Origin of the sequence: Cardiobacterium hominis (genome assembly GCF_900637305.1) — a bacterium.
Classification (GTDB): domain Bacteria; phylum Pseudomonadota; class Gammaproteobacteria; order Cardiobacteriales; family Cardiobacteriaceae; genus Cardiobacterium; species Cardiobacterium hominis.
Window position 1 is genome coordinate 384,309 of sequence record NZ_LR134365.1, and the last position, 115,343, is coordinate 499,651.

General features: G+C 61.5%; 98 protein-coding genes, 5 tRNA genes, 1 pseudogene and 1 riboswitch (2 of these 105 cut by a window edge). Of the genes and pseudogenes, 69 read left to right on the forward strand and 35 right to left on the reverse strand.

Annotated elements, in window-relative coordinates:
- From EL199_RS01720 to thiQ, 8 genes are all read left to right on the forward strand, one after another.
- A protein-coding gene (locus EL199_RS01720) for a sarcosine oxidase subunit alpha family protein (RefSeq protein WP_004140913.1) crosses the window boundary here: on the forward strand, positions 1–108 show its 3' portion. Its footprint begins 2,892 nt before the window's first position; the window shows 108 of its 3,000 coding nt (coding positions 2,893–3,000); the start codon falls outside the window, past its left edge; it ends in the stop codon at positions 106–108.
- Positions 101–688 carry a sarcosine oxidase subunit gamma gene (locus tag EL199_RS01725; RefSeq protein ID WP_004140911.1) on the forward strand — a complete coding sequence of 196 codons (588 nt, stop codon included), beginning with the start codon at positions 101–103 and terminating at the stop codon, positions 686–688. The genes EL199_RS01720 and EL199_RS01725 overlap by 8 nt, the downstream gene beginning before the upstream one ends.
- Before the next feature lie 266 nt (positions 689–954).
- Entirely contained in the window at positions 955–1,971 is a 1,017-nt protein-coding gene (locus tag EL199_RS01730) for an Ldh family oxidoreductase (protein WP_170166209.1), read from the forward strand.
- Between the two features lie 32 nt (positions 1,972–2,003).
- Complete coding sequence (locus tag EL199_RS01735; RefSeq protein WP_004140905.1) at positions 2,004–3,236, forward strand: NAD(P)/FAD-dependent oxidoreductase; 1,233 nt, start codon at positions 2,004–2,006, stop codon at positions 3,234–3,236.
- Between the two features lie 141 nt (positions 3,237–3,377).
- Positions 3,378–3,471, forward strand: a riboswitch (TPP riboswitch).
- 38 nt (positions 3,472–3,509) lie between these two features.
- The gene (thiB, locus tag EL199_RS01740) at positions 3,510–4,493 is read left to right on the forward strand and encodes a thiamine ABC transporter substrate binding subunit (protein WP_004140904.1); all 984 of its coding nucleotides are present in this window, start codon (positions 3,510–3,512) and stop codon (positions 4,491–4,493) included.
- Positions 4,494–4,551: 58 nt separating this feature from the next.
- Positions 4,552–4,929 (forward strand): WG repeat-containing protein, encoded by a 378-nt coding sequence (locus EL199_RS01745; RefSeq protein ID WP_040355122.1) that lies wholly within the window; start codon positions 4,552–4,554, stop codon positions 4,927–4,929.
- A gap of 48 nt (positions 4,930–4,977) precedes the next feature.
- Positions 4,978–6,588, forward strand: coding sequence for a thiamine/thiamine pyrophosphate ABC transporter permease (gene thiP, locus EL199_RS01750; protein ID WP_040355119.1), 1,611 nt, complete (start codon positions 4,978–4,980; stop codon positions 6,586–6,588).
- On the forward strand, positions 6,566–7,276 hold the full coding sequence (gene thiQ / locus EL199_RS01755; protein WP_004140899.1) for a thiamine ABC transporter ATP-binding protein ThiQ: 711 nt from the start codon (positions 6,566–6,568) through the stop codon (positions 7,274–7,276). Before thiP ends, thiQ begins: the two co-directional genes overlap by 23 nt.
- Before the next feature lie 16 nt (positions 7,277–7,292).
- On the opposite strand, the gene EL199_RS01760 is transcribed toward thiQ, so the two are convergent.
- The 5 genes from EL199_RS01760 to glnA form a co-directional block, all read right to left on the reverse strand.
- On the reverse strand, positions 7,293–8,132 hold the full coding sequence (locus EL199_RS01760; protein WP_004140898.1) for an alpha/beta hydrolase: 840 nt from the start codon (positions 8,130–8,132) through the stop codon (positions 7,293–7,295).
- Positions 8,133–8,183: 51 nt separating this feature from the next.
- Entirely contained in the window at positions 8,184–9,587 is a 1,404-nt protein-coding gene (gene creC / locus EL199_RS01765) for a two-component system sensor histidine kinase CreC (protein ID WP_004140896.1), read from the reverse strand.
- Entirely contained in the window at positions 9,584–10,450 is an 867-nt protein-coding gene (locus tag EL199_RS01770; RefSeq protein ID WP_004140894.1) for an endonuclease/exonuclease/phosphatase family protein, read from the reverse strand. Before EL199_RS01770 ends, creC begins: the two co-directional genes overlap by 4 nt.
- Positions 10,451–10,473: 23 nt before the next feature.
- Positions 10,474–12,354, reverse strand: a complete 1,881-nt coding sequence (locus tag EL199_RS01775) for a monovalent cation:proton antiporter-2 (CPA2) family protein (protein WP_004140892.1) — start codon at positions 12,352–12,354, stop codon at positions 10,474–10,476.
- Between the two features lie 134 nt (positions 12,355–12,488).
- On the reverse strand, positions 12,489–13,892 hold the full coding sequence (glnA, locus tag EL199_RS01780) for a type I glutamate--ammonia ligase (protein ID WP_004140891.1): 1,404 nt from the start codon (positions 13,890–13,892) through the stop codon (positions 12,489–12,491).
- A gap of 132 nt (positions 13,893–14,024) precedes the next feature.
- Here glnA and gltX point away from each other — a divergent pair, with 132 nt between their 5' ends.
- The 8 genes from gltX to EL199_RS01820 all read left to right on the forward strand — a co-directional run bounded on the left by gltX (position 14,025) and on the right by EL199_RS01820 (position 18,527).
- A complete protein-coding gene (gene gltX / locus EL199_RS01785) occupies positions 14,025–15,428 on the forward strand; it encodes a glutamate--tRNA ligase (RefSeq protein WP_040355115.1) in 1,404 nt (467 codons plus the stop codon).
- Between the two features lie 68 nt (positions 15,429–15,496).
- Positions 15,497–15,572: transfer RNA gene (locus EL199_RS01790), tRNA-Ala, on the forward strand.
- A 3-nt stretch (positions 15,573–15,575) separates the two neighbouring features.
- Positions 15,576–15,651 (forward strand) — tRNA-Glu (locus tag EL199_RS01795).
- Positions 15,652–15,705: 54 nt separating this feature from the next.
- Positions 15,706–15,781 (forward strand) — tRNA-Glu (locus EL199_RS01800).
- A 188-nt stretch (positions 15,782–15,969) separates the two neighbouring features.
- Positions 15,970–17,187: a pyridoxal phosphate-dependent aminotransferase gene (locus EL199_RS01805; protein WP_004140887.1), complete on the forward strand. Its 1,218-nt coding sequence runs from the start codon at positions 15,970–15,972 to the stop codon at positions 17,185–17,187.
- Between the two features lie 75 nt (positions 17,188–17,262).
- Positions 17,263–17,338, forward strand: a tRNA-Asn gene (locus EL199_RS01810).
- 25 nt (positions 17,339–17,363) lie between these two features.
- A tRNA-Asn gene (locus EL199_RS01815) sits at positions 17,364–17,439 on the forward strand.
- 107 nt (positions 17,440–17,546) lie between these two features.
- Positions 17,547–18,527, forward strand: coding sequence for a polyprenyl synthetase family protein (locus EL199_RS01820; protein WP_004140886.1), 981 nt, complete (start codon positions 17,547–17,549; stop codon positions 18,525–18,527).
- On the opposite strand, the gene EL199_RS01825 is transcribed toward EL199_RS01820, so the two are convergent.
- Both EL199_RS01825 and yihA read right to left on the reverse strand, forming a co-directional pair.
- The gene (locus tag EL199_RS01825; protein WP_040355112.1) at positions 18,524–19,288 is read right to left on the reverse strand and encodes a TSUP family transporter; all 765 of its coding nucleotides are present in this window, start codon (positions 19,286–19,288) and stop codon (positions 18,524–18,526) included. The genes EL199_RS01820 and EL199_RS01825 overlap by 4 nt on opposite strands.
- Positions 19,278–19,892 (reverse strand): ribosome biogenesis GTP-binding protein YihA/YsxC, encoded by a 615-nt coding sequence (yihA, locus tag EL199_RS01830; RefSeq protein WP_004140881.1) that lies wholly within the window; start codon positions 19,890–19,892, stop codon positions 19,278–19,280. Before yihA ends, EL199_RS01825 begins: the two co-directional genes overlap by 11 nt.
- 81 nt (positions 19,893–19,973) lie before the next feature.
- Here yihA and EL199_RS01835 point away from each other — a divergent pair, with 81 nt between their 5' ends.
- From EL199_RS01835 to EL199_RS01855, 5 genes are all read left to right on the forward strand, one after another.
- Positions 19,974–20,636, forward strand: coding sequence for a c-type cytochrome (locus EL199_RS01835; protein WP_004140879.1), 663 nt, complete (start codon positions 19,974–19,976; stop codon positions 20,634–20,636).
- Positions 20,637–21,104 carry a YcgN family cysteine cluster protein gene (locus EL199_RS01840; protein ID WP_004140878.1) on the forward strand — a complete coding sequence of 156 codons (468 nt, stop codon included), beginning with the start codon at positions 20,637–20,639 and terminating at the stop codon, positions 21,102–21,104.
- Positions 21,101–21,829, forward strand: a complete 729-nt coding sequence (locus EL199_RS01845; protein ID WP_004140876.1) for a cell division protein ZipA C-terminal FtsZ-binding domain-containing protein — start codon at positions 21,101–21,103, stop codon at positions 21,827–21,829. The genes EL199_RS01840 and EL199_RS01845 overlap by 4 nt, the downstream gene beginning before the upstream one ends.
- Before the next feature lie 62 nt (positions 21,830–21,891).
- Positions 21,892–23,898: an NAD-dependent DNA ligase LigA gene (ligA, locus tag EL199_RS01850; RefSeq protein ID WP_004140874.1), complete on the forward strand. Its 2,007-nt coding sequence runs from the start codon at positions 21,892–21,894 to the stop codon at positions 23,896–23,898.
- Between the two features lie 115 nt (positions 23,899–24,013).
- The gene (locus tag EL199_RS01855; protein WP_004140872.1) at positions 24,014–25,003 is read left to right on the forward strand and encodes an NYN domain-containing protein; all 990 of its coding nucleotides are present in this window, start codon (positions 24,014–24,016) and stop codon (positions 25,001–25,003) included.
- Between the two features lie 176 nt (positions 25,004–25,179).
- Here EL199_RS01855 and pncA read toward each other — a convergent pair whose 3' ends face one another.
- Both pncA and EL199_RS01865 read right to left on the reverse strand, forming a co-directional pair.
- Positions 25,180–25,773, reverse strand: a complete 594-nt coding sequence (gene pncA / locus EL199_RS01860; protein ID WP_004140869.1) for a bifunctional nicotinamidase/pyrazinamidase — start codon at positions 25,771–25,773, stop codon at positions 25,180–25,182.
- Positions 25,774–25,826: 53 nt separating this feature from the next.
- Positions 25,827–27,152, reverse strand: a complete 1,326-nt coding sequence (locus EL199_RS01865) for a deoxyguanosinetriphosphate triphosphohydrolase (RefSeq protein WP_004140867.1) — start codon at positions 27,150–27,152, stop codon at positions 25,827–25,829.
- Positions 27,153–27,217: 65 nt separating this feature from the next.
- Between EL199_RS01865 and EL199_RS01870 the strand changes: the two genes are divergently transcribed.
- Positions 27,218–27,724, forward strand: coding sequence for a hypothetical protein (locus EL199_RS01870; protein ID WP_232008324.1), 507 nt, complete (start codon positions 27,218–27,220; stop codon positions 27,722–27,724).
- Between the two features lie 98 nt (positions 27,725–27,822).
- Here the strand turns inward: EL199_RS01870 and EL199_RS01875 are convergent, their stop codons facing one another.
- Together EL199_RS01875 and EL199_RS01880 are read right to left on the reverse strand one after the other, a co-directional pair.
- Positions 27,823–28,578: an FCD domain-containing protein gene (locus EL199_RS01875; protein ID WP_004140863.1), complete on the reverse strand. Its 756-nt coding sequence runs from the start codon at positions 28,576–28,578 to the stop codon at positions 27,823–27,825.
- 241 nt (positions 28,579–28,819) lie between these two features.
- Positions 28,820–29,803, reverse strand: coding sequence for a TRAP transporter substrate-binding protein (locus EL199_RS01880; protein WP_004140861.1), 984 nt, complete (start codon positions 29,801–29,803; stop codon positions 28,820–28,822).
- A gap of 175 nt (positions 29,804–29,978) precedes the next feature.
- On the opposite strand from EL199_RS01880, the gene EL199_RS01885 reads away from it, so the two are divergent.
- The 9 genes from EL199_RS01885 to EL199_RS01920 all read left to right on the forward strand — a co-directional run bounded on the left by EL199_RS01885 (position 29,979) and on the right by EL199_RS01920 (position 40,108).
- A complete protein-coding gene (locus EL199_RS01885) occupies positions 29,979–30,491 on the forward strand; it encodes a TRAP transporter small permease (RefSeq protein ID WP_004140859.1) in 513 nt (170 codons plus the stop codon).
- A gap of 9 nt (positions 30,492–30,500) precedes the next feature.
- A complete protein-coding gene (locus EL199_RS01890) occupies positions 30,501–31,808 on the forward strand; it encodes a TRAP transporter large permease subunit (protein ID WP_040355309.1) in 1,308 nt (435 codons plus the stop codon).
- Between the two features lie 3 nt (positions 31,809–31,811).
- Positions 31,812–34,169 carry a glycoside hydrolase family 31 protein gene (locus EL199_RS01895; protein WP_126315961.1) on the forward strand — a complete coding sequence of 786 codons (2,358 nt, stop codon included), beginning with the start codon at positions 31,812–31,814 and terminating at the stop codon, positions 34,167–34,169.
- Between the two features lie 521 nt (positions 34,170–34,690).
- A complete protein-coding gene (locus EL199_RS01900; RefSeq protein WP_040355306.1) occupies positions 34,691–35,227 on the forward strand; it encodes an REP-associated tyrosine transposase in 537 nt (178 codons plus the stop codon).
- Positions 35,228–35,283: 56 nt separating this feature from the next.
- Positions 35,284–35,457: a hypothetical protein gene (locus tag EL199_RS12765; RefSeq protein WP_004140849.1), complete on the forward strand. Its 174-nt coding sequence runs from the start codon at positions 35,284–35,286 to the stop codon at positions 35,455–35,457.
- Between the two features lie 48 nt (positions 35,458–35,505).
- The gene (gene uxaC, locus EL199_RS01905; RefSeq protein ID WP_004140847.1) at positions 35,506–36,909 is read left to right on the forward strand and encodes a glucuronate isomerase; all 1,404 of its coding nucleotides are present in this window, start codon (positions 35,506–35,508) and stop codon (positions 36,907–36,909) included.
- Between the two features lie 408 nt (positions 36,910–37,317).
- Positions 37,318–37,908: a 5-formyltetrahydrofolate cyclo-ligase gene (locus tag EL199_RS01910; RefSeq protein WP_004140843.1), complete on the forward strand. Its 591-nt coding sequence runs from the start codon at positions 37,318–37,320 to the stop codon at positions 37,906–37,908.
- Positions 37,905–39,365, forward strand: coding sequence for a pyruvate kinase (pyk, locus tag EL199_RS01915; RefSeq protein ID WP_004140841.1), 1,461 nt, complete (start codon positions 37,905–37,907; stop codon positions 39,363–39,365). The genes EL199_RS01910 and pyk overlap by 4 nt, the downstream gene beginning before the upstream one ends.
- Before the next feature lie 209 nt (positions 39,366–39,574).
- On the forward strand, positions 39,575–40,108 hold the full coding sequence (locus EL199_RS01920) for a hypothetical protein (RefSeq protein ID WP_004140839.1): 534 nt from the start codon (positions 39,575–39,577) through the stop codon (positions 40,106–40,108).
- 79 nt (positions 40,109–40,187) lie between these two features.
- On the opposite strand, the gene EL199_RS01925 is transcribed toward EL199_RS01920, so the two are convergent.
- The 5 genes from EL199_RS01925 to EL199_RS01945 form a co-directional block, all read right to left on the reverse strand.
- Positions 40,188–40,625 (reverse strand): copper resistance protein NlpE, encoded by a 438-nt coding sequence (locus tag EL199_RS01925; protein WP_004140838.1) that lies wholly within the window; start codon positions 40,623–40,625, stop codon positions 40,188–40,190.
- A 67-nt stretch (positions 40,626–40,692) separates the two neighbouring features.
- Complete coding sequence (locus EL199_RS01930) at positions 40,693–42,447, reverse strand: SulP family inorganic anion transporter (RefSeq protein ID WP_169306927.1); 1,755 nt, start codon at positions 42,445–42,447, stop codon at positions 40,693–40,695.
- A gap of 143 nt (positions 42,448–42,590) precedes the next feature.
- Positions 42,591–43,328, reverse strand: a complete 738-nt coding sequence (locus EL199_RS01935; RefSeq protein ID WP_040355109.1) for a sugar isomerase domain-containing protein — start codon at positions 43,326–43,328, stop codon at positions 42,591–42,593.
- Position 43,329: 1 nt separating this feature from the next.
- On the reverse strand, positions 43,330–44,604 hold the full coding sequence (locus EL199_RS01940; RefSeq protein WP_004140830.1) for a PTS ascorbate transporter subunit IIC: 1,275 nt from the start codon (positions 44,602–44,604) through the stop codon (positions 43,330–43,332).
- Positions 44,601–44,879 (reverse strand): PTS sugar transporter subunit IIB, encoded by a 279-nt coding sequence (locus tag EL199_RS01945; RefSeq protein WP_004140829.1) that lies wholly within the window; start codon positions 44,877–44,879, stop codon positions 44,601–44,603. Before EL199_RS01945 ends, EL199_RS01940 begins: the two co-directional genes overlap by 4 nt.
- 362 nt (positions 44,880–45,241) lie before the next feature.
- Here EL199_RS01945 and EL199_RS01950 point away from each other — a divergent pair, with 362 nt between their 5' ends.
- The 4 genes from EL199_RS01950 (at position 45,242) to EL199_RS01960 (ending at position 51,977) form a co-directional block, all read left to right on the forward strand.
- Positions 45,242–48,628 (forward strand): AAA family ATPase, encoded by a 3,387-nt coding sequence (locus tag EL199_RS01950; RefSeq protein WP_004140828.1) that lies wholly within the window; start codon positions 45,242–45,244, stop codon positions 48,626–48,628.
- Positions 48,629–48,729: 101 nt separating this feature from the next.
- On the forward strand, positions 48,730–48,888 hold the full coding sequence (locus EL199_RS12770; protein ID WP_004140827.1) for a hypothetical protein: 159 nt from the start codon (positions 48,730–48,732) through the stop codon (positions 48,886–48,888).
- A gap of 85 nt (positions 48,889–48,973) precedes the next feature.
- On the forward strand, positions 48,974–50,857 hold the full coding sequence (locus EL199_RS01955; protein WP_004140826.1) for a TonB-dependent receptor domain-containing protein: 1,884 nt from the start codon (positions 48,974–48,976) through the stop codon (positions 50,855–50,857).
- Positions 50,858–51,005: 148 nt separating this feature from the next.
- Positions 51,006–51,977: an ABC transporter substrate-binding protein gene (locus EL199_RS01960; RefSeq protein ID WP_004140824.1), complete on the forward strand. Its 972-nt coding sequence runs from the start codon at positions 51,006–51,008 to the stop codon at positions 51,975–51,977.
- Between the two features lie 62 nt (positions 51,978–52,039).
- Here EL199_RS01960 and EL199_RS01965 read toward each other — a convergent pair whose 3' ends face one another.
- A complete protein-coding gene (locus tag EL199_RS01965; protein WP_004140822.1) occupies positions 52,040–52,303 on the reverse strand; it encodes a hypothetical protein in 264 nt (87 codons plus the stop codon).
- A gap of 69 nt (positions 52,304–52,372) precedes the next feature.
- Positions 52,373–52,795: an MliC family protein gene (locus EL199_RS13450; protein ID WP_040355106.1), complete on the reverse strand. Its 423-nt coding sequence runs from the start codon at positions 52,793–52,795 to the stop codon at positions 52,373–52,375.
- Positions 52,796–52,985: 190 nt separating this feature from the next.
- Here EL199_RS13450 and EL199_RS01975 point away from each other — a divergent pair, with 190 nt between their 5' ends.
- On the forward strand, positions 52,986–53,678 hold the full coding sequence (locus tag EL199_RS01975) for an ACP-like domain-containing protein (protein ID WP_232008325.1): 693 nt from the start codon (positions 52,986–52,988) through the stop codon (positions 53,676–53,678).
- A 54-nt stretch (positions 53,679–53,732) separates the two neighbouring features.
- Here the strand turns inward: EL199_RS01975 and EL199_RS01980 are convergent, their stop codons facing one another.
- The 3 genes from EL199_RS01980 to EL199_RS01990 are packed head-to-tail and all read right to left on the reverse strand — an operon-like array spanning position 53,733 to position 59,688.
- Positions 53,733–55,211 (reverse strand): efflux transporter outer membrane subunit, encoded by a 1,479-nt coding sequence (locus EL199_RS01980; protein ID WP_004140816.1) that lies wholly within the window; start codon positions 55,209–55,211, stop codon positions 53,733–53,735.
- 16 nt (positions 55,212–55,227) lie between these two features.
- A complete protein-coding gene (locus EL199_RS01985) occupies positions 55,228–58,434 on the reverse strand; it encodes an efflux RND transporter permease subunit (RefSeq protein WP_004140814.1) in 3,207 nt (1,068 codons plus the stop codon).
- A gap of 12 nt (positions 58,435–58,446) precedes the next feature.
- Positions 58,447–59,688: an efflux RND transporter periplasmic adaptor subunit gene (locus tag EL199_RS01990; protein WP_232008326.1), complete on the reverse strand. Its 1,242-nt coding sequence runs from the start codon at positions 59,686–59,688 to the stop codon at positions 58,447–58,449.
- 107 nt (positions 59,689–59,795) lie between these two features.
- On the opposite strand from EL199_RS01990, the gene EL199_RS13455 reads away from it, so the two are divergent.
- Positions 59,796–60,392 carry a TetR family transcriptional regulator gene (locus EL199_RS13455; protein WP_004140812.1) on the forward strand — a complete coding sequence of 199 codons (597 nt, stop codon included), beginning with the start codon at positions 59,796–59,798 and terminating at the stop codon, positions 60,390–60,392.
- Between the two features lie 131 nt (positions 60,393–60,523).
- Entirely contained in the window at positions 60,524–61,747 is a 1,224-nt protein-coding gene (locus tag EL199_RS02000) for a DUF945 family protein (protein WP_169306926.1), read from the forward strand.
- Between the two features lie 65 nt (positions 61,748–61,812).
- Here the strand turns inward: EL199_RS02000 and EL199_RS02005 are convergent, their stop codons facing one another.
- The 5 genes from EL199_RS02005 to EL199_RS02025 form a co-directional block, all read right to left on the reverse strand.
- Entirely contained in the window at positions 61,813–63,417 is a 1,605-nt protein-coding gene (locus EL199_RS02005) for a lactate permease LctP family transporter (protein ID WP_040355293.1), read from the reverse strand.
- A 66-nt stretch (positions 63,418–63,483) separates the two neighbouring features.
- Positions 63,484–64,641 carry an alpha-hydroxy acid oxidase gene (locus EL199_RS02010; protein WP_004140808.1) on the reverse strand — a complete coding sequence of 386 codons (1,158 nt, stop codon included), beginning with the start codon at positions 64,639–64,641 and terminating at the stop codon, positions 63,484–63,486.
- A gap of 422 nt (positions 64,642–65,063) precedes the next feature.
- Positions 65,064–65,855: an AraC family transcriptional regulator gene (locus EL199_RS02015; RefSeq protein WP_004140806.1), complete on the reverse strand. Its 792-nt coding sequence runs from the start codon at positions 65,853–65,855 to the stop codon at positions 65,064–65,066.
- Between the two features lie 36 nt (positions 65,856–65,891).
- The gene (locus EL199_RS02020; RefSeq protein WP_004140804.1) at positions 65,892–67,355 is read right to left on the reverse strand and encodes an Rne/Rng family ribonuclease; all 1,464 of its coding nucleotides are present in this window, start codon (positions 67,353–67,355) and stop codon (positions 65,892–65,894) included.
- Positions 67,356–67,357: 2 nt separating this feature from the next.
- Positions 67,358–67,945 carry a Maf family protein gene (locus tag EL199_RS02025; protein WP_004140803.1) on the reverse strand — a complete coding sequence of 196 codons (588 nt, stop codon included), beginning with the start codon at positions 67,943–67,945 and terminating at the stop codon, positions 67,358–67,360.
- A 238-nt stretch (positions 67,946–68,183) separates the two neighbouring features.
- Here EL199_RS02025 and EL199_RS02030 point away from each other — a divergent pair, with 238 nt between their 5' ends.
- From EL199_RS02030 to EL199_RS02075, 10 genes are all read left to right on the forward strand, one after another.
- Positions 68,184–68,660 (forward strand): hypothetical protein, encoded by a 477-nt coding sequence (locus tag EL199_RS02030; protein WP_004140801.1) that lies wholly within the window; start codon positions 68,184–68,186, stop codon positions 68,658–68,660.
- A 40-nt stretch (positions 68,661–68,700) separates the two neighbouring features.
- Positions 68,701–69,048 (forward strand): hypothetical protein, encoded by a 348-nt coding sequence (locus tag EL199_RS02035; protein WP_004140799.1) that lies wholly within the window; start codon positions 68,701–68,703, stop codon positions 69,046–69,048.
- On the forward strand, positions 69,038–69,751 hold the full coding sequence (locus tag EL199_RS02040) for an RDD family protein (protein ID WP_004140797.1): 714 nt from the start codon (positions 69,038–69,040) through the stop codon (positions 69,749–69,751). Before EL199_RS02035 ends, EL199_RS02040 begins: the two co-directional genes overlap by 11 nt.
- Positions 69,748–70,713 (forward strand): stage II sporulation protein M, encoded by a 966-nt coding sequence (locus tag EL199_RS02045; RefSeq protein WP_004140795.1) that lies wholly within the window; start codon positions 69,748–69,750, stop codon positions 70,711–70,713. The genes EL199_RS02040 and EL199_RS02045 overlap by 4 nt, the downstream gene beginning before the upstream one ends.
- Positions 70,694–72,079 (forward strand): hypothetical protein, encoded by a 1,386-nt coding sequence (locus EL199_RS02050; protein WP_004140793.1) that lies wholly within the window; start codon positions 70,694–70,696, stop codon positions 72,077–72,079. Before EL199_RS02045 ends, EL199_RS02050 begins: the two co-directional genes overlap by 20 nt.
- Entirely contained in the window at positions 72,076–73,215 is a 1,140-nt protein-coding gene (locus EL199_RS02055; protein WP_004140791.1) for a DUF4350 domain-containing protein, read from the forward strand. Before EL199_RS02050 ends, EL199_RS02055 begins: the two co-directional genes overlap by 4 nt.
- Positions 73,212–74,177 (forward strand): AAA family ATPase, encoded by a 966-nt coding sequence (locus EL199_RS02060; protein ID WP_004140788.1) that lies wholly within the window; start codon positions 73,212–73,214, stop codon positions 74,175–74,177. The genes EL199_RS02055 and EL199_RS02060 overlap by 4 nt, the downstream gene beginning before the upstream one ends.
- On the forward strand, positions 74,174–75,481 hold the full coding sequence (locus tag EL199_RS02065; protein ID WP_004140786.1) for a DUF58 domain-containing protein: 1,308 nt from the start codon (positions 74,174–74,176) through the stop codon (positions 75,479–75,481). The genes EL199_RS02060 and EL199_RS02065 overlap by 4 nt, the downstream gene beginning before the upstream one ends.
- 32 nt (positions 75,482–75,513) lie before the next feature.
- On the forward strand, positions 75,514–76,080 hold the full coding sequence (gene ampD, locus EL199_RS02070) for a 1,6-anhydro-N-acetylmuramyl-L-alanine amidase AmpD (RefSeq protein ID WP_004140784.1): 567 nt from the start codon (positions 75,514–75,516) through the stop codon (positions 76,078–76,080).
- Between the two features lie 137 nt (positions 76,081–76,217).
- Positions 76,218–77,483, forward strand: coding sequence for a CAP domain-containing protein (locus EL199_RS02075; protein ID WP_004140780.1), 1,266 nt, complete (start codon positions 76,218–76,220; stop codon positions 77,481–77,483).
- Between the two features lie 160 nt (positions 77,484–77,643).
- Here the strand turns inward: EL199_RS02075 and EL199_RS02080 are convergent, their stop codons facing one another.
- From EL199_RS02080 to EL199_RS13160, 3 genes are all read right to left on the reverse strand, one after another.
- Complete coding sequence (locus EL199_RS02080; protein WP_004140775.1) at positions 77,644–78,447, reverse strand: factor H binding protein domain-containing protein; 804 nt, start codon at positions 78,445–78,447, stop codon at positions 77,644–77,646.
- A 484-nt stretch (positions 78,448–78,931) separates the two neighbouring features.
- Positions 78,932–79,879, reverse strand: coding sequence for a cysteine synthase A (gene cysK, locus EL199_RS02085; protein ID WP_004140770.1), 948 nt, complete (start codon positions 79,877–79,879; stop codon positions 78,932–78,934).
- A 91-nt stretch (positions 79,880–79,970) separates the two neighbouring features.
- The gene (locus EL199_RS13160) at positions 79,971–80,177 is read right to left on the reverse strand and encodes a hypothetical protein (protein WP_232008386.1); all 207 of its coding nucleotides are present in this window, start codon (positions 80,175–80,177) and stop codon (positions 79,971–79,973) included.
- Here EL199_RS13160 and EL199_RS02090 point away from each other — a divergent pair.
- The 11 genes and pseudogenes from EL199_RS02090 (at position 80,119) to EL199_RS02140 (ending at position 96,513) form a co-directional block, all read left to right on the forward strand.
- A complete protein-coding gene (locus EL199_RS02090; protein WP_232008368.1) occupies positions 80,119–81,033 on the forward strand; it encodes a LysR substrate-binding domain-containing protein in 915 nt (304 codons plus the stop codon). The two genes, EL199_RS13160 and EL199_RS02090, sit on opposite strands and share 59 nt — an antisense overlap.
- Before the next feature lie 68 nt (positions 81,034–81,101).
- The gene (locus tag EL199_RS02095; RefSeq protein WP_004140768.1) at positions 81,102–82,415 is read left to right on the forward strand and encodes an SWIM zinc finger family protein; all 1,314 of its coding nucleotides are present in this window, start codon (positions 81,102–81,104) and stop codon (positions 82,413–82,415) included.
- Between the two features lie 20 nt (positions 82,416–82,435).
- Positions 82,436–83,923 (forward strand): DUF5691 domain-containing protein, encoded by a 1,488-nt coding sequence (locus tag EL199_RS02100; RefSeq protein WP_004140767.1) that lies wholly within the window; start codon positions 82,436–82,438, stop codon positions 83,921–83,923.
- A 111-nt stretch (positions 83,924–84,034) separates the two neighbouring features.
- Positions 84,035–85,114, forward strand: a complete 1,080-nt coding sequence (locus tag EL199_RS02105) for an ATP-binding protein (RefSeq protein ID WP_004140765.1) — start codon at positions 84,035–84,037, stop codon at positions 85,112–85,114.
- Positions 85,115–85,124: 10 nt separating this feature from the next.
- Positions 85,125–86,057, forward strand: a complete 933-nt coding sequence (locus EL199_RS02110) for a hypothetical protein (RefSeq protein ID WP_004140763.1) — start codon at positions 85,125–85,127, stop codon at positions 86,055–86,057.
- 355 nt (positions 86,058–86,412) lie between these two features.
- A pseudogene (locus EL199_RS13595) lies at positions 86,413–86,583 on the forward strand (ATPase); the annotation flags it as partial.
- A gap of 10 nt (positions 86,584–86,593) precedes the next feature.
- Positions 86,594–88,894 (forward strand): DUF5682 family protein, encoded by a 2,301-nt coding sequence (locus EL199_RS02120; protein WP_004140761.1) that lies wholly within the window; start codon positions 86,594–86,596, stop codon positions 88,892–88,894.
- A 30-nt stretch (positions 88,895–88,924) separates the two neighbouring features.
- Entirely contained in the window at positions 88,925–90,070 is a 1,146-nt protein-coding gene (locus EL199_RS02125) for a VWA domain-containing protein (protein WP_040355282.1), read from the forward strand.
- Positions 90,071–90,514: 444 nt separating this feature from the next.
- A complete protein-coding gene (gene hrpA / locus EL199_RS02130; RefSeq protein ID WP_126315963.1) occupies positions 90,515–94,417 on the forward strand; it encodes an ATP-dependent RNA helicase HrpA in 3,903 nt (1,300 codons plus the stop codon).
- Between the two features lie 181 nt (positions 94,418–94,598).
- Positions 94,599–95,075 carry a CYTH domain-containing protein gene (locus EL199_RS02135; RefSeq protein WP_004140752.1) on the forward strand — a complete coding sequence of 159 codons (477 nt, stop codon included), beginning with the start codon at positions 94,599–94,601 and terminating at the stop codon, positions 95,073–95,075.
- Entirely contained in the window at positions 95,068–96,513 is a 1,446-nt protein-coding gene (locus tag EL199_RS02140) for a hypothetical protein (RefSeq protein WP_004140749.1), read from the forward strand. Before EL199_RS02135 ends, EL199_RS02140 begins: the two co-directional genes overlap by 8 nt.
- A gap of 106 nt (positions 96,514–96,619) precedes the next feature.
- Here EL199_RS02140 and EL199_RS02145 read toward each other — a convergent pair whose 3' ends face one another.
- From EL199_RS02145 to EL199_RS02165, 5 genes are all read right to left on the reverse strand, one after another.
- Complete coding sequence (locus EL199_RS02145) at positions 96,620–97,258, reverse strand: bifunctional 4-hydroxy-2-oxoglutarate aldolase/2-dehydro-3-deoxy-phosphogluconate aldolase (protein ID WP_004140746.1); 639 nt, start codon at positions 97,256–97,258, stop codon at positions 96,620–96,622.
- An 83-nt stretch (positions 97,259–97,341) separates the two neighbouring features.
- Positions 97,342–98,268, reverse strand: coding sequence for a sugar kinase (locus EL199_RS02150; protein WP_004140744.1), 927 nt, complete (start codon positions 98,266–98,268; stop codon positions 97,342–97,344).
- 265 nt (positions 98,269–98,533) lie between these two features.
- Complete coding sequence (locus EL199_RS02155; RefSeq protein ID WP_004140742.1) at positions 98,534–100,114, reverse strand: mannitol dehydrogenase family protein; 1,581 nt, start codon at positions 100,112–100,114, stop codon at positions 98,534–98,536.
- Positions 100,111–101,187 (reverse strand): mannonate dehydratase, encoded by a 1,077-nt coding sequence (gene uxuA / locus EL199_RS02160; RefSeq protein ID WP_004140740.1) that lies wholly within the window; start codon positions 101,185–101,187, stop codon positions 100,111–100,113. The genes EL199_RS02155 and uxuA overlap by 4 nt, the downstream gene beginning before the upstream one ends.
- 248 nt (positions 101,188–101,435) lie before the next feature.
- Positions 101,436–102,377 carry a hypothetical protein gene (locus tag EL199_RS02165; RefSeq protein ID WP_040355096.1) on the reverse strand — a complete coding sequence of 314 codons (942 nt, stop codon included), beginning with the start codon at positions 102,375–102,377 and terminating at the stop codon, positions 101,436–101,438.
- 151 nt (positions 102,378–102,528) lie between these two features.
- Between EL199_RS02165 and EL199_RS02170 the strand changes: the two genes are divergently transcribed.
- The 6 genes from EL199_RS02170 (at position 102,529) to EL199_RS02195 (ending at position 110,951) form a co-directional block, all read left to right on the forward strand.
- On the forward strand, positions 102,529–103,308 hold the full coding sequence (locus EL199_RS02170; RefSeq protein ID WP_126315964.1) for a TetR/AcrR family transcriptional regulator: 780 nt from the start codon (positions 102,529–102,531) through the stop codon (positions 103,306–103,308).
- Positions 103,309–103,500: 192 nt separating this feature from the next.
- Entirely contained in the window at positions 103,501–104,553 is a 1,053-nt protein-coding gene (locus EL199_RS13460) for an HlyD family secretion protein (protein WP_126315965.1), read from the forward strand.
- 73 nt (positions 104,554–104,626) lie between these two features.
- Positions 104,627–105,340, forward strand: coding sequence for a polysaccharide deacetylase family protein (locus EL199_RS02180; RefSeq protein ID WP_004140727.1), 714 nt, complete (start codon positions 104,627–104,629; stop codon positions 105,338–105,340).
- A gap of 250 nt (positions 105,341–105,590) precedes the next feature.
- A complete protein-coding gene (locus EL199_RS02185) occupies positions 105,591–106,103 on the forward strand; it encodes an HXXEE domain-containing protein (protein ID WP_004140725.1) in 513 nt (170 codons plus the stop codon).
- 6 nt (positions 106,104–106,109) lie between these two features.
- Positions 106,110–109,841, forward strand: coding sequence for an ATP-binding cassette domain-containing protein (locus EL199_RS13550; protein WP_126315966.1), 3,732 nt, complete (start codon positions 106,110–106,112; stop codon positions 109,839–109,841).
- On the forward strand, positions 109,842–110,951 hold the full coding sequence (locus EL199_RS02195; protein ID WP_004140719.1) for an ABC transporter permease: 1,110 nt from the start codon (positions 109,842–109,844) through the stop codon (positions 110,949–110,951).
- 102 nt (positions 110,952–111,053) lie between these two features.
- On the opposite strand, the gene EL199_RS02200 is transcribed toward EL199_RS02195, so the two are convergent.
- On the reverse strand, positions 111,054–111,344 hold the full coding sequence (locus EL199_RS02200; protein ID WP_004140716.1) for a DUF1330 domain-containing protein: 291 nt from the start codon (positions 111,342–111,344) through the stop codon (positions 111,054–111,056).
- A gap of 174 nt (positions 111,345–111,518) precedes the next feature.
- Here EL199_RS02200 and EL199_RS02205 point away from each other — a divergent pair, with 174 nt between their 5' ends.
- The 4 genes from EL199_RS02205 to EL199_RS02220 form a co-directional block, all read left to right on the forward strand.
- Positions 111,519–112,934: an efflux transporter outer membrane subunit gene (locus EL199_RS02205; protein WP_004140715.1), complete on the forward strand. Its 1,416-nt coding sequence runs from the start codon at positions 111,519–111,521 to the stop codon at positions 112,932–112,934.
- 136 nt (positions 112,935–113,070) lie between these two features.
- A complete protein-coding gene (locus EL199_RS02210; RefSeq protein WP_004140714.1) occupies positions 113,071–114,039 on the forward strand; it encodes a mannose/fructose/sorbose PTS transporter subunit IIA in 969 nt (322 codons plus the stop codon).
- A gap of 9 nt (positions 114,040–114,048) precedes the next feature.
- Positions 114,049–114,840 (forward strand): PTS mannose/fructose/sorbose transporter subunit IIC, encoded by a 792-nt coding sequence (locus EL199_RS02215; protein WP_004140713.1) that lies wholly within the window; start codon positions 114,049–114,051, stop codon positions 114,838–114,840.
- A gap of 11 nt (positions 114,841–114,851) precedes the next feature.
- Positions 114,852–115,343: the 5' portion of a PTS system mannose/fructose/sorbose family transporter subunit IID gene (locus EL199_RS02220; protein ID WP_004140712.1), read on the forward strand. Its footprint extends 351 nt past the window's final position; 492 of the gene's 843 nt are visible here — the first part of the coding sequence; its start codon is at positions 114,852–114,854; its stop codon lies off the right edge, out of view.

Genomic DNA, 115,343 nt, shown 5'->3' on the forward strand with positions numbered 1-115,343 from the left:
GCACGCCAAGGCGAAACCGTCTATGCCTTTGCCCACGGCAAAACCTACGCCGCCACCATCAGCAGCACCAACTTCGTTGACCCCGCCGGAGAACGCCAAAATGCCTGACATCACCTGGGAAACCCCGCTCGCGCGCCAACTCGCCGCCCACCCCGCGCCCAACGGCGCGGCGGGCATCAGCGCCAGCGAATGGCCACAAAGCGCCATCCACATCCTGCGCGGCAAAGCAGACGACAGCGCCTACCTCGCCGCCGTCGAAAACGCGCTTGGCGTCGCCCTGCCAACCGCACCACGACAAAGCGCCGCAAAAGACGCGCTCACCATCCTGCGCCTCTCGCCGGACGAATGGCTGCTAAAAAACCCGTGGCAGGACAAAACCGCACTTGCCACCCGCTTGCAACGCGCACTAGCTAACCAACACGCACAACTCGTTGACAACAGCGGCGGCTACACCGGGCTGGAACTGCACGGCGAGGCGGTCGAAACCGTGCTGCGCCACCTCACCCCGTACCCGGTCGAGAACCTCGCCGCCGGCGAAGTCATCGGCACCGTGATGGAGGCCGCGCACATCATCCTGCACAAACACGGCGCCACGCACTACAGCCTCATCATCCGCCGCAGCTTCGCCGACTACGTCTGGAAACTGCTCGAAAAAGCGAGCCGCCCCTACGGACTCGCCGTCGCGTAAAAATGCCCACACCCTATCCAAACGCCCCCGTGGTCGGGTTCCCACACAAAATGCGACCGCATTTTGCGTGGGGTTCGGGGGAGGGCCGGGTAAAACGAAGCCCCTCTCCCTGTGGGACAAACATTGCTCGTCCGCAGGACGAGAGAGGGGTTGGGGTGAGGGCTGTAGCGATACAGGCAAAGAAAAGTACAAAGTGCGCCGATATACCCCCTCCCCGACCCGCCCCAAATTCCTGTCCCACCCATCTCCAACCCCCGGAGTCGCCCATGCCACACCTCACCTACCCCGAACTGCACGCCCTGCTTGCCGCCACCCTGCGCGCCGGAGGCTACAACGAAGCACACGCCGCAGCCATCGCGGAAGTCCTCGCCCGGGCAGAGCGCGACCAATGCCGCTCGCACGGCATCTACCGCCTGACCGGCATCCTCAAAAGCCGCCGCGCCGGACAGAACCACGGCGCGCGCGAACCCACCATCGACAACCCGCCCGAACGCGCCATCCTCAAAATCGACGCACACGGCGAATTCAGCCCGCTGGCATTCAGCCGTGGCGCGCCACTCCTGGCAGAAAAAGCGCGACGCCACGGCATCGCGGCGATGGCCATCAACCACTGCCTGCACCTCTCTGCCCTCTGGCCGGAAGTCGAAACCCTTGCCGGACTGGGCGTTGGCGCGCTTGCCATGTGCCCGAGCAGCGCTTACGTCGCCCCGTCCGGTGGCAACGCGCCCCTGCTGGGCACCAACCCGCTCGCCTTTGCCTGGCCCAACGGCGACGCACCGCCCTACATTTACGACTTCGCCACCTCCGTCGTCGCGCGCGGCGAAATCGAACTGCACCGCCTGGACGGCAAACCGCTGCCGGACGGCTGGGGCATTGACGCCGACGGCGCCCCAAGCCGCGACCCGGCGGCGGTGCTGGCGGGTGCACTCCTGCCCTTTGGCGGCCACAAAGGCTCGGCCATCTCCACCATGATCGAAATCCTCGCCGCCGTGTGGATTGGCGACCACCTGAGCAGCGAAAGCAGCGAAGCCGACGGCGGCCTCGCGCCCAACCACGGCACCCTGCACATCGCCCTCGATCCCGCCGCCTTTGCCGCCACAGACCGCCTCGCCCACGCCGAAAAACTGCTTGCCGCCATCCGCGCCCAGGGCGCGCGCCTGCCGTCCGAGCGCCGCTACGCCGCCCGCGCGGCAGCCGCCAAAGAGGGCATTGCCATCAGCCAAGAAAACCTCGACCGCCTGCAACGCATGCAACAGGGCGACCTCGACCTTGAGCTGCATTGAGCCAACGTTTCCTTCCAACCCCTGAAAAACCCATGAACACCCACATCATCGGCGGCGGCATCATCGGCCTCACCATTGCCCTCAACCTGTGCCAACGCGGCGAAACCGTTACCCTGCACGAGGCCGAAACGCCATTTGGCGGCGCATCACTTGGCAACGCCGGGCACATCGCCACCGAATACAACTATCCCGTTGCCAGCCTCGCCACCCTGCGCAAACTCCCGGCGATGCTCATCAATCCGCTCGGCCCGCTACGCATCGACTGGCGTTACCTGCCGAAAATGCTGCCCTGGGGCTGGCAGATGTTCACCAACATGCTGCCCGCACGCTACCAGCATAACCACCGCGCCCTGCTCGCGCTCAATCGGGAAAGTCTTGCCGCCTGGGAGCGCCTCGCCGCGCGCTGGCAACTGGCGCCGCTTCTCCGCCACGATGGCATCCTGCACGTCGCCAGCCGCGCCAAAACCGCCGCCCGCCTGCCTGCATACGCCGCGCAACTGCAAGCGCTGGGCTTTCCCTGCCAGTATTTGCACAGCGACCAACTGCAAGAACTGGAACCGGCGCTCGCCCGCCAACACGGTGGCATCCACTACCAGCGCTCGGCGCATATCATCGACCTTGCCGCCCTCGGCGCGAGCCTCGCCCAAGCGCTACGCGCGAGCGGTGGCAACATCCGCGAACACAGTCGCATCACCGCTGCCCGCCGCGAAAACAGCGGCTTCAGCCTCAAAGCGGAAAATGGCGACAGCCACCACGCCGACCGCCTCATCCTCTGCGCCGGTGCGCACAGCAAGGCGCTGGCCGACAGCCTCACCGGCCTGCGCGTGCCGCTGGATACCGAACGCGGCTACCACCTTATGCTGCCACACGAAGCCGCGCGTCTGCGCCTGCCCGTTTCCAGCATTGACCACAGCTTCGTCATGACACCGATGCGGCACGGCCTGCGCCTCGCCGGTACGGTGGAATACGCGGGACTCGAAGCGCCGCCGAACATGGCGCGCGCGCAGAACCTGCGGCCACTGGCGGAAAAACTGCTGCAAGCCCCGCTGGACGCCCGCGATGCCCAGCCCTGGATGGGATTCCGCCCGACCACCGCCGACAGCCTGCCAGTCATCGACCGCGATGGTGACCTGCTCCTCGCCTTCGGCCACCAGCACCTTGGCCTGACGCAAGCGGCGCTCACCGCGGAAATCCTCAGCGCGCTTTACTTCGGCGAAACCCCGCCCATTGACCTCACCCCCTACCGCCTGCACCGTTTTGCCTGAAACGGCTGCGCGGATACGGCACATTTCACAAAATTCCACAACACAAACCCCACAACCGCACCCGCAACGCGGCGAAATTCGGTTTTTTTAACAACCCTCACTCAAATTTCCACAAACCACACAAGCCGCTTATAATGCCCGCCGTTCTCATCGGGGTGTCGGCGCTGCCGGCTGAGAGTTACCCGCAGAACCTGATCCGGATCATGCCGGCGGAGGGATTGAGGCATTCTCTACCTTTGCGGCTGGTCTTCTTTCTTGAAAACGAGGTGCAAAGTGTTCAAAAAACTCCTGATTCTTCTTTCTTTCGCCGCCGCGGCCGCCAGTGCCAAGCCGGTGCTCACCGTCTATACCTACAGCTCTTTCAACACCCAATGGGGCGCGGGTCCCGGTCTGAAAGCCGCCTTTGAAAAAGTCTGCGACTGCGAGGTGAAATATGTCGCCCTTGATCACGGCGTGATGATTCTGAACCGCCTGCGCCAAGAGGGCGAGCAGAACGGCGCCGATGTCATCATCGGCATTGACAACAGCCTGATGCAAACCGCGCTCGATACCGGCCTGTTCGCGCCGAGCGGCGTGGATACCAGCAAGCTGAAACTGCCGGACGGCTGGACGGATCCGGTGTTCGTCCCGTATGACTACGGCTGGTTCAGCTTCGTCTACGACAAGACCCGCCTGAAAAACCCGCCGCGCAGCCTGCACGAGCTGGTGGAAAGCCAAGAGCCGTGGACGGTGATTTATTCCGACCCGCGCGTCAGCACGCCGGGGCAAGGTTTCATGCTGTGGATGCAGAAGGTGTTTGGCGATGACGCCCCCGCCGCCTGGGAAAAACTGGCGAAGAAAACCGTAACCGTCACCAAGGGCTCCAGCGAAGCCTACAGCCTCTTTAGCAAAGGCGAGAGCGACATGGCGCTTTATTATTCGACCTCGCCCGCCTATCAGTTGATGAAGGAAAACAAGGACATTTACGCCGCCGCGCTGTTCGACGAAGGGCATTATTTGCAGGTCGAAGTCGCCGCGCGTACCCGCACCAGCAAACAGCCGGAGCTGGCGCAGAAATTCCTCGAGTTCCTCATCACGCCCGCTTTCCAGGAAAACATCGCCACCACCAACTGGATCTATCCGGCGGGCGATGTCACGCTGCCGGAGGCGTTCGCCAAACTGCCGCGTCCGGCGAAAACGCTGCAGTTCACCCCGGACGAGGTACAGAAAAACCGTCCGCAGTGGATTGAGCAATGGCAGAAGGCGGTAAGCCAATAAGTCCCGTGGCGCGCAGGGGTTGCCCCTGCGCGTTCTTTTTTAATCTAAAGGCTCACACATGAATCCCGTACCAAAACCGCTGTTCCTCGCGCTTGCCCTCGCCGCCGCAAGCGCCCACGCCATCCCCTGCCCTGCCCCGATAGAAGTGCCGGAAGGCGAAGGCATCGAAGCCTCTCCCCACGTCTGCGGCGCGTTGGGCGTCTTTGACCAACACGGCAAAAAAGGCGACAAATGGGGCTACATCAATCCCCAAGGCAAGACCGTGCAGCCCTTCGAATACGAAGCAGCCGAAGCCTTCACCCACAACTGGATGGGCAGCCGCGAACGCGAGTGCGTGGAAGCACAAAAAAACGGCAAGCGCGTGGCGATAGACCCGCAGGGCAAAACCCTGCCGGAAAACACACGCTGCGAATTGCTGCCGCCACCGAACATTTAGACCGCTCCTGCCGAACCGCATTTACATACACGATGAACGCTCAGGCGTATGTATAACTCGCCCCCGACCTCCCGCATTCCCCCCTGGCTTCGACCCGGCCTCCTCGCCGCCGCATTTCTCGTCGCCATCGGCCTTGCCGCCCTGCTCGCTCTCCTCCTGCAAGGCGGAGACGTGCCCGCACAACGCCTCGCCGACCCCTACCTCTGGCACGTACTGCGCTTCACCTTCTGGCAGGCGACCCTTGCGACCGCACTCGCCGTTATCCCCGCCATCTTCCTCGCCCGCGCGCTCCAGCGCCGCCACTTCCCCGGGCGCGACCTGCTCCTGCGCTTCGCCACCATGACCCTCGCCCTGCCGACGCTGGTCGCCATCTCCGGCATCCTCGGCGTGTACGGCAAACAGGGCTGGCTGGCGCACATCTGGCAGGCGCTCGGCGGCGACTGGCGTTTCCGCCCCTATGGCCTCACCGGCATCCTCCTCGTCCACCAATTCTTCGCCCTGCCGCTCGCCACCCGCCTCCTGCTCAACACCCTCGAACAAATCCCCGGCGAACAGCGCCAACTCGCCGCCCAACTCGGCGTGCGCGGCTGGCCGCTCTTTCGCCACCTCGAATGGCCGTGGCTGCGCCGCCAACTGCCGCCCGTCGCCGCGCTCATCTACATGCTCTGCTTCACCAGCTTCAGCACCATCCTCATCCTCGGCGGCGGCCCGAAGGCGACCACCGTCGAACTCGCCATCTACCAGGCGCTGACCTTCACCTACGAACCCGACCGCGCCGCCCTGCTCGCCCTCGTGCAAATCACCTGCTGCCTCACCCTCGTCCTCATCGCCCAAACCCTCGGCAAAAACCTGAACACCGTCCCCGGCCGCCTCCGCCCCTGGCACGACACCCCGCGCGGCTGGTATCCCCGCCTTGCCGACAGCCTCCTCATCGCGCTGTTCCTCCTCTACCAACTGCCGCCGCTCATCGCCGTTCTCCTCGGCGGACTCAACCCGCACCTGGGCGAAGTCCTGCGCGACCCCGCCCTGTGGCGCGCCATCTACACCTCGCTGCGCATAGCCCTGCCCGCAGGCCTCATCAGCCTCACCCTCTGCCTGATGCTCCTCTGGAGCAGCCGCGAACTGCGCCTGCGCGGCCAGCGCCTGCCCGCCAACCTGCTCGAAACCGCGGGCATGCTCAACCTCGCCATGCCCGGCATCGTGCTGGCCACCGGCCTCTTTCTCCTCTTGCGCCGCACCACCGGCCTGCCGCAGCACGCCGACTTCCTCATCATCCTCTGCAACAGCCTGATGGCCATCCCCTACACCCTGAAAATCCTCGCCGCGCCGATGCAAGACATCGCCAGCAACTACCAGCGCCTCTGCGCCGGCCTCGGCGTGCGCGGCCTCACCCGCCTCAAACACATCGAACTGCGCGCACTCAAACGCCCGCTCGCCCAGGCGTATGCCTTCGCCTGCGTCCTCTCGCTGGGCGATTTGGGCATCATCGCCCTCTTTGGCAACGCCGACTTCGCCACCCTGCCCTACCACCTCTACCAACAACTCGGCGCCTACCGCAACGACGCCAGCGACGTCACCGCCCTCATCCTCCTCCTCCTGAGCCTCGCCCTCTACACCCTCATCGAACACCTCGCCCATGCTCCAGCTCGAAAACCTTGAATGGCGCCACCCGCCCTACCACATGCACTTCAACCTGCACGCCGCCGCGGGCGAGCGCCTTGCCATCCTCGGCGCCAGCGGCGCGGGCAAAAGCACCCTGCTCAACCTCATCGCCGGTTTCCTGCCGCCACAACACGGCCGCCTGCTGATAGACGGCACGGACTACACCGCCGCCCCGCCCGCCGCGCGCCCCATCTCCATGCTCTACCAAGAACACAACCTGTTCAGCCACCTGAACGTGCGCGACAACATCGCCATCGGCATCAACCCCAACCTCAAACTCACCGCCGAACAACGCGCGCGCCTGCACGAAACCGCCGAAAAAACCGGCCTTGCCGACCTGCTCGACCGCCTGCCCGAACAACTCTCCGGCGGACAAAAACAGCGCGTCGCCTTGGCACGCTGCCTGCTGCGCGACCGCCCGCTGCTGCTGCTCGACGAACCCTTCTCCGCCCTCGATCCGGCGCTGCGAGTTGAAATGCTCGACCTTTTGGACGACACCTGCCTGCGCCACCAACCGCTGCTGCTCATGGTCACCCACAACCTCGACGACGCCCTGCGCATCGCGCCGCGCAGCCTCGTTATCGACGACGGCACAATCGCCTGGGACGGCACGACCGCCGACCTCGCCCGCGGCGACAGCCCGGCCGCGGCGCTCTTGGGCATCGACAAGGCGGCGGGAGGATGAACAAGCCCCTGGCGCGTTATTTTGCTGGCGCGGTATCGCGCAAGTCTTGCAACAGGCGGGTCAAGGCGGAGAAGGCGGCACTGCCGTGGTTGTCGCCGTCAAGCAGGGTGAATGTGGTATCGCGCTGGTTTTGTTGTAGTTGTCCGGCGAGTGCCCGTGCGTTTTCTACCATGGCGCGGCTACGGCGTTTTGCATCGCCCGCGGCGGCTTGCTCAAGGCTGCCGACGCTGATGCGGACGGCAAGGCTGTCGCGCGGCGCGGTCAGGCGGTCGGCAAAATCGTCAATGCGGCGGTTCTCCCACCAGAGGGACGGGCTGGCGAGGTAGTAGCGCTGCATGCTGGCGCGGGTGTAGAGGTGGTAGAGCGCAAAGAGGCCGCCGTAAGAGTGGCCGTAGAGGCTTTGTTGGCGGCGGTCGATGGGCTGGCGGGCGGCAAGCAGCGGCGGCAGTTCTTCATCGAGGAAGCGGGCGAAGGCTTCGGCCTCGCCGCTGTTGGCGCCGCCTTCTGTCAGCGGCGGGGTGTAGTCGCGGCTGCGCGCGTTGTGGTCGAGCAGTTGTCCGCCGGGGTAGCCGATGCCGACGAGCAGCAGCGCCTGTTTTTTGCCGTCGCCGGGCGGGTTGAGCAGGGGGCGGGCAAGCGGCAGGGCGTAGGGGAAGTAATTGTCGCCGTCCAACAGGTAAAGCACGGGGTAGCCTTCCGGCGGCGCTGCGCCGATGGTGCTGGTCTGGATGCGGTAGCTGCGGCCGGTGTGGGCGGAGGTTATGGTGGTTTCTTCGGCTTGCGGCAGTTGTGCGGGGCGCCAGTCGGCGGCGTGGGCAGCGCTGCCGAGAATGGCGGTGAGGAGCATTTTTTTCATGGGTTTTCGCGGTAGGGGGTTCATCTGTCGCTATTGCTTGCGGCGCGGCGCTCAAGCGGGCAACACCAGCGTGATGGTTAATCCGCCGTCGCGGTTTTCCGCGCATGCCGTGCCGCCGTGCTGTTCGGCGATTTGCGCGACCAGCGTCAGGCCGAGGCCGCTGTTTTCTTTGCGGTTTAGGGTGTAGTAGCGCTCAAAGAGGCGCGGCAGGGCGTAGTCCGGCACGGGCGCGCGCGTCGGGTTGTGCAGGGCGATGCGGGTTTCTTGGCGGTTTTGGCTGACGGCAAGGGTGATTATGCTGCCTGCCGGCGCTTCGCGCATGGCGTTGTCGAGCAGGTTGGCCAGTGCCTGTTCGAGCCAGAAGGGGTCGGCGTTGAGCGGGATGGCGGTGTGTTCGTCGGCGTCGGTGCCGTTATGGCGGAGGCGCAGGGTGAGGTTTTTTTGTGCGAGGCGCGGCTGTTGTTCGCGCTGGTGTTTGTGCCAGAGGGCGGCAAGGTCCAGCGGCTGTTTGTGGACGGGTTCTTTTTCGATGCGCGACAGTTGCAGCAGGCGCTGCACCAGGCGGTGCAGGCGCGCGCTTTGTTGGGCGATGTTATCGGCAAAGCGGGCGCGGTCGGCGGCGGGCAGGTCGTCTTGCAGCAGTTCGGCGCTGGCGCTGATGGCGGTGAGCGGGCTTTTCAGTTCGTGGGTGAGGGTTTCGATGTAGCGGGTGATGTAGGCGCGGTCTTCGAGTTCGCGCCGCATGTCGCCGATGGCAGCGGTGAGGCGGTTCAGTTCGGAGGCGAGGTGGAAGCGCGGCGCGGGCGGGATGGGCGCGTGCGCGGTGGCGTAACGGCGGACGCGGTCGATGCTGCGCCGTATCCACAGGGTGAGCAGGGCGATGAGGGCGAGGGTTGCGCCGAGGTAAAGCAGGCCGCTTTGGCGCAGGTCGTGTTCGGTGCGCTGTTGGTAGGGGATGAGGTCGGTGCCCGGTTTGCCGAGGCTGACGACGCCAAGCAGGCGGCCGTCAGCAGCGTGGACGGGGGCGGCGATGTACATGGTGTTTTGGGTGCTGCGCGCGCCGTATTCGCCGCGCAGGGTGCGCAGGATGTCGTTCCAGCGGCTGTAGTCTTTGCCGGTCTCCGCCGCTTCGCTGTGAAAGAGGACGATGCCCGCGCTATCGGTGATGATGAGTTGTTGGCGGTTCGCGGTTTTGTGGTGCTGGTGGATGTGGATGTCCTGCGGGCGGGCGAGGCGGGCGCGCAGTTGTGCCTGCCAGGCGGGGTTTTGGATGTCGCCGTGTTCCAGCGCGGGCGCGAGTGCGGCGGCGAGCGCCTGGGCGTTGTCGGCGAGGGTGTCTTCCAGCACTTCTTTCATGCCGGGGCGGATTTGTTGTTGTACGTCGCGCAGCAGCAGCGCGCCGCCGAGGGTGAGCGCGAGGCCGTACACGAGAAAGAGGCGGACGAAGATGCTCATGGGCGACCCCAGTCGGTTTGCAGCGGGCGGTGGTCGGAGGTATGCCACGGCAGGGCGCTGCTGTGGGCCTGTCCGTGGCGGACGAGGGCGTGGTCGAGGTTGAGTCCGAGCGGCAACCAAGTCGGCAAGCCGTTGCGCGTCGTTGTGTGTAATCCGGCGCGGCGCAACAGTTCGCGGTAGTGCTGCGAGTACGGGCTACTGTTGAGATCGCCGAGGAGCAGCGCGCTTTTTTCGGTGGCGAGGCGGTCGGCGAGGTGTCGCAAATAGGCGATGCGAGCGCGCGCAAGGTCGGCGTTAATCGGTGGCGGCGGGTGGGCGGCGTAGAGGGTACGGCCGTCGGCAAGTGTGGCGCGAATGTAGGGGTAGTCTTCAATGAATCGGACTTCGCAGGCAGCGAGCGGTGCGCGCGCGAAAACGGCAAGGGCAAACGGGCTGTTTTCTTCGTGTACGCAGCCATGCGGGTAGTGTTGGCGTAGCGGCTGCCAGCCGGGGTCGTGCAGCTGGATTTCGGCGAGTGCGAGGATGTCGGCGTCCGCCGCGAGAAGGCGGGCACTTTCGCCGCGGGCGTCGCGGTTGTCGAGGTTGACGTTGTACCAGATGAGGCGGGTAGCAGCGCTGTCCGGCGGTTCAAGAACGGGCGGCCAGAGCGTCCAGGCGGTGAGGGCGAGCGCCCATGCTGCCCAGAGGTAACGCCAACGGTTGTGCAGGCAGAGCGCGGCAAGGGCGAAAACGGCCGCGTAATGCGGCACGAAATGGCTGAACAGTTCGGCGCTCCAGTGCAGCGCGCCCAGTTGGCCGATGAGCAGGACGGCGAGCGTGAGCCAGGCGAGGGTTTGCAGGCGGCGCGCGAGGTAGGTTTTCATGGTTTGTTATTTGAAGCGGCGCTTCAGCCTTTGTGCCGCGTCACGCTGTCTTCGCGCGGTTGCCAGTCCACCGGCTCGCCGCGCAGCAGTTTGGCGATCATTTCGCGGGTGATGGCGCGGTTTACTTTGGCAATCGCCGCCATGCGCTCGTTGCCGAAGCGCGGCAGGTTGGGGTCGTAGGCTTCTGCCATTTGTTGGGTGGCGTGGCGGTCGCGGTGGTAGTAAAACTCGCTGATTTCCTGGGCTTTTTCCGCGTCCATGCCGAGGACTTCCAGCGCGGTGCGCCCGGTGCGGATGGCGGCGTCGAAGGTTTCGCGGATGATGGCGCTCGCGCCCGCGTTGTAGAGTTCGTACACGTGGATGCGGTCGTAGGCGCGGGCGATGATGGGCAGGTTCGGGTGGGCGCGGCGCACGTGTTCGGTGATGGCAACTGCCTGTTCGCGCTGGTCAATGGCGATGATCAGCAGTTTGGCTTTGGCGATGCCTGCCGCTTCCAAAAGCGCCGGTTGGCTGGCGTCGCCGAAGTAGCTTTTCACGCCGAAGCGCGACAGGCCTTCGACGGTTTCGACGTCGTAGTCAATCACGGTGGTGTGGTAGCCGCAGCTGAGGAGGAGGTCGTCCACCAGCTGGCCGACGCGGCCGTGTCCCAGAATGATGATGGGGTTTTCTTCGGCGATGACGTCTGCTTCGCGCTTGAGGCCGTCGCGGCTGGCACGCGGCGCCAGCAGTTTGTCGTAGGCGATAAAGAGGAGCGGCGTCAGCAGCATGGAGAGGGCGACGACGAGCAGCAGGCGTTCGGCGGTGTCTTCCGGCATGTCGCCATGTTGTACGGCGAAGGAGAGGAGGACGAAGCCAAATTCGCCCGCCTGCGCCAGCGCCAGGGTAAAGAGCGGCAGGCCGGTGCCGCGCAGGCGGAAGGTTTTGCCGAGTACGTACAGCACTGCCGCCTTGATTGCCATGACAGCGACGGTCAAGGCGAGGATGATGTGGTATTCGTGGCGCAGCAGCTCAAAGTCGATGCCCGCGCCGACGGTGATGAAGAACAGGCCGAGCAGGAGGCCTTTGAATGGCTCCAGCGTGCTTTCCAGTTCGTGGCGGTATTCGCTGTCCGCCAGTACCACGCCGGCGATGAAGGCGCCAAGCGCGGGCGAGAGGCCGATGAGGCTCATCAGCGCGGCGATGCCGACGACGAGCATCAAGGCGGTTGCGGTATAGACTTCGCGCATGCGCGAGCGGGCGATGTAGCGCAAGAAGGGATGCGAGAGGTAGTGGAAGGCGGCGATGAGGCCGATGACGATGGCAAGGATGGCGGGCGCCTGGATGTAGCCGGGCAGTCCTTTAAACAGCGTCGCTTCATGGCCACCCGCGCCGTGCGCCGCCGCCGTCAGCTCCGGCAGGGCAATCAGCGGCAGGAGCGCCAGCATCGGGATGACGGCAATATCTTGAAAGAGCAGCACGGAAAAGCTCGCCTGGCCGCCGGGGCTGTTCAGAAGGCCTTTTTCGCCCAGCGTTTGCAGGACGATTGCGGTGGAGGAGAGCGCCAGTACGCAACCGGCGGTAATCGCCACCTGCCACGGCTGACCGAGGATGAGGGCGAGGATGGCAATGGCGGCGATGGTGCCCAGCACTTGCAGGCCGCCCAGCCCCAGTAGTTTGGCGCGCAGTTTCCACAGCATCGCCGGTTCCAGTTCGAGGCCGATGAGGAACAGCATCATCACCACGCCAAATTCGGCAACGTGTTGCACGTCGTGCGTTTCCTGGCCGACCAGATGCAGGGTCGGGCCGATGAGGATGCCGGCGAGCAGGTAGCCGAGTACCGAGCCGAGGCCGAGTCGCTTCGACAGCGGCACGATCAGCACGGCGGCGGCCAGGTAAATGAAGGCGGAGGTAAACAATGCGGTCATGCAATCTCCTTGTTTGTGGCGGGAAAAACGGGCGGAAATTATAGCGGATAGGCGACGTGCGACGGTCAGCGGCTATGAAAAAACCGCCGCGGGCGAATGCCGTTGGCGGTTTGGAATTTAGCAGCTTTTGGGATTTAGCAGCTGTAGTACAGCTCGAATTCCAGCGGATGCACTTGCAGGCGCATCCGTTCGACTTCCTGGCGTTTGATGTCTATGTAGCTGCGCAGCAGGTCGTCGTTGAAGACGTCGCCCTGTTTGAGGAAGGCGTTGTCCGCTTCCAGCGCGTCCAGCGCTTCTTCCAGCGAGAAAGCGACTTGCGGGATGTTGTCGGCTTCTTCCGGCGGCAGGTCGTAGAGATCTTTGTCCATCGCCTCGCCCGGATGCAGTTTGTTTTTGATGCCGTCCAAGCCCGCCATCAGCAGCGCGGCAAAGGCGAGGTAGGGGTTGGCGGTGGAGTCGGGGAAGCGAATTTCGATGCGCCGCGCTTTGGGGTTGGTGATGTAGGGGATGCGGATGGAGGCGCTGCGGTTGCGCGCGGAGTAGGCGAGCATAATCGGCGCTTCAAAGTGCGGCACGAGGCGTTTGTAGCTGTTGGTGGAGGGGTTGGTAAAGGCGTTCAACGCGCGCGCGTGTTTGATGATGCCGCCGATGAAGTACAGCGCCATGTCGGAGAGGCCGCCGTAGCCGTCGCCGCTAAAGAGGTTCTTGCCGTCTTTGATGAGCGAGATGTGGACGTGCATGCCGGAGCCGTTGTCGCCGACGATGGGCTTGGGCATGAAGGTCGCGGTTTTGCCCGCCGCGTGGGCGACGTTGTGGATGATGTATTTGAGTTGCTGGACTTCGTCGGCCTTGCGCACCAGGGTGTTGTAGCGCACGCCGATTTCGCATTGCCCGGTAGCGACTTCGTGGTGCTGCACTTCCACGCCCTGGCCGACGCGGGTCAGCAGTTCGCACATTTCGGCGCGCAGGTCGTGCAGGGAATCCACCGGGGCGACCGGGAAGTAGCCGCCTTTGACGTTCGGACGGTGGCCGCTGTTGCCGGTTTCGATGTCGGCGGCGCTGTTCCAGATGCCTTCTTCGCTGACGATTTCAAACATGACTTTGTGCATGCTGGTCTGGTATTTCATTTCGTCGAAAATGAAAAATTCGTTCTCCGGGCCGAAGTTGGCGGAATCGGCAATGCCGGTGGCCTTGAGGTAGGCCTCGGCACGGCGGGCCAGCGACCGCGGGTCGCGCGCGTAGCCCTGCATGGTGTCCGGCTCGATGATGTCGCAGGTGAGGACGAGGGTTTTGTGCGCGTAGAAGGGGTCGATGTAGGCGGTCGCCGGGTCGGGCATGAGGATCATGTCGGAGTTGTGGATGCCCTTCCAGCCGGCAAAGGAGGAGCCGTCGAACATTTTGCCTTCTTCAAAGAAGTCTTCGTCGATGTCCGCCGGGTAGCTGATGTGGTGTTCTTTGCCCTTGCTGTCGGTGATGCGCAGGTCGAGGTATTCGATATTTTCGTCGTGGATGAGTTGCAGGATGTCGTTCGGGGTCATGCGGTTGCTCCGGTTGTGTGGTAAAGGGCGCCATTATATGCGCGCGGGTGCAGGCGGTGGGGTTTAGGCGGTAAAATGTCGCCTTATCTGGCGGGTCCCCCGCTGTTTTTGTTTGTTATTGTAGAGGTTTTTATGGTTGTTACCCGTTTTGCCCCCAGCCCGACCGGCGATTTGCATATCGGCGGGGTGCGTACCGCGCTGTATTGTTGGCTGCACGCGCGCCAGCATCAGGGCGTGTTCCGCCTGCGCATTGAGGATACGGATTTGGAGCGCTCGACCGAGGCGTCCACCCGGGTGATTCTCGATGGTCTGAACTGGCTCGGCCTGCATCATGACGGCGAAATCGTCTATCAAAGCAAGCGCTTCGCCGACTACGACGCGATTATCGAGCAGATGATTGCGCGCGGGCAGGCGTACTACTGCTGGTGCACACCGGAGGAGCTGGAGGCGATGCGCGAGGAGCAAAAGCGCCTCGGCCTGCCACAGCGTTACAACGGCAAATACCGCGACGGCGGCGAACCGGTGCCGGGCGTGACACCGGCGGTGCGCTTCAAGAATCCGCTGGAAGGAAGCGTGAGCTGGCACGACAAGGTGCGCGGCGTAGTGACGGTCAATAACAGCGAGCTCGATGACTGGGTCATTCGCCGCTCCGACGGTGCGCCGACTTACAACTTCTGCGTGGTCGTCGATGATGCGGCGGCGAAAGTGTCGCTGGTCATCCGCGGCGAAGACCACGTCAGCAACACGCCGAAACAGATTAACCTCTACCGCGCGCTGGGATACGACGTGCCGGAATTTGCGCACGTGCCGATGATTCTCGGCGACGACGGCAAGCGCCTGTCGAAGCGGCACGGCGCGACCAACGTCCTCGATTACCGTCGCGAAGGCTACCTGCCACCGGCAATCCTGAACTATCTGGTGCGCCTTGGCTGGGCGCACGGCGACCAGGAAATTTTCAGCATGGACGAGATGTTGCAGTATTTCCGCATTGATGACGTGCATAGCGCCGCGTCCACCTTCAACACCGAAAAACTGCGCTGGCTCAACCAGCACTATATAAAAGAATCGACGCCAGAAGCGCTGCTGCCGCAGTTGTTGCCGCATTTCGCCGCATTGGGCGTTACTGCCGATGAAACGACCGTGCTGCGCGCCATCCCACATTACCAGGAGCGCGCGAAAACGCTGAAAGAAATGGCAGAACATATGGCGTGGATATTCGTCGCGCCGACGGCCTTCCCGGCGGATGCGGCAAAAAAAGCGTTCAAAGGCGGAGAAACCGCGCACTTGCTGCAAGACCTGCAAACGCGCATCGCCGCACTCGCTGACGTGAACGTGGAAACGCTGCACGATGCCATCGCCGCCTGCGTCGAAGCAAACGGCGTCGGCTTTGGCAAAGTCGGCCAACCGGCGCGGCTCGCCGTCACTGGCGGCGCACCGTCGCCCGATTTGGCGGTTACCCTGTCGCTGCTCAATACGGCAGAAATCCTGCGCCGTTTACAGTTCGCCGCAGAATATATCGCGCAAAATCAGGGCTGAATAAAAAAAACCGTCCCGCCGTTGACGAAGGCGTGCGTTCTGCATAAAATGCGCGCCTTCCCGAATACGGGGCTATAGCTCAGCTGGGAGAGCGCCTGCATGGCATGCAGGAGGTCAGCGGTTCGATCCCGCTTAGCTCCACCAAATGTCCCCATCGTCTAGAGGCCTAGGACATCGCCCTTTCACGGCGGTAACAGGGGTTCGAATCCCCTTGGGGATGCCACCTTTCGGGTGGCATCAATTTTTTCGGGAAACCATCACGCAGTTTCAAGCATCTGTCCCCATCGTCTAGAGGCCTAGGACATCGCCCTTTCACGGCGGTAACAGGGGTTCGAATCCCCTTGGGGATGCCAACTGCCCGCATTTTGAAACACGCTTAAGGCGTGTTTTTTCTTGCCTGCATTCCGGCAAAAAAATATATATCACGATGAACGCTCAGGTGTATGTAAACGCCCGCCAGCCGCCGCAAAACCACATTGCCGAAAGCACCGCTTGAGCGTATATTGCCGCCTTCATTTCGCCCATTCCACCGGAGAACCCCATGCGCAAAATCGGCAAATCGCACAAGCTGGACAACGTCTGCTACGACATTCGCGGCCCTGTGCTGGCGGAAGCGATGCGCATGGAACGTCAGGGCTACGACATCGTCAAACTCAACATCGGCAACCCGGCACCGTTCGGCTTTAACGCGCCGGACGAAGTGCGCGAAGACCTCATCGCCAACCTCTCCAAAGCGCAGGGTTACAGCGAATCCAAAGGCGTCTTTGCCGCGCGCAAAGCAGTAATGCACGAAACCCAGCGCCTCGGTATCAAGGGCGTGACCGTTGATGACATCATCCTCGGCAACGGCGTCTCCGAACTCATCGTGATGGCGATGCAAGCGCTCTTGGACAGCGGCGACGAAGTCCTGCTGCCGATGCCGGACTACCCGCTGTGGACCGCCGCCATCAACCTCTCCGGCGGCAAAGCAGTGCACTACCTCTGCGACGAGGAAAACGGCTGGAACCCGTCTATCGAAGACATCCGCGCCAAAGTCAGCGCCAACACCAAAGGCATCGTCCTCATCAACCCGAACAACCCCACCGGTGCGGTCTATAGCGAAGAAATCCTGCGCGAAATCGTCGCCATCGCCGAAGAACACGGACTGGTCATCTTCGCCGATGAAATCTACGACAAAATCCTCTACGAAGACGCCAAACACATCCCGATTGCCACGCTGGTCGAAAGCACCCTGTGCGTCACCTTCAACGGCATGTCCAAAGCCTACCGCGCGGCCGGTTTCCGCTCCGGCTGGATGATCCTCTCTGGCAACCTGGAAATCGCGCGCGGCTACCTCGAAGGACTGGAAATGCTGTCATCCATGCGCCTCTGCGCCAACGTGCCGGCACAATACACCATCCAGACTGCGCTCGGCGGCTACCAAAGCATCTACGACCTCACCCGCCCTGGCGGACGTCTGCGCGAACAGCGCGACCTCGCCTGGCAGAAAATCAACGCCATCCCCGGTCTCTCCATGACCAAACCGATGGGCGCACTCTACGGCTTCGTCAAAATTGACGTCGAGCGCTTCAACATCCGCAACGACGAGCGCTTCATCCTTGACCTGCTGCGCAGCAAACAAATCCTCCTCGTCCACGGTCGCGCCTTCAACTGGCACGCGCCCGACCATTTCCGCGTCGTCTTCCTGCAATACAAGGACGATCTCAGCAGCGCATTAGACAAAGTCGCCGATTTTTTGAAAACTTACCAGCAAAAATAGCGCATTGTAAAAAAAGCAAAAGCCCGCCTTGACGACCACTGCCAATCTCCTTAGAATTCGCCGCCTCAATTCCAATCCCGGATAGCTCAGTCGGTAGAGCAAGTGACTGTTAATCACTGGGTCGGCGGTTCGAGCCCGTCTCCGGGAGCCAAATTGAGGAAGACAAACACGACTATTCCCGGATAGCTCAGTCGGTAGAGCAAGTGACTGTTAATCACTGGGTCGGCGGTTCGAGCCCGTCTCCGGGAGCCAAACCCAGAATTCCAAAAAACGCCCATTACGGGCGTTTTTTCTTGCCCGCAGAAAAAACCTATCCGCTACAATAGCGCCTCTTTACATTCAGGAAATCCAACACCCCCATGAGCAAGCGATTGAGCGACGAGGCGATACGGCAACTGGTGCAGCAGGATATGCAGGCGACCGAAGCGCTGATGCGCGCGGAAATGCAGTCCGAAGTCCCGCTGGCAGAACTGGTGATGCAATACGCCATCGGCGACGGCGGCAAGCGCTTCCGCCCGCTCCTGACCCTGCTGAGCTGCGGCCTCTGCGACTACCGCGGCGAACACGCCATTACCGCCGCCGCCTTCATCGAATTCATCCACAACGCCACCCTGCTGCATGATGACGTCGTCGATGAATCGGCGCTGCGCCGCGGCAAACCCTCTGCCAATATCGCCTTCGGCAACGCCGCCAGCGTCCTCGTGGGCGACTTCCTCTACACCCGCGCCTTCCAGCTGATGGTGCGCACCGGCAACAGCGCCGTCATCGCGATGATGGCCGATGCGGTCAACCTCATCGCGGCGGGCGAAGTCATGCAGCTCGGCAACATGCACGACCCGGACGTGGACGAGCCGCGCTACTACCGCGTCATCGAACTCAAAACCGCCGTACTGTTTGCCGCCGCCTGCAAAACCGCCGGACTGCTTGCTGGCCTTCCCGAAGCGCGCAGCGAACAGCTCGCCGTGTACGGCCGCAAACTCGGCATGGCCTTTCAAATCATGGACGATCTGCTCGACTACACTGGCGACGAAGCGCTCATCGGCAAATCACTCGGCGACGACCTCGCCGAAGGCAAACCGACCTTGCCGCTCATCCGCGCGCAACAGCAACTCCCCGCCGCAGGAAAACAACGCCTGCGCGACATCATCGAAGCGGGCGACCGCGAGGCGATTGGCGAAGTCATCGCCCTCCTGCAGGCAACCGACGCCCTGCCCTATAGCCGTCAAGCGGCGGAACGCCTTGCCCATGAAGCGGTGCAGGCGTTGACCGCATTCCCTGACAGCGCCTACAAGGACGCGCTTTTTTCGCTGGCGCAACGCACCACCGAACGCGAGCGCTAAAACCAATAACGGTGCGCCAACACCGCGCTCATGATGAGCGACATGGCAATCACCGCCGGGCGTATCAATCGGTTTCCCTTGCTGATAATCAGCCCGGCGGCGAGACGCGCGCCGAGGATTTGTCCGACGGCCATCGCAACCCCCGCCAGCCAGACGATTTTCCCACCGATGAGGAAAACCAGCAGCGAGACCAGATTGGTGGTCGCGTTGTAGGCTTTCGCTTCAATCGTCGCATTCTGCAGGGTGTAACCGCGCAGGGAAATCAGCGCCAGCATGAAGAAACTGCCGGTGCCGGGCCCGAGAAAACCGTCGTAAAAACCGATGGGCAGCGCCGCCGCGAGGGCGAATTTTCCGTATGGCAACCGCGCCTCACGCGCTACCGAGCCAAGCGACGGCATAAAGATAAAAATCAGCGCGACCACCGCCAACAGCAACGGCAGCGCCTGTTGCAGCGCTTCTTTCGGCAGATATTGCACCGTCAGCGTGCCGCAAGCGGCGCCGAGCGCGCAGGCGGCGATGCCCGGCAACAGGCGGCGGAACTGGATTTGCCCGCGTTTGACGAAATACCACGTCGCCAGCAGCGTGCCGCAGCTTCCTTGCAACTTGTTGGTGGCGAGCGCCGCGTCCGGCGGCAGCCCGGCGAGCAGCAGCGAGGGAATGGTCAGCATGCCGCCGCCACCCGCGAGGGTATCCACGAAACCGGCAACGATGCCGACCAGCGTCAGCAGTGCGAGAATCCAGAACGGCAGTTCAGCAAGCATCGTCATCTCCCGCCATCCACTGATCCAGTTGCGCCACCAGCGCGGGCAGCCCTTCCTTTTTCAGACTGGAAAACATCTGCACGGAAAACGGCGCGTGCCAGTTGGCCAGCTCGCCGCGTACCGCCTGCAACTGCTTGCCCGCCGCGCCGCGACTGAGCTTGTCCGCCTTGGTCAAAAGAATATGCGCGGGCAACTGCCGCTCGGCGCAGCATTCCAGCATACGGATATCCAAGTCCTTCATCGGATGGCGGATATCCATTAAGAGGACAATACCGCGCAGCACCGCGCGCGTCAGCAAATAGCGCCCCAACAGCGCCTGCCAATGCGCGCGCATCTGCTCCGGCACCTCGGCATAACCATAGCCCGGCAAATCCACCAGATAACAACCCGCCTCCGGTAACGCGAAATAATTGATGAGCTGCGTCCGCCCCGGCGTGCGTGACACCCGCGCCAGCGCTTTTTGATTGGTGAGCGTATTTAACGCGCTGGATTTACCGGCGTTGGAACGCCCGGCGAAGGCGATTTCGATGCGCGCATCGGCGGCGAGTTGATCCTCGCGGTTGGCGGAAAAGGCAAAGCTGGCCTGCTGGTAACGGTTATTCATCTTTAGTAAAATGCGGGAAAATTCACCTGAATATATCAGGCATCCAGCAAACAACAAAAGAAAAATCTTGCGGAGCAAGTCATGAAAAAAGGCATTGTGACAATTCTATTGGGCAGCATCGCTGTCTGGGCGCAGGCGGCAGACCTCAAGGCCGGGGAAGAAAAGGCGATGGTATGCGTCGCCTGCCACGGCCCCGGCGGCGTCAGCGCCAACCCGGACTGGCCGTCATTGGCCGGACAGGGGCAAAAATACATTGAAAAACAACTCAAAGATTTCAAAAGCGGCGAGCGTCCGAACATGGTCATGCAGCCGCAGGCAGGCATGCTTTCTGACGAAGACATCGTGAACGTTGCCGCCTACTTCGCCGCCCAAACCCCGCCGCAGGCGACCACCGAAGGCGCGGGCGACAACCCCGAAGAACTGCTCGCCCTGGGCGAAGCGCTTTACCGCGGTGGCGACATGAGCAAAAACGTCCCTGCCTGCATGGCCTGCCACGGCCCGACCGGCGCGGGCATCGAACCGGCCGCCTTCCCGCGCATCTCCGGCCAGCACGCCAAATACACCCGCACCCAGCTGGATGCCTTCCGCACCTCGGCACTGATTGACCAACAGGCGAGCGAAACCGACCGCGCATCGCTGGTCGTGCGCGCCAATGATCCGAACGGCATGATGCGCGACGTCGCCGAAAAACTGACACCGAAACAAATCGAAGCGGTGGCGCGCTACATGCAGGGGCTGCATTGATTGCGTAACGACGAGCAGTGGTGGCGCCAGCCGCTACACCGCCTCTCCGACAAACAATGGGAAGCCCTCTGCGACGGATGCGGACTGTGCTGCCTGAACAAAATGGAAGACATTGATACGGGAGAAGTGTACTTCTCCCGTGTTGCTTGCAAACTGCTGGACATCAAAACCGGGCGTTGCCGCGACTATCCCTGCCGCCAGCAACACGTCCCGGACTGCCTCTCGCTGCGGGAAATGAAACGCCACGAATACAGCTGGCTGCCGCCAACCTGTGCCTACCGCCTGCGGGCAGAAGGCAAAAATCTGCCGCCCTGGCACTACCTCATCTGCGGCGACCGGCAGGAAGTGCACCGCCGCTACCGCAGCGTGCGCCACTTCGCCCTGAGCGAAGCTGACGGCCACGCCATTGATGACCATCTGCTCTATCGACTAGAAGACATACTCGGAGAAGGAGACCAGGAACCATGACCAACCCATCCGTACTCATACTGCGCATCACCGCTGCCATCCTCATCATCCTCGTCATCGCCGTTACCGCGCTTGCCATCCGGCGCAACCGGCGGCGCGAACGCGACCGCCACGACGGCCACCCGCGCTACCGCAGTTCCAGCCTGGACAGCGGCATCGGTCTGCCGGATGACGGCGTTACCGACTTTGAAGCGGGCGGCGTCGAAATGCACAAAACCAGCCGTTTGAATCCCGGCTTCTTCAGCGGCGGCAAAGCGCCCGAACCGCCCAAGCCGCGCGGCAAACCGCCGGAGCACCTCATCCCCCTCACCATCATGGCACCGCAGGGACAGCCCTTCAGCGGCAAAACCGTCGCCCGCCTCGTGCAGAACTTCGGCCTGCAATACTCGCCCAACCACACCTACGAACTGCTCACCGCTGGCGGACAAGAAATCTTCTGCACCCTGCTCAACGTCCGCCGCCCGCCGACCTTCCCGGAGCAGCTCGACAGCCGCGACGCGAGCTACGAAGGCTTGCTGCTCGTGCTGCAACTGCCGGTCAGCCAAAAGCCGGTGGAAGACTGGGAAACCTACATCGCGCTTGCCCACGAAATGAGCGAGAACTGCGGCGGCAAACTGAGCGACCACAACCGCCGCCCGCTAAACGAGCGCGACCTCGAACGCCTGCGCAAAAGCGTCGAAGCCTACGAGCTTGAATACCTCAACTGGCTGCGCCGCCAGAGCTGACTTTTCCACACACCGCCCGCATCTGCGGGCGGTAGCGTCTATATTGCCCGCCCTTCCCCACCATGACCGACACCACCCGCCTTGCCGCCCTGCGCGAAGAAATCCGTGCGCACGACCACGCCTACTACGTCCTTGATAATCCGCTGATTGCCGACGCCGAATACGACGCGCTGCTGCGCGAGCTGCGCGCGCTTGAAGCCGCGAGCGGCGAACCCGTCCCCGCCGATTCGCCCAGCCAGCGCGTTGGCGGCAAGGCAGATGGCGCTTTTGCCCCGGTGGCGCACGCCGTGCCGATGCTGTCGCTGGATAACGTCTTCAGCGAAGAGGAATTTGCCGCCTTCGTCAAGCGCTTGCAGGAGCGGCTTGACCATGATGAGCTGCTGCTTTCCGCCGAGCCGAAGTTCGACGGCCTTGCCATCAGCCTGCGTTATGAAAATGGTGTCCTCACCCGCGCGGCGACCCGTGGCGATGGCGCGACCGGCGAGGACGTGACCGCCAATGTACGCACCATCCGCGCCATTCCGCTGCGCCTGCTCGATGCCACGCCGCCTGCCGTCATCGAAATTCGCGGCGAGATTTATATGCCGAAGGCCGCCTTTGCCGCGTTGAACGCTGCAGCAGAGCGCGACGGCGGCAAGACGTTTGCCAACCCGCGCAACGCCGCCGCCGGCAGTCTGCGCCAGCTCGACCCCGCGATTACCGCCAGCCGCCATTTGAGTTTTTATGCCTACGGCCTCGGCGCGCACGACGGCTACGCCCTGCCCGCCACGTACAGCGCCCTGCTCGCGCAATACCGCGACTGGGGCGTGCCGGTCTGCCCGCTGCAAGAAAGCCTCAGCAGCGCGGCCGCCGCCGTCGCCTACATGGACGCGCTCGGCAAGAAGCGGCACGACCTGCCCTATGAAATCGACGGCGTCGTGTACAAGGCCGACCGCTACGCCGACCAGCAGGCGGCGGGCTTCGTCTCGCGCGCGCCGCGCTGGGCGATTGCCTGGAAATTCCCGGCGGTGGAGAAAACCACCGTGGTGGAGGCGATTGACGTGCAGGTTGGCCGCACCGGCGCCGTTACCCCGGTGGCGCGGCTGCGCCCGGTGGAAGTCGGCGGCGTAACCGTCACCAACGCCACCCTGCACAACGCCGACGAAGTGGCGCGCAAGGACGTGCGCGTCGGCGATACCGTCTTCGTGCGCCGCGCGGGTGACGTCATCCCGGAAATCGTCAAAACCGTACTGGAGGCGCGCCCGGCGGACAGTCAGCCGTTTGCCATGCCGACGCATTGCCCGGTGTGCGAATCCGAAATCATCCGCCCCGAAGGCGAGGCGGTGGCGCGCTGCTCCGGCGGGCTGCATTGCCGCGCGCAGCGGGTGCAGGCGCTGATTCACTTCGCCTCGCGCAAGGCGCTGGACATCCAGGGACTGGGCGACAAGCTGATAGAGCAACTGGTGCAGGACGGGCGCGTGCATAGCCCCGCCGACCTCTTTGCCCTCACCCTTGCGGATTGGGCGGCGCTGCCGCGCATGGCGGAAAAATCGGCGCAAAACATCTTGGCGGCGCTGGAAGCGGCGAAGGCGACCACCCTGCCGCGCTTCATCTACGCGCTCGGCATCCGCGAAGTGGGCAACGTCAGCGCCGAACTGCTCGCGCGCCACTACCGCGAACTGCCCGCGCTGCTCGCCGCCAGCGAAGACGACCTGCAAGCCATTGACGGCATCGGCCCGGTGATGGCGCAGTACATCCGCCACTTCTTCCTGGACGACGCCAACCGCGCGGTGATTGCCGCGCTGCAAGCGGCGGGCATCCATTGGCCCGTCGTCGAAGCGCCGGTGATTGCCGCCGACAGCCCGCTCGCCGGCAAGACGGTAGTCATCACCGGTACCCTGCCGACAATGACGCGCGACGAAGCCGCGGCGCACATCGCCCGCCTCGGCGGCAAAACCGCGAGCGCCGTCTCGAAAAAAACCGACTACCTGCTCGCAGGCGACAAGGCAGGGAGCAAGCTGGAAAAGGCGCAGTCGCTCGGCGTCGCCATCATTGACGAGGCGCAACTGCTGGCGTGGTTGGAGCCGTAGGGTGGGGCTTGCCCCACCGCTTCACCGAACATCCCCATTCAACATCCGCGCCCTCGCGGCGCACGCTTACAACCGCTATGGAAATTCCCGGCATTACCGACAAAAAGGAAAACACATGAACCCTGAAAAACCGCATAAGCTCGCCGTCCTCATTGATGCCGACAATGCCTCCGCCAGCGCCGTTAGCGGCCTCTTCGCCGAAATCGCCAAATACGGTATCGCCAGCGTCAAGCGCATCTACGGCGACTGGAGCCGCCCCGAACCGCAAGGCTGGAAAAAAGACGTGCTGCTCAAGCACGCGCTCGTCCCGGTACAGCAATTCGCCTACACCACAGGCAAGGACGCGACCGACATGTGCCTTATCATTGACGCCATGGAACTGCTCTACAGCGGTATCTTCGACGGCTTTTGCCTCGTCTCCAGCGACAGCGATTTCACCCCGCTCGCCAATCACATTCGTTCCCGTGGTCTGACTGTGTACGGCTTTGGCAAGCGCAATACCCCGGAAGCCTTCCGCCAGTCCTGCGACCGCTTCATCTACCTCGAAAACCTGCAAGACGAAGCGGCCGGCGCCGACAAACCCGCTGCGGAAACCAGCGCAACCCCGCCTGTGGCGAGCGGCGAAAAATCGGCCTCGCCGCTGCGCAAAACGCTGGATGGCACGCTGCGCAGCCTGCTTTACAAGGCGGTGAAAGACAGCACCGACGAAAGCACCGGCTGGGCATTCGTCGGGCAAATCGGCACCTATCTCAGCCAGACCCAGCCGGATTTTGATACCCGCAGCTACGGCTACGGCAAACTCTCCTCCATGCTCAAAGCGCTGGGCGGCCTGCAATTCCGCCACGACGACGCCAGCCGCATGTACTGCCGCAAAATCCCCTACAGCGAGCTGATTAAACTCCTCAGCAACGACGCCCTGCCCAAATTCCAGAACAAAGAAGGCTGGGTAAAGATACCGGCGCTGGAAAAATACCTCGCGCCGCGCTGGTCGTATAAGGAATACGGTTTTGCCAGCTTTATGGCCTTGCTGGAAACCGTGCACAATCTGGAAATCCAGGGCGACAGCGTGCGGATGACGCCGCCGGTCTCGCCGGAAAAGGTCTGAAGCAAAAGCAGGGCGCCAAAAGCGCCCTGTTTTTTTTGCTATCTGGATGCCTCGCGGTTGTTGGGTTATGCGCTACGCGCTAACCCAACCTACGAACTGAAAACAACGCCATAGGGTGCACCCAGTCACGAAACACCGTATGAGGTTTTCGGAGGATTGTTATATAGCGGCATGATTCAAACGACCGCAAACGCCGGATGCTGCAACAATTCCGCTTTTTTCGCCGCATAACCGGCGGCATCTATCGCGCGGGTCGCGTTTTCTATTAGGCGGACGCGGAATCCGGCGGCGAGCGCGTCCTTGATGCTGTAATAGACGCAATAGTCGGCGGCAAGCCCTGCAACATCAATATCCGTCACCCCGCAGGCGTGCAGCCAGGCGGCGAGTTGGGTGTTGTGGCGCTGGCCGTTGTCGCAGAAGGCGCTGTAGCTGTCGGTGTGTTTATCCATGCCTTTGCGGAAGATGGCGGCGATGCGGCGCGTATCCAGCGCCGGATGCAGCGCGGCGCCATCGCTGCCCGCAATGCAGTGTTCCGGCCACAGGGTTTGCGCGAGGCCGTGCAGGGTGATGTTGTCAAACGGCTGTTTGCCGGGATGGGCGCTGGCGAAACTTTCGTGTCCGGCCGGATGCCAGTCTTGTGTGGCGACAATCAGCGGGTAGTCGTCCATGAGGGCATTGACGGGGGCGATAATCGCATCGCCATCGGCGACGGCTAAAGCGCCGCCGGGCATGAAGTCGTTTTGGATGTCGATGAGCAGTAGGGCACGCATAGGTTTCTCCGGTTGTGCATGGTGTGTGGGGGAAAGCGCTGATTGTCGGCCGCTCAATTCACTGGCAGGCTGATGCCGGTGAGTTTTTTGTAGAGCGAGACGGCGTAGCTGTCGGTCATCCCCGCGATGTAGTCGCAGACGCCGAGCAGTTTGCGGTAGAGGGTGTCGCGGCCTTTTTGGTAGCGCTCGGGCAAGAGCGCGAGAATCATCTGGTCGGCGCGCGCGTGGTGGTCGCGGCCGTGGGTGTTGGCGACCGCCTGGCAGTAGGTTTGCATCAGCCCCGTCAGGACGCGGTGTCCGGCGATTTGTACTTCTACCACCGGGCGGCTGATGTAGATGTGTTTTTCGGCGTAGGCGCGCAGGGCGGCGAGTTTGTCGATGGACGGGATGGTTTTCAGCAGCGGTTCGTCGCGCGCGCCGGCGAGCAGCGCCGCTTCGTTTTCTTGAAAGACGGCGACGGTTTCGTGCACCAGGCGGCCAATGGCTTTGGCACGCAGGTAGGCGAGCTGGTCGCTTTTGCTGTCCATCGCGGCAAGGCGGGCGCCATCGGCCATGTCGCCCGCGAGGTCGGCGAGCAGTTCGTAGGCGGTGCGGTGTTCGATTTGCCGGATTTGGTAGGCGTCTTCGATGTCCACGATGAGGTAGCAGATGTCGTCCGCCGCTTCCATCAGGTAGGAGAGCGGGTGGCGCTGCCATGCCTGGCCACTGTCGCCACGCGGCGGGATGCCAAGCGCCCGGTAGATGGCGGCGAAGTCTTCGAGGTCGTCCTGATAGACGCCGTTCTTTTTGTAGGGGTTTTTGTAGGCGGTGGCGGGGTATTTGCTCGCCGCCGCCAGGGTCGCGGCGGTCAGGCGCAGGCCACCGTGGTTGTCCGGGCTTTCGAGGCGGTTGGTGATGCGGAAGCCTTGCGCATTGCCTTCGATGTTGAGCAGGTCGGCGCGCTGCGCGTCGTTGTCAAGGCGTTCGAGGATGTTGCCCGCTTCTGTGCTTTGGAAGTAGTCGCGCATCGCCTGTTCGCCGAAGTGGCCGAAGGGCGGGTTGCCGATGTCGTGCGCGAGGCAGGCGGCGGCAACGATGTCGCCGATGTCGGCGGCGTGGATGTTGTGCCGCGCCAGTTCGGGATTTTTTTCCAGTAGCCAGGTGCCGACGCTGCTGCCGAGGCTGCGGCCGACGCAGGAGACTTCGAGCGAGTGGGTGAGGCGGGTGCGGACGTAGTCGTTTTTTTCCAGCGGGAAGACTTGCGTTTTGTCTTTCATGCGGCGGAAGGCGGCGGAGAAGATGAGGCGGTCGCCATCGCGCTGGAAATCGGAGCGCACCGAGGGTTCGGGGCAGGCGGCCTGGCCGATGCGGTAGGTGGAGAGCAGTTGCGTCCAGTTCATGTGGGTGTCCGTGGGGAAAGCGCCGATTCTAGCGCATTTGCCGCGAGGAATGGCAACCGGCTCAAGTGGTTGCCGAGATGGCGGTTTGGTCGTTGGCGTTGCCTGGCCGATTCGTGTTAAATGGCGGTTTTCCCACGGAGGTTTTTATGTTTACTTTATTCAGGTCTTTTTTCCGCCTTGGTGTGTTGTTGACGCTTGCCGGTTTTGTCGTCGGTTTTATGCGCCTGACGGATTTGTCGCTCGCTTTTGTTTTGTTGGCATTCGCCGCCGTTTATTTGGGCTGGTCGGTGTGGACGGCGAACAAGTCTTCCGGTTATGAGCATCCGCGCGAATGTTTCGCCGATATTTTGGGCGATATTTTTACGTATTCGTTGTTGTTGGCAGGGCTTTGTTTCTGGCTGCTCGCGCCGAAGTATTTGCCGCTGGTGCAAACCTTGCCGCCGAATCATTATTGGATTCTCACCGCGTTTTTAGGGGCGATGATTGGTGTCACGTTTATTGAGATGTTGATTACGGTACACACCTGCCTGATTGCCATGTGGCGGCAAAATCCGATTACGCTGACCCGCTGATGGGCATTCAAAAAAACCGCCAGAGTTGGCGGTTTTTTTATGGGCGGCGTAGTTTTTTCATGGTGGGGCAAGCCCCACCCTACGCTTGGTTTTGGGTTTTATTGTGCTGGCGGGATGTTAATCGGCAGGCTCTGGAACAGATAGCCGTCGAATTCAGGCGCGTCCACGTCCGAGAGCGCGAGCAGGGTTTGGCGCACGTTTTCCAGGTGTTGCCACATGGCGTGGCGCGCGGCGACCGGGTCTTTGCGCTTCAAGGCGTTGAGGATGACGCGGTGGTCTTCCAGCCAGCGCTGCCAGTAGGTGGTGTGGGTGATGTGGCGGTGCAGTTGTTCCCACATCGGGCTGGCGCGGCGTTGCAGCCAGAGGCGGTTGACGCTTTCTGCCAGCACGCTGTTTTGTGTCGCCTGGGCGACGCGCAGGTGGAATTGTTCGTCGCTGCTGTAGTCGGTGATGCCATCGCGCGCTTCTTGTTCCTGGATTTGCAGGATGCGTTGCAGCGCGTCGATGTCGGCTTTGGTGACGGTCAGCGCGGCGACTTCGGCGATGCTGCTTTCCAGCACTTGCCGCGCTTGCATGAGTTCAAACGGGCCGATGTCGCTGTCGTCGGTTTTCGGTGTGCCGTCATCGGGCAGGCGGGTGATGTACACGCCTGAGCCTTGCCGCACTTCGACGAGTCCCTGGATTTCCAGCATGATGAGCGCTTCGCGCAAAAGCGCGCGGCTGACGTCGAGTTGTTCGGCAAGTTGGCGTTCGGCGGGCATTTTGTCGCCGACGCTAAAGCCGCCGCGCTGGATGATTTGGCGCAGTTCGGCGGCAACTTCGGGATAACGGCGGCTGGTAGCAATTTGGGTCATGGTTGCAGGTCAGATGTAGTTTTTTGTGCGGCGCAGGTCGGTGATGAGCAGCGGGTTGTCGGCACGCATCCGCGCGATCAGCGCTTCGCAGCGGTCGGTATGTAAAACGGCAGTTATTGTACGCCGCGCGGGAAAACTGGCAAACCACCTTGTAATGAAAACGGGCAGTTAGGTTTTTTCCTTAACTGCCCTGCGCGAGTATTCCGGCTGCGGTGGGCAAGCCCCACCCTACGCGGTCAGGTTATTTCGGCGCTTTTTCTTTGATGCGTTTGATGAGGTCGGCGGCCTGCGGCGAGGCTTTGGTGGCTTCTTCGTGCATCGGCAGGACTTTGGCGGCGAATGCGGCGGTATCAACGTCTTCAACGAAGGTCACGCCCAGTTTTTCTTTGGCTTCTTTGATGACTTTTTCGGTGTTTTCCGCCCAGAGTTGTTTTTGCAGCATCATGGATTCGCGTCCGGCTTTTTTGATGGCCTGTTGTTGTTCCGGGGTGAGTTTGTCCCAGTCTTTAGTGCTCATGACGAGGACGTCGGGAATCATGGTGTGGCGGTCGTAGCTGTAGAATTTTGAGACTTCGCCGTGGCGGTTGTCGACCAGTGCGGATTCGTTGTTTTCCGCGCCGTCCACGACGCCTTGTTGCAGCGCGGTGTAGAGTTCGCCAAAGGCGATGGGGGTCGGGTTGGCGCCGAGCAGTTCGACCATTTTCACTGCGGTCGGGCTGGGCTGGACGCGGATTTTCATGCCTTTGAGGTCGTCCGGGGTTTTGATGGCTTTGCCGGCGTAGAAGGAGCGGCTGCCCGCGTCGTAGTAGGTGACGCCGATGAAGCCTTTGTCTTTGGAGGCATTCAATACTTCATCACCAATGTCGCTGGTGAGCACGTCGTAGTAGTGCTGTTCGTTTTTAAAGATGTAGGGCAGGTTGAAGACGCCGTAGAGCGGCTCAAATGCTTCGAGTTCGGCGGCGTTGCTTTTCGCCAGCGCCAAGCCGCCGCTTTGTACGAGTTCAACGGATTCGCGCTGTGTGCCGAGCTGGGCGTTGGGGTAGATGCGGATTTTGACTTCGCCGTTGGTGTATTCCTTCACTTTGTCGGCGAAGGCTTCCATCGCTTTGTGAACGGGGATTTCTTTGCTTTGGTTATGGCTCAGTTTGAGGGTGACGGCGGCTTGCGCACTGAAGGCAAGTGAGGCGACGGCTGCGGCGAGCAGGGCTTTTTTGAGGTTCTTCATGTGATTCTCCGGTGAAGTGTTGTGAAATTCAGGTGATGAAATGGTGATAGGTGTATATTGCCGCGCTACTCGACCAATGTCAAGCTCTGGTTGACCAATTATTCAAGACTGGTTAAACTGCATTTGTCGCGCGTTGCGCCCCGCTTCTTTTTTCTTTTATCTGGGAGAACCTGCCATGTCTGAAACTCCGTCTGTGTTGCCGCGTTCGCGGCTGGATGCGCTTGCTTTGTGGGTGCAAAGGGTCAATGGTTTTGTTTTGACGGTGCTGGCGTTCGCGCTGGTCGCGTGTGTGGTGTGGCAGGTGGCCTCGCGCTATGTCACCAGCACGCCGAGCACGGTGACTGACGAGCTGGCGCGTTTTATTTTTATGTGGGTCGGGCTTTTGGGCGCGACGCAGGCGTCGGCGCTGAAGCAGCATCTGGCGATTGATTTGCTCGCCATCAAGCTCAAGGGCGGCGCGAAACGCGCGCTGAATCTGGTCATTGAGTGCTGCATCATGTTGTTCGCCACGCTGGTGATGATTTATGGCGGCTGCCTGCTCACCGCCAAGACGTTTGCCAACGCGCAGGTGACGCCCGCGTTGCAGGTGCCGATGGGCTATGTCTATCTGGTCGTGCCGCTTGCCGGGGCGCTGCTGGTGTTTTTCTCGCTGGTGGCAGTTGTTGATGAATTGAAGCGGGAGGGTTGAGCCATGTCCATGGAATTGTTGAGTATTGTCGTCCTCTTTGGCGTTTTTTTCCTGCTGATGTTTTTGAGCGTGCCGGTGTCGATTTCCATCGGCCTGGCGACGATTGCGACGGTGCTGCTGTCGCTGCCGTTTGACAACGCGATGTTCGTCTCCGCGCAGAAGATGATTACCGCGCTGGACAGCTTCGCCCTGCTGGCGCTGCCGTTCTTCATCCTCGCCGGGAACATCATGAACCGCGGCGGCATCGCCATGCGCCTCATCAATCTGGCGCTGGTGCTGGCGGGACGGCTGCCCGGCGCGCTCGCGCATTGCAACGTCATCGCCAACATGCTCTTCGGCTCGATTTCCGGCTCGGCAGTCGCCGCAGCAGCAGCCGTCGGCGGCACGATGGGCGAGATGGAGCGCAAGGCGGGTTACGACCCCGGCTATGCGGCGGCGGTCAATATCGCTTCCTGCCCGACCGGCCTGCTGATTCCGCCGAGTAACACCTTTATCGTCTATTCGACGATTTCCGGCGGCACCTCCGTCGCCGCCCTCTTCCTCGCCGGTTATCTGCCCGGCATCCTGATGGGACTGGGCATCATGGTCGTCGCCGGTGTCATCGCTTGGCGCAAGAAACTGCCGGTGAACGAGCGCGTGCCGCTCAACGCCGCCGTTGGCGCTTTCCTGCAAGCCATCCTGCCGCTGTCGCTCATCATCATCGTCATCGGCGGTATCGTCAAAGGCACCTTCACCGCCACCGAAGGCTCGGCGATTGCGGTCGTCTATGCGCTCTTCCTTGCGGTCGTCGTCTATCGCGAAATCAAGATCAAAGACCTGCCGAAAATTTTTTTGGATTCCATGGTGACCAACGCCATCGTCATGCTGCTCATCGGCTGCTCCTCCGGCATGAGCTGGGCAATGGCCAACGCCGACATCCCCATCATCATCGAAGAAGCCATCCTCGCTCTCTCCGAGAACAAAGTCATCATCCTGCTGACCATCAACCTGATTTTGCTCATCGTCGGCTTCTTCATGGACATGACCCCGGCCATCCTCATCTTCACCCCGATCTTCCTGCCGATTGCCGAGTCGCTCGGCGTTGACCCGGTGCATTTCGGCGTGATGATGACCTTCAACCTCTGTATGGGCATCGTCACCCCGCCGGTCGGCAGTTGCCTCTTCGTCGGCTGCTCGGTGGGCAAAGTGCGGCTGGCGCAAGTCATCCCCTACATGCTGCCGATGTACATCGCGATGATCATCACCCTGCTGCTCGTCACCTTCATCCCGAAAATCTCGCTCTTCCTGCCGCAACTGCTGATGGGCTACGGAGGCTAAACCATGCAAACCCTCAAAAACTGGACGCTTGACCACGAAAACCCGGACGGCATCACCCTCAGCGTCGAAGACCGCCACCTGCTGCACATCATCGTACTGGAAGACGACATCTGGCGCGTCTGGCTACAAAAAAACGGCGAGACAGCGCTGGACCGAACCTGGCTCATCTCGCCGCCAGCCACCCCCAACGGCGAGACCGGTCGCCCGCGCGCGAGCCGCGACGGCTTTACCTGCCCGCCCGTTACCATCAGCGAAACCGCCGACGGTCTCACCGTCAGCGGTAGCCGCCTGCGCCTGCACATCCGCCGCCCGCTACAACTCATCTGGGAAGCGTTAGAACACGGCGCATGGCAGCCGCTTGCCGCCGACCGCCCGACCGGCGCCTACGAACTCGGCCGCCGCCGCGATGACATCGCCCACTACATGACGCATGACGACCGCGACCGCTATTACGGCCTCGGCGAAAAAGCGGGCACCATCGACCGCAGCGGCAAAAAATACCAAATGCGCAGCCTCGACGCGCTCGGCTACAACGCCGAAACCACCGACCCGCTCTACAAACACTGGCCGTACTACCAAGTACGCAGCGCGGCGGGGGCGCACTACGGCGTGTTCTACGACAACCTCAACACCGCCCGCTTCAACATGGGCAACGAAATCGACAACTACCACCCGCGCTACCGCAGCTACCACGCCGAAGGCGGCGACCTCGACTACTACCTCATCCACGGCGAAAACATCGCCGCCGTCACCAAACGCTTCCTGCACCTGACCGGCAAAAACACCTTCCCGCCCAAATGGAGCCTCGGCTACTCCGGCTCCACCATGAGCTACACCGACGCCCCGGACGCCCAACAACAACTACAAAAATTCATCGCGCTGTGCCGCGAACACGCCATCCCCTGCGACAGCTTCCAACTCTCCTCCGGCTACACCAGCATCAACGGCAAACGCTACGTCTTTAACTGGAACCGCGACAAAATCCCCGACCCGAAAGCACTCGCCCAAACCTTCCGCGATGCGGGCATCCGCCTCGCCGCCAACATCAAACCCTGCCTGCTGCACGACCACCCGCGTTACCGCGAAGCCGCCGCAAAAAACCTGTTCGTGCAAGACAGCGACAGCGGCGCGCCAGAAACCTCCATGTTCTGGGACGCCGAAGGCTCACACCTCGACTTCACCAACCCGGCAACCGGACAATGGTGGCGCGACAACGTCAAAGCACAACTACTCGACCTCGGCATCGGCTCAACCTGGAACGACAACAACGAATACGAAATCTGGGACGGCGACGCACGCTGCCACGGCTTCGGCACACCCATCGCCATCCGCCACATCCGCCCGCTGATGCCGCTGCTCATGATGCAAAACTCCTGGCGGGCGCAACGCGAACACAACCCGCACGAACGCCCCTACCTCATCTCGCGCAGCGGCTGCCCCGGCCTACAACGCTACGTCCAAACCTGGAGCGGCGACAACCGCACCAGCTGGCACACCCTCAAATGGAACATCCGCATGGCCGCGGGCATGAGCCTCTCCGGCATGTACCACATCGGCCACGACATCGGCGGCTTCGCCGGGCCAAAACCCGACGCCGAACTCTTCCTGCGCTGGATCCAAAGCGCGCTGCTCCTGCCGCGCTTTACCATCCACTCCTGGAACGACGACCACACCGTCAACGAACCGTGGATGCACCCATCCATCACCGCCGCAGTGCGCGACGCCATCCGCCTGCGTTACCGCCTCATCCCCTACCTCTACACCCTGCTGTGGCAGGCAGCAACCCAAGACGAAGCCATCGTCCGCCCGACCTTCCTCGACCACGAACATGATGAGGCCACCTACGCCGACACCGACGACTACCTGATCGGCCGCGACCTCCTCGTCTGCCCCGTCACCGCGCCCGGCATGCGCGCACGCGACATCTACCTGCCGGACAACACCCTCGGCTGGTACGACTACCACAGCGGCGAGTACCACAGCGGCGGACAAACCATCCGCGTGCAAGCCCCCTTGGAGCGTCTGCCCTTATTCGTGCGCGCGGGCAGCATCATCGCCGAAGGCGCGCTCATGCACGCCGACAGCCCCGCCACCGATACCGAACGCACCCTGCGCCTCTACCCGGCCAAAGGCAACGAAAAAAGCGAAGGCACCCTCTACGACGACAACGGCACCGCCGCAGACGGCGAACACTGGCAACTACACTGGCGCCTGCACGGCCACGGCGACGAACTCTACCTGCGCCTCGACGCGAGCGGCGACTACCAACCCGCCTACCTCGACAACCTGCGCGTCACCCTGCCGCCGAATGAGACCCGCCGCCTCATCATCAGCGGCAACCTCGCCGTACAACAAACGTAGCGTAGGGCAAGCCCCACCATAAAAAACCGGCAGCACGCGAACCTATCGCGACAACCGCGTAGGGTGGGGCTTGCCCCACCATAAAAAACCGGCAACACGCGAACCTATCGCGACGACCACGTAGGGTGGGGCTTGCCCCACCATGAAAAACCGGCAGCACGCGAACCTATCGCGACAACCGCGTAGGGTGGGGCTTGCCCCACCATAAAAAACCGGCAGCACGCGAACCTATCGCGACGACCACGTAGGGTGGGGCTTGCCCCACCATGAAAAACCGGCAACACGCGAACCTATCGCGACAACCGCGTAGGGTGGGGCTTGCCCCACCATGAAAAACCGGCAACACGCGAACCTATCGCGACGACCACGTAGGGTGGGGCTTGCCCCACCATGAAAAACCGGCAACACGCGAACCTATCGCGACGACCACGTAGGGTGGGGCTTGCCCCACCATGAAAAACATATTTGAATTGCGCAGTGGGCTTGCCCACTACAAACCCGCCATCAGCACCGGAAACACCATGCCAAACTACCGTCGCGACTACACCAAAGGCGGCACCTACTTCATCACCGCCGTCCTGCAAGACCGCCGCTGCGACTGGCTCACCCGCCACATCACCGCATTTCGCACAGCATGGCAGGAAACCGCTAGCCGCTACCCCTACAAAACCATCGCCATCACCATCCTGCCCGAACACTTCCACGCCATCCTGCAACTCCCAGAAGACGACGACAACTACTCCATGCGAATCAGCGCCCTGAAAAGCGCCTTCAGCCGCCGCCTCCCGGCGCACTACCGCAACCCCAATCCGAGCCAACAAAACAAACAAGAAACAGGCATCTGGCAACGGCGCTTCTGGGAACACCGCATCCGCGACGAATCCGACCTACAGCGGCACGTTTTCTACACCTACTACAACCCGGTCAAACATGGCTACGTCCGGCGCGTCATTGACTGGCCGTACACATCGTTCCATCGCGACGTACAGCGAGGTCTGTTTCCACCCGACTGGGGCGGTGAAATTGAACCCGGCATCCGCAACCTCTACCCGGAATAACAAAACCCGTTTACCCACGGTGGGGCAAGCCCCACCCTACAGCCCGGAGAAACCATATGCCACATAAACACATCAAAAAAAACGGCAAGCTCCTGAGCCATGAAGAACTGACAGCACAACTGCTGGCACAACCCGGCGTTGCTGAAGAAATTGCGCGCCTAAACCGCGAAGAATACGCCCTGCTTGATCAAGCACTCACCGCGCGCAAATCTTCTGCCGTAACCCCGTAGGGTGGAGCTTGCCCCACCCTACCCTTCCCCAAAACCCCGGAGCCCTCCATGCAAACCTTCCTTACCGACGACTTCCTCCTGCACAACGACACCGCGCGCGTCCTCTACCACGACCACGCCAAACACCAACCCATCTACGACTACCACTGCCACCTGCCACCGGCAGACATCGCCGCGAACCGCCAATTCGCCGACCTCACCGCCATCTGGCTTGAAGGCGACCACTACAAATGGCGCGGCCTGCGCACCCTCGGCATCGCCGAACGCCTCATCACCGGCAACGCCAGCCCGCGCGAAAAATTCCAAACCTACGCCGAAGCCGTGCCGCACTTCATCGGCAACCCGCTCTACCACTGGACGCACCTCGAACTCAAACGCCCCTTCGGCATCACCACCCTCCTAAACGGCGACACCGCACAAAGCGTCTGGGACGAAGCCAACGCCCGCCTCGCCGAACCCGCCTTCACCGCGCGCGGCATCCTCGAACAAATGAACGTCAAAATGGTCGGCACCACCGACGACCCGGTGGACGACCTCGCGCATCACGCCGCCATCGCCGCCGACCCGACCTTTAACATCGCCATCCGTCCCAGCTTCCGCCCGGACAAAGCGCTCAAAATCGAACACGGCGACTACCTCAACTACCTGCAAAAACTCGAAGCGGCGAGCGGCTACACCATCCGCCGTTTCCACGACCTGACCGCCGCCCTCGCGCAACGCCTCGACCACTTCGCCGCGCACGGCTGCATCGCCTCCGACCACGGCCTGGAAATCCTGCGCTACGCCGCCGTCCCGGACGAACAAACGCTGGATGCCATCCTCGCCCTGCGCTTCAACGACAAACCGCTGACCGACAACCAAATCGCCCGTTTCCAGAGCGCGCTGCTCGTCTGGCTGGGGCGCGAATACCACCGCCGCGGCTGGGTCATGCAACTGCACATCGGCCCCATCCGCAACAACAACAGCCGCATGTACGCCCGCCTCGGCGCAGACAGCGGCTACGACTCCATCGGCGACCGCCCCATTGCCGACAACCTCGCCGCCCTCTTGGACGCGATGGACAAAACCAACGAACTGCCGAAAACCATCCTCTACACCATCAACCCGCGCGACAACGCCCTGCTCGCTACCATGTGCGGCAACTACCAGGGCGAAGGCATCCGCGGCAAAGTGCAATACGGCTCCGGCTGGTGGTTCAACGACCAAAAAAACGGCATGATTGAACAACTGACCACGCACGCGCAGATGGGCATCCTCTCCACCTTCGTCGGCATGCTCACCGACAGCCGCAGCTTCCTCTCCTACACCCGCCACGAATACTTCCGCCGCATCCTCTGCAACCTCATCGGCGGCTGGGTCGAGGCGGGCGAAGCACCGCGCGACCTGAAACTGCTCGGCACGATGGTCGAAAACATCTGCTACGGCAACGCCGCACAGTATTTCGGCAGCTAAACCGCAACCTACAAAAAACCGCCAGTTTCTGGCGGTTTTCCTATTTTCCCTTTGGGCTTAGGGGCTGTTGACAATTCGACGAACGAGCCCCTCGCCCTCTGGGACTGGAACAGCTCGCGCAGCGACAAGTATTGCTTGCGCAGCAAGAGAGAGGGGTTGGGGTGAGGGCAGCAATCAATTGAAAAACCGGAATTTCGATTCATCAACAACATCGCCCACTCCCTCCCCGGGCCCCATGCAAAATGCGGACGCATTTTGCATGGGTACCCGCCTGCTGCGGGCTTCGCCCTGCGGGGGAGGGGGTGTGAAAAATCGCGTAGCGGCGGCGTTTAAAACGAATTGTAAACAGCCCCTAAAAACCCGTTTAATATCTGCCAGAATCCCCCGCACTCCTGCCCAAACCCATCCATGAACCCCGATCGCAACCAACTACGCCGCGACATCCGCGCCGCCCGCCGTGCCGTCCCGCCCGCCGAACGCCAGCAAATAAGCGAAACAACCGCCGCCACCGTCCTCAACTGGCTGCACGCGCGCGACGACATCCGGCGCATCGCTACCTTTCTCTCCATGCCGGAAGAAATTGACACCGCCCCGCTCAACCGTGCGCTGTGGCAGGCGGGTTATACGCTCTATCTGCCTTATGTGCGCGACAAAAACGTGCCACTACTGTGGCTGCCCTATAAAGAAGACACCCCCCTCGCGCCTGACGCCGCCGGCATTCCCGCCCCGCCCTGCCGCGACCCGCTGGAGGCGCTCGCGCTCGATGCCGTCATCACCCCGCTCGTCGCCTGGGACGCCCGCGGCACCCGCCTCGGCATGGGCGGCGGGTTTTATGACCGCACGTTTGCGCGTAAAATACCGGCCGCCAAACCGTGGCTACTCGGAATCGCTTACCCTTGTCAAGCCGTTGCGACCCTGCCGCGCCAACCCTGGGACGTGCCGCTGGATGCCGTCGCCAGCGGCGAAACCCTTTACACCTACCCACAGGAGCAACCATGAGCAAAGAACATCGCGACCTCACGCGCATCAGCCACCACACCAAAATCGTCGCCACCATCGGCCCGGCCAGCAGCGACGAAGAAACCCTCGAACACATGATCCGCGTCGGCCTGAACGTCGTGCGCTTCAACTTCAGCCACGGCGACGCCGCCTTCCACGGCGAAAACGCCCGCAAAGTACGCGAAGCCTCCCGCCGCGTTGGCCGTGAAGTCGCCATCGTCGCCGACCTGCAAGGCCCGAAAATCCGCGTCGGCGTCATCGAAGGCGGCAAAATGGAACTCGCCCGCGGCGACAAACTCATCCTCGACGCCGCCTACGAAGGCGAAGGCAAAAACCTGCGCGTCGGCCTGGACTACCGCGAACTGCCGAAAGACGTCAAAGCTGGCGACATCCTGCTCCTGGACGACGGCCTGCTCACCCTCAAAGTTGATAAAGTCATTGGCGAAGAAGTCCACACCACCGTACAGAACCCCGCTGTCCTCAAATCCAAAAAAGGCATCAACAAACAAGGCGGCGGCCTCACCGCGCCAGCGCTCACCGAAAAAGACTATCAGGATTTGAAAACCGCCGTCGCTATCGGCGCGGACTACATCGCGGTCAGCTTCGTCAAATCCGCCGCCGACATGGAGCTCGCGCGCCAGCTCGTCAGCCAGGCCGAAGACCGCGGCGAAATCCTGCCCGGCCTCATTGCCAAAATCGAGCGCGTCGAAGCCATTGAAAACCTCGAAGAAATCATCCTCGCCAGCGACGGCGTCATGGTCGCGCGCGGCGACCTCGCAGTCGAAGTGGGCAACCCGGCCGTACCTGCCCTGCAAAAACGCATCATCCGCACCGCCCGCCAACTGCGCCGCTTCTCCATCACCGCCACCCAAATGATGGAAAGCATGATCACCAACCCGGTGCCGACCCGCGCCGAAGTCTCCGACGTCGCCAACGCCGTGCTGGACGGCACCGACGCCGTCATGCTCAGCGCCGAATCTGCCGCAGGTGCCTACCCGTTTGAAACCGTGCGCACCATGGCACAAATCTGCGCCGCCGCCGAACAGGCACAAGAAGACCTGCCGTTTGAGCATACCTTCGACGAAATCCCGGTTGAGCGCATCGACCAGGGCATTGCCAACAGCGCCGTCTTCACCGCACTGCTGCTGCACGCCAAAGCCATCGTCGCCCTCACCGAAAGCGGCACCACCGCCTTCCAAATCAGTCGTTTCGGCATCAACCTGCCGATCCACGCGCTGACGCCGAGCCTCGCCGTGCAGCGGAAAATGTCCATCTACCGCAGCGTCCGCCCGGCACGACTGGACACCAGCAAAGAGCACGACGAAGCCATCCGCGAAGCCGAAGAATACCTCGTACAGCGCCGCCACCTGAAAAGCGGCGACCTCTACGTCATCACCAGCGGCTCCATGCGCAGCAGCGGTGGCACCGACGAACTGCAAGTACGCCGCACGCGCTAGGAGGCTGTTGGCAATTTGAATCTCCCTCCCCTGCAGGGCGAAGCCCGCAGCGGGGGAGGGTCGGGGAGGGGGTGTAAAAAATCGCGTAGCGACGATGTTTACAACGAATGGTCAACACGCCCTAACCCAAACAACACCCACAAAACACAGGGGGGTGAAGGCTAAAACCTTCACCCCGTTTTCATCACCAACCATCACCCGGACAAACCATGAACCTTCGCAAAACCCTGCCCCTCATCATCGCCCTCTGTGCCGCGACCGCCTTCGCCGCCGAACAGACGCCCGCAGAACCCGCCAAACCCGCTGCAAAAGCCACGCCCGTTGCCATCGAAGGCCTGCAATACAGCGACGCCAAAGAGTGCCACATCAAAATCGAAGGCCAGGACAAAACCCTGCCCGTCATCCATGCGCTCATCGCCTCGCGCGGCCTGCCCGGCAGCAACGCGGCGGAGTTGCGCATCGCCATCGGCACGGCGATTGCCAACGGCTGCGACCTGAACGAACCGGACATCGCCGGCCTGCAACCGCTCAACGCCGCCATACTCTTTAACGACGCCGAAATCGTCGCCCTGCTTCTGGAAAAAGGCGCCGACCCCTACCAGCCGATTCACAAACCGGGCAGCCAGATTGACGGCGTGAACAGCTTCGACTTCCTCAAAAAAATCGAGGAAAAAGAACAAGCGCGCCAAGGCGATAAACCCGACCGCGCGGCAGTCGCAAGCGCGCTGCAAAAATACCGCTGAACCCCGCGCGCAAAAAGAAACCGCCCCGTTTGCACGGGGCGGCGTTTTTTTGCGAGTAATGTGTCAGTTATTGTTGAAACTATTGCGTCTTCATCAGCTGGAAGGCTTCCGGGTTCGCGGTCGGGATGGCATCGCCGTTGGGCATGCGCATTTCGAGATGGTCGTTTTGCACGCGGAAGATTTTGCGCTGGCCTTCGCTGTCGATGGCGATGTGGCTGTTGTCCGGCAGCCATTCAAAGCGGCCTTCGCCGGTGCGGTCCTTGTCGTCAATGCCGAGCATGCGCGTGCGTGTGGTGTAGGTCATGTCCGGGTTCAGCACGATCATTGTCGCCACGCCTTCGCAGGCGGAACATGGCAGGATGCCCTGGTAGGTGCCTTGCCAGGCGACGTTTTTCCGCGCGTTTTCGACGACGTTTTCTTGTGGCGCGCGCATCGGGCGTTTTTCTTCGTGTTTTTTGGTGCTGGAGCAGCCTGCTAGCGCGGCTAGCAGGGCGGTAATGAGGAGGAGGTGTTTCATGTGGGGTCTCGCGGTTGATGGGCGGCTATGGTATGGATTTTCGCCCCGCGCGCAAGTATCAATATGACTACAGCTTGTTGTAATCTCGAAACAAATATTTCATGTAGCCGCGATAGTTGCGGATGCCGAGGGCGAGGCAGATTTCGCGGCAGGCGACGTAGGTGCTTTCAAAGAGGTGCGTGTCGCCGCCGAGCATTTCCCAGTACGGGCTGTGTTGCAGTTTGCGCCGCAGGTAGGGTTTCATGCCGATGATGTAGAGGTCGCCGCCGTTTTTTTGCAGCGCCTTGCGCTCGTCCAGCAGCATTTCCAGGCCGGCGATGTCGAGGCGGTTCAGTCCTTCGGCGAGGATGAGCAGGCTGCGCCCTTCGCGTTCTGCCGCCAGTTCGGCGAGGCGACTGCGCACGTGTTCCATCGAGCCGAAGAAGATGGAGCCGTCGAGACGCACCGCGCGCAGCGGCGGCGTGAATGCGGGGTCGGTCTCGCGCGCCTTGCGGTGCAGCGGCTCGAAATCGACGCCGCTTAGCATCGGGTGCGCGATTTTTTGCAGGTAGAGGACGAGCGAGAGGATGACGCCGACGTAGATGGCAAAGTCCAGGCTAAACAGCAGGGTAGAGAGGAAGGTGGCGAGGAGGATGACGGTTTCGTTGCGGCTGGTGCGCAGGGTGAGCTTGAAGCGCGGAATATCAAAGAGGTTCCAGGCGGCGAGCATGATGACGCCCGCCATCGCTGGCAGCGGCAGGTGGCGGGTGAGGCCGGGCGCGGCGATGAGGGCGGCTGCGACCAGAACGGCGGTGATGACTTGCGCCAAGGGCGTCTGCGCGCCGCTGTCGTAATTGACGCCGCTGCGGTTGAACGAGCCGGAGATGACGTAGCAGGAGCAGCAGCTGCCGATGAGGTTGCCCAGCCCCTGCCCGAAAAATTCCTGATTGCCGTCAATGCGTTGTCCGGAGCGCGCGGCAATGGCGCGAGCGATGGATACGGCGTTGATGAGGCCGAGCAGGGCGACGGCAACCGCCGCCGGTAACAACTGGCGCAGCGTCTGCCAGTGCAACGGCGGCAGTTCCAGCAGCGGCGCCTGCAAATCGAGCGCGCCGAGCATCGCCACGTTGTGTGCGGCGCCGTCCATGGCGAGCGAAAGCAGGCTGCCGGCAAGCATGCCGATGAGCATATACGGCCAGCGGCGGCGCAGACGGCGGGTGATGACCGCGACCGCAAGCGTCGTCGTCGCAATCGCCAGCGTCGGCCAATGCGTCCACATCAGCGCTTCCGCGAGCGCCACCGCGCGGTCCAAAAGCGGCAAGCCGCGCGGCAGTTGCACACCGAAGAAATCCGGCAACTGGCTGAAAATAATCAATATCCCCGCGCCCGCGGTGAAGCCGGTGACCACCGTCGGCGAGATGAAATTGACCAGCGCGCCGAGGCGGAAGACGCTGAAGGCGAGCTGTATCGCGCCGACGAGAAACATCAACACCAGCGACAGCGCGATGTAATCAGGCGAGCCGACCACCGCATACGGCACCAGCACCGTCGGCAACACCACCGACAGCGCCACCGTCGGCCCGCTCACCAAATGCCAGCTGGAGCCGAACAGCGCGGCAATCACCGCGGCAATCATCGCGCTGTAGAGGCCAAAACGCGGCGGCACCCCGGCGATGAGCGCGAAGGCGATGCCCTGCGGCAACACCAGCGTCGCCCCGGTCAGCCCCGCCCAAAAATCACCGCGGAGGGAAGCCGCCGTCGCCCGCGGCCAGCGCATCCACGGCCAGAGCATCATGAAAAAGCGCCAGAATACGAGCTCCAGCGCGGCATAAATCCTTTTCATACCACCTCTTTGCAAGGAATACAGCGGGAACAGCATAGCAATGTTTGCCGCCCGTTCAATGCTTCCTTTCGTGGCGGGGCGTCGCCCTGCGCGGAAAAAACCGCCCAGCGGTCAGCCAGGCGGTTACGCTGCGCCCATCGCGCTTACAAGCGGTAGCGGATGGCCTCGCGGTAGGTTTCTGCCAGCGCCTGATTGCGTGCCGCGCCGCCATCGAGGTTGGCCGAGTAGAACACCGGCGGATGCTGCATGCCGCTCTCGACCAGTCGGCGGCAGACTTCGACCACGATGGTGTTCAATATGGCAGCGCCGACCACGGTTGAGGTTGGCCCCACTTTTTGCGCCACGCCGGGCAGTTCGCAGACGGCGTCGCCGATGACGCCGTGGTTGTCCAGCACGATGTCGGCCAGTTCAAACAGCCGTTTGCCGCTGGAATGGCGGCTCTTGACGCTTTGCGAGTAGCGCAGGTTGGTGAGCGCGATAATCTGCACGCCTTTGGCACGCGCGGCGAGCACGAGGTCAATGGCGACCGCGTTGCGCCCGGAGACGGAATGGACAATCAGCACGTCGCCCGCGCGGAAATCCACGCCGTCGGCCAGCACGGTGCCATAACCTTCGAGCTGCTCCATGCGGCTGGTGGTGGTTACCGGTGCGCGGTTGAGCATGATTTCGCTGCCAAAGATGGGGTTGATGAGCATCAGGCCGCCCGCGCGGTAGTAGAGTTCCTCGGCGAGAATGCCCGCATGGCTCGCACCAAAGATGTAAAGCGCGCGTTTGTCGTGAATAGCGGCACAAAGCGCGGCGACCGTTGCCTCAATGGCCGCGCCTTCCGCCGCAAACGCCTCCTCCAGTATGGCAAGCACCGCTTTCTGGTAGGCGTACATGTCAGCCTCCAAAAATCAGGCCGAGGTAGTAGCTGATGACGCCGAGCAGCGAGAGGTCGTTGCCGCCGAAAATCAGAATCCAGTTCTGGATGGTGTGGCTGTAAATGGCGGCGGAAATACCGACCAGCACAATCATCAGCGCTGCGGCCGCTACGCTGCCCGCAATCGCGCCGCGCAGACCGCCCTGCCCTTCGCCAATCACCGCCGCGCCGCCGCATTCAAAGAAGCTAGTAATCACCAACGGCAGGAGCAGCACGCTAAACACGTTGAAATAATTGACGATAAGCACCAGCACGGTGGAAGTCAGCATGGCGACGACAAAGCCGATAATCACCGCATTGGGGCGGTAACCAAAGAGAATCGGCACGTCGAAAGCGGGCTTGGCACCGGGGACGATTTTCGCGGCAACGCCCTGAAACGCCGGGATAATCTGGCTGATGAGCAGCCGCACCCCGTAGAGCATCACCAACAATCCGGCGGCAAATTTCAGCCCGGCATCAATCGCCACAAAAAACAGCGTTTTGCCTTCCGGCACCAGCCCCGGCAAGAACCATCCGGCGACCAGATAAATCAGCAGCATCACCAGCGCGCCGCAGATGGAAATCTCGCGGAAAAACGAGAGATTGGGCGGCAGTCGCAAATCCTCGGTCGAGCGCGACTTGTCGCCGACCGCCCGCGCCACATAACCGGCAAAGAGCGAGAGAATGCCGGTCGGGTGGCCAATCAAAAAACTCTCGTCGCCGGTCGCATCCCAGACAAAGCGGCGCATCAACCACGGCATCAGCGACCAATACAGCGCCGACAGCACCGCACTCAGCGCCACCAGCGTCGTGCCGCGCACCCCGGCTTCCACCCCGCCCGCGACAATCACGAAGGGGAACCACCACAGCATATGCCCGGTCAAAAACACCGTCTTCACCGGCGTAAAGCGGGCGATGAGCAAATGCAGCAGCAACCCGAAAAACATACTGATGCCGACAATGCCGCCGTATTCGGCGGTAAAAGCGGCATCAGGCGGCGCGGCGGCATCGCTGACAAGCCCCATGCTGCTCTGCACCGCGGCGTTAATCGGCGCAATCGTGCCAATCAAAATCGAGACGCCCTCGGTAAGAATCACCATGCCGAAAGCCGCCATCAGCGAGCCCTTCACCACATCGGCGAGACTCTTGCGCTGCAACAACAGCCCCAGCATGGCGATGAGACCGAGCAACACCGCGGCATTGCGCAGAATATTGTTAAGGACAAAGCTGCCGACAGTATCCCAGAACGCGCTCATGACCCACCTCCGAGCAACGTGGCGAGCTGCGCCTGCACCTCGTCCTTGTCCAGATAATTGCGGACGGGCAGCACCGGCGCCTGTAGCGTGCCACGCAACTGATCCACCAACTCATAACTGGTGAAGACCGCATCCGCTTTCATCGCCTGCGCCGACGCCAAATCCGTATTCTCCACCTCGGCATCAATACCGAGCGCCGCCGCGGCCTTCTCAATCGTAAAACGCAGCACCATCGAGCTGCCCATGCCAAAACCACATACTGCAAGAAACTTCATCGTCTTCTCCTTACATCAGGGGGGATAACAAAACGACCGCAGAAGCGCGCCACGACAAACCGTCGCGCCAGCATCCCTGCGGTCGCCTGCATTGTAGCGTTATCGCGCGGGTAGTCCATATAAAGCCCCTCTCCCTCTGGGACACGCAGCGCTCGCGCGAAGCGCGAGAGAGGGGTTGGGGTGAGGGCTAAAACTGAATTTATAACTGCCTAAATTCTCTAACATTAAGCGGGCGAAGCTTTGCAGGCCGCCCCATCCCCAAGCCGCGCCGACAAACAAAACCCCATCTACAACAACACAATAAGCCCACCGCCAAACCGCCGCTATAATACGCGCCCCTCGCAGCGCACACACCCAAAAACATGCACCTCACCGCCATCCGCCTCGCCGGATTCAAATCCTTTGCCGACAACACCACCTTCCCCGTCGATGCACCGCTCACCGGCATCATCGGCCCAAACGGCTGCGGCAAATCCAACATCATCGACGCCGTGCGCTGGGTCCTCGGCGAAACCGCCGCCAAACAACTGCGCGGCCAGGCGATGACCGACGTCATCTTCGCCGGCGCGGCCAACCGGCGCGGCGCGGCACAGGCGAGCGTCGCCCTGCACTTCGACAACAGCGACGGCAAAGCGGGCGGCGCATTCGCCGACTACGCCGAACTCGTCATCGCGCGCAAAGTCCAGAGCGACGGCCAATCCCAATACAGCATCAACGGCAAGCGCGTGCGCCGCCGCGACATCGTCGAACTGCTACAAGGCACCGGCGTCGGCGCGCGCAGCTACGCCGTCATCGAACAAGGCATGATCAGCCGCATCATCGAAGCCAAACCCGAAGAACTGCGCGTCTTCATCGAAGAAGCGGCGGGCATCGCCCTCTACAAAACCCGGCGCAAAGAAAGCGAAGCGCGCATGAACGAGGTGCGCGACCACCTCACCCGCCACGACGACCGCCTGCACCAACTGGGCAAACAGCGCGACAAACTCGCGCAAGAAGCCGAAACCGCCAAAACCTGGCGGGCGCTACAAGCCCAGGCCCAAACCGCCAGCCACCAACTACAAAGCTGGCAATACCACCAACTGCACCGCCAGCACGAAGCCGCGCAAGAACAATACAGCCGCGACCGTGCCGCGCTGAACGACCTCTTCGCCCACAGCGGCATCGACGAAGCCCAAATCGCCGCCCTCGAAGAAAAACTCGCCGCCGCCAAAGCCGCGCACCACGCCGCCGAAAACGCCGCCCTACAAAGCGCCGCCCGCCTCGCCGCACTGCGGCGCGAACTCGAAAGCGGCCGGCAAAACCAACAACACCTCGCGCAAAACGCGCGCGACCAACAAACCCGCCTCGCCCGCCTCAGCCAACAACACGACGAAGACCACGAACAGGCGCAGCAGCACCAAGCCGAAATCGCCCGCCTGCAAGCCGAACTCGCCGAACGCGCGCCCGCGCTCGAAGCCGCCCGCCTCGCCGCCGAACAAGCACGCGCCGCCGCAGACCAACAGCGCCACCAACTCGACGCCCAACGCGAACACCGCCACCACGCCGAAAACCGCCACTACAGCGCCGCGCACCGCCTGAACGAAGCCCGACAACAACAAGAGCGCCTCGAACAACGCCGCGCCAGCCTACAACCCGCCGCCGACACCGACGACGACGCCCTCGAAGCCGAAACCCTACAAACCCAATACGACACCCTCGCCGAAACCCTCACCGCCCTCGAAGACGCCCAACAACAAACCGCCGCCGAACTCGCCACCGCCCAAGCCCGCTACGACCAACAACAAGCCCAAACCCGCGCCGCCCACACCCGCCACGCCCAACAACAAGCAGCGCTCGACACCCTGCGCCGCCTCCAGCCCGCGCCCCAAAACCAGCCACCCGAACTCGCCGCCGCCCCCCAACTGCTCGACCACCTGCACGTCGTGCCCGCATGGCAGAGCGCCATCGGCCGCTACCTCGGCGAGCGCCTGCACGCCGCCCTCGGCACCGAACACTGGCAAACCGCCCTCGCGCACGGCAGCGCCCAACTGGCACGCGGCAGCGTCCCCGCCGCCTGGCAAGCACACATCCAAAGCGACGCCGACCTCCACCCCTGGCTCGGCCACCTCCAACCACTCGCCGCGCACGACGCCGACATCCGCCGCGACCAACTCGCTCCCGGCGTGCAATACCTCACCCTCGACGGCAGCATCATCAGCCAAAACAGCATCCAGCCAGCAACGCGCGGCGACGACCAACTGGCGCGACAAAACCAAATCCACGCCCTCGAAGCCGAACTACAAAAAAGCGAAACCGCCCTGCAAAACCTCGAAGAAGCCGGAGCCGCCGCCGCCGAACAACTCGCCCGCCTACGCGACACCCACGCCGCCCAACAGCGCCAACACCAACAAACCGCGCAACAACAACGCGAACTCGCGCACCGCCTCGCCCTCGTCGCCCAACAACAAACACACCGCGCCCAACTGCGCGCCCAACAACAACGCGCCCTGGAAACCCTCGCCGAAGACCTCGCCGCCGCCCGCCGCCAACAACAACAAGCCCAAGAAGAAACCGACCTTGCCGCCGCCGCCCTTGCCGCCCTGCCGCCCGTTACCGCCCTGGAAACCGCCTTCCGCGCCGCCTTCCAGACCTACCAGGACGCCGACCACAGCTGGCAACAACAACAAAACGACTACCGCGCCGCCGAAGCCGCGCTCGAACAACACCGCGCCCACCTTGCCGCCGGTGACAAACAGGCACAACGCCTCGCCGCCGAACGCCTGGAAGCCGAAGAAACCCTCGCCGCCCTGCAAGAACAAAGCGAAGCACTCGCCCTCGAACTCGAAGAAAAACACCTGAGCCACGAAGCCCTCGAAGAAACCCACCAACAACACGAACAACAGCGGGCGCAGACCGCGCGCGCCGTCGAAGAACAAGCACACCACCTGCACCGCGAACAAGAAACCCTGCGCGAACGCCAACACCAGCGCGCCCTGGCAGAAGAACGCCTGAACCACCACCAAGAACACCTCGCCCAAATCCAACAACAACTCCAGCGCATCACCGCCGAACTCCTCGCCGACAACCGCGAACCGCTGGACATGGACGATGCCAACCCGCCGGACGAAGCCGCCCTGACCGCCCGAATCCGCAGCCTCAAACAACAAATGGAAGCCCTCGGCGCCGTAAACCTCGCCGCCATCGCCGACTACGACAGCGCCGACGCCGAATACCGCAGCCTCGACGACCAATGCCGCGACCTGCGCCACACCCTCGAACTGCTCGAAGAAGCCATCACCAAACTGGACAACGAAACCCGCAGCCGCCTGCAAGACACCCTGGACATCGTGAACCGCCACTTCGCCAGCCTCTTCCCGCTGCTCTTCCGCGGCGGCGAAGCCGAACTCGCCTGGACGGAGGGCGACATACTGGAAGCAGGCATGACCATCGCCGTGCGCCCGCCGGGCAAAAAAGTCAAAAACCTGAGCGTGCTCTCCGGCGGCGAAAAAGCGCTGACCGCGCTCGCCCTCGTCTTCGCGCTCTTCCGCTTGAACCCGGCGCCGTTTTGTCTTCTGGACGAAGTCGATGCCCCGCTGGATGACGCCAACGTCGGCCGCCTGAGCGCGCTTTTGCGCGAAATGGCGGGACAGCCCCAATTCATCGTCATCACCCACCGCAAACGCACCATGCAAACCTGCGACCAACTCATCGGCGTCACCATGAGCGAACCCGGCGTCTCCCGCCTCGTCGCCGTACAATTTGGCGAATAAAACGACAACCAAACCAAAACGCATAAACACCAAACCAAAAGCCATTTCCCTTCCCGTACGCTGCCACCGACAATACCGGCAACCACCAGAAGGAGAAACGCATGATTACCCCCCTCAACATCGCCCCGCTTGCCGCAGAGCGCCCCGCGACAACCCGCACCCCGCTCGATGCCTGGCTTGACAGCGAAAGCCGCATGGGCGCACTCATCCTGCCACTCGCCCGCAAACCCGCCGCACAGACACGCCCCCGCTTCTCATAAACCATCGCGCAGCCGCAGCCCATGCAAACTCAAAGAAGAAGGTTTATCATTAACCGAACATTGCCAACCTTTGAGGAAACCCGACATGAAACTGCCCTACCTGCTCCCGCTGCTCGCCGTTGCCGCCGCACACGCCGAAGAAAAAACCGACCTCGCGACGGCGGACGCCTACCGTCCGCAATACGACTTCTCCCCGCCGCCGGTCATCACCCCGCAAACCCCCTTCGGCCAGCCGCTGGAAAACCAGTTTGACTACCAGCGCCCGTGGGTGAACCCCTCAGTCGCGCAAAACGTCAGCACCAACACCACCCGCCCGCTACAAATAGAGGCCAGCATCGGCAACCTCGGCGACCAAGAGCGCCTGCTCTACCGCCAGCGCGGCAGCAACCTCTACGGCGCGGTACAAGCCTACCGCCTCCACCTCGACGACTACAAAGACGGCAACGGCCAGCGCGTCCATGCCGGCTACACGCGCGACGGCGAAATGGCGATGCTCGGCTTTGTGCCGGACGCGCGGCAAGAATACCGCCTGGGCGTCGTGCGCGACCACATCGCCGACGACAAACAACCGCAGCACCAAATGGACGCCGTCAAAACCCAACGCATCGTGGTGAACGCCAACGCCCGCCTCGGTGCGCAAGACCAAAGCAACACCATCAACCTCACCGCGCGCCACATCGAACTCGACCGCACCGCCAACAACTACAAACTGCGCACCACCGCGCCGAACAACCCGCGCGTCAAAATGGAAGTCGAACGCAGCAAAACCGACCTCGGCGCCGACTACCGCATCCAATACGGCGAACAGCGCTCCCACATCGGCCTACAATACGGGCGCGACAGCCACAACGCCGAGCGCTTCGCCCTCACCCCGCAAGGCGCGCGCCGCAACGCCTACCGCTTCGCCGACATCCACAGCGACCACTACCACCTCTACTACGACCACTACTGGAACATCACCCCGGAACACCAAATCAGCGGCGGCCTCAGCTACGACCGCCTGACCGCGGACGTGAAAAAGAAAAACACCCCGTCAAAAATCGGCGAACAAAACTTCCCCGCGCCAAACCAACTCTGGCAGCAATACTACGGGCGCGCGCTTAATGGCAAACGCACCACCAGCGGCGTTGGCGCAGCCCTTGCCTACGAGTTTCGCCCCAGCGAGCGACAAAAATACCGCATAGGCGTGGACAGCCGCATCCGCCAGCCGGAAAACCCGGAGCGCTTCACCTCACTGCCCGGGCAAAACGGCATGGGCTGGATCGGCAACCCCTACCTCAAACCCGAACGCCACAACCGCATCGCCATCAGCGGCAGCTGGCAGGGTGAAGGCTGGCGCGACTACGGCAAAGTACGCAACGGCGACCTTGCCGGCGCCTGGCAAATCGAAGCCGCTGCCGACTACGACAAAGTGCACGACTTCATCACCTACGACCGCGCGCGCGGGCAAAACAGCATCCACAAAAACGACGGCAACATCATCAGCCGCAACACCAACGCCACCCTCATCGGCGCCGAAATCAGCGCGGCCAAAAGCCTGACCGGCAACCTCGCCACCCGCGGCAAACTGCGCTACCAATACGGCGAAAACAACGGCGACCACCGCCCGCTCTACAACGTGCGCCCGCTCAGCGCCGACCTCGCGCTCGACTGGCAGGACTACGCCAGCTTCGGCAGCTACAACCTCGGCGCCAACCTGCACTACGCGCACAAAAGCACGCGCCTGGACAGCGACAAAACCAAAGGCCTTGGCTTCGACAACCCGCTGCACTACCAGAGCTACGCCACCGTGAACCTCTACGCCAGCCTGCAAACGCGCGACCGCTTCGCCGTCAGCCTCGGCATCGACAACCTCCTTGACCGCAAATACCACGCCTACAACGAACAGCCGCACGTCGCCGCATTAAGCCCCAACGCCGTCGCCGCGCCGGAACGCACCTACTGGCTGGGATTTAGCTTTAACTTCTAAAAGCCCCCCGTGGGGGAGGTCTGGGGTTTGCCCGCAAACCGCGCTGTTCAGTAGCCATCGCCAGCCCAACCTGCAACCATCCCTTTACATACACCACGAGCGCTCAAGTGTATGTAAACGCCCCATCACCCAAACCGGAGACTCTGCCATGACCCACCACCTCACCCGCCGCCGCTTCCTGCAAATCAGCGCCGCGACCGCAGCCGCCAGCGCCCTGCCGCTGCGCGCCGCCGAACCCTTCACCCTGTGGGGGCCGCCCGTCACCCCGACCGTACTGCTGGCGGTCGCCGCCGAAATGGGCGAAGCGCGCAAAATCCGCCCGTTTACCGTCAAAAGCTGGCAAAGCCCGGACATGCTGCGCGCGGGACTGCTCAACAAAAGCATCGCAATCAGCGTCGTGCCGAGCTACGTCGCCGCCAACCTGCGCGCGCAAGGCCAGCCGGTACTCTTGCACAACATCATGACGCGCGGCCTGCTGGCAGTCATGAGCAAAGCGGGCACCATCAGCGACCTCGGCGGCTTGGCTGAAAAAAACCTCGTCATGCCCTTCAAAAACGACATGCCGGATATCGTCCTGCAAATACTCGCCAAAAAACACGGCATTAACCTCGAAAACCGCATCACCTACACCGCCACCCCGCCCGAAGCCGTTACCCTTTTCCTGCAAAAAGACTACCCGAACGCGCTCCTGCCCGAACCGCTCGCCAGCGCCTCCACCCTCAAAGGCAAACAAGAAGGCGTGAACGTGGAGCGCAGCTTCTCCCTCGACAAAATCTGGAGCGAAACCTTTAACACCGCCAAAGGCGGCATCGCCCAAGCGGGGCTGATGGTGTCCGAGACGGCCGCCAAAGAACACGCCGACTTCCTCGCCGCGCTGGACAAAGACCTGCTCGCGGCGGTGGACTGGGTCGCGAACAACGGCAAAAGCGCCGCAGAAATCGCCGCCAACTACATGCCCGCACCCGTGCCCGCGCTGGAGCGCGCCTTCCCGCACTCCGCCCTCTGCGCCATTCCCGCCAAAACCATCGGCGACGAAATCCTGCAATTCCTCAACGAACTGCACCAGTTCAACCCGAAAATCACCGGCGGCAAGGCCGTCGATGCCAGCCTGCTCGGCTAACCGCACCTTTCTCACGCGCACAAAAAAACCGCCGCATCCGGCGGTTTTTTGTGCGTCCGCATTCAGCGCAACAGCGCGTAGGTCAGCCCCAGCGGCAGCACCCCGCCGACAATCAAGACCAGCAACCACGTCAGCAAGCTGTCGCCCACCCGGCGCAGCAGCAGGAAATAACCCCAGGCGTAGCCGGCGGTAATCGCCAGCGACACCGGGCCGTGATAGCCGAAAGCCATAACGTCAATGCCCGTAAAAAGCAGCGCCCAAAACCACGCCGGGCCGCCGCTGTCCTGGATTTTGCCGATGGCCATCAAAATCGCGATTTCCAGCATATCGTCCTCCCAAACAAAACGGGGCAGGTGGCTTGCGACCGCCCTGCCCGCGCATCTACCGATACAAAATCAGTTACGAATCACGCCGCTGCGGCAGGTGGTTTCAACCTTGTTGCCATACGAGTCGGTAAAGGCGAAGAATGCCTCGCTGCCCTTCTGGTGCCATTCCGCGCCGCGGCCAAAGAGGCCGTTGTTGCTGACGTAGCGCTCGCCGGAAGCGGCGACGGCGTTGTCGAGCACGGCAGTTTTGTCGTCCAGGCGCAGTTCAATCTGGTTCACGCTCAAATTGCGGATGTTGACGCCCAGGCCGTTTTCGCAGTCAAAATGCGTGGCGCCGCCTGCTTGCGGCATCTGCGCGGGGGCAGGATAGTTGTTCGCAGGCGGATTAGGCACCGGCGTGTTTGGCACGCTGCTGTTGTTATTGCCGCCGCTGACACAGGCGGTCAAACCCAAAGCGACGAATGCCGGAAGAAAGAAAGTTGCACGTTTCATGAAAGCTCCTGTTGTTGAAATCGGCCGCACCAGGCGGCGACGCGCGCATTATAATGGAGCGCTCCGCGCCGCTCGCATAATCTTTGGCAAGTTTACTAATTGGCAAGCACGACGCGGAATGGCTGTTTTATACTGCGCGCCGCAGTCGCTCATGGCTGTGTGCTTTTCTTTCCAACTTCAGGAGTTTTTTATGAAAATCTGGATTCCCGCCGCAGCTGCCACTCTGGCACTCGCTTTTTCGGCGACCGCTTCCGCTGCCGGTGGCACGGTTTCTTATCAGTGCCAGAACAATAAAAAGATCAGCGTCAATTACGTTTTTAATGAGCAAGGCGTCCCGACACAGGCCACGGCAACGCTCAAAGGTAAAAAACGCTTGATGAAATATGATTTGAACCGCTCTGATAACGTCGATACTTATTTCAAGGACAAGAGCGGCTTCAATATCAGCACATCCAATATGGATGCCAGCAATTTCCGCGAAGCACCGATCATGATTTTCTCGCCGGACAGCGAAATTCTTTATAATGATTGCAATCCGGTAGCACAGCAATCATCCGAGTCGCAGCAACGCCAAAATGCCGGAAAAATCACCAAAACCGGCAGCGTTTCCTATATGTGCCTCAACGAGCGCCGCCTGAAAGTCAATTATGCATTTAATGGCGCGGGCGTGCCGGTCAAGGCCGAAGCGATTTTGAATGGCAGCAAACGCACCCTGCAATACGATTTGAACCGCTCCGGTGATCAAGATGTGTATTTCCAGGATCGCGCAGGCTATAACCTCAGCACTTCCTATATGGATGCCAATAATTTCCGTCAGAATACTGTGATGGTGATGAATCCGAACAGCGAATTTCTGTATAAAGATTGCGCGCCGATGAATTAAGTTGGCTCGTGCATAAAAAAGCCCGCATAATGCGGGCTTTTTTGTTATGCGCGGTTATTTGCCGCGCGGTTTTTTCGCCGTCGGCGCTTTGGCTTTGCCGTCCAGCGCCGGAGCTTTGACGCCGTATTCGTTCAGGCCGCCGCCCATGGTGATGTAGAGATCCACGTTGTTGAGGAGGATTTGCAGCTCGGTGGCGAGCAGTCCCTGGTCGCTGGCATAGCTTTCGCGTTGGGCATCGAGGCGGTTCAGCGCGGTGCTGATGCCCGCTTCGAAGCGCAGGTTTTCGAGACGCAGGCGCTCGCTCACCGCCTTGTTGCCGCGTACTTGTGCCGCGTATTGTTCGGCAAGTGTCTGCCGCGCGGCCAAGGCGTCGGCGACTTCGTAGAAGGCGCTCTGCACGGTGCTTTGGTAGGTTTCGATGAGGATTTTTTGTTGCGCTTCGGCGATGTCCACCGCGCGGTTCAGTTTGGCGCGGTTGAAGATGGGCAGGGTGATGCTCGGCATGATGCTCCAGCCCAGGTTCGGCGCCTTGATCATTTGGTCGAGTTCGGGGCTGCTGTAGCCGATGTTGCCGGTGAGGCTGATGCTCGGGTAGAGCGCCGCGCGCGCCGCGCCGATGTTGGCGTTGGCCGCTTTGAGTTGGTATTCGGCTTCGCGGATGTCCGGGCGGTTTTGTAGGACGGTGGCGGGGATACCGCCCGGCAGGCGCAGGTCGGCAAAGGCTTTTTTGAGGTTGCCCGCAGCCGGCAGGTTGAGCTGGCTCACCGGTTTGCCGACGAGGAGCGAGAGGGCGTTCAGCGCTTTTTGCCGGGCGCGTTCGGCTTCGGCAGAGCTGCTGCGCGCGCTTTCGATTTGGGTTTGTACGCCGCTCAAATCGCTTCCGGTCATCAGCCCCGCGTCAAACTGGAGTTTGGAGAGGCGGTAGCTTTCCTGGCGGCTGTGCAGGACTTCATCCGCCAGTTTTTTTTGTGCTTCGGCGATGCGCGCCTGGTAGTAGGTTTTGGCAACGGCGGAGATGATGCCGAGGGTGGCGGCGTCGCGCGCTTCGAAGGTGGCGAGGTAGCGGTTCAGCGCCTGGTCGTTCATGGATTTGACGCGGCCGTAGAAGTCGAGTTCGAAACCGGCGCTGGCGAGGCTAAGGTTATGCACGGTGGCAACGCGCGCCTTGCCGGTGCCGGTGAGGTCGCGCGCGGTGCGGTTGCGGGTGATGCTGCCGTTGGCGGCGACGGTCGGCAGGTAGTCGGTTTGTTGGATGCCGTATTGTGCCTGGGCGATTTCGATGTTGAGCGCGGCTTTTTTCAGGTCGTGGTTGTGGGCAAGCGCTGCTTCGATGAGTTTTTGCAGTTGCGGGTCGCGGAAGTAATCGCGCCAGCCGGTTTCGGCCGCGGTTTGTCCGCTGGCGTGGCCTTGTTCGTCGATGGCGACTTCCATCCAGTTTTGCGGTAGGGCGGCTTCGGGCTGTTGGTAGCTCGGAGCGAGGCTGCATCCCGCCAGCATGAGGGCGAGCGGGATGGGTTTGAGCAGGTGTTTCATGGTGCTTTCCTTGTGGTCAGTAGGGCTGGTCTTCGGGTCGGGCGTATTTGTCGTGAACGCCGAGTTTGCCCGGGAAGAGTTTGCGCACGATGACGAAGAAGATGGGGATCATCACCAGGCCGAGGAAGGTGCCGACGCTCATCCCCCAGAAGACGGTGGTGCCGATGGCACGCTGGCTGGCGGAGCTCGCGCCGCTGGCGAAGTAGAGCGGCAGGACGCCGAGGATGAAGGCGAGCGAGGTCATGACGATCGGGCGGAAGCGCAGGTGGGCGGCGGCAAGCGCGGCCTGGATGCGGGTTCTGCCGCCTTCTTGCAGGTCTTTGGCGAATTCGATGATGAGGATGGCGTTCTTCGCGGTCAGCCCCATCACGGTAACCAGGCCGATGACGAAGTAGGTGTCGTTGCTGAAGGTTTCGGCGTTGCGCGCGGCTTGTGGCCCGCGGAACATCGCTGCCATGAAGACGTTGAACGAGCTTCTGCCCATGACGCCAGCGGAGACGCCGAAGAAGCCGAGCGGCAGGACGAGCAGCACCGCGAACGGAATCGACCAGCTTTCGTAAAGGGCGGCCAGGCAGAGGAAGACGGCGAGCAGGGTGAAGCTGTACACGTAGAGCTGCTGGTTACCGGCGCGCTGTTGTTCGAGCGAGAGTCCGGACCATTCGATGCCGAAGCCCGGCGGCAGTTTTGCCGAGAGTTCTTGCATGGTTTTCATGGCGTCGCCAGAGCTTTTGCCCTGCGCGGCGCTACCGCCAACTTTCATCGCCGGGTAGCCGTTGTAGCGCACGGCTTGCATTTGGCCGTTTTCCCAGCTGAGGCTGGCGATGCTGCCGAGCGGCACTTGGCCGCCGCTGCGGTTGGGGATGTTCAGCGCCAGCAGGTCTTGCGGCTGCATGCGCGCGGCGGCGTCGGACTGGACGGTGACGCGCTGCAGGCGGCCTTTGTTGGGGAAGTCGTTGATGTAGGCGGAGCCGAAGTTGGTGCCGATGGTGCTGGCGATGGAGGTGATGTCCACGCCTTGCGCGTAGGCGGCGTCGCGGTTGATGTCGAGGCGCAGTTGCGGCGCGTCTTCCATGCCGTCCGGGCGCACCTGGGTGACTTGGTCGGTTTTTTGTGCCGCCATGCCGAGCAGTTGGTTGCGCGCGGCGAGCAGCGCTTCGTGGCCGGCGTTGCCGCGGTCTTCCAGCATGAGGTTGAAGCCGTTGGAGACGCCGAGCGAGGGGATGGGCGGCGGGCTCAGGGCGATGATGGTGGCGTCGCTGATGCCCATGAACATGCCGATGAGGCGGCCGCCGAGTGCTTTCGCACTTTGGTTCGGCTCGGGACGCTCTTTCCAGTCTTTCAGGGTGATGAAGGAGAGGCCCATGTTCTGCCCCTGGCCGCTGAAGCTGAAACCCTGGACGGCGACGACGTTTTCGACTTCCGGCTGTTGTTTCAGGATGGCTTCCATCTCTTTGATTTTTTCGATGGTGCGCTCGGCGGTGGCACCGGCGGGCAGCTGGATGCTGGCGATGATAAAGCCTTGGTCTTCGTTGGGCAGGAAGTCGGTCGGCAGGCGGCTGTAGATGTACACCGCGCCAGCGGTGATGGCGAGGTACACCACAAACATCGCATAGCTGATGCGGATGAATTTGGCGACGGTGGCTTCGTAGGCATGGGTGAAGAATTTGACCATGCGGTTGAACCAGCCGAAGAAGCCGCGTTTTTCGTGGTGGTCGTCACGTACCGGTTTGAGCAGGGTGGCGCAGAGCGCGGGGGTGAGCGTTAGCGCCAGAAAGCCGGAGAAGCCGATGGAGCTTGCCATGACGAGGGCGAACTGGCGGTAGATGTTGCCGGTCGCGCCGCTGAAGAAGGACATCGGCACGAAGACGACGATGTTCACCAGGGTGATGCCGACGATGGCGCTCGATATTTGTCCCATGCTTTTGCGCGTCGCCTGGTAGGGGGTGAGTTTTTCTTCGACCATCAGGCGTTCGACGTTTTCGACGACGACGATGGCGTCATCCACCACAATCCCGATAACCAAGACCATCGCGAACATGGTGAGTACGTTGATACTCATGCCCAGCGGGCTCATTAGCGCGACCGCGCCCAACAGCGAGACGGGGACAACGATGGTCGGGATGAGGGTGTAGCGCAGGTTTTGCAGGAAGAGGAACATGACGATGAAGACCAGCACCATCGCCTCAACCAGGGTATGCAGTACTTGGTTGATGGAGAGGTTGACGAAGGTGGAGCTGTCATACGGCGATGACCAGGCGAGGCCTTCCGGGAAGTATTGCGCCAGTTCGTTCATGCGCGCCTTGACGGCTTTGGCGACGGCGACGGCGTTGCCGTCGTTGGAGAGTTGCACCGCAAGGCCGGTACTGGCCTCGCCGTTCAGGCGGAGCGAGGTGGCGTAGGTTTGCTGGCCGATTTCGATGCGGGCAACGTCTTTCAGGCGGACGGTGGCGCCGCCTTCGGTGCTTTTCAGCACGATGTTTTCAAAGTCGGCGACGTTGGCCAGTTGGCCGGGAACGTTGATGGTGGCGGAGAAGGTCTGCCCTTCAATCGCGGGCAGGGCGCCGATGCTGCCTGCCGGGATTTGCCGGTTCTGCGCGGCAATGGCGGCGGAAACGTCGGCGGCGGTCAGGTCGTAACCGCGCAATTTTTCCGGGCTGAGCCAGATGCGCATCGAGGCTTCGGAGCCGAATTGTTGTACGCCGCCGACGCCCTCAATGCGTTGCAGTTCGGGGATGACGTTGCGCACCGCGTAGTCGCTCGCGTCCTCTACCGTCAGGCTGGAGCCTTCTTTGACGCTGAGGGTGACCACCATGAGGAAGCCGGTGGAGGATTTGGAAACGGTGATGCCGTTTTGTGTGACCGAGGACGGCAGGCGCGAGGTGACTTTGGAGAGGTTGTTCTGCACGTTCACCTGGGCGATGTCTTCGTCCGTGCCGGTGGCGAAGGTCAGCTCCAGCGTGCCGGTGCCGTTGGCCATCGCGGTCGCGGTCATGTAATCCAGGCCGTCAATGCCGTTCATTTCGCGTTCGATGACCGACAGCACCGATTCTTCGATGGTGGCGGCGCTCGCGCCCGGATAGGCGACGCTCAGGCGGATGGTCGGCGCGCCGACGTTCGGATATTGCTCGACCGGCAGGCGGTAGAGCGAGAGCAGGCCGCCGAGCATGATGAAGATGGCGACGACCCAGGCAAAGACCGGACGGTCAATAAAAAATCTGGACATGGTTCCCCCGGTTTATTGCGCGCTGGCAGGTTTGGCCGCATCAGCGGGCTTGCCTTCCGCCGCAGTGGCGGGCGCGGCAGCGGGCTGGCCGTCGGCATTGACCACCACCGGCGTGATATGCGTCGCACCGCCCATCAACTGCGACAGGGTGTCAATCATTACCCGCTCGCCCGGCTTGAGGCCGTCGGTGATAATCCATTGATTTTTTTGCGTGCCGGCAATCTTCACCTCGCGCGGCGCGAACGAGCCGTCTTCGGCGACCACGCGCAAGGTGTCGGTCTTGCCACGGGTAACCGCGGCTTGCGGCACGAGGTAGGCATTATGGAACTGGCTCTGCGGAATGTCGGCGCGCACGTACAGCCCCGGCAGGAGCAGGCCGTCCGGGTTCGGCACTTCGGCGCGCAGCAACAACTCACCGGTGCTGGCATCGACCGTCTGGTCGGCAAAAAGCATCCGCCCCTTGTGCGGGTAGGGCGTGCCGTCATCCAGGGTAATCTGCACGGTAAAATCAACGCCCTTGAGCGCGCCGGACTGGAATTCCTTTTTAATGCGCATCAAATTGGCGGCAGACTGGGTAATGTTCACATAAAGCGGGTCAAGCTGCTGAATCTTCGCCATATTGGCGGTGCTGCCGGGGGCGACCAGCGCGCCTTCGGAAACATTCGACTTGCCGATGACGCCGGAAATCGGCGCCAGTACCTTGGCGTACTGCACATTGATTTCCGCCTGCTTGATCGCCGCTTCCGCGACCATGATATTGGCGGAGGCGACCTTCACTTCCGTCAGCGCTTGGTCATAAGTCTGGCGCGACACCGCCTTCTCCTTGACCAGCGGCGCGTAGCGGTTGGCGGTACTTTGCGCCAACGCCTTGTTGGCCTGCGCCAGCGACAACTGCGCCTTCGCCGACTGCAAATTGGCCTGATAAACCGCATCATCAATCTGATACAGCTGCTGTCCGGCGCGCACCAGCGAGCCTTCCTCAAACAGGCGCTTCTGCACGATACCACTCACCTGCGGCTGAATCACCGCTTCACGCGAAGCCTCCAGCCGTGCCGGCAGATTCTCGGTCACAATCACCGTCTGCGGCTTGACGACCATCACCTTTGCCGGCGGCGGTTTCTGTTGTTGTGCGGCAGCAGGCGGCGCGTTACCTTCCTTCTTCTCGCCGCCCTGCTTTTCCTGCGCCACAGCGGGCGCAAACAGCGTTGCCGCAGACAGGGCAAACGCCAGAAATCTCACACGAATCTCCATCATTATTTCCTCGTAAACTTGTAGAAAGAACCGCGTATTATATACAGCATTGTATGTAAGTCCAGAAACCTTGCTATACTGCGCCACTTACAAAAAAACCTTTACGAATCATGCGCCGAACCAAAGCCGAAGCCGAACAAACCCGAAACGACATCCTGAAAGCCGCCCTCATCCTCTTTGACGAACAAGGCTACGCCCAGACCACGCTGAGCACCATCGCGCGCAAAGCCAAAGTTACCCGCGGCGCCATCTATTGGCACTTTGAAAACAAAGAAGAAATACTGGCCGCACTGGCGCAGGCGCAGTTTGACGAATTAAACCGGCAGAACGCCGCTGCCATCGCCGCGCCAGAGACTTGGAAAAGCCTGGGCGACAACATCGTCGCCTACTTCCACGAAATGATCCGCTGCCCCGACCGCCTCCGCTTCTTCCGCGCCTTCCACCAACACGGCCGCATCGCGCCGCTGGAAAAACTGCATCGCGAATACCAGGCACTATGGCAAATCCAGTGCCGCGAAGCGGTGCAGCGCGGCAAAGAAAACGGCGAACTGCGCGCCGACGCCGACCCCGAATACCTCTACTTCTACCTCTCGATGATGTTCTGCGGCCTGATTGACCTCTGCCTCGACCACGCCGACGCGCCCTACATCGCCGCATATAGCGAACGCACTGTGCGCGATACCATCGCGCTCATGCAGACCTTATAAATAAAGAAGCATCGCACCCCACGCAACCGCCATGACGGCATTCCTAACCAAATCGTCACAAACCATTTGCCAACAGCCCTGCCCGCCCCTACACTAGCCTCAACCACCCGCAGCGGATGCCCACCCACCCCATGATTAAACGTCTCCTTGCCTTTCTCGCCGTCATCTGGCTCATCATCGCCATCCTTGCGCCGTCGTTCCTCGCGCCGCAAATTGACGCACAACTACACGCCTTCTTCGACAGCGCCGAAGCACATCGCCTGCGCGCAAACGGCATCGACCTGCAACTTGACAACTACCAACGCGGCTACTTCAGCAGCCAGGCAGACATCCACGTCAACATCCGCCCCTACGACGGTCAGCCGACCTGGTACCGCACCACCCTGCACGCGCGCATCAACCACGCGCCACTTTTCAACAGCGGCATCAACCTCATCAGTGCTACCCTCACCAACAGCGACAGCGACGGCCGCTACGCCCCCTATCTGCCGGACGGCCACCTGCGCCTGCAAACCCGCATCGCCATCTTGGGACAAATCCACCAACTCATCCGCATCGAACCCAACCACACCACCAACCTTAACAGCGACGGCCTGCGCCTGAGCTGGCACAGCCACATCCGCACGCCTGACCGTGGCAACGGCGAATGGCTGCTCGGCAAACAACAATGGCTGGAAGGCCGCTACCGCCTGGAACTCGCGCGCAGCAGCGGCACCTACCGCAACGACGGCGAAGCCCTGCGCCTCAGCGCGGCACAACTCAACCTCACCCGGCGCGACATCAGCACCAGCGACCAGCAGGACATCACCCTCTACAACCTGCAAGGCACGCTGACCCGCGCCGAACAGCGCTACAACATCGAAGACATCACCTTCAAAAACAAAACCAGCTACGGCAAACCGACCAGCCAACGCCTGCAACACAGCACCATCACCGCGCACCACCGGGCGAACGGCAGCCTGCGCAACCTCGAAGCCCAGACCAGCCCGACCTTCGACCTGCCCGTCGCCAAAGCGCTGAACGGCGACCGCCTCTACCTCTCGCTCCAACAAGAAGCGGACGGCAACCGCCTCATCATCACCAGCAACCAAGAACAAACCACGCACATCAGCGGCAGCCTGCTCTTCCCGCTCCTGTTCCCGCCGCCGTACAACATCGCCCAATTAAACGGCACGCGCGGCGAATTCCGCCTTTACGGCGAATACGCACACGACAGCGGCCTCTTGCCCGTCCTCATGCTGGCGCTAGGCAAAGACCGCCTGCCTGCCGACAGCGAAGGCGACTACCTGCTACAAATTGACGTCAATGGCAACGAAGTGCGCGTCAATGGCAAAACCCTGCTAACGCTGCACTAAAAAATTGCCTGCTGAGAACAAAAAAAACGCCCCTTGCGGGGCGTTTTCCATTCACATAACAGCCATCAAGCCGCTACCTTAAAAGCAATAAAAATAGCCGCCATAATGGCTGCAATCACGCCATAAATAAACATCGGAATAGCAGTCTTCTTGATAATCGCGCCTTCCTGATTCTGCACGTCAAGTACCGAGCACACTGCAATAATATTGTTGATGCACACCATATTACCCATGGCGCCACCGACGGATTGCAAAGCGAGAACCGTATCGGTCGGCAAATGCACCTGGGTGGCGATACTGTGCTGAATACTACCAAAGGTCAAATTCGAAACCGTATTGGAACCGGAGAAGAAAGCCCCAATGGCGCCGAGATACGAGGCGAAATAGGCCCAATTCGTTCCGGCAATTTGCGCGAAACTGTTGCCAATCGTCTTCACCATCGAATTATCGCCGCCGACCATCATGAATTTCACCATAACCAGCGCACCAAAGAGCGCCAACAGCGGCTTAATGGTTTGCCCCAGCGTGGTGTAATACACTTTGAAGCTGTCGCGGAAACTGACACGGAAGAAAATCAGCGACAGCCATACGGTAATAACAAACGGAATAAAGGCCGGCACATAGAGTGTTTTATAACTCTCGGAAACGCCTTGGCCAAAAATATTCTTGAAGCTCAAAATCAGCGCGCGGCTCACCTCAAAATCAAAAATACCGAAATTGATGGCAAAGAGCGGTGTTGCATCATTAAGCAAACCTTTAATGCCCAGTTGCTGAATGCGGGTAACGATTAAAATCAGCATTAGCAACCCAAGCGGCGCCAATGCTTTTAATACTTGTCCGGTAGTGAGTTTTGCCTGTGCTTCCGCGCTTTCTGTTTTGGCAAGTCCGACTCCCTTGTTGGCAAGGAATACAGACAGCAGCAGACCGATACCGCCACCAACCAGCGACGGGAATTCATAATTCACCTGCGCCAGCAGCAAATACGGAATCGTACACGCGAGAATACTCAAATAAATAAAGCCGATATTCTTGCGGATTTCCGCCCAGGTAGTAATAAAGCGCAGCGCCAATACCGGAATAATAAAACCGGCGACGAAGTGAATCAGCCCGGTTTCCTTGCCGATAGCAAGAATATCTGCATCACTCAAAATGCCGCTTTTTTTCAACTCGCCAAAACCGAACCAGGTCGGTGTGCCGACCGCACCAAAGGACACCGGCACCGAGTTCATAATGAGCGCGAATACGGCGACCTGCATCGGCTTGAAACCGAGTCCGACGAGAATGGGTGCGGCAATCGCCGCCGGCGTGCCGAAACCGCTCGCGCCCTCAATCATAAAGGCGAATGCCCAGCCGATAATCATCAATTGCGCCACCGGATTCGGATTGATATTGCCGAGCCATTGGCGGATAACATTGATGCAGCCGGTCGCTTCCATCATGCGGTTAAAGAAAATCGCGCCAAAAATGACGGTAATCGGCGTTAAAGTCGCCACCACGCCCGCTGCCGCATTGGCATTGAGCATCATAAAATCATTCTTGAAATAAAAAATCTGCAACAGATAAATGAAAAACGCGACGCCGGGCAAGGCGATATAAGACGGCACGCTGTTTTTCTTGACCATCAGCCAGATGAGCAGCACAACCGGAAAAATGCTGAGAACCAGCGGCAACTGTTGATTGAATGCTTCCATAAAATCTCCTTAAAACAGGCGGGCAGCCATGCCGCCCGCCATAAATCAATAAGTACCCGGAACGAGGATTTCCTTGCCGACCTTTTTAATATCGGTATGGCCGCAGAAAGCCATCGTCGTATCCATCTCGGTGTAGAGAATTTCCAGACAGCGGCGTACGCCGTCCTCGCCATAAGCGCCGAGGCCATAAAGGAAAGATTTGCCAATCATCGTGCCTTTTGCGCCCAGCGCGATACATTTCAGAATGTCCTGACCGCTGACGATACCGCTATCCAGCCATACCTCAATCTGACTGCCAACCGCAGAAACAATATCCGGCAACACCTTAATGGTAGAAAGCGCGCCATCCAATTGACGGCCACCGTGGTTGGAAACAATCAAGGCATCCGCGCCGGATTTCGCCGCCTTCTCCGCATCATCCGTGGTCATAATGCCTTTGATAATGAGCTTGCCGCCCCACAGGTCTTTGATGCGCGCCACATCATCCCAAGAAAGACGCGGATCGAATTGCTCGCTCGTCCAGGAAGAAAGCGAGGACAAATCGGAAACATTTTTTGCATGGCCGACGATATTGCCGAAAGTGCGGCGCTTGGTGTGCAGCATATGCCAGCACCATTGCGGGCGCAGCGCGAGATCCATCATATTGAGCAATGTCGGTTTCGGCGGCGCGGAAAGGCCGTTTTTAATATCGCGGTGGCGCTGGCCGAGTACCTGCAAATCGGCCGTCAAAATCAGCGCCGAGCAATTCGCCGCTTTCGCCCGCTTGATGAGGTCTTCCATAAATTCGCGGTCACGCATCACATACAGCTGGAACCAGAACGGCTTGCTGGTATTGGCCGCCACATCCTCAATCGAACAAATGGACATGGTGGAAAGCGAAAACGGCACGCCGAATTTCTCCGCCGCTTTCGCCGCGAGAATCTCGCCATCGGCATACATCATGCCGGTAAAACCGGTGGGGGCGATAGCGACCGGCATTTTTACCGTCTCGCCAATCATCGTCGTCTCCAGCGTGCGGTTAGTCATATCGACCAGCACGCGCTGCTGGAATTTGATGGGGTCAAAATCGCGGGTGTTGTGGTGCAGCGTACTCTCCGTCCATGAACCGGAACGCACATAATCAAAAAACATCTTCGGCACCTTGCGACGCGCTACGCGGCGCAAATCCTCGATATTGGTCATCTTGCTCAAATCACGAGCCATAACTATCCTCCGAAATTATTTAAGAAAAAACCGCCGCCAGCGCGACGACCGCGTAGCAGTATAAAAGAAACCCACGCGGATTTTAAGCGACAACTGTTATCAACGCGGCTTAAAGTTGTAGGCGGCTATTAGCTTGCACAAGGCGCCATGAGATGCCTTGATGCAACGCAAGCAGTAAGCCATTGTGCCCTGCGGCAGAAGCAGAACATGAAAAGTGGATAAACGGATGGGAATAGCTGTTTATAGCTTTATTACGCGTTATATAGCGGGCTCAGGGGTGTTCCATAAAACCCGCCGCAAAAGAATGGCCTTTAATGCTGCGGCTGGTTTTATGGAATACCTATAGGATGGCTATGCTTCTCCGCATATATTTCAGAACACCACTATGCTTTATAAAAAATCCCCGCAGTTGCGGGGATTTTTTATGCCGAGAGTGGTATGCAGATATCCACCCGTTTTTGTTGTACGGGAATATCCGAGCTTGGGTCGTAGTATTCGAGGATAACGGGGCGGTCGCTGGCGATGTGCTGTCCGGCAGCGGGGAACCATTCTTGCACGAACCAGTCGTAAACGCTGTCAAGGTCAGCGTAGGGGCCGCGGTGACGCAATACGGCGTAGCGCCCGCCCGCGATTTCGCCCGCTTGGAGCGGGGCCATGGCGTATTCCGGCGCGACCGAGGCAGCAACGTGTTTGTCGGCGTGCAGCGGGTCGATGGCGGGGTGGATGCTAAAGGCACGCGCCTGGCTGGTTTCGGCACCGCGCAGGCGCAGCAGGCTTTCAAGCTGGTAAAAGGTGTCGCCGAGGCGCTGGCATTCGCCGCTGTGGGCGAGCATGGCGACGGTGACGGGCGCGCGGGTTTCGAGGTGCACCGGGTAGCGGGGCGGCGGGCGCTCGCGGTATTGTTGTGGCGAGAGGCCGTATGCGTCGCGGAAGCTGCGCGCGAAGGATTGGGCGTTGTTGTAGCCGCATTCGCGCGCGATGTCGGCGAAGGGTTTGTCGGTGTAGCTGATGAGCCAGGCGGCGCGGTGCAGGCGCATCCATTTGACGGTGGTGTGCAGGGTTTCGCCCATAACGTCGCGATAGAGGCGGTGCCAGTGCCAGGGCGAGAGTCCGGCGGCATCAGCGATGCGCTGCAGATCGATGCTGTCGGTGTAGTGGTTTTCCAGATAGTGCAGGGCGCGGAGGAAGCGCTGTTCGTAGTGACGTTTTTTCATGATTTTTATGATACGGCGTCGCAGCGGGTTTTGTCGCTACCCCAAGGCGATGTCGTACTGGCCGTGGCGGTAAGCGGAGTCCACTTGCAGGCGAATCGGGATTTTCAAAAGCGCCTGCAGGTCGGAGAAGGTCAGCGATTCTTCTTCGCGGATGAAGTCAATCAGCTCCAGGCCGGCGACGATGGTCATCGTCTTCGGCGAGAAGTCGCGCGCCTCGCGCATCAGGTCGCGGAACAGCTCATAGGTGATGGTTTCCACGGTTTTGACGTAACCCCGCCCCTGGCAGCACGGGCAGGGTTCGCACATCAGCTGGCGCAGGCTTTCGCGCGTGCGTTTGCGCGTCATCTCGATGATGCCCAGCGGCGAAATCGGGCTGATGGTGTATTTGCTGCGGTCGCCGGCGAGCGCGGTGAGCAGCGCGTCCATCACGCCCTGCTGGTGTTCGGGGTCGTTCATGTCGATGAAGTCGAGCATGATGATGCCGCCGAGGTTGCGCAGGCGCAGTTGGCGGGCGATGGCGCGCGCCGCTTCGAGGTTGGTTTTGTAGATGGTGTCGTCCTGCGAGAGTTTGCCGACGAATGCGCCGGTATTGACGTCTATCGTCGTCATCGCCTCGGTCTGGTCGATGATGAGGTAGCCGCCGGATTTGAGCGCGACGTGCCGCTTCAGCGCCAGGCTGATTTCTTCTTCGATGCCGTAGCGCTCGAACAGGCTGCGGTCGCCGCTGTAAAACTCCAGTCGCGTTTGCTCCATGCCCACGAGAAAATTGGCGGCGAACGCCTGCATTTCGCGGTGCGCGCCGGGGTGATCGACCACCACACGGCGCACGCCGGGGCTGACGAAATCGCGCAGCACTTTTTGATACAGCGGCAGTTCGCCGTAAATGAGCGAACCCGGCCGCGCACCGCGCTGCTGCTGCACGATGGCCTCCCACACGCGCTGCAAATATTGCATGTCGGCGCGCATCGCCCACACATCCGCCGATTCAATCGCGGTGCGCACGATAAAGCCGCCTTGCCGCCCCTGGTGGAATCCGGCGACCGCCTCGCGCAGCGTCTGCCGCTGTTCCTCCGAGGCGATTTTGATGGACACGCCAATTTCATCCGCCGTCGGCAAAAAGACGAGAAAACGCGAGGGGATGGAAATCTCCATCGTCAGCCGCGCGCCCTTGCTGCCAATCGGGTCTTTCAGCACCTGCACCAGAAGCGACTGCCCCTCGCGCAGCACGTCGCTGATGCGCTCCGGCGGCTTGTCGCCGCGGCGCACCACATTCTTCACATGCAAAAAACCGGCGCGCTCCAGGCCAATATCAATAAACGCCGCATCCATGCCCGGCAGCACCCGCTGCACCTTGCCCTTGTAAATGTTGCCGACAATGCCGCGCTTGCGCTCGCGCTCGACGAAAAAATCCTGCAACACGCCGCCTTCGAGAATCGCAACCCGCGTCTCGTACGGCGTGTGATTGACCAGAACCTCCGTGACCAGACCCGAACCGTCCATATTCAACTCCCCAGCGCGCGCAAAAACTCGCCGCTACAACCCAACTCGCAAAACCCCTGCCACAGCGCCTGTAACGGCAAGCCCATGACATTATAAAAATCACCGGTAATCGACGACACCAACACGCCGCCGCGCCCCTGAATACCATATGCGCCCGCCTTGCCCATCGCCTCGCCGCTTGCCAGATAGGCGCGCAGAAGCGCGTCGGGATGCTCCGGCATCGTCACACTGCTGCTCTCCACATACGTGAACTGCGCCTGCCGCCAGCGCATCGCCAAACCGGTGAACACCTGATGCTGCCGTCCGGAGAGCGTGCGCAACATGGCGAGCGCCTCCGCATTATCCTGCGGCTTGCCGAGAATCGCGCCATCGCAGGCGACCGTCGTATCCGCGGCAATGAGCAGCGCATCGGGAAAATCGGGCTGCACCGCCTCCGCCTTGGCGCAGGCAAGGCGCACCACCAACTCCGGCGCGGCCTCGCCCGCAAGCGGCGATTCATCGACATTCGGCTCGGCAGTCGTGAAATCAAAACCGAGCATCTGCAACAGCAGCGCCCGCCGGGGAGAGGCAGAAGCAAGGACAATTTGCATGGGAGGTTCCAGAAATAAAGGATACGGCATTATAAACCGCGACCGCGGACGCGCCGCTATGGCCATCGGGGCGAGCTGGCAGGTTTGCCGCGCGGTGGGGCAAGCCCCGCCCTACAGTGACCCAATCATTCCACGGAAACGGTGCGCCAAGGCGATTTCTGTTTGTGAACGTGTGGAAATGTTTTATACTCGCCGCCGGTCTATGGCCGCTTCTCATTCATCAAAAGGAGTTAATAACATGAGTTCTGACGACAATTTATACCGCGCACCGCGTTCCAGTCTGCAAACAACAGCACAGGATGACGATCTCACCCCGGCGGCGCGAGAATATTTATCCAAAGGCGCTTTCTGGGCACGTTTGCAAAGCGTGGGGTACTTTATTGCCTTTGTTTTTGTGCTGCTCGCAGTAGCGGTATTTGTATTGGCCGGCGCAGAATTGGCCGGTCGTGATATTAGTGCTGCGGCTTTGCGGATGATTGCGCTCGTAGCAGGCCTGCCTACGCTTATTATTTTATGGATGCTGGGCGTAAGGATGCACCGCTATGCCAAGGCCAGCAAGGCATTGCGCATGGACAACAGTATGGATGATGCGGAGCTGTGCTTTATCAATAGCACTTCGTTCTTCAAGATTATGGGTGTGCTGAATATTTTGCAGTTCGCGCTTGCTGTATTTGCTCTTTTGGGCGTGTTAGGAACGGCTGCGGCATTTAGATAACTCAAATTTTTACACTCACGTTAAAAAGAAAGGAATTTTTATGAACGCACTTCTTGAGCATTTTCCCAAAGCCGCCCGTTGGGCATTTATCATGCTAATCGTGACAATTGTCCAAGTGGTTTTCCAAATACTGGCATTATTGAATCCGCAGGGGACAGGTGTCATATCTACGCTTATCACGTTAGGTTTATTGGTTTGGCAGGCAGTCCTCTTTCACGGCTACAGCAAAGCATGCAAAGCCGCAATGGATCGCGAGAATGACAGCGATATTGAGCTTGCCTGCCTTCAACAGATGCGCCTTGTCCGCTTTTTCGGCATTTTAACGCTGATTCTTTTCGTGTTTGGCGGTCTGGGGCTACTTGCTGCATTGGCGCTCGGTGGCAAATAACTTGCTGGACGACGCACTGCACGTTGCAAATCCCGAAGGGGTGCAGCTTGCCGCCGTGCTTGCCGACCCGTTGTCGCGGGCGCAGGCGCTTTTGCTCGATATGTTGATTATTGCAGTCAGCCTTTATGTGCTGGCTGTTTTGCTTTCGCTGCTGTCTGCCGGACTGGCTTCGCAGGGGATTTTCACAGCGCTCGCCTTTGTCCTCGTCTGGGGGTATTTCTTTTTGTTTGAATGGCTGTGGCGCGGGGTGACACCAGGCAAGCGCGCCTTGAACCTGCAAGTCATCAGCGCGGATTTGATGCCGCTTTCCGCCGCACAGGCGGCGTGGCGCAATGTGCTGCGTTATCTGGACTGGTTGCCCGGTTTTTTTGGGGTGGGTGCGCTTGCTTTGGTGCTCAGTCCGAAGAATCAGCGTCTCGGCGACTGGATGGCAGGCACGGTGGTCATTTTTAGACGCGCACCGCAGATGGCTGTCCGTCCGTTACAGCCGGGCGAGGTGTCGCCGCCGCCGTGGCGGCTGTCGCGGCAGGAGCAGCGGGTGTTGATGGATTTTGCCGAATATGCCGACTCGCATCACGAGGCGCGTTTGGTGGAGTTGAGCGCGCCGCTCGCGGTCAAGATGCCGGATTGTGATGCGCGGGAGCGGGTGCAGCGGCTGCGTGCCTGGGGACGTTATTTGCGCGGCATGGACGGGACGGTATGAAGGAACAGCAGTTTATCGCCGCGTATGAGGCGCAGTGGCAGGCGTTGGAGCAGTTTTTTTTCCGGCAGGAACGCGGGCTGCGCCAACGCGAACCGTGGCGCGAGTTTCCGCAAGCGTATCGCGCGTTGTGCGAGCAGCTGGCGTATGCGGAGAATGCCGGGTTTTCGCCCGCGCTGCTGGCGCGTTTGCAGCGGATGGCCATGCAGGGGCATCAGTTGCTTTACCGCCGTCAGCGCGGCAGCGGCGAGAAGGTTGCGGCTTATTTCTTGTATCAATTGCCGCAGGCGGTGCGGCGCGAGTGGCGCTATGTCGCGCTGGCGGCGGCGCTGTTTGTGTTCCCTGTCCTGCTCGCGCTCGGCATCGGGCTGGCGCGGCCGGAGATTGCCGCCGCGCAGGCCAAGGATTATGCGGAGATGTATGAGCCGAGGGAGGAGCGGCGCGTGGGCGAGAGTCGCGGCGCGGATAGTGATGTGGCGATGTTCGGCCATTATTTGAGTAATAACACGGGTATCGGTCTGCGCGTCGTCGCCGGTGGCGCGCTGCTGGGCATTGGTGTTTTTGTCGCGCTGATTTTGAATGGCTGGCTGTTCGGTATTGTTAGCGCGCATATGATTATTCTTGGCTATGCGAACGTGACTTTTTTTCCGTTTGTGATTGCGCACGCGGCGTTTGAGATGACGGCGATTGTGTTTTCCGGCGCTTGCGGACTGGCGCTCGCACGCGGGTTGTTTATTCCCGGCAGGCAACGGCGCGGTGACGCGGTACGCGAGTTGTTGCAACGCTTTTTCCCTATTTTGGTGGCGGTGGTGCTGCTCTTTTTTGTCGCCGCTTTGGTGGAGGCGTTCTGGTCGGCCATTTGGCTGCCGCCCGCGCTGAAATATTTGTGTGGTACGGCCTGCTGGGCGTTGGTCGTGGCTTATTTTTGTCTGGCAGGGCGCGGCTATGCGGCAACTTTCGATTAAGGTGCGCACGCGCACGCCCAAGGAAGCGCTTAATCTCGGTTTTATGGTGGCACGGCGCTATGGCTTCAGTCTGCTGTTGGCGGTGTTGCCATTATGGGGCGTGGCGGTTTTGCTTGCGTTTGCGGCGTGGTTTGTCAGCGGCGAGCCGCTGTGGGCAATGGTCGTGGTGTGGTGGCTGAAGCCGCTCTATGAACGTCCGGCACTTATGCGCCTGAGCCGTCTGGTTTTTCATGAGGATACGGATTTTTGGCGCGAGCAGCGCAGTGCCTTTGCCCGCGGGATGGTCGCGGAACTCACCGTACTGCGCCTCGCACGGCTGACGGCACCGGTGCGCCATGCGTTGCTTTTGCTGGAGGATGTGCGCGGGCGCGAGTATCGCGAGCGGCTGCGTTTTTTCCACGGGACGGGCGCGGGGAACAGTCTGCTGTTTTTGCTGGCGCTGCTGGAGATGGCGTGGGTGATGGCCTTTTTGCAGTTGCTGCCGTCTTTCGATATTGATGTGCGGCTGTATTTCACTGATTATGCGGCGTTTCATGAGTCGGCGTACTGGCTTTATGCCAGTATCGCGTTGATTTATCTGCCGCTGTGTGCGGTCACGACGGTGCTCTATGTTTCCTGCGGTTTCATGTTTTATTTGAACCGCCGCATCATCAGCGAGGGCTGGGCGTTGGCGCTGGATTTGCAGGCGCTGGCGGCGCGTTTGCCCGCCTTGTTGCTCACCGTGGGTCTTGCGTTTGCGGTCTTTCATGTGCCTCCGGCGCTGGCGGGGAATGCGCAGCAAGACAAGGCGTGGGTTGAGGCGCGGGTTAATGACGAGAAATCCGGCCCTTACGCCTGGCGCGAGGTTCCGTTTCAGGAATCGTTGGGCGATGGCAGTCCCGTTGCATGGCAGCCGCCGGGTAGCGGTTTCGGCGAGGTTTCCCGCGTACTGCTGATTGGCGGTGCGATCGTGTTGGCCGCGTGGTTGCTGATTATGGTGGCGCAGCACGGACACCGGCGCGGACACCGGCAGAAAAAATCTTCCCATGATGCCGCCCGCATGCAGGTGTATCACGACGGCGCTGCCCCGTCGCGTGATGCGGCATTGGCGCAATGGCAAGCGGGCAATATGATTGCCGCCCTTGCCGCGTTGTATGTACGCCTCGTCGCCGAACCGGAACGTCACCAATTGCCCGCGTTTATCCGCGGCGAGAGCGAAAGCGAGTATTTGCAGCGCGCACAGGCGCAGGTTTCCAGCGGGCAACAGCAATTCTTGCGGGATTTTTTCGCCCTGTGGCAGCGCGGCGTGTATGGTCATGAAGTGCTTGCCCGCGAGACGGTGCGCGCCGTGATTGAGCGCTATCTGACGCTATGGCAGGGCGTATGAACAAGCGCTTCTGGCTGATAAGCGGGCTGTTGGCGATGGCGCTGTTGCTGCTCTGGACGCTCACGCCGCCGCAAAAAACCGGCACGGGTGCAAAAGAAAAGGTCTGGCGCGGCTGGCCGGGTTTGGCGGACGCCCGTCCCTATGCGCTGGCGCAGGATTTTCTGCGCGACCGCGGCATCGAGCTGGTTGTGGACGATCACCCGCGCGGCGATTTCCCTCCGGCGGATGTGGATGTCCTGTTATTGGAAAACAGCAACAAGGCGCTGTCAGAGAAACAGCAAACGCGCCTGCACAACTGGGTGGAAGCGGGCGGACTCTTGCTGCTGGAAAGCGGACATCCGCTGGGCGAGGTTTTTGACGTGAAATGGCAGACGCTCACGCCGGAAGAAGATGGCTATCTCTGGCATGGACGCGATGGCGCCTTGCAGATCACGACGCCGGTCAAGCAATACATCGAAAGCAGCGGCACGGGTAACGCCTACCCGGGCAAAAGCGGGAAAACGCTGGCGCTGGAAAGCGCGGTAGGCAGCGGGCATGTCATCGCGTTTGCGCATGACTTCGGCCTGTGGACAAACCGCGCCGACGCTGTCTACATCGGCAAGCCGGCCGCCGCTGCGCCTGTGCCGCTGGCGCAGGGCGACAACGCCGCTTTCCTGCACGAACTGCTGCAGGACAAAAAACACGCCTTGCTGGTGCGGGGCAGCCTGCCGGGCGAGCATCCGCCGTGGCAATGGTCGTGGCCGGGCGCACGTTGGTGGCCGCTTATCGCCAGCGGTGTATTGCTGCTCGTTGCCCTGCTGTATTACTGGGGGCGGCGATTCGGTACGCTGCGCCCACCGCCAGCAGGCAACGCGGGTGACATTGCCCGCCACTTGCAGGCCGCAGGCAGCTATTGGGCGGCCGACCGCGACGGCTACAGTTTTCTCGGCGAGCAGGTGCGCACGCGGCTTCTGGCCGACATAGAAGCCCGACAGTGCCATTACCCCGACCGTGCCGCACAGCTCGCCGACATGGCAAGCCGCAGCGGCATGAGTGAAGCCGAAATTGAAGCGCTGCTGGCGACGCGCGTGCCGCGCAGCGAAGACGACTTTATTGATTACATGATTGCCGTAGCGCAAATAAGGAGAACATTGTGAATGCTGCATTAGAAGAACTGTGCGCCACCGGCGCTGCGCTGCGCGATGCGGTGCAGCGGGTCATCATCGGCCAGGAACAAGTCGTTGAAGAAGCGCTCATCGCCCTGCTCTGCGGCGGCCATGTGCTGATCGAAGGAGTGCCGGGGCTGGGCAAAACCCTCTTGGTAGAAAGCCTCGCCAAAGCCATCAACGGACAATTTCACCGCGTCCAGTTCACGCCGGATCTCCTGCCTGCCGACATCACCGGCAGCATGATTTACGACCCCGGCGAAAGCCGCTTCAAATTCCGCCGTGGCCCGGTCTTCACCAACCTGCTGCTTGCCGACGAAATCAACCGTGCCCCGGCAAAAACGCAGGCGGCGCTGCTCGAAGTCATGCAAGAGCGGCAAGTGACCATTGAAGGCAAAACCCTGCCGCTCGCCGCGCCGTTCATGGTACTTGCCACGCAAAACCCCTTCGAGCAGGAAGGCACCTACCACCTGCCGGAAGCGCAGCTGGACCGCTTCCTGCTCAACAGCCGTATTGACTACCCGCAAGAAGCCCAAGAAAAAGCGCTGCTTTCCCGCCTGCTCGGCTTTGAAGTACCGCTCGCCAACAACACCGCCGCCATCACGCCGCTGCTTGATGCCACGACCTTACCCACGCTACAAAAAACGCTGCTGGAAGTTCAGGTGGATGAGCGCATCGTCGATTACGCCCTGGCGCTCGTGCGCAAAACCCGCGCCATGCCACAATTCTCCGCCGGCGCGGGGCCACGCGCGGGCATTGCCCTGCTGGTCGCCTCACGCGCCCGCGCCGTATTGCAAAAACGCGGCTACGTCATCCCCGAAGACATCAAGGCGCTTGCACCTGCCGTCCTGCGCCACCGCGTGCAACGCTCGGCAGAAGCCGAAATTGACGACATCAGCACCGACGCCCTGCTGGCGCAGCTCCTGCAAACCGTGCCTGTGCCGCGGCAATGATCATCCCGGACAAAAACCAATGGCGCGGCTGGGTAGCACTCGCCCTTATCCAAGCCCTGCTTGTCTGGCTTGATGCCCCGCTCGCGCTTAACTGGGGACTGCTCGCCGCCTGGCTGATGCTGCTCATGGCCAGCGCCCTGCTGCTTTGGCGGGAAAAACCGGATTTCCGCATCAATCGCGACTACGGCGCCGTACAACAAAGCGGACAACCCTTCACCATGCAACTGGCCCTGCACAACGCCGTGCCGCGCGACCTCGCGCTGCACCTCTTTGACCACTACCCACCGCAGGCCGAAAGCAGCGCCATGCCACAGCGGACGCTGCTTGGGGCGGACGAGCGGCTCGAACTTGCCTACCCGCTCACCATCCACGCGCGCGGCCGCTTCCGCTTCACCGCCCTACAACTGCGCTACCCCGACCGCCTTGCCCTGTGGCAGCGTGACCTGCGGCTAGACGCACCGGCAGACGTGCGCGTTTATCCGCGCTTTGCCCACGACCATGCCGACAGCGCCTTTGCCGGCATTCACACGCCGCAACTCGGGCACGTCCACCCGCTTTACAAACGCGGCGGTAACGGCGACTTCTCCCACCTGCGCAACTACCTGGACGGCGACAGCATCAACCGCATTGACCACAAAGCCAGCGCCCGACTGGGCAAATGGCTGGTGCGCGAATACGACTACGAACACGAACAGCCAGTCATCCTCATGCTGGACGCCTCGCGCCGCCTGCAAACCCGCTACAAAGGACGGGCACTCTTCGACGAACAGCTCGCCGCGGCGACCCGCCTCGCCCGCGCCGCGCTGAAAAGCGGCGACGAAATTGGCCTGCAAACCTTCTCCGACACCCCAAAAATCTGGTTGCCCGCCTCACGTCACGCCGGCCAATACCGCCGGCTGGTTGAAGCGCTGTTTGACCACCATGCCGACGACAAACCGCCCGACTACGCTGCAGCCATCCACGACGTCTGGTGTCGCGAGCGCCGCCGCGCACTCATCATCCTCATGACCATCCTCGAACCGCACGACAGCGAACACCTGCGCCCGCTCCTGCGCCTGCTACAAAAACGCCACCACGTCATGCTGATCAACATCCGCCCGCCGTGGCTGGAAGAAGACAACGACGGAGAAAACCGCGACGCCGCGCTGGAAAACGCCGCGCGCGATGTCTATGCCAACACCTTCGCCACCAACGAAGCCCGGCTCAAACAAGAAAAACTCATCTTCGTCACCGCCCGCCCAGAAACCCTGCGCCCGCAACTGATCAACGCCTACCTTGCCTACAAAAAACACCTGCGGCATTAAAGAGCCGTTTACCATTTAAAGCCCTAACAACCATGCACCTCAACACCGACGGCTGGCTGGACATTACCGAACCCCTCGCCAGCCCGCACCACAACGACCGCCCCGACGCGGACGACATCAGCCTGCTCGTCATCCACAACATCAGCCTGCCGCCGCAAGAATACGGCGACCGCTATATCAGCGCACTCTTCCTCGGCACCCTGCCCGCGCAGCGTCACGAACATCCCTATCTGGACGAAATCGCCGACCTGCGCGTTGCCGCCCACTTCCTCATCCTGCGCGACGGCCACATCAAACAATACGTACCGACTACCGCCCGCGCCTGGCACGCCGGTGCCTCCACTTATGAAGGGCGGGAAAACTGCAACGATTTCAGCATAGGCATTGAGCTGAACGGCAGCGACCACCAGCCCTATACCCTGCGCCAATACCAGGCGCTCGCCGCGCTCACCCGTGCCATCATGTGCCGTCACCCGCGCATCACCCCGGCGCGCATCACCGGCCACAGCGACATCGCGCCAACGCGCAAAACCGACCCCGGCGCGGCCTTTAACTGGCCGTACTACCGCAGGCTACTCGCCCGCCAGACGACGCCCTGACCCTTTGCGCGCCGCGGATACCAAGGTATGATTTTCAAGAAGCGCTACCACGCAGCGCCTTGTATGAGACTTTATGAGTATCGCTATATCCGGTGATGGCGCCGCCATGACCGTCCACACCCCTCACGAGAAAACCCATGAAACCACAAACCCCCATCAGCCTCCTCACCCTGCTCCTTCTTGCCGCCTGCGGCGGTGGGAGCAGCGACAACACCGCGCCCGCCGATCCCAAACCCGCGCCGTCCGTACCGGACAACAAGCCCATCACCCCGATGTACGTCATCGACGACGTCCACATCGGCGACATCACCCTGCCGCCGCGCACCGTCGCCCGTCCCGATGCCCTCACCCAGGCAAAACTCGACGCAGCCTTTGCCGCCACTAACGAACTGCGCACCGAAAAAGGCCTGCCGCCCTTTACCTACAACGAAAGTCTTGCCGCCTACGCCACTATCCGTGCCCAGGAAATCTCCACCCAGCAGGGCACAAGCGTCGAACACAAACGCCCGAACGGCCAGAACCCGCTGGATCCCGCCAACTTCATTGGCAGCGGTGCGCTTGCCGAAAACATCGGTGCCGACCGAAGCAGCAGCGCCGCCAGCATCGTCGCCGCTTGGCGCAACAGCCCGCACCACTACGCGACCATCACCAGCAAAGACTTCCAGAACCTCGGCATCGGCTACCACTACGCTGCGAACAGCGTCTGGCACAACTACTGGGCGCAAATCTTCACCGGCGGCAATACCCGCAGCATCTACAGCTACATCACCCCCATCCGGCGCGACGAAGTAGCCAAAGCCGCGCACGACGCCGCCCAATACACAGCAGACGGCCGCCTGACCCTCAACGCGCCGCGTGACAGCACGAACACCAGCGGCATTGGCAGCAATCCCTACACCCTCGCGCTTGGCCGCGAGCACCGCATCACATTGTTCCCGTACCAGAGCGCTGGCTGGTCATACCAGACCTTTGGCGCCATCAGCGACAACAGCGGTGTGCCCGAAGCCTACTTGAACGTTGGCAAGCCATTCACGCCGGGCGACGGCGCGACCCTGCAAGCGGACTATCGCGGCAGCGCCATCGGCGACCTCGGCCAGCATGACCGCGTCACTGCCGAAGTCAGCGCCCACCTCGACTACGGCAGCGCGCACAAAACCCTCAGCCTGAAAGTGGACAAAGCCATGCGCAGCGGCTTGAGCTTTACCGCCAGCAGCGCGACCCGCGACGCGCGCCTGGACTTTGAAGACACCCTGAACTGGAACGCCAACACGCAGCGCTTTGAAAGCGACACGGGCAATGCCCGCCTCTATGGCGCAGGCGGCGAAGAACTGGGCGGACAATTCAGCCGTGCGGTGGGCAATGAGGCCTATCGCGGCGCATACGGCGCGAAGAAAGTGCAATAAGCGCTGTGCCGATATAAGCGAGCCCCTTTTGTATTCCATAAAACAGCCCGCAGAAGAAAGCCCTTTCTTCTGCGGAAAACAAAGTCAACGTATATGGAATATAAACGGGATGACAATAAAAAAACGCCGACCATGTCGGCGTTTTTCGCTTCGTTTTCTATTACCGTGAGCCGACAAAATTAATGGTGTTATCTGCAGGCTGCTGACCGTAATCGGCATGACCGATAATTTCTTCTGCATTCTCACCGGCAATACCCAGCCGATAAACGCCTGTAGCTGCTTCTTTTGCCACGCCATCCTTGACGCCATACCCCGATACGCCAGCGATTAATTCAGAATAATAACGGATCGGCGCTTCTTCCAGGGTAATTTTGCCATGCCCACCGGCGGCAGCGATTTCGCCAGAACCCCGGCGGTTGCCATAGTCAATGGTGTAAGTCAGGGCGGCATCATTGGCGGGAACACTATTGAATGCCTTGCCTTTATAAGTATATATGGCATTTGTTGGCAGAAAATCTGTGGGGGAGAAAAGGTCCGAGCGAAATCCGTTGATGCTGTTGGGACTGAGTTCTTCGGAAAATACGGTATTGGGTTTATTGGTTTCCAAGACACTGGCGTAATGACCGCGATAGGAACGAATGGTTACTTCTTCGCTGGCTGATTTGCCGTCATTGGTCACTGTACTGAGATGGCCTTTGCTTTCATGAAAACCAAAGGGTAAAACGGCATGCTCACCGAAAAAACGGTTACTTGGACGATCTACCAAGAAAATATTGGCATTATTTTTATCTTTGAGCGTGATATTACGATACTTTTGCAGGTCGCCAGAAATTCTGGCCGTATCATATCTTCCATCTATCGGGTCTGATGTCGTAAATGAACGTTCATCGTCATCACCACCGCCACCGCAGGCGGAAAGTAACAAGGGGCTGGCGACCAGTGTGATGAGTAGAGGATATTTCATGGTTTTCTCCTGATGATTGGGGGAGAAATTACTATAACCGATAGGTGATGAAATGCAAGAAAAAAGATCTCTGCTATTCGGGAATAACCGCTTTCATCTTTTGCCATTCATGGCAAATACAGCATGCGCTGCTTTTTATATGGTGGAATAAATTTGCAATAAACCTGTTTAGCGTATTTGCGTAGCGAACCGAAGCGAGGCAAGCCGCCGATATGCACCCTCCCCCGTGGGGTAGGGATGGGGTGGGGCAGCAAATGTGAAAAAACGGATTTCGATTCATCAATAAATATCACTTGCCCCCTCTCCCGCTGCGGGCTTCGCCCTGCGAGAGAGGGGCATTTTGAACAAACACTAGGTTGTCTTTGTTTTATTCCACATATATACACCTGAGCGAGCGGGGTGTATGTATAACCGTCTCTATTCTGGCAAGCGATAAAAAAACCGGCCTCACGGCCGGCAATCTATTACAGGAGTAAAGGTGAAATCAGGGCAGGAGGTGGTCGTCCGAGCCTTCGTTGATGCTTTCAAAAAGGAAGGTGGACATGTAGCGCTCGCTGGCGTCCGGCAGCATGGCGAGGATGACCGAGCCTTCCGCCGCCTGTTGCGCGAATTGCAGCGCGGCGTTGAAGGTCGCGCCGCCGGAGATGCCGGTCAGGATGCCTTCCTGTGCGGCGAGCGCGAGGGCGGTGTCGCGTGATTCTTCGTCGCCGACCGGGATGAGGTAGTCGTAGATGTTCTGGTTCATGGTTTTGGCGATGAAGTCCGGCGTCCAGCCCTGGATTTTGTGCGGCGCCCATTCTTTGCCCGCAAGCAGTTGCGCGTTTACCGGTTCGGTGGCGACGATTTTGAGTTCAGGGCGCGCCGCTTTCAGCACTTCGCCGGTGCCGGAGATGGTGCCGCCGGTGCCGTAACCGCTGACGAAGTAGTCAAGGCGTTCGCCGGCGAAGTCGCGCAGGATTTCAGCGGCGGTGGTTTCGCGGTGGTACTGCGGGTTGGCGGGGTTGGCGAACTGGTCGGCGAGGAACCAGCCGTTTTTGTCGGCCAGTTCTTTGGCGACTCTGACCATGCCCTGGCCGCGTTCGGCGGCAGGCGTCAGGATGACTTTGCCGCCGAAGCTGCGGATGAGTTTGCGCCGCTCGACGGAGAAGGTTTCGGTCATGACGGCGACAAAGGGATAGCCTTTGGCGGCGCACACCATGGCGAGCGCGATGCCGGTGTTGCCAGAGGTAGCTTCGACGACGGTCTGGCCGGGTTTCAACAGGCCGCGTTTTTCGGCGTCGTTGATGACGGCGTAGGCGAGGCGGTCTTTCACCGAGCCGCCGGGGTTGCGTGATTCGGTTTTGACATAGAGCTGGACGTGCTTGGGCGCGAGGCGGTTGATGCGGATAATCGGGGTGTTGCCGATGGTATCGAGGACGCTGTTGTATTTCATGGGATTTCCCTGTGATTGGTTTGAGGTGCGCATGGTAATACGCTTCCCGCAGCGGGGATATTCCTTTTTGCCATATGCCGCGGCGCTTTGGTTATAGGCGCTGGCTGTGCGGCGGGTTAAGATGCGCTTCTTTGGTTTTGGTACGGTTGGCGCATGGTGTCGCCAGGTTTTTCAGGATTTTGGGCATGAAGTTGAAGCAGTTGCAGTGCATCGCCGCGGTGGTGCAGTCGAATTTCAGCGTGACGGCGGCGGCGGAGAAGCTGCATTTGTCGCAGCCGGCGGTGAGCAAGCAGATCAAGCTCGCCGAGGAGTTGCTCGGCCTGCCGGTCTTTCGCCGCAACAGCAAGGCGCTGGTCGGGCTGACCGAAGTGGGCGAGGCGATGATGCCCGATATTGAGCGGATTATGGTGTCGATGGAGCATATTCTTCAGCTCAGTCAGCATCATAATATGTTCGCGCTGACCCAGCTTTCCATCGCCACCACGCACACGCTGGCGCATAACCGCTTGGTGCAGATTTTGCCCGCGATTCAGCATGAATACCCGCAGCTGCCGATGAACATCATCGAAGGCACGAACGCGCAGGTTTTGCAGATGGTGCAGGAGCGCGATGCCGATTTTGCCTGGTTTTCGGCGAGCGATTTGACGCCGTACAACCCGCTGCTGCGCGGCGTGTTCATGCTGCCGGCGGAAAGCTGGTCGGCGGTGGCGATCGTGCCGCAAGGCCATGAAATGACGAAAAAACCGTTCGAGGGGCTGACCAGCCTCGCCCCCTACCCGCTGATTACCTACATCACTTCGCACAAAGAGCCGTCGGCGCTTGCCAAAGCGATGGCGGGGCGCGGCCTCTCGGCGCGGGTGGTGCTGACCGCGCGCAATGCGGAGATGATTAAAAATTACGTGCGGCAAGGGCTGGGCGTGGGCGTCATCGCCGACATGGCGTTTGACGCCGAGCGCGACAGCGACCTCGCCATGTTCCCGCTTGACCGCTGGATGCCACTGTTTAACACCTACCTTGTCTGGCACAACGATATGCGCCTGCGCAGCTATCACTATGATTTCATTGACCGCATCGTGCCGGGCGCGACACGCGAGGCGGTCGAACAGTACGTGCAGCGCCAGCAAAGCAGCAGCGATCCGGGCTGGGCGATTTAAAACAAAGCAAGCGCTTATTTGAGGCGCGGTTGGGCTAAAATCGCCGCACATTTCTAACGCCGCTCACCATGCCCGCCTTCACCCCCGAACAAATCGCCAGCCTCGCCCCTGACGCCGCCTCGCTCAAAGCCGCGCATGGCCTGACCAACCCCGGCAAATGGCCGCTGCTGCATGCAAGCGAACAGGCGCTGTGGGGACATTGCCAGGGCAGCGGCAAAACCCCCTACCAGACGGCAGTCGAACTGCACGAACCGGCGTTCAAATGCTCCTGCCCCAGCCGCAAATTCCCCTGCAAACACGGACTGGCCCTGCTGCTTTTGCACGCCCAGCGCAGCGAACTATTCACCCCCGCAGAGGCGCCGAACTGGCTCACCGCCTGGCTGGAAAAACGCACGCAGACAAAAGAAGCCAAAGCCGCCAAAGCCGCGAAAACCGAGGCCGCGCCCGACCCCGCCGCCCAACAAAAACGCCAGGACGCACGCCGGAAAAAAGCCGCCGCCGGCCTTGCCGACCTGCAACTCTGGCTGGACGACATCCTGCGCAACGGCCTCATCGCCCTGCGCGGCACCCTGCGCGAACGCTGCCGCGACATGGCAAAACGGATGATAGACGCACAATTGGGCGGCATCGCCGCCGAATTACAGGCCATCGGCGAACTGCCTGCGGACGCGCAAGAACAACACCTTTACCGCCTGACCCGCCTCAACCTGCTCGCAGAAAACCACGCGCGCCTGGAAGCACTCCCATCGGACGTACAGGCCGAAACCACCGCCCGCCTCGGCTTTCCCGTCGCCAAAGAAACCGTGCTGGCGGGCGCGGCCATCCCCGGCCTGTGGCAGCACATCGGCACCGTCATCAGCGAAATCGACCGCGGCGAAGCGCACGCGCACTGGCTCTACGACGCCGCCAGCCAGCGTTTTGCCTATCTCCTTGACTTCATCATCCGTGGCGCACCGACCGCGCTGCCCTCAGTGCTGCACGGTCAAGCATACGCGGGCGAACTCTGCTACTACCCCGGCATCCACAACCTGCGCGCGCTGGCAAAAACCTGGGAAGCCGTCGCGCCGCCGCCGCTTGCCCCCGCCGCGCACAGCATTGCCCAAGCGGTAGAAACCGCACAACAGGGCTATGCCGTGAACCCGCTGCTCAGCCACTACCCGCTGCGCGTTGACAACGTCCGCCTTGCCCGCCGCGACGACAGCCTCGCTCTTATCGACGACACGCACGCCCTGCCGCTCGCGCTCGGCGAAAACGCCCGCCTGCACCTGCTCGCCAGCAGCGGCGGCGCGGCCTTCAGCGCCTTCCTCTTGTACGAATACGAAACACGCGGCCTGCGCCTGCTCTCCTTCAGCGACGAGTCAGGAAAACTGCATATTTACTGAACCAAGCGCCTCAAAAAGCCATGCTCACCCCCCTGCTCAACACCGCCCTGCTCGGCACGACAAAACAGCCCTACCGCCCCGACGCCGCCACGCCTGCCGCCCTGCAAACCGCCTGGGCAGCACTTGCCGACAGCAGCGCCGAACGCCGCACCTACCGCTACGCCGCGCTTGCCTTTGCCTGCGCCTACGGCGGGCAGACACCCGCACAAAGCGCCGATGGCTGGCAACTGATACCGCCCGCGCCCGCTGCCGAAGAAACATTGCCGCCGGAAGCCGTCGCCATCCTCGGCGGCTGGTTCAAACAAAAACGCCAGCACCTCTTGCACTACGCCTTCGCCCGCCTGCGCGCGCACGACCTCGCCCTGCCGACGGCGCTGTTGCCGGAAACCATCGCCCACGCACAAAAACACCCCGCCGACATCACAGACCGCCTCCTCGGCGCACGCGGCCGCTGGCTCTTTGCCGAAGCCGGATTGCGGCAAAACAGCGCTGCAGATGCCGACGAAGACTGGCAACTGCTGCCGTTTGCCGCACGCAAGGACTGGCTCACCCGCCTGCGCCACGAAGCCCCCGACCAGGCGCGCGAACAACTCGCCGCCCTCTGGAGCAGCGCGCCTGCCAACCACCGCCAGGACTACATCGCCATCCTCGCCGACAACCTCACCGCCGCCGACCAGCCCTTCCTCACCGCCGCGCTGAAAGACCGCAGCAAAACCGTCAAAGAAAGCGCGCACCGCCTGCTGATGCGCCTGCCGGACAGCGCTCCGGCGCAGCAACACCTCGCCTGGTTGCGCGAACGCCTCGTCTGGCAGGACGCGGGCGGCTGGCAATACCTTGACGCGCCCTACACCGCCGACATGAAAGCGGCGGGCATCGAAGAAATCAGCCCGCTCAAAGAAGAAAGCGACGCCGCCTGGCAACTGCGACAAATCATCCTGGCCCTGCCGCTTTCCATCTGGGCGCAGTATCTCGCCTGCGACGAAGAAGAAGCCGCCGCCCGCCTCGCCGCCCACCCGCCGATAACCCCGCCAAACCTGTGTGTCGGCTGGATACACCAGATGCGCGACCGCCACTTTACCCTCGCCATGCTGCCCACAGTGATGCACGAACACCCCGACCGCATCAGCGCCGAACTCAACCTGGACGCCTTCCTTGAACTCAGCCACGACGACCGCGAAACCCTGCTCGCCAATGAAGACAGCGCGCGCCGCCTGCTTGAACAACTGCGGCACGACGCCTACCGGGGACCGTGGCGCGACGACACCCACGAAGACTGGGGCGAGCGCTACGGCCTGCTCGCCTGCCAGCACTACCTGAAAAGCAAAACCGACGTACCGGACGACAATTACCAACGCCTTGCCGCCAGCCTGCCGGTGAACGACCGCATCGCCGCGCTCATCACAGAGCGCCTGCGTACGCTGCCCACCGACCACCCCAAACACGAAGACATCGCCGAACTTGCCGAATACTACCGGCAAAAAAGCCAGTTTGCGGCGCTGCTGCCGTAACCATTGACACCCTCCCCCCGCGGGGGAGGGCTGGGGTGGGGTTCGTTGGCAAACCTCGTTGCCAAAACTTTCCACCCAAACCCTATACCCACCTTCCACAAAGGAACCCCCATGAACAACATCCTCCGCCAACACGCCGAACAACAAACCGCCGAAGAACTGCACGAACTCAAGCAACAAGAAACCCACCCCGTGCCGGACAACTGGCAGCTCTCGCCGCAATCCGTCGTCACCTACCTCATCGGCGGCAAACTGAAAAACGGCTTCACCGTCAAACCCAAATACATCGGCAACCGCCGCCTGATGGAAATCGCTGTCGCCACTCTCGCCACCGACCGCGCGCTCTTGCTCTACGGCCTGCCCGGCACCGCAAAAAGCTGGGTAAGCGAGCACATCGCCGCCGCCGTCTCCGGCGACTCCACCCTCGTCGTGCAAGGCACCGCCGGCACCGGCGAAGAAGCCATCCGCTACGGCTGGAACTATGCCGAACTGCTCGCCAAAGGGCCGAGCGAACAGGCGCTGGTCGAAACGCCCGTCATGCGCGCGATGCGCCAGGGCAAACTGGCGCGCGTCGAAGAACTGACCCGCATCGGCGCCGACGTACAAGACACCCTCATCACCATCCTCTCCGAAAAAACCCTGCCCGTACCGGAGCTCAACAGCGAAATCCAGGCGGTGCGCGGCTTCAACCTCATCGCCACCGCCAACAACCGCGACAAAGGCGTGAACGACCTCTCCAGCGCCCTCAAACGCCGCTTCAACACCGTTATCCTGCCGCTGCCGGCAACGCTGGACGAAGAAACCGACATCGTGCGCAGCCGCGTCGAAAGCTACCAAAACACCATGAAACTGCCCGCGGAAAAACCGGCGCTGGAAGAAATCCGCCGCATCGTCACCATCTTCCGCGAACTGCGCGCCGGCCTCACCGCTGACAAAAAAACCAAACTGAAAAGCCCCAGCGGCACACTCTCCACCGCCGAAGCCATATCCGTCGTCAATAACGGCATGGCACTCTCCGGCTACTTCGGCGACGGCGCACTAAAAGCGGACGACCTCATCGCCGGCATCTTGGGCGCGGTCGTCAAAGACCCGGTGCAGGACAAAATCGTCTGGCAGGAATACCTTGACACCGTGGTCAAACAGCGCGACGGCTGGCAAGACCTCTACCGCGCCGCCCGCGACATGAGCTGAAGCGAACCATATGACCACCTATCGCTACCCCATCATCATTCCCCGCCGCTTGATTGATAAGACAGTCGGCATGGTCGTCTTTGACGGCAAGCAATTCACGCTGGATAACGGCAAAAGTTATCCCGCCGAGGCATTAGCCGATATGCATTTTGGCGCTATCGGTTATCCGGCGCGGACATTGTGGTCGCTTTTATTGTTTCTGGCCGTGTCGCTCAGTTGCTTGTTGTTGTCCGCCCTGTTTTTTTATGTCGTTTCCGGTGCTGATTTGCTGGAAACCGCTTTCTCTTTTGTCGGTCTTATCTGTATTGTCATTGGAATATGGGCAGCCGGATATTTCCAGCCGCGAGAGTATTTGCAACTGGTCTTTACCGACGGCGATGCCATTATTCTGCGCGCGCCCCGTTCTTTTCTACCGTTATTAAGCCGGCTAAAGCCGGAATGGGCATGGCAGGAAAGGCTGGATAATCCCTGTCCGCGCTGGGCGCGGATACCGCTTGGTCTTTGCTGCTGGGCGTTATGCGGGGTTGTGATGTATTACGCCACCATACCGGATTGGCGGCCAGCGGATAAATTTTTCAGCGTCTGCATTCTGGAAGAAGATTATCCGCGCTTTATCCGTTTTACCGATAAGGCGCAATGGCAGGGGAAAACCCTCTGCCCGGCACCCTATAATTTCCAGAATGAAGAAGGTTTTTATCGCGTGACTATTCAGCGTGAAGGCGATGTTTTTTATGCGGCGCTTTGGAATGACGGTCTCTCCGATCCGCTTGAATATGTTTACCGCGTCGATGATGACAGGATTACCCCGCTTAAACAGCGTAGGGGGTTGTTGATGGCGCGCGCTATGACCATCATCTTTGCCGCTTTTCCCGCCGCTTTTTTATATGCCCTGATTAAGGCGCTGTGGCGTTTTTATTTACGGAGGCGGTATGCATCGCGCTGAGTTATTGGAAGAAATTGCCGGGCGTTACGGCGTGGCGGCGGAATACCCGTGGCGGCGCTATCCGCGATATGCGGTTTTCCGCCATGCGGGTAACCGCAAATGGTTTGCCGTGCTGATGAACCCGCCGGGGCGCAAACTCGGCCTTGCGACGGAAGATGAAGTTGCCATCCTCAATGTCAAAATCCGCGCCGAGGAAAACAGCCTGCTGCGCGGCATGGACGCCGTCCTGCCCGCCGACCTGCCCGCGCTCGTCGCCACCCTCACCCACCACATCGCCGACCTCTCCGCGACCCAGGACAACCTCGCCGACAGCCTCGCAGCCTACCCGCCGATTACCCCGCCAAACCTGTGTGTCGGCTTCGGCGACGGCGCGCTAAAAGCGGACGACCTCATCGCCGGTATCTTGGGCGCAGTCGTCAAAGACCCGGTGCAGGACAAAATCGTCTGGCAGGAATACCTTGACACCGTCGTCAAACAGCGCGACGGCTGGCAAGACCTCTACCGCGCCGCGCGCGACATGGCATAAAAACCGCCCCATGACCACCCGACTCTTTGGCATCCGCCACCACGGCGCGGGTTCCGCCCGCCACCTCATAGCCGCCCTGCGCGAATACCAGCCCGACTGCATCCTGCTCGAAGGGCCGCCGGAGGCCGATGCACTGCTCCCGCTCGCTGCCGAAGCCGACATGCAGCCGCCGGTCGCCCTGCTCGCCTACCGTCCGGACGCACCGCAGCAGGCGGTTTACTACCCCTTCGCCGCCTTCTCGCCGGAATGGCAGGCGATGCGCTACGCCGCGCAGGCGGGCATTCCCTTGCAGTTTTGCGATTTGCCGTTGGCGCACAGCCTTTATAAAGAAGAAACGCCCGACGACAGCGATGAAAACGCCGCTGAAGACGCAGCTCCCGAAGACGATGAAATCGACAGCGAAGACGGGGGCGAAGCAGAAGACGAAGACACCGCCGAAGAGCCCCGGCACAGCGATCCCTTCGACGAACTCGCCGCCATCGCCGGCCTGCCCGACGGCGAAGCCTTCTGGGAAGCGCTGGTAGAACAACGGCGCGACAGCACGGAAATATTCGTCGCCGTTGCCGAGGCCGTCAGCGCCCTGCGCGAAGCCCGCGGCGACACTGACCCGCGCGACGCCCTGCGCGAAGCATGGATGCGCAAAACCCTGCGCCAGGCGGAAAAAACCTACCGGCGCATCGCTGTCGTCTGCGGCGCCTGGCACGTGCCGGCGCTTGCCGCGAAAACCGCCGCCAAGGACGACAACGCCCTGCTCAAAGGCCTGCCCAAAGTCAAAGTCGATTGCACCTGGATACCGTGGACCCACAGCCGCCTGAGCCTGGAAAGCGGCTACGGCGCGGGGCTGGCCGCCCCCGGCTGGTACGCCCACCTCTGGGCGCATCCCGACGACGACGGCGTGCGCTGGATAGGGCGCGCCGCCGCCCTCTTGCGCGCGCAAGGCCACGACATCTCCGCCGCGCACGTCATCGAAACCGTGCACCTCGCCAACGCCAGCGCCGCCCTGCGCGGCCAGAGCCAGCCGCGCCTTGCCGACCATCTCGAAGCTCTCACCGCCATCGTCGGCATGGGCGACGACACCGTACTGCGCCTGATAGAACACGAATGGCTGATTGACAACGCCATCGGCAGCGTCCCCGCCGCCACACCACAACTGCCGCTGATTGCCGACGTACAGGCACAGCGCAAAAAACTGCGCCTGGCCGAAAGCGACGAAGCCAAAACCCTCGAACTCGACCTGCGCAAACCGCTCGACTTACAGCGCAGCATCCACTTCCACCGCCTGCAACTGCTCGGCATCACCGACGCCGAAACCCTGCCCGCGCGCGGCAAAGGCACCTTCAAAGAAGCGTGGACGTACCGCTACCAGCCCGAAAGCCACATCACCCTCACCGAGCGCGCGCCCTACGGCAACACCCTCGCCGCCGCCGTACAGGGCTACGTTGCCGAGCGCCTGCAACAGGCGCGCAGCCTCGCCGAACTCACCGCGCTACTCGCCGCCGTCCTGCCCGCCGACCTGCCCGCGCTCGTCGCCACCCTCACCCACCACATCGCCGACCTCTCTGCGACCCAGGACAACCTCGCCGACAGCCTCGCAGCCCTGCCCAACCTCACCGACACCGTGCGCTACGGCGACGTGCGCGCGCTTGACCCCGCGCCACTCCTCGCCGTACTCGACACCCTGCTGGCGCGGCTTGCCGCCGGTGGCGTCCAGGGCTGCCTCAACATCGACCATGACAGCGCCAGCGCCCTCTTTACCCCCATCCGCCAGGCCGACTACCAACTCAGCCTGCTCGACAACCCCGCGCTCAACACCTACTGGCAGCGCTTCCTGCAAAACATCCTCGCCGCCACCAACGCCCACCCGCTCCTCGCCGGCAACGCCGCGCGCCTGCTGTTTGACAAACAACACCTCGACGCCGCCCGCTGCGCAGAACTGCTGGCGCAAAACCTCTCCGCTGCCAACCCGAGCGAACGTGCCGCCTACTGGCTCGAAGGCTACCTCTACCAATCCGGCACCGTCCTCCTTTTGCACGACCCACTGTGGCGCATCCTTGACGACTGGCTGCGCGCGCTGTCCGCCGAACACTTCACCGAACTGCTGCCGCTCCTGCGCCGCACCTTCAGCAGCTTCGAGCCGGGCGAACGCCGCCAGCTGGGCGACAAAGCGCGCGAACACGCCGGTGACACCCCCGCCACCACCCACCCCGTTGCCGCCGTAAAACCCGAACACCACGCCGGCCACGGCCTTGCCGCCCTACAAACCGTCGCCGCGTGGCTAAACCTCGACGTAGGAGCGGTTAGCGAAGCGTAACCGCCCGTCACCATGAAGAACCACACCCCCATGATTACCCCCACCGAACACCAAAAACGCTGGCGCCTCATCCTCGGCAGCGACGCCGAAAACAGCTGCCCCAGCGACCTGAGCGCCGCCGAAATCCGCATGGACAAAGCCCTCGCCGCCCTCTACGAAACCCCGCCACAAGACAAACGCCGCGGCGGCCTCGGCGCATCCGCCCCGAAAATCAGCGCCTGGCTGGGCGACATCCGCGAATACTTCCCGCAGAGCGTCGTACAAATCATGCAAAAAGACGCGATTGAGCGCTTGAACCTCAAAACACTGCTCACCGAAAAAGAAATGCTGGCGAACATCACCCCGGACGTACACCTCGTCGCCACCCTGATGAGCCTGAGCAGCACCATCCCCGAAAAAAACCGGACCCTCGCACGGCAAATCGTGCAAAAAGTCGTGGACGAACTCACCCAAAAACTACAAGCGCCGACCCAACAAGCCGTCCTCGGCGCGCTGAACCGCGCCACCCGCACCCGCAACCCGCGTTTTCGCGAAATCGACTGGCACCGCACCATCCAAAAAAACCTGAAAAACTACCAGCCCGAATACCAAAGCATTATCCCGGAAGTGCGCATCGGCTACGGGCGCAAACGCAAAGCCGTGCGCGACCTCATCCTCTGCCTCGACCAAAGCGGCTCGATGGGCACATCCGTCATCTACTCCGGCATCTTCGGCGCGGTACTGGCCAGCCTGCCCGCGCTGCGCACCCGCATGGTCGTCTTTGACACCGCGGTGGTGGATCTCAGCGACCAAATCAACGACCCGGTAGAACTACTCTTTGGCGTCCAACTGGGCGGCGGCACCGACATCGACCAAGCGCTCGCCTACTGCCAAAGCCAAATCACCCGCCCGGGCGACACCACCCTCGTCCTCGTCACCGACCTCGAAGAAGGCGGCAACGCACAGCGAATGCGCAAACGCATGGCCGAACTCGTGGCGAGCGGCGTACAACTCATCGTGCTCCTGGCACTGAACGACGACGGCGCACCGTATTACGACAAAAACCACGCCGAATACCTCGCGAGCCTCGGCGTCCCGGCATTCGCCTGCACCCCCGACCACTTCCCGGACCTCATGGCCGCCGCGCTCAACAAACAGGACCTTTCGCTATGGGTCGCGGAGAACATCAAGGCGTAGGGTGTGTTTGCAATTTGAATTTCCCTCCCCTGCGAAGCGGGGGAGGGGGTGTGAAAACCGCGTAGCGACCGCATTCAAAACGAAATGCAAACACGCCCTAGGGGCTGTTTACAATTCAGCGAACTAGCCCCTCTCCCTGTGGGACAAGCATTGCTCGTCCGTAGGACGAGAGAGGGGTTGGGGTGAGGGCAGCAAACGATTGAAAAATCGAAATTTCATCTCGTAAGCGGCATTGTCCACCCCCTCCCCATCCCTCCCCCGGGCCCCATGCAAAATGCGGACGCATTTTGCATGGGTACCCGCCCGCTGCGGGCTTCGCCCTGCAGGGGAGGGAGATTTGAATTGTAAACAGCCCCTAGCGCGCGGCGTGTAGGTTGGGTAGAGGCGCCTACCCCAACCCGCGCGCCCGCTATAATGCCCGCCCTTTTCCTATTCCAAACGACAATGACCGCCCCCGATTTCACCGCCGTCCTCTGCCGCGACCGCCATGCCCTGCGCCAACTGCACCGCCAAATCCGCGAACGCGAGCGGCGCGGCCAACCCGCCGACCGTCTGCGCGCCCGCTTTGCCGCTGAATATGCCGCTTCCACCGCAGCGGTTGAGGTGCGCCGTGCCGCGCTGCCGCAGCCAAAACTCAGCGCCGACCTGCCGGTGCTGGCGGCGAAAAACGACATCCTCCGCCTTATCCGCGAGCATCAAGTCGTCATCATCAGCGGCGAAACCGGTTCGGGGAAAACAACACAACTGCCGCAGCTTTGTCTCGCCCTCGGCCTCGGCGCACGCGGTACCATCGCCCACACCCAGCCGCGCCGCATCGCCGCGCGCAGCGTCGCCGCGCGCATCGCCGAGGAGCTCGATACGCCGCTCGGTGATGCCGTTGGCTACCAGGTGCGTTTTGACGAAAAAACCAGCGACGCCACCGTCATCAAACTGATGACCGACGGCATGCTGCTCGCCGAAACCCTTTCCGACCCGTACCTCGCGCAATACGAAGTCATCATCGTCGATGAGGCGCACGAGCGCAGCCTCAACATCGACTTCCTCCTCGGCTACCTGCACCGTCTCGCCGCGCGCCGTCCCGACCTCAAAATCATCATCACCTCGGCAACCATCGACGCGGAGAAATTCGCCGCCCATTTCGGTGGCGCGCCGGTGCTGAACGTCAGCGGGCGCACCTATCCGGTGGAAATCCGCTACCGTCCGCCGGGTGAAGATGAAGACACGGCGGACGCCATCCTGCGCGCCGTCGCCGAACTCGACCAGCACGGACGCAACGACATCCTCGTCTTCCTCCCCAGCGAGCGCGACATCCGCGAAGCGGCCGACCGCCTGCGCCGCGAACAACTGCGCGACACCGACGTGCTGCCGCTCTTCGGCCGCCTCTCGCTTGCCGACCAACAGGCGGTGTTCCGCCCGCAGGCGCCGCGCCGCATCGTCCTTGCCACCAACGTCGCCGAAACCTCGCTCACCGTGCCGCGCATCAAGGCGGTCATCGACACCGGCACCGCGCGCATCAGCCGCTACTCGCTGCGCACCAAAACCCAGCGCTTGCCGATTGAGCCCATCTCGCAGGCCGCCGCCAACCAGCGCGCCGGTAGATGCGGCCGCGTCTCCTCCGGCATCTGCATCCGCCTTTACAGCGAAGAAGACTACGCGCAGCGCCCCGCCTACACCGAGCCGGAAATTCTGCGCACCAACCTAGCCGCCATCATCCTGCAAATGCTCGTCCTCAAACTGGGCGACATCGCCGCCTTCCCCTTTGTGGACGCGCCGGACGAACGGCAAATCAACGACGGCTACCGCCTGCTTTACGAACTACAAGCCACCGACGAAGCCCGCCGCCTCACCCCGCTGGGCCGACACATGGCGCGCCTGCCGGTCGATCCGCGCTTCGCCCGCATCCTCGTCGCCGCCGAAAAAAGCGGCTGCCTGCAAGACGCGCTCATCCTCGTCGCCGCCCTATCCATCCAGGACCCGCGCGAACGCCCCTTCGGGCAAGAAGCGCGCGCCGACCAAAAACAGGGCGAATTCGCCGACAAAAGCAGCGACTACCAGACCCTGCTCAACCTCTTCGCCGCCTACCAACGCGAACGGCGCAGCGCGAGCAACAACCGCCTGCGCCAATGGTGCAAAAACTACTACCTGAACCCGCAGCGGATGCGTGAATGGCGCGAACTGGTGAACCAACTGCTGCGCGACAGCCGCGAACAAAAACTGCACCTCGACAGCGCCCACCCCGCCGCACCGAAAAACGACCTGCCGGACGGCGCCAAAGGGTGGCTGGCGCTGGAAAACCCGCAAATAGAAACCCTGCACCGCGCGCTGCTCACCGGCTTCCTCGACCAAGTCGGCCTGTGGGACGAACAAAACCGCGACTACCTGCGCCCGCGCCACAGCCGCTTCAGCCTCTTCCCCGCGTCCGTCCTTGCCAAAAAACCGCCGCAAGCAGTGATGGCGGCGAGCATCGTCGAAACCCAGCGCACCTACGCCCGCACCTGCGCGCCCATCCAACTCGCCGAACTCGAACACCTCGCCGCCCACCTCATCCGCCACCAATACAGCAACCCGCACTGGTCAAAAAAAGCGGGCAACGTGCTGGCGAGCCAAACCACCACCCTCTACGGCCTGCCCATCGTCGCCGGGCGCAACGTCCCCTACGCCCGCCACGACCCGGCGCTCGCCCACGAAATCTTCATCCACGACGCGCTCGTCCCCGGCGAACTCAACACCCGCCTCAAAGTCATCGCGCAAAACCGCGCGCTGATAGAAACCCTGGAAGAGCGCGAACACAAAACACGCAGCCGCGGCATCCTTGCCGACGAGAGCCAACAAGCGGCGTTCTACATGGAACGCCTGCCGGAAACCGTACACAGCGTCGTAACCCTCGAACAATGGGCGAAAAAACACGGCGAAGCGGCACTCGCCATGCGTGAGGCCGACCTGCTTCTCAGCGACGAAACCATTGATGAAGCCGACTACCCGACCAGCCTCACCATCAACGGCCAAAAACTGCGCCTCGAATACCACTTCGACCCCGGCGGCGCGGCGGACGGCATCACCGTCAACATCCCGTTGCCGGCGCTGAACGCGCTGGACGCGCGCGCCTTCGAGCGCCTTGTCCCGGCAATGCTGCCGGCAAAAATCGAAGCGCTGCTGCGCGCCCTGCCAAAAGTGTGGCGGCGCCAACTCGTTCCCATTCCCGCCTTCGCGCAGGCGGTGAGCGAACGCATCGCCGGCGATGACGCGCCGCTGCACACCGCCATCCGCGCCGCCGTGTACGCCATCAAAGGCACCGCCATCCCCGAAGACGCCTTCGACGAAAACAAAATCGACGACCACCACCGCATGAACTACCGCCTGCTGGACGCAAAAAACCAGCCGCTAGCAGAAAGCCGCGACCTCGCCGCCTTGCAGGCCGAGTACAGCGACAGCGCCGCCGCCCAATTCCGCCGCCGCAGCCAAAGCCGCCATGCCGACGACGCGCCCATCACAGACTGGCAATGGGACGAACTGCCCGCCCAAGAAACCCTGCCCAACGGCATCACCGGCTACCCCGCCTTAACGTTGGAAGACGGCAAACACTACCTGCGCCTGCACGACGACCCCGAACGGGCAGCGAGTGCGCACCACGCCGCCGTGCACGCCCTGCTCGCCGACAAACTCCAAGCCAAAATCAAATACCTGCGCAAAAACCTGCCCGGCTACACCCAAATGGCGCTGCACTACCGCAAAATCGGCAGCGACAGTACCCTCGCCGACGACATCATCGCCCGCCTGCTCGCACACGTCTGCCTGCAAGGCGGCGTGCCGCGCACACGCGCCGCCTGGGAAGCGGCCCTCGCGCGCGGCGAGCGCGAACTCATCCCGGCGGCCAGCGAACTCGCCACCAAACTGACACGCATCCTCGCCGCCTACAGCGACGCCAAACAACAACTGCACAACCTCAAACAGCCCGCCATCAAAAGCGACATCGAAGCGCACCTTGCCCGCCTCATCTACCCCGAATTCATCCGCGACAGCGACAGCCGCGACCTTGACCTCATTGACCGCGCCCTCGCCGCCACCCTGAAACGCATCGAAAAAGCGCGCCTCGACCCGCTAAAAGACCTGCAACGCCAACAAGAGCTGGCGTCGTGGGAGGCGACGCTACAACAAACGCTGGCCAAACACGGCATGACACGCGCCAGCCAAACCCCACCGCGCGGCACCCCTGCCAGCACCCGCGCCGCGCTGCTGGACTACTGGCGGCTGACAGAAGCCTGGCGCATCCAGACCTACGCACAAGAGTTGGGCAGCCCGCTCAAAGCCTCGCCCAAACGCCTGCAAGAAGCGGCGGAGAAATTGTGAAAGACCCCTCTCCCTTTGGGACAAGCATTGCTCGCGTAGCGACAAGTATTGCTTGCGCAGCAAGAGAGAGGGGGTGGGGTGAGGGCAATCGCTGGAGGTTAAATCAGGCATAATTCACCGGAATAGTCCGGGGACTGCGTAACTGCTCGCCACAGCGCGATTAAACCCTTAAAGGAAACCCATGCCCCAAGAAATCGAACGCAAATACCTGGTCATCGGCGATGCGTGGCGCAATCTCGCGACAGGCACACATTACCGCCAAGGCTATCTCAATAGCGCCAAAGAACGCACCGTGCGCATCCGGACTATCGGCGAAAAAGCCTTCCTCACCATCAAAAGCGAAACACGCGGCATCCGCCGCCAAGAATACGAATACCCAATCCCCTACGACGACGCCGTACAAATGCTGGCAAGCCTCGCCGAAAAACCGCTCATCGAAAAAATCCGCTACAAAATCCCATACAAAGGACAGCTCTGGGAAATTGACGAATTCCTCGGTGAAAATGCCGGACTGATTGTCGCCGAGATAGAACTCGCCGACGAAAATCAGACCTTCAGCAAGCCCGCATGGATTGGCAAAGAAGTCTCCGCCGACCCGCGCTATTACAATGCCAATCTGGTGCAGCGCCCTTATCGCCTTTGGGACAAAAATGATTAAAGAATCGGTAAAAGTACACGGACAATACCAACTGGAAATCAAACAAAAAGTTTCCTTCGACCGGCGGGCGCATGAAGTGCGCTACCGCATTGAAACCTGGTTTTTCCTACCCGCCGCCTTGCAAGTCAATCCCGATTTCTATTCACCCAAATATTTTCAGCAGAGCCTGAAAAATTACGTGCGCCTGCGCCCGCCGACGCGCAAACTGTCGCAACTGTTAGAGCCGGATGAAATGCTGGCGGAGCTTGCCGCTTTTCTTGCGACCACGCCAGACAAACAAGGCCTGGAACCATACGAAAATACACTGAAGCGCTATGCGCTCACTTACAAACGCGCCTTGCGCCTGGCGGTGAAATGGATGGAGCGCAATGCCCAAAAGCGCAGCGCGGATGCCATCACCGAATTATTGGCAGAGATTCATGACGTTTTGGCAGCATATCGTGCGCTCTCGCCTTTGGCCGCCGCACATGAAGCCGTTTTAGCATCGCAGGCATTTGGCTATTGCGACGAATTCATTTCGCTGGTCACGCTGCATTATCTGCGCCGTCTGGTATTGCTGGACGGCATACCGCAAGCCGCCGCCATTCATGCCTTATGGCAAACAGAAATGACCTATTGCCGCCGCCATTTCCCGGAAAGCATCCCCTCGCCGGAAGGAAACAATGAAGATGTGCTCTACCGCTGGAGCATCTTGCGCAAATATATCAGCCGCTATTTATTTCTAGAAGTGCGGCGGCGCAAAGGGCATCCGCTGCTACTACATTCGGTTTATGCCATTTCGGCGGCGATTGCGATGGTTTTTGCAACATTCGTTGCCTTTTTTTGGCAGGGGCGTTACGGCGCGTTGAGCAATAATTTATTCTTGGCGCTGGTGATTGCCTATATTTTCAAAGACCGCATCAAAGAAATCGGGCGCGAGCGCTTGCTATCTTTATTTCGCGAGTGGATTCCTGACCGCCGCTTGCTTATTTATCGTGGCGAGCATTTAGAGGTAGGCAGCTGTCATGAATCCTTCCGCTTTGTCCATCAGGAAAAATTGCCGCCGGAAATCCGCGCGCTGCGCGAGCAGGCGCATTGGCTGAAATTATTGAATGACCGCCGTGCCGAAGATGTATTGCTCTACCGCAAGGAAGTCGCCTTGCATAATCAGCCGGAATTGTTCGAGCGCACCCAGTATTCGATTGTTGATATTACCCGCTTCAATGTCTCCGGATTTTTGCGGCAGATTGATCACTTGTTCGAGCATTTGCCGGTTGGCGATGAAGACGATGCGGTGATTGTGGGCGAGCGGCTTTATCACGTCTATATGATTCGCCGCGTATTCTTCGCCGGACAATCCGCGAGCGAATTGGTGCGACTGGTGCTGAATGCGGAAGGCATTAAACGACTGGAGATGATTCAGCCGCTACAGTTTGCGGAGGCAGAAACGCCGCAATAGCGGTAAAGATCGCCTTATCGGTTACGACTGCGCCTAACGCAATCTATGCCCCTGCGCGCGCCGTCGTTCATGTGGTGGGGCGAGCCCCACCCTACGCATGGCGTTATCAATCTCCCTGCACTAGCGCGACTGCTTCGCGGGCGAGGCGGGCGATTTCTTCCCAGTTTTGGGCGTCAAGCAGTGTTTTTTCTACCATCCACGAGCCGCCGCAGGCGATGACGTTTTTCAGTGCGAGGTAGTCGCGGATGTTGTGTGTGCCGATGCCGCCGGTCGGCATCACTTGCAGCATGGCGTAGGGCGCGAGCAGCGCTTTGAGCATTTTGAGGCCGCCGCTGGCTTCTGCCGGGAAGTATTTGACGGTCGTGATGCCATGTTCGAGCGCGGCTTCGATGGCGGTCGGGTTGTTGATGCCGGGGGTGATGGCGATGCCGAGGTCTTGGCAGGCTTTGACGGTGTTCGGGTTGAAGCCGGGGCTGACGATGAAGTCTGCGCCCGCTTGTTGGGCGGCTTTGGCTTGGGCGGCGTTTAGCACGGTACCGGCGGCGATGAGCATTTCCGGCTGGGCATCGCGCAGGCGGCGGATGGCGTCAATGGCGGCGGCGGTGCGGAAGGTGATTTCGGCGGCAGGAATGCCGCTTTGCAACAGCGCTGCGCCAAGCGGCACCGCGTCTTCGGCGCGCTCAAGGGCGATGACCGGGACAATTTTCAGCGCTTGCAGGCGGGGGGTGAGGGTTTCGATATTCATGGATGCTCCGTAGGTTGGGTTGCGGCGATGAATGGCCGGATGGGTTTAATGTTTTTGGCTGATGCGGTGAGGCAAGCCCCACCCTACCCTTCCAGGCGGCAGTATTCCGCCGGGATAATCGCGCCCTTGTGCTGGATGACGGTGGCGGCGAGGCGGTTGCCCGCGCGGCAGCATGCCTCCGGCTCGGCGCCTTGCAGGTAGCGGGCGAGATAGCCGGCGTTGAAGGCATCGCCTGCCGAGGTGGTGTCCACCACGCGCGCGACGGTTTCGCCCTTGACCGCAATGCGTTCGCCGCCCGCCGCGTACAGCGCACCGTCGGCGCCGCATTTGACCACGATTTTGGCAACACCTGCCGCTTGCAGGCGAGCGATGGTGGCGTCGGCGTCAGCGTCGTCCCACAGCGCACGTTCATCGTCGTCGGTCATCAGCGCCAGATGGACGTGCGGCAGGAGGCGGGCATAGGCGGCGCGGGTCTCGTCGCGGCTCTGCCACAGCGCCGGGCGATAGTTGCCGTCGAAGTGGATTTGTACGCCTTGGGCGGCGCAGGCGGCAAGGCGGTCAATCAGGCGCTCGCGGTCGGCGGGCGGCAGGATGGCGAGGCTGATGCCGCTCAAATAGATGGCATCAAACCCGGCGAGCGCGGCGTCCACTTGCGGCCAGCCGGGGTGTTGCAGCAGGTAGCGCGCCGCCGACTGGTTGCGCCAGTAGAGGAAGGTGCGCTCGCCCGTGGCGTCGAGCTGGATGAGGTAGAGGCCGGGTTGGCGCGCCGGGTCGGTGAGTACGTGGCGGGTATCGATGCCGTCGGCTTGCCAGCGCGCTTTCATGCCGCGGCTGAGCGGGTCGTCGCCGAGCGCGGTGAGATAGTGGACGCGAACGGCATCCGGCGGGGCGACGCGCGCGAGGTAGGTGGCGGTGTTCAGGCTGTCGCCGCCGTAGGTTTGGCGCATGTCGCCGAAGGGCTGGCCGTTCAGTTCGATCATGCATTCGCCGAGGAGTGCGATGGTTTTCATGGTTGTCGGGTGTAGGTGGATTAGGCAAAGCCGTAAGCCAACGGTTAGTAATGGTTTTGGCGGTCGGTAGGGTTAAGCGCGGCACTAGAGGCTGTTTACAATTCAAATCTCCCTCCCCTGCAGGGCGAAGCCCGCAGCGGGCGGGTACCCATGCAAAATGCATCCGCATTTTGCATGGGGCCCGGGGGAGGGATGGGGAGGGGGCAGAACGATGGTTGTCGCATTTCCGGCGGTTCGACGGTGGGGCAAGCCCCACCCTACGGTTTTATGCGAGGTGTTTTTTCAGCGTCGCCCTGACCGCGCCGTTGCCCGCGAGCATTTCGCGCAGGTAGCCTTCGATTTTGTCGCCGAGGCCGACGGCATATAAGTCCACGCCGAAGATGGCAGTGTCTTGCAGCAGTTCGCGCACGTTGCCCAAATCGTCGCTGCCGAGGCGCACGCCGGCGAGTTTTGCCTGCGCGCTTTCGAGCAGTGGGTCGGGGCTGCAGGTGAAGGTGTTGCCGTTGTCATCGACGCCGAGCAGGTAACGGCACCAGCCAGCGAGCACCAGCGGGATGGCGGTGAGCGCGCCCGCGTTCGCGCCGTGTGCCTTGATGGTCTGGCCGAAGCGGATAGCGAGTTTTTGCGAGGTGTCGGTGGCGATGCGCTGCGGCGTGTCCGGGATGTAGGGGTTGGGCAGGCGCACGTTCACCACTTCGTCGATGAAGGTTTGCGGGTCAAGGATGCCGGGGTTGACGACCACCGGCAGCCCTTCGCGGTAGCCGACGGCGCGCGAGAGCGCCAGCAGTTCGGCGTCCTGCATTTCAGCGTGAATGCTGGTGTAGCCGAGGAGGCAGCCGTAGATGGCGAGCGCGGTGTGGATGGGGTTCAAGCAGGTGGTGACTTTCATCGTCTCCACTTTGTTCACGGTGTCGCGGTCGGCAAAGAGGACGCCCGCCCGTTCCAGCGGCAGGCGGCCGTTGGGGAAGTCGTCTTCGATGACGAGGTATTCGAGTTCTTCGGCGTTGACGTAGGGCGCGACGTAGGTGTTTTTGCCGGTAACGACGGCGTCGATACCGTTCAGGCCATCTGCTTGCAGCCGCTCGGCGACGCCGGGGTCGGGGCGCGGCGTGATTTTGTCAATCATCGTCCACGGGAAGGCGACTTTTGCGCTCTCCAGCCAGGCGACGAATTCGGGCGCGACGTGGCCGGCGCTTTGCCAGGCGCGGGCGAATTCCATGATGACGGCGCGCAGTTTTTCGCCGTTGTGCGACATGTTGTCCATGCTGACCAGCGCCAGCGGCGCGCCACCTGCGCGCCAGCGCGCGTGCAGCAGGGCAACGATGTTGCCGATGTAGCTTTGCGGGCGCTGGACGCCGTCTTTGAAATCGGCGGCGACGGCGGGGTAATAAGCGCCGTCGCGGTCTTTGATGGCATAGCCTTTTTCGGTGATGGTCAGGCTGATCATTTGCAGGCTGGGGGCGGCGGCGATGTCGCGCAGGCGCTCGAAGTCATCGCGCATGGTCAGCGATTCGATGACGCTGGCGAGGACGATTTTGTCCAGCGTGCGGTCGCCTTTGAGGCGGACGAAGATGCTCAGGTTGTCGCAGGGGCGGTAGGCTTTTTCGATGATTTCCGGGTCGAAGCCTTCGGCGACGATGATGCCGCTTTCGGCGTCGCGCTGGTTGAGCAGGCGCTGCTGCGCGTGGGCGAGAAAGGCGCGGAAGATGTTGCCCGCGCCGAGGTGCAGCCAGCGTGGCGCGCTGAAGGTCGCGGCGCGCACGCGCGGGATGTCATAGAGCGGCAGCTGGTAACCGCGCTCCTGCCACCAGGCTTTGTCTTGCAGGGCGTTCAGGGTGAGTTTCATGCCTGCCCCCGTGCCGCTTTCTCGCACATATCCCACACGCCCTGAATGTACATGATGCCCAGCGCGCGATCATAAAGCCCATAGCCGGGACGGCATTGCTCGCCCCAAATGTGGCGGCCGTGGTCGGGGCGGTAGTAGCCTTTAAAGCCAACGTCGTGATAAGCGCGGACGATGGCGGCAATATCCAGCGAGCCGTCGCTGCTCATGTGCGAGGTTTCGATGAAATCCCCGTTGGGGAAGCGCTTAATGTTGCGGATGTGCGCAAAAGGAATGCGGTCGTGGAAGTCATGAATCATCTGCACCAGGTCGTTATCCGGGTTCGGGCCAAGCGCGCCGCTGCACAGCGTCAGGCCGTTGCTGGGGCTATCGACCATCTCCAGAATCGCCTTGAGGTCGGCGTAGTTTTTGACGATGCGCGGCAAGCCGAAAATGGAAAACGGCGGATCGTCCGGGTGAATGGCCATCTTGATGCCCGCCTGCTCGGCGGTGGGGATGATGGCTTCGAGGAAATATTTGAGATTGCGGCGTAAATCGTCTTCGCTCACGGATTTGTAAGCGTCAAACAGCTTGTCCAGATGCGCCAGGCGCTCCGGTTCCCAACCGGGAAGCGTCAAACCATTCGAGCCTTCTTCCACGCTTTTCACCAAGGCTTTGGGGTCCAAGCCTTCCATCGCCGAGGCGTCGTAAAACAGCGCGGTCGCACCATCGGCCATCGGATGGAAAAGGTCGGTGCGCATCCAGTCAAACACCGGCATGAAGTTGTAGCAGACGACCTTCACCCCGTGTTTGCCCAGATTGCGCAGACTTTCCTTATAGTTCTCAATGTACTGCTCGCGCTCAGGCGTGCCGAGCTTAATCGCCTCGTGCACGTTGACGCTCTCGACGACATCAATATTGAGGCCGTACTGCGCCGCCTGCGCCTTGACCGCAGCGATGCGCGCCTCCGGCCACACCTCGCCCGCCGCAAGATCATGCAGCGCCCAGACGACGCCGGTCATGCTCGGAATCTGGCGGATCTGTTCGAGGGTGACGGTGTCATTACCTTCGCCATACCAGCGGAAAGTGGTTTTCATGTTTTTAGCTCCTTAACCCTGAAGAATGATGGATCTTCGCCGTGTCAGCGAAGTGATGAACCTAAACAGCGCACCGCGCGGGTAAAACAGGGCACTTTGGTTAATCATAGCGACGACATATTGCCATCGATAGCGGCCTGACGCAAGAAATGGTAAACCAATTTGCCATTTTTGCCTAACCATCTCCACCTAGGCGTAAAGGAAACCGCCGCAATCGGCGGTTTCCGGATGTTTCGCATCACGGCGTGTTATTGACGCTGGTAAATCAGCACCGCACGGTCGTCGAAGCTGTAATTGTCTTTGCTGACGCCTTTGGTGGAGGGGTGGGTGATGCGCATCGGGTCGCTCGCCAGTTCTTCTTTCAGCGTTTTTTCGTAGCTGTCGATGCTCGCTTCCGGCGGGTAGGTTTCGTAGCCGTCCGAGCTGAGTTCGATGGTTTGCGGCGCTTTTTCAAATTTCCACACGCGCAGTTTTTCCGGCGGGATGGGGAAGCCGTCGATTGCCCAGAACTGGAAGGCTTCCGGCGCCTGCGGGTTGTTCTGGAATTCGGCTTGGCGCTGCAACAGCGGCAGGATATAGAAGCGGCCGAGGTCTTCGGCGCGTACTTGGTCATCGCTGAGGCCGAGGGTCTTGATGACTTTGACGCGCAGGTCGCTGTTTAAGATGTCAACCAGTTTGGCTTCGTCGTTGTAGTTCTTGCCGTCGATGCGCGCTTTGGAATCGCCGATGGCGACCAGTTCGTTGGTATCGAGGTTGTACCAGATGAGTGTTGCGGTCGGACGGAACAGCGGCTCTTTGGCGAAGTCGATATCGGTGTTCGCGTTATAGAATTCTTGATATTTGTCGTTGATACGCTTCAGGATTTCGGCTTTGTCGGTGTTTGGCGGCAGCTCCTGGAAAACGCCCTGGATGATGTCGCGGCTGACCCGTCCGCCTTTTTTGCCGTCGTAGGTTTTGCCGGATTTGTCGGTCGCGCCATCGAACACCGCGAGGTAATGGTCGTTAAAGAACAGGCCGTCTTCACATACTGCGTTGTTTTTTTCGCCGGCGCCTTTTTTGCCTTCAATGAAGTAGGCGATTTTGCCGCTTTTCAGCGATTGGTCGATGGCTTTGCTGTATTGCAGGTCGTCTTTGGCAACCGCAGAGAGGCTAAATGCGGCAATCGCCGCAGCAAGAAGGGCTTTTTTCATGGGATAGCTCCGTGTCTTTGAGGGAATGAAGATGAACGGCATTGGCTAACCAGAGCAAACGTCGCATAGGCAGCAGAAAACCTGCAATGTCGCGCCGCTACCGGTTCATCGTGATGCGCATCTTGCCACCAATGGTTGCACAACGCAATAATTGGTAAACCAAATAACTCATCTGATTGACCTTACCCTTTTCGAGCGCCGCAAGCCTCAACGACTGGACAGCCGTCCAACGGCTGTTTTATACTCTGGACACTTGTCCAATCACCCCAACGGTTTGCCGATGTCTGTTTCTGCCCTTCCTGTATCGTCGCCCGATTCTGCCCGCGAGGTCTTTCTTGCCGCCGGGATGCGTCTTTATCCCGAACTCGGTTATCAGCATTTGTCGGTGCGGCTGCTTGCCGCCGAGGCGGGCTTGAGTCCGGGGATGTTCCATCATTTGTTTGCGAACAAGGAGGCGTTTGTCGCCGAGGTGTTGCAGCGCAAGTACGACGCCGCTTTTGCCGAATTGCAGTTGCAGGTGCGCCCCGGCCGCAGTGTGCGTGAGAATTTGCGCGATGCGCTGCGGTTTCTCGCGTTTTTTGCCCGCGCCCATCAGGACTGGATTGTGCGGGTGTTTTCGGATGCACCGGCGGTCGCCGCCATTCGCGAGTTCATCCGTCAGTACGCGGGGATGCGGCATGTGTCGCTGATTATTGATTTGTTGGCGCGGGCGGAACGGCAGGGGTTGCTGGCGCCCGCCGCGCCCTTGCAGCGTTCGGCGTTTTTGATGGGCGCGATTTTGGCGCCGATGTTGATCGGCTCGCGTTTGCAGGCGTCGGGGTTGTTGCCGGATTTTCTCGCCGCGTCGTTCGCGCCGCAGGTGATGGAGGATGCGGCGATTGTGCAGCGTATTGATTGGGCGCTGGATGTTTTGTTTTTGGAGGAGCGATGAGGGCGATTGTCGTTGTTCGCCCAACAGCGCCGCGTGTGTCGCCCCGCTCCCGGTGGACGATTTGTTTTTAGTGGTGGCATCACGGGCGCTACCCCCACCCCAACCCTCCCCCGCTGCGGGCTTCGCCCTGCGAGGGAGGGGGCAGTTCGGTGTGGCATCGCACCGCATTTTTTTGAATCACTGGAGAGGTTTATGAGAAAGGTTTTGTTGGCTGTTTTGCTCGCCGCCGCTGCCGGTGGCGGTTGGTGGCTGTATCAGCAGCAGGAGTCGACGGCGCTGCCCGATTTTGTTTTTCACTCCAACGGCCGTCTGGAGTTGAACCGCCTTGATGTGGCGAGTCTTTATCCGGGGCGGGTGGAGCGCGTGCTGGTCGCGGAGGGCGATGCGGTCAAGGTGAACGAGGTGCTGGTGGAGCTGTCGTCGGCGCAAAGCAGTGGTCAGTTGGCGGCGGCGCAGGCGGCAACGTTGCGCGCCGCGGAGCTGGTGCAGCGCGCCCGCGCCGGGGTGACGCAGGCGCAGCAGGCAGTCGCGCGGGCGGACGCCGAGATTGCCGCCTACAGGCAGCAGCAGAAGGTGGCCAAGCTGGAGCTGGACAATGCCAAGCAGATGCGGCGCGAGGATTTGGTTTCGGCGTCGGAGCTTGCCAAGCGGCAGGCGGATTTTGAGCGCGCCACGGCGAGCGTGAAGGCGGCGCAGGCCGCGCGGGCGGAAGCGCAGGCGGCGGTCGCGCAGGGGCAGGCGGCGGTGGCCGAGGCCCAGGCGGGCGTCAAGCAGGCACAAGCGCAGGCGGATACGGCGGCGTCTGCCGATGCGGATATGGCGATTCGTAGCCCGCTCACGGCGCGGGTGGAGTACCGTCTGGTGGAGCCGGGCACGGTGATTGGCGCAGGCAGCCGCGTTATCAGTCTGCTGGATCCGGCGGATGTGTCCATGAATGTGTTTTTGCCGAACGCGACGGTGGGCGGGCTGCGCGTCGGCGATGAGGCGCGCCTTGTGCTGGATGGCATTGATGCGGTTTTTCCGGCGCAGGTGAGTTTTATCGCCAGCGAGGCGCAGTTCACGCCGAAGGCGGTGGAAACGGCGGACGAGCGCGAGAAGCTGGTGTTCCGCGTCAAGTTGAAGGTGCCGGCGGAGGTGGCGCAGCGTTATGACCGCCTGCTGAAAGGCGGCATGACCGGCGACGGTTATGTGCGCCGCGACAGCTCGCAGGCGTGGCCGCTGGCGCTGGAAGTGCGGCTGCCATAAGAGATGCGCCCCGCCATTTACATACACCTGAGCGCTCATCGTGTATGTAAATCGCCAATCCCCGGAGTAACCCATGAACCCCTGTCGTTATCGCAAAACCCTCGCCGTCCTCGCCTGCCTGATCGCGCTGGCGGCGACTTATTGGTTGATGAACGCCCGCTGTTTTCAGCTTGTCGGCGATCTCGTCTGTCGCGGCGATGGTACGCGGTCGCAGGTGGCGCTGACTTTTGACGACGCGCCGCTGCCGCACACTACTGAAGCGGTGCTGGCAACGCTGGCAGAGAAGCGGGTGCGTGGCACGTTCTTCGCCATCGGCGCGCAGTTGGCGGCACAGCCGCAACTTGCGCAACGCATTGCCGCCGAAGGGCATCAGCTCGCCAACCATTCCTGGTCGCACCCGCGTTTCCTGCTGAAATCACCCGCCTTTATCGCGCGCGAGATTGACGATACAGAAGCGCAAATCCGCGCCGCGGGCTATCGCGGTAAGGCGTATTTCCGCCCGCCCTACGGCAAGAAGCTGCTCGGCCTGCCGTGGGTGCTCAAGCAACGCGGGATGACGACGGTGATGTGGGACGTCGATGCCGACCGCTTCCGCGCGCAGGGCGTGGAGGCGATGGCCGTACAGACGGTCGCCGCCGCCCGCCCCGGCAGCATCATTCTTTTGCATCCGTTCTGTGCGGATGAATGCGCCGCCGACCGCGCCGCCCTGCCGCAGATTATCGACGGTCTGCGAGCGCGCGGGCTGGAACCCGTTACCGTCGCTGAATTATTGGAGGGGACACGATGAAGCGGGAATCTCCCTCCCGCTGCGGACGCTGCGCGTCCTGCGAGGGAGGGGGCAGTTCGGCGGGAGATTGGATAGCGGTTGGCGTACCGCGCTATCGCTATTTGAGGAACCCGCAGTGCCTGCTTCCACGGAAAGACGCCCTCTCCCTGTGGGGCAGCAAGCAACCCGCGCTGCTTCCTTCTGCCCTACCCATTTACATACACCTGAGCGCTCATCGTGTATGTAAATCGCCCACAACCCGGAGAAACCCATGAATCTGCCCGCCCTTGCCCTGTCGCTGCCGCTGGTTTTCATGCTGCATGATTTCGAGGAGCTGATTGGCTTTCAACCTTGGTTGCGCGCCAACCGTGCCGCGCTGTTGCAGCGCTTCCCGCGTCTCGCGCCGCGGTTGGTCGCGCATTTGCAGCGCATGGCCGGTGCGCCTTTCACCTACAGCGTTTTCTTGCTGTTTGCGCTGCTGACCCTGCTGTCGTGCTACGCGGCGCTGTGCGGTGATTACCGCCTCTGGTACGGCGCGCTGGCGGTGTTTACCGCGCATTTGCTGGTTCATCTGCTGCAATGGGCGCTGTGGCGGCGCTACATTCCCTGCATCATTACCAGTCTGCTCGCCCTGCCTTACGGTTTTTGGGCGCTGGCGCAGGATTTTCCGCTGAGTGCGGCGGAGAAATGGCATTGGAGTGGCGTCGCGGCGCTGTTCGTCCTCGCCCTGCTGGCGCTGTTGCACCTTTTCATGCCGCGCATCGCCCGCTGCCTCAACCGGTAACCGCTTATGACCGCCCTCACGATCTCCCACCTCACCCACCGCTACGGCAAGACGCTGGCGCTGGACGACCTTTCGCTCACCCTGCCGCGCGGGCTGACCGTCGGCCTCATCGGCCCGGACGGCGTCGGCAAATCGACCCTGCTCGCGCTCATCGCCGGTGTCCGCCGCATTCAGAGCGGCGAGTTGCACGTGCTTGGCGGCGATATGCGAAAGCCCGCCGACCGCCAGGCGCTGTCGCACCGCATCGCCTACATGCCGCAGGGACTGGGGCGTAATCTCTATCCGACGCTGTCGGTCTATGAAAACATCGACTTTCACGCCCGCCTCTTTGGCCTGCCCGCGCGCGAACGCCGCGCCCGCATTGCGCGATTGCTGGAAGCGACCGGCCTCGCGCCCTTTCCCGACCGCGCCACCGGCAAGCTCTCCGGCGGGATGAAGCAGAAGGCGAGCCTGTGCTGCGCGCTGGTGCATGCGCCCGATTTGCTGATTCTGGACGAGCCGACCACCGGCGTTGACCCGCTGTCGCGCCGCCAGTTCTGGGCGCTGGTTGCTGATTTGCAACGCGAGACGGCAGGGATGACCGTGCTGGTCGCCACCGCTTACATCGAAGAAGCGGAGCCGTTCGCGCAGTTATGGGCGATGGACGCGGGCAAACTGCTGGTGAACGCGCCGACGCGCGAGGTGATGGCCGGACACGCCAACCTTGAAGACGCCTACATCCGCCTGTTGCCGCCGGAAAAACAGCAAGGCACGGGCGGGCTGGATTTGACGCCGTTTGTCGCCGACCCCTCGCTGCCGCCCGCGATTGAGGCGCACGGTCTCACCAAGCGCTTCGGCGATTTCACCTCGGTTGATAACGTCAGCTTCACCATCCAGCAGGGCGAAATCTTCGGCTTCCTCGGCAGTAACGGCTGCGGCAAATCGACGACGATGAAAATGCTCACCGGGCTGTTGCAGGCGACCAGCGGCACGGCGGAACTGCTCGGCGCGCCGGTCGATGCGGGCAGCGTGGCGACACGGATGCGCGTCGGCTATATGTCGCAGGCGTTCTCACTGTATGAGGAGCTAACCGTGCGGCAAAACCTCGCGCTGCACGCCCGCCTCTACCGCCTCGGCGCGCGCAGCAAGGCGGCGATTCGTGATGCCTTGACGCAGTTTGACCTGGCAGACGTCGCCGACGTCAAACCCTCCGCGTTGCCACTGGGCATCCGCCAACGGCTACAGCTTGCCGCCGCCTGCCTGCACCGCCCGGAAGTGCTGATTTTGGACGAACCCACGTCGGGCGTGGACCCGGCAGCGCGCGACATGTTCTGGCGGCACCTGTTGCGGATGTCGCGCGAGGACAAAATCACCATCTTCGTCACCACCCACTTCATGAACGAAGCGGCGCGCTGCGACCGCATCTCCTTCATGCACCAGGGGCGGGTGCTGGCCGTCGGCACACCGGCGGAACTGGTAGCGCAGTATCAGGCGCCGAATCTGGAAGAGGCGTTTGTGCAGTATCTGCTGCTGGATGAGGCGGCGCAGAAAGAGAAAGCGGGGAAAATGGCAACCACCGCCCCGTCCCCCGCCGTTCTGCCCCCTCTCCCTGTGGGGGAGGGTTGGGGAGGGGGTAGCGTCCGTACTTCCTCCGCCGATGTGGAAACATCAGCTGCTACAACGGCTAACGAACCACCAACCGCCGCCCAATCTCCCGCCGTTCTGCCCCCTCTCCCTGTGGGGGAGGGTTGGGGTGGGGGCAGCAAAAAGAGCAGCGTAGCTTCCTTTATGTCTGCTGAAACAGCATCCACAACGGAGGAAGGTCTGGGAGGGGGTAGCGAACATGCGCCTACCACTAACGCTGGCTTACATTCCGATACCGAAAGCGCGCCACCGCAGGCGGTGAATCCTTCCCTGCCCCCACCCCGGCCCTCCCCCACTGGGGGAGGGGGTTTTACTGTGGAAGAAAGCGCATCTGCTGAAGCCGCAGCAACTTTACCCCCACCCCAACCCTCCCCCACGGGGGGAGGGGGCCTTACTGTGGAAGAAGGCACTTCAGATTCCACAATCAGCGATAACGAACCGCCCACCATCATCGCAAGCGACACACCAACCGCTGCCCAATCCTCCACCGATTTACCCCCACCCCAGCCCTCCCCCGCTGCGGACGCTAGCGCGTCCTGCGAGGGAGGGGGTTATACAGCGACAGAATCAGCAACCGCTAACGAACCGCCCGCTATCATCGCTGACGACACGCCAACCGCCGCCCAATCTCCCACCGTTCTGCCCCCTCCCTCGCAGCGAAGCGCAGCGGGGGAGGGTTGGGGAGGGGGTAGCGTCCGTACTTCCTCCGCAGATGTGGAAACATCATCCGCTACAACGGCTAACGAACCACCAACCGCCGCCCAATCTCCCACCGTTCTACCCCCTCCCTCGCAGCGAAGCGCAGCGGGGGAGGGTTGGGGAGGGAGTAGCGTCCGTATTTCCTCCGCCGATGTGGAAACATCATCCGCTACAACGGCTAACGAACCGCCAACCGCCGCCCCGTCCCCCGCCGAACTGCCCCCTCCCCCTGTGGGGGAGGGCGGGGGTGGGGGCAGCAAACAAAGCAGCGCAGCTTCCTTCCAGTCCCTCCGCGGCTGGCTCGCCACCATCCGCACCTTCGCCATCCGCGAAGGCAAAGAACTCCTGCGCGACCACGTCCGCACCTTCTTCGCCCTCTTCGGCCCGGTCATCCTCATGACCGCCGTCACCTGGGGCGTCTCCTTTGACGTCGGCAATCTCGCCTTCGCCGTGCGCGACCGCGACCAAAGTGCCGAAAGCCGCGCCATCACCGAATACTTCAGCGGCTCCCCGCATTTCCGCGAACTACCGCCGCTTGCCGCCGACGCCGACATCGACACCGCCCTCGAAAGCAGCGCCGCGAAAATGATCATCGACATCCCGCCGTCCTTCGGCCGCGACCTCCTGCGCGGCGCGCGCCCGGAAATCGGCTTCTACCTCGACGGCGCCGAATCCTTCAACGCCAGCAACCTCACCGGCTACATCGCCAGCATCCTCGGCGACTACGCCCGCGACCAGGCACACGCGCACGGCATCCGTCTGCCGCCGGACGCCGCCCAACTCGTGCCGCGCTTTCGTTACAACCCCGACTTCAAAAGCATCCTCGCCATCGCACCGGGCGTCCTTATGCTGGCGCTGTCGCTCTTTCCGGCGATGATGGCGGCGGTCGGCGTGGTGCGCGAACGCGAAATCGGCTCCATTGCCAACTTCTACGCCTCGCCCGCCAGCCGCCTGCAATTCCTGCTGGGCAAACAACTGCCCTACCTCGCCGCCGCGATGACGAGCTTCCTCATCCTCTACCTGATGATGCGCTACTGGTTCGGCGTGCCGCTCAACGGCTCGGCGGCCGCGCTCCTCACCGGCACCCTGCTGATGTGCGCCACCACCACCGCCACCGGCCTGCTCGTCTCCTGCTTCACCCGCTCGCAAGTCGCCGCCATCTTCATCACCGCCGTCGGCACCGTCATGCCCGCGATGAGCTTCTCCGGCTTCCTCGTCCCCGTCTCCTCACTACAAGGCGGCGCGTACATCATGGGCAAAATCCTGCCGTCGGCGTGGTATGCCAACCTCACCACCGGCACCTTCGTCAAAGGCCTCGGCTACCCCGACCTCGTGCGCGAACATTTCATCCTCGGCGGCTACTACCTCATCATCCTCACCCTCGCCGTCCTCAACCTCAAAAAACAGGAGCGCTGAATGACCCGCAACCTCTTGACCCTCATCGGCAAAGAGCTGCGCAGCCTGCTCGCCGACCCCATCCTCATCCTCCTCATCGCCTACATGTTCACCGGCATGGTCATCGCCATGTCGCAAAGCAACACCGACATCCGTAACGCCGCCGTCGCCATCATCGACGAAGACCGCTCGCCCTTCAGCCGCCGCCTTGCCGACGCCATCCGCCCGCCCTACTTCCGCGCGCCCGACGCCATCGAACGCGCCGAAGCAGACGCCGCCATGAACCGCGGCGACTACGTCTTCATCCTCGAAATCCCCGCCAACTTCGAGCGCGACCTCCTGCAAAACCGCGCGCCAGAAATCCTGCTCAACATCGACGCCACCCGCATGAACCAGGGCGGCATCGGCAGCGCCTACCTCGGCCAAATCTTTACCCGCGAAATCCGCGCCACCCTCAACACCCCGGCCGCCGCGCCGCCCGTACAACCCATCATCCGCACCCGCTACAACCCCAACGCCGAAAACGCCTACCAAATGCCCGTCACCGCGCTGGGCGACGCCATCCTGCTGCTGCTCCTGCTGCTCGTCGGCGCGGCAGTCATCCGCGAACGCGAACACGGCACCATCGAACACCTGCTGGTCATGCCCGTCACCGCCAGCGAAATCATGCTGGCGAAAATCCTTGCCAACGGCCTTGTCATCCTCATCGCCTCCACCGGCTCGCTCCTTGCCGTCGTCCACGGCCTCATCGGCGTCCCCATCAACGGCACCCTGACCGACTACCTCCTCGGCACCGCGACCTACCTCTTCTCCATCGCCTCCCTGGCCATCATGATCGCGACCCTGACGCCGAGCCTGCAACAATACAGCCTGCTGATGCTGCCGCTCTTTATCATCATGAACCTCTTTTCGGGAGCGACCACCTCGCGCAGCAACATGCCCGAACTGGCGCGCGCCATCAGCGAATACTGGCCGAGCACCCAATACGCCATCTACAGCCAAAGCGTCATCTTCCGCGGCGCGGGATTGCACGAACTCTGGCCGCAACTGCTGATCATGGGCATCGCCGGCATCCTCTTCCTCGGCCTCGCCCTCATCCGCTTCCGTAAAATGCTCGAACAACAGAACTGAACCATGACCATCGCACGCCCCCTCCAAACCGGGTACACAAAAAATCCCTTCCCCCGCAAGCAGGGGAAGGGATCCGAATGGCAGGAAGAAAACTGCCGGGCTTTAATCCACCCCTTCCAGCAACACCGCGCGGCCAAGCGTTGCCCCCAGGCGGATAGATTTGAACTGCCCGTACTCCGTGCTGTCGTACCACGCCTTTGCCGATGCCATATCGGGAAAACGCAATACCACCGAACCGTCGAAGTCGGCACCTTCCAAAGCCTCGTGCGCACCATTGGCAACCAGAATTTCGCCGCCGAACGGGGCGAGAGTGGGCACACCCAATTGCAGATAGCGGTCATAAGCGGCCTGATCTTTCATTTCATCGCGGATAAAAACAACGTAAGCAGACATAAATTTCCTCGTATTTGTGGAAGCCGCATCTTACTGCAAAGCGGCACAACAGCAAAACCCGATGCGGGAACCCCCAAAACCTTCCCCCATTTACGTCGCGCGGTAACAGAAAGGGGATAAGGCCCCGCTGAAAACCCGCCTGAAAACAAACAAACAACACAAAAGGAACCAACCATGCCCCCCCGCCCCCTCCTCCTCGCCCTCACCGCCGCCCTCCTCAGCGCCTGCCAAACCACCACCATCACCACCGCAAGCCGCGTCCCCCTGCCCACCGCCTACGAAAGCGCCCCGGCGCGCGCCGACAACACCGACATCCGCCGCTGGTGGCAAGCCTGGCACGACCCCGTCCTCAACCAGCTCATCACCGAAGCGCTGGCGAACAACCCCGACCTCGCCATCGCCCGCAGCCGCCTCAAAGAAGCGCAGGCGACCACCCGCCTTGCCGACGCCGACCGCGGCGCGACCATTGGCTTGGGACTGAACGCCGGCCACCTCGACGCCGACCTCGACAACCCCCTCGGCGGCACCCCGCTGGCGCGCAGCGACAAAATCAACACCCACAGAACCCTCCTCGCCAGCAACCTCAGCGCCAAATGGGAAGCCGACCTCTTCGGACAAAAACAAAGCGATGCCGATGCCGCCCGCTACGCCGCCCTCGCCAGCGCCGAACAAACCCACATCGCCCAACTACAAATCGCCGCCGCCGTCGCCGACGCCTACCTGCAAGCGCGCGCCCTCGAAGCGCGACAGCGCCTCGCCGACGAAAACATCGTCACCCTCGAAAAACTCGCGCACTACGTCGAAGCCCGCTACCGCGCCGGCCACACCACCGCCTTTGAGAAAACCGAAGCACAAAGCCACCTCAGCGCCGCTCGCGCCGCGCGCAGCACGCTCGCCGCCGAACGCGCCGCGCAAGCGCGCAAAATCGCCGTGCTGCTGGGCAAAACCCCGCAGGACTACCAACTGCCCGCGAGTAGCGCCGACATCCTCGCCCACCCGCCCGCCGCCCCCGGCGGACAAACCCCGCAAGGCCTGATAGAGCGCCGCCCCGACCTGCGCGCCCGCGCCGCCGAAATCAACGCCCGCGCCGCCAAAGTAGCGAGCGCCAAAGCCGACCTCTACCCGCGCCTCACCCTCAACTTCCTCGGCAACGGCATACTCAATATCGACAGCGACAACACCCAAAAAAGCCTGATAAGCCTGCTCGGCGCCAGCCTGCAAGTGCCGCTGTTCACCAATGGCCGCGTCCAGGCGAACATTGACGCCGCCGACGCGCGTCTCAAAACCGCGCTCTTGCAATACGACCAAACCCTGCTGCAAGCACTCGCCGACGTCGATAACGCCTACCAGGCAAGCGACGCCCTTGCCACGCAAACCCGCCTCCTCGCCCAAGCGCGTGATGAAGCAGAAAAACAGGCGACTGATGCCGAAAAACTCTACCGCTACGGCAACAAAACCCTCGCCGACACTCTCAGCGCGCGCCTATCCGCCAACCAGGCGGCAGAAAACCAGCTGCGCAGCCAACTGGCGCAAGCGCAAACGCTCATCGCGCTCTACAAAGCCCTCGGCGGCGGCTGGGCGGAAAAATAGCCGCCGCGCCGCTTTTTTCTGGCGCTGATATTAAATTTTCTATATGATTTTTTCCTGCTGCGGCGCGGTCTCGCGCCAGTAGCGGGATCAGGCGCGCTGCCTGTTTCTTTTTTCCACCATCAGGAGTGATAACCCGATGATTCAATTAGTTGTTGCCTGCCACGGGCGGTTTGCCGAGGAACTCGTCAATTCCGCCGCGATGGTCTTTGGCGAGGCCGAGGGCGTGCACGCAGTCACGTTCATGCCCGGCGAAGGGCCGGAGGATTTGATCCGCAAGTATGAGGCGATCATCGCCGAGACGGGTTCGGCGGATGATGTGCTGTTTTTGGTCGATTTGTTCGGCGGCAGTCCGTACAACGCCGCGATTCGCGTCGTCGCCCCCACCGCCAAAGCCGACGTGCTTTCCGGCGTGAATTTACCGATGCTGCTGGAGCTGCTCGACAGCCGCGATGAGAAAAGCACCGTCGCCGATTTGGTGGCAAGCGCTTATAACGCCTCTTTTGAGGGGACGAAAGCTTTTCGCAATGCGCTGCCAACGGCATCTGCTACGCCCGCGCCCGCCGAAGCCGCCGCCCCGGTGGCCGATCACCGCGCCGGCCGCCCGACCTCCGGCCATATGCAAATTCCGCTGTTGCGCATTGACAGCCGCCTGATTCACGGCCAGGTCGCGACTTCCTGGGCGAAAGCGGTCAAGTGCGACGCGATTTTCGCCATCAGCGACGAGGTCGCGCAGGACGAGTTGCGCAGCAAGTTGCTGCTCCAGGTCGCGCCCGCGCATTTGCAGTCGTATGTGATTACGGTCGATAAGGCCATCAAGGTCTGGCACAACCCGATGTACGCCGACCGCAAGGTGCTGTGGCTCGTCACCAAGCCGGGCGATATCGTCCGCCTGATTGAGGGCGGCGTGGATATTAAGCAGGTGAATGTCGGCGGCATGACCCACCGCGAGGGCTGCAAGCTCATCAGTCAGGCGGTCGCGGTTGATGCCGATGACGTCGCCGCCTTCAAACGCCTGCATGAAATGGGCGTGAAGATGACGCTGCAACAGCTCGCCACTTCGCCCGCCGAAGATGTGATGCCGAAACTGGCAAATGTGAAATTCTAGGAGATTCAGATGGATATTATTCTGGTAACTTTGGTCGGCCTGATCTGCGGTATGGGATCGGTGCTCGATGAACGGCAGACGCACCGCCCGCTGGTCGCCTGTACTTTGATTGGCCTCGTCCTCGGCGACCTGAAAACGGGCGTGATGGTCGGCGGCACGCTGGAGCTGGTCGCGCTCGGCTGGATGAACGTCGGCGCGGCCATGGCGCCGGATGCGGCGCTCGCCAGCGTCATCGCTGCCATTCTCGTCATCAAGGGCGGACAACCGGCGCAGGAAAGTATCGCTATCGCCATTCCGGTCGCGGTCGCAGGGCAAATGCTGACCATTTTCGTGCGCACCATCGCCGTCTTCTTCCAGCACCAGGCGGACAAGTTCGCCAAAGAGGCGAATTTCCGCGGCATCGAGCTCTGTCACTACGGCGCGCTGCTCCTGCAAGGCTTGCGCGTCGCCATTCCGGCAGCGATTGTCGTCGCCACCGCCAGCGCGGAAAACGTGCAGGCATTCCTCGGCAAAATTCCGGTTGAAGTCTCCGAAGGCCTGCGCATCGCCGGGGGCGTTATCGTCGTCGTCGGTTACGCGATGGTGATTAACATGATGAGCGCGAAGGCGCTGATGCCGTTCTTCTTCCTCGGCTTCGTCATCGCCACCTTCTCCAGCTACAACCTCATCGGCCTGGGCATGATCGGCACCGTACTCGCCGCGCTCTACATCCAGCTAAGCCCGCGCTTCAACAAGAGCGCCGCCGCAGGCCCTGCCGCCCGACAAGCGCCGCTTGCCGACGATGAACTCGAAGGACTGTAAGGAGAACGACCATGACCGAAATGACCCAAAACCACAAAAAACTGACCAAAGGTGACCTGCGCAGCATGTACATGCGCTCCACCTTCCTGCTCGGCTCGTTCAACTTCGAGCGGATGCAGTCGATGGGCTTCTGCGTCACCATGATGCCCGCCATCAAGCGCCTTTACAGCAAAAAAGAAGACCAGGCGGCAGCGCTGAAGCGCCACCTCGAATTCTTCAACACCCAGCCGTGGATAGGCTCTGCCATCATGGGCGTCACCGCGGCGATGGAAGAAGAACGCGCCAACGGCGCCCCGATTGACGACGGCGCCATCAACGGCGTGAAAGTCGGTCTGATGGGGCCGCTCGCCGGTGTCGGCGACCCGATCTACTGGGGTACCGCGCGCATCATCCTCGCCGCGCTGGGCGCCTCGCTTGCCATCACCGGCAACATCATGGGGCCGCTGCTTTTCTTCATTGGCATCAACATTATCCGTATCCTCACCCGCTGGTACAGCATGAAA

Bases quoted from the DNA above. Each gene is read 5' to 3' on its own strand.
- EL199_RS12765 (WP_004140849.1), top strand. From the start codon at position 35,284: ATGCCACATAAACACATCAAAAAAAACGGCAAGCTCCTGAGCCATGAA.
- EL199_RS02020 (WP_004140804.1), bottom strand. From the start codon at position 67,355: ATGGACGGTTCGGGTCTGGTCACGGAGGTTCTGGTCAATCACACGCCG.
- EL199_RS02110 (WP_004140763.1), top strand. From the start codon at position 85,125: ATGACCACCTATCGCTACCCCATCATCATTCCCCGCCGCTTGATTGAT.
- ligA (WP_004140874.1), top strand. From the start codon at position 21,892: ATGACCGACACCACCCGCCTTGCCGCCCTGCGCGAAGAAATCCGTGCG.
- EL199_RS02045 (WP_004140795.1), top strand. From the start codon at position 69,748: ATGAAGGAACAGCAGTTTATCGCCGCGTATGAGGCGCAGTGGCAGGCG.
- EL199_RS01895 (WP_126315961.1), top strand. From the start codon at position 31,812: ATGCAAACCCTCAAAAACTGGACGCTTGACCACGAAAACCCGGACGGC.
- EL199_RS02000 (WP_169306926.1), top strand. From the start codon at position 60,524: ATGATTAAACGTCTCCTTGCCTTTCTCGCCGTCATCTGGCTCATCATC.
- yihA (WP_004140881.1), bottom strand. From the start codon at position 19,892: ATGAATAACCGTTACCAGCAGGCCAGCTTTGCCTTTTCCGCCAACCGC.
- EL199_RS02195 (WP_004140719.1), top strand. From the start codon at position 109,842: ATGACCCGCAACCTCTTGACCCTCATCGGCAAAGAGCTGCGCAGCCTG.
- thiQ (WP_004140899.1), top strand. From the start codon at position 6,566: ATGCTCCAGCTCGAAAACCTTGAATGGCGCCACCCGCCCTACCACATG.
- EL199_RS01825 (WP_040355112.1), bottom strand. From the start codon at position 19,288: ATGCTTGCTGAACTGCCGTTCTGGATTCTCGCACTGCTGACGCTGGTC.
- EL199_RS01990 (WP_232008326.1), bottom strand. From the start codon at position 59,688: ATGATGGAGATTCGTGTGAGATTTCTGGCGTTTGCCCTGTCTGCGGCA.
- EL199_RS02145 (WP_004140746.1), bottom strand. From the start codon at position 97,258: ATGAATATCGAAACCCTCACCCCCCGCCTGCAAGCGCTGAAAATTGTC.
- EL199_RS01730 (WP_170166209.1), top strand. From the start codon at position 955: ATGCCACACCTCACCTACCCCGAACTGCACGCCCTGCTTGCCGCCACC.
- pyk (WP_004140841.1), top strand. From the start codon at position 37,905: ATGAGCAAAGAACATCGCGACCTCACGCGCATCAGCCACCACACCAAA.
- EL199_RS01805 (WP_004140887.1), top strand. From the start codon at position 15,970: ATGCGCAAAATCGGCAAATCGCACAAGCTGGACAACGTCTGCTACGAC.
- EL199_RS02075 (WP_004140780.1), top strand. From the start codon at position 76,218: ATGAAACCACAAACCCCCATCAGCCTCCTCACCCTGCTCCTTCTTGCC.
- EL199_RS02210 (WP_004140714.1), top strand. From the start codon at position 113,071: ATGATTCAATTAGTTGTTGCCTGCCACGGGCGGTTTGCCGAGGAACTC.
- cysK (WP_004140770.1), bottom strand. From the start codon at position 79,879: ATGAAATACAACAGCGTCCTCGATACCATCGGCAACACCCCGATTATC.
- EL199_RS12770 (WP_004140827.1), top strand. From the start codon at position 48,730: ATGATTACCCCCCTCAACATCGCCCCGCTTGCCGCAGAGCGCCCCGCG.
- EL199_RS01770 (WP_004140894.1), bottom strand. From the start codon at position 10,450: ATGAAAACCTACCTCGCGCGCCGCCTGCAAACCCTCGCCTGGCTCACG.
- EL199_RS02025 (WP_004140803.1), bottom strand. From the start codon at position 67,945: ATGCAAATTGTCCTTGCTTCTGCCTCTCCCCGGCGGGCGCTGCTGTTG.
- EL199_RS02120 (WP_004140761.1), top strand. From the start codon at position 86,594: ATGACCACCCGACTCTTTGGCATCCGCCACCACGGCGCGGGTTCCGCC.
- EL199_RS02180 (WP_004140727.1), top strand. From the start codon at position 104,627: ATGAACCCCTGTCGTTATCGCAAAACCCTCGCCGTCCTCGCCTGCCTG.
- EL199_RS01760 (WP_004140898.1), bottom strand. From the start codon at position 8,132: ATGAAAAAAATGCTCCTCACCGCCATTCTCGGCAGCGCTGCCCACGCC.
- uxuA (WP_004140740.1), bottom strand. From the start codon at position 101,187: ATGAAAACCACTTTCCGCTGGTATGGCGAAGGTAATGACACCGTCACC.
- EL199_RS02105 (WP_004140765.1), top strand. From the start codon at position 84,035: ATGAACAACATCCTCCGCCAACACGCCGAACAACAAACCGCCGAAGAA.
- EL199_RS02010 (WP_004140808.1), bottom strand. From the start codon at position 64,641: ATGGCTCGTGATTTGAGCAAGATGACCAATATCGAGGATTTGCGCCGC.
- EL199_RS01900 (WP_040355306.1), top strand. From the start codon at position 34,691: ATGCCAAACTACCGTCGCGACTACACCAAAGGCGGCACCTACTTCATC.
- creC (WP_004140896.1), bottom strand. From the start codon at position 9,587: ATGAGCATCTTCGTCCGCCTCTTTCTCGTGTACGGCCTCGCGCTCACC.
- EL199_RS02185 (WP_004140725.1), top strand. From the start codon at position 105,591: ATGAATCTGCCCGCCCTTGCCCTGTCGCTGCCGCTGGTTTTCATGCTG.
- EL199_RS02035 (WP_004140799.1), top strand. From the start codon at position 68,701: ATGAACGCACTTCTTGAGCATTTTCCCAAAGCCGCCCGTTGGGCATTT.
- EL199_RS02095 (WP_004140768.1), top strand. From the start codon at position 81,102: ATGCCCGCCTTCACCCCCGAACAAATCGCCAGCCTCGCCCCTGACGCC.
- EL199_RS01980 (WP_004140816.1), bottom strand. From the start codon at position 55,211: ATGAAACACCTGCTCAAACCCATCCCGCTCGCCCTCATGCTGGCGGGA.
- EL199_RS01845 (WP_004140876.1), top strand. From the start codon at position 21,101: ATGACCAACCCATCCGTACTCATACTGCGCATCACCGCTGCCATCCTC.
- EL199_RS01985 (WP_004140814.1), bottom strand. From the start codon at position 58,434: ATGTCCAGATTTTTTATTGACCGTCCGGTCTTTGCCTGGGTCGTCGCC.
- EL199_RS01960 (WP_004140824.1), top strand. From the start codon at position 51,006: ATGACCCACCACCTCACCCGCCGCCGCTTCCTGCAAATCAGCGCCGCG.
- EL199_RS02165 (WP_040355096.1), bottom strand. From the start codon at position 102,377: ATGAAAAAAGCCCTTCTTGCTGCGGCGATTGCCGCATTTAGCCTCTCT.
- EL199_RS02055 (WP_004140791.1), top strand. From the start codon at position 72,076: ATGAACAAGCGCTTCTGGCTGATAAGCGGGCTGTTGGCGATGGCGCTG.
- EL199_RS13450 (WP_040355106.1), bottom strand. From the start codon at position 52,795: ATGAAACGTGCAACTTTCTTTCTTCCGGCATTCGTCGCTTTGGGTTTG.
- EL199_RS02030 (WP_004140801.1), top strand. From the start codon at position 68,184: ATGAGTTCTGACGACAATTTATACCGCGCACCGCGTTCCAGTCTGCAA.
- EL199_RS02015 (WP_004140806.1), bottom strand. From the start codon at position 65,855: ATGAAAAAACGTCACTACGAACAGCGCTTCCTCCGCGCCCTGCACTAT.
- EL199_RS01935 (WP_040355109.1), bottom strand. From the start codon at position 43,328: ATGTACGCCTACCAGAAAGCGGTGCTTGCCATACTGGAGGAGGCGTTT.
- glnA (WP_004140891.1), bottom strand. From the start codon at position 13,892: ATGACCCCGAACGACATCCTGCAACTCATCCACGACGAAAATATCGAA.
- EL199_RS01855 (WP_004140872.1), top strand. From the start codon at position 24,014: ATGAACCCTGAAAAACCGCATAAGCTCGCCGTCCTCATTGATGCCGAC.
- EL199_RS01945 (WP_004140829.1), bottom strand. From the start codon at position 44,879: ATGAAGTTTCTTGCAGTATGTGGTTTTGGCATGGGCAGCTCGATGGTG.
- EL199_RS02200 (WP_004140716.1), bottom strand. From the start codon at position 111,344: ATGTCTGCTTACGTTGTTTTTATCCGCGATGAAATGAAAGATCAGGCC.
- EL199_RS02150 (WP_004140744.1), bottom strand. From the start codon at position 98,268: ATGAAAACCATCGCACTCCTCGGCGAATGCATGATCGAACTGAACGGC.
- EL199_RS01775 (WP_004140892.1), bottom strand. From the start codon at position 12,354: ATGACCGCATTGTTTACCTCCGCCTTCATTTACCTGGCCGCCGCCGTG.
- EL199_RS01940 (WP_004140830.1), bottom strand. From the start codon at position 44,604: ATGAGCGCGTTCTGGGATACTGTCGGCAGCTTTGTCCTTAACAATATT.
- EL199_RS02140 (WP_004140749.1), top strand. From the start codon at position 95,068: ATGATTAAAGAATCGGTAAAAGTACACGGACAATACCAACTGGAAATC.
- EL199_RS01835 (WP_004140879.1), top strand. From the start codon at position 19,974: ATGAAAAAAGGCATTGTGACAATTCTATTGGGCAGCATCGCTGTCTGG.
- EL199_RS01950 (WP_004140828.1), top strand. From the start codon at position 45,242: ATGCACCTCACCGCCATCCGCCTCGCCGGATTCAAATCCTTTGCCGAC.
- EL199_RS13455 (WP_004140812.1), top strand. From the start codon at position 59,796: ATGCGCCGAACCAAAGCCGAAGCCGAACAAACCCGAAACGACATCCTG.
- thiP (WP_040355119.1), top strand. From the start codon at position 4,978: ATGTATAACTCGCCCCCGACCTCCCGCATTCCCCCCTGGCTTCGACCC.
- EL199_RS02080 (WP_004140775.1), bottom strand. From the start codon at position 78,447: ATGAAATATCCTCTACTCATCACACTGGTCGCCAGCCCCTTGTTACTT.
- EL199_RS02215 (WP_004140713.1), top strand. From the start codon at position 114,049: ATGGATATTATTCTGGTAACTTTGGTCGGCCTGATCTGCGGTATGGGA.
- hrpA (WP_126315963.1), top strand. From the start codon at position 90,515: ATGACCGCCCCCGATTTCACCGCCGTCCTCTGCCGCGACCGCCATGCC.
- EL199_RS01875 (WP_004140863.1), bottom strand. From the start codon at position 28,578: ATGACCCAAATTGCTACCAGCCGCCGTTATCCCGAAGTTGCCGCCGAA.
- EL199_RS01920 (WP_004140839.1), top strand. From the start codon at position 39,575: ATGAACCTTCGCAAAACCCTGCCCCTCATCATCGCCCTCTGTGCCGCG.
- EL199_RS01725 (WP_004140911.1), top strand. From the start codon at position 101: ATGCCTGACATCACCTGGGAAACCCCGCTCGCGCGCCAACTCGCCGCC.
- EL199_RS02205 (WP_004140715.1), top strand. From the start codon at position 111,519: ATGCCCCCCCGCCCCCTCCTCCTCGCCCTCACCGCCGCCCTCCTCAGC.
- EL199_RS01735 (WP_004140905.1), top strand. From the start codon at position 2,004: ATGAACACCCACATCATCGGCGGCGGCATCATCGGCCTCACCATTGCC.
- EL199_RS02135 (WP_004140752.1), top strand. From the start codon at position 94,599: ATGCCCCAAGAAATCGAACGCAAATACCTGGTCATCGGCGATGCGTGG.
- EL199_RS01930 (WP_169306927.1), bottom strand. From the start codon at position 42,447: ATGAAAAGGATTTATGCCGCGCTGGAGCTCGTATTCTGGCGCTTTTTC.
- EL199_RS01910 (WP_004140843.1), top strand. From the start codon at position 37,318: ATGAACCCCGATCGCAACCAACTACGCCGCGACATCCGCGCCGCCCGC.
- EL199_RS13460 (WP_126315965.1), top strand. From the start codon at position 103,501: ATGAGAAAGGTTTTGTTGGCTGTTTTGCTCGCCGCCGCTGCCGGTGGC.
- EL199_RS02065 (WP_004140786.1), top strand. From the start codon at position 74,174: ATGATCATCCCGGACAAAAACCAATGGCGCGGCTGGGTAGCACTCGCC.
- EL199_RS01955 (WP_004140826.1), top strand. From the start codon at position 48,974: ATGAAACTGCCCTACCTGCTCCCGCTGCTCGCCGTTGCCGCCGCACAC.
- EL199_RS01965 (WP_004140822.1), bottom strand. From the start codon at position 52,303: ATGCTGGAAATCGCGATTTTGATGGCCATCGGCAAAATCCAGGACAGC.
- EL199_RS01890 (WP_040355309.1), top strand. From the start codon at position 30,501: ATGGAATTGTTGAGTATTGTCGTCCTCTTTGGCGTTTTTTTCCTGCTG.
- EL199_RS01865 (WP_004140867.1), bottom strand. From the start codon at position 27,152: ATGAACTGGACGCAACTGCTCTCCACCTACCGCATCGGCCAGGCCGCC.
- ampD (WP_004140784.1), top strand. From the start codon at position 75,514: ATGCACCTCAACACCGACGGCTGGCTGGACATTACCGAACCCCTCGCC.
- pncA (WP_004140869.1), bottom strand. From the start codon at position 25,773: ATGCGTGCCCTACTGCTCATCGACATCCAAAACGACTTCATGCCCGGC.
- EL199_RS01745 (WP_040355122.1), top strand. From the start codon at position 4,552: ATGAATCCCGTACCAAAACCGCTGTTCCTCGCGCTTGCCCTCGCCGCC.
- EL199_RS01975 (WP_232008325.1), top strand. From the start codon at position 52,986: ATGAAAATCTGGATTCCCGCCGCAGCTGCCACTCTGGCACTCGCTTTT.
- EL199_RS02155 (WP_004140742.1), bottom strand. From the start codon at position 100,114: ATGAAACTCACCCTGAACGCCCTGCAAGACAAAGCCTGGTGGCAGGAG.
- gltX (WP_040355115.1), top strand. From the start codon at position 14,025: ATGGTTGTTACCCGTTTTGCCCCCAGCCCGACCGGCGATTTGCATATC.
- EL199_RS02100 (WP_004140767.1), top strand. From the start codon at position 82,436: ATGCTCACCCCCCTGCTCAACACCGCCCTGCTCGGCACGACAAAACAG.
- EL199_RS01880 (WP_004140861.1), bottom strand. From the start codon at position 29,803: ATGAAGAACCTCAAAAAAGCCCTGCTCGCCGCAGCCGTCGCCTCACTT.
- EL199_RS02050 (WP_004140793.1), top strand. From the start codon at position 70,694: ATGCGGCAACTTTCGATTAAGGTGCGCACGCGCACGCCCAAGGAAGCG.
- EL199_RS01925 (WP_004140838.1), bottom strand. From the start codon at position 40,625: ATGAAACACCTCCTCCTCATTACCGCCCTGCTAGCCGCGCTAGCAGGC.
- uxaC (WP_004140847.1), top strand. From the start codon at position 35,506: ATGCAAACCTTCCTTACCGACGACTTCCTCCTGCACAACGACACCGCG.
- EL199_RS01820 (WP_004140886.1), top strand. From the start codon at position 17,547: ATGAGCAAGCGATTGAGCGACGAGGCGATACGGCAACTGGTGCAGCAG.
- EL199_RS02125 (WP_040355282.1), top strand. From the start codon at position 88,925: ATGATTACCCCCACCGAACACCAAAAACGCTGGCGCCTCATCCTCGGC.
- EL199_RS01885 (WP_004140859.1), top strand. From the start codon at position 29,979: ATGTCTGAAACTCCGTCTGTGTTGCCGCGTTCGCGGCTGGATGCGCTT.
- EL199_RS13550 (WP_126315966.1), top strand. From the start codon at position 106,110: ATGACCGCCCTCACGATCTCCCACCTCACCCACCGCTACGGCAAGACG.